This window comes from Pantoea phytobeneficialis, from assembly GCF_009728735.1.
GTDB classification, from domain to species: Bacteria; Pseudomonadota; Gammaproteobacteria; order Enterobacterales; family Enterobacteriaceae; genus Pantoea; species Pantoea phytobeneficialis.
The window spans coordinates 445,336-560,678 of the sequence record NZ_CP024636.1 but is presented as its reverse complement, the minus strand read 5'-3'; the positions used below and the strand labels follow the sequence as shown (position 1 = coordinate 560,678).

Annotated in this window: 110 protein-coding genes and 1 tRNA gene (2 of these 111 only partly in view); 52 read left to right on the top strand and 59 right to left on the bottom strand. The window is 55.1% G+C overall.

What is annotated here, in order from left to right:
• The 5 genes in view from CTZ24_RS02500 to CTZ24_RS02480 are tightly spaced (at most 17 nt apart) and all read left to right on the top strand, a layout consistent with a single transcriptional unit that may run on beyond the window.
• Positions 1-43, top strand: the 3' end of a protein-coding gene (locus tag CTZ24_RS02500; RefSeq protein WP_208724695.1) for an isochorismate synthase. It extends 1,136 nt beyond the left edge of the window; the window shows 43 of its 1,179 coding nt (coding positions 1,137-1,179); its start codon lies beyond the left edge, outside the window; its stop codon occupies positions 41-43.
• 10 nt (positions 44-53) lie between these two features.
• Positions 54-1,670, top strand: a complete 1,617-nt coding sequence (locus CTZ24_RS02495) for a (2,3-dihydroxybenzoyl)adenylate synthase (RefSeq protein WP_208724694.1) — start codon at positions 54-56, stop codon at positions 1,668-1,670.
• 17 nt (positions 1,671-1,687) lie between these two features.
• Positions 1,688-2,542, top strand: a complete 855-nt coding sequence (locus tag CTZ24_RS02490; RefSeq protein WP_021185720.1) for an isochorismatase family protein — start codon at positions 1,688-1,690, stop codon at positions 2,540-2,542.
• Positions 2,539-3,297, top strand: a complete 759-nt coding sequence (dhbA, locus tag CTZ24_RS02485; RefSeq protein ID WP_021185719.1) for a 2,3-dihydro-2,3-dihydroxybenzoate dehydrogenase — start codon at positions 2,539-2,541, stop codon at positions 3,295-3,297. Before CTZ24_RS02490 ends, dhbA begins: the two co-directional genes overlap by 4 nt.
• A 3-nt stretch (positions 3,298-3,300) precedes the next feature.
• Positions 3,301-3,717, top strand: a complete 417-nt coding sequence (locus CTZ24_RS02480; RefSeq protein WP_021185718.1) for a hotdog fold thioesterase — start codon at positions 3,301-3,303, stop codon at positions 3,715-3,717.
• A gap of 148 nt (positions 3,718-3,865) precedes the next feature.
• Here CTZ24_RS02480 and cgtA read toward each other — a convergent pair whose 3' ends face one another.
• From cgtA to rplU, 3 genes are all read right to left on the bottom strand, one after another.
• Positions 3,866-5,041 (bottom strand): Obg family GTPase CgtA, encoded by a 1,176-nt coding sequence (cgtA, locus tag CTZ24_RS02475; RefSeq protein WP_021184255.1) that lies wholly within the window; start codon positions 5,039-5,041, stop codon positions 3,866-3,868.
• A 246-nt stretch (positions 5,042-5,287) separates the two neighbouring features.
• Entirely contained in the window at positions 5,288-5,545 is a 258-nt protein-coding gene (gene rpmA, locus CTZ24_RS02470; protein WP_006121751.1) for a 50S ribosomal protein L27, read from the bottom strand.
• A 15-nt stretch (positions 5,546-5,560) separates the two neighbouring features.
• Positions 5,561-5,872: a 50S ribosomal protein L21 gene (gene rplU / locus CTZ24_RS02465; RefSeq protein ID WP_013507673.1), complete on the bottom strand. Its 312-nt coding sequence runs from the start codon at positions 5,870-5,872 to the stop codon at positions 5,561-5,563.
• Between the two features lie 255 nt (positions 5,873-6,127).
• Between rplU and ispB the strand changes: the two genes are divergently transcribed.
• Both ispB and CTZ24_RS02455 read left to right on the top strand, forming a co-directional pair.
• Positions 6,128-7,099 (top strand): octaprenyl diphosphate synthase, encoded by a 972-nt coding sequence (gene ispB / locus CTZ24_RS02460; protein ID WP_013507672.1) that lies wholly within the window; start codon positions 6,128-6,130, stop codon positions 7,097-7,099.
• 233 nt (positions 7,100-7,332) lie between these two features.
• Positions 7,333-7,644: a helix-turn-helix domain-containing protein gene (locus tag CTZ24_RS02455; protein ID WP_208724693.1), complete on the top strand. Its 312-nt coding sequence runs from the start codon at positions 7,333-7,335 to the stop codon at positions 7,642-7,644.
• A gap of 57 nt (positions 7,645-7,701) precedes the next feature.
• Here the strand turns inward: CTZ24_RS02455 and murA are convergent, their stop codons facing one another.
• The 7 genes from murA to mlaF form a co-directional block, all read right to left on the bottom strand.
• The gene (murA, locus tag CTZ24_RS02450; protein ID WP_036626380.1) at positions 7,702-8,961 is read right to left on the bottom strand and encodes a UDP-N-acetylglucosamine 1-carboxyvinyltransferase; all 1,260 of its coding nucleotides are present in this window, start codon (positions 8,959-8,961) and stop codon (positions 7,702-7,704) included.
• Between the two features lie 54 nt (positions 8,962-9,015).
• Entirely contained in the window at positions 9,016-9,273 is a 258-nt protein-coding gene (ibaG, locus tag CTZ24_RS02445; protein ID WP_021184251.1) for a BolA family iron metabolism protein IbaG, read from the bottom strand.
• A gap of 115 nt (positions 9,274-9,388) precedes the next feature.
• Positions 9,389-9,694, bottom strand: a complete 306-nt coding sequence (gene mlaB / locus CTZ24_RS02440; RefSeq protein WP_021184250.1) for a lipid asymmetry maintenance protein MlaB — start codon at positions 9,692-9,694, stop codon at positions 9,389-9,391.
• On the bottom strand, positions 9,694-10,326 hold the full coding sequence (mlaC, locus tag CTZ24_RS02435; protein ID WP_208724692.1) for a phospholipid-binding protein MlaC: 633 nt from the start codon (positions 10,324-10,326) through the stop codon (positions 9,694-9,696). Before mlaC ends, mlaB begins: the two co-directional genes overlap by 1 nt.
• 19 nt (positions 10,327-10,345) lie before the next feature.
• Positions 10,346-10,873: an outer membrane lipid asymmetry maintenance protein MlaD gene (gene mlaD / locus CTZ24_RS02430; protein ID WP_208724691.1), complete on the bottom strand. Its 528-nt coding sequence runs from the start codon at positions 10,871-10,873 to the stop codon at positions 10,346-10,348.
• Between the two features lie 4 nt (positions 10,874-10,877).
• Positions 10,878-11,660 (bottom strand): lipid asymmetry maintenance ABC transporter permease subunit MlaE, encoded by a 783-nt coding sequence (gene mlaE, locus CTZ24_RS02425; protein ID WP_021184247.1) that lies wholly within the window; start codon positions 11,658-11,660, stop codon positions 10,878-10,880.
• Between the two features lie 4 nt (positions 11,661-11,664).
• Positions 11,665-12,480 (bottom strand): phospholipid ABC transporter ATP-binding protein MlaF, encoded by an 816-nt coding sequence (gene mlaF / locus CTZ24_RS02420; protein WP_021184246.1) that lies wholly within the window; start codon positions 12,478-12,480, stop codon positions 11,665-11,667.
• A gap of 226 nt (positions 12,481-12,706) precedes the next feature.
• Here mlaF and CTZ24_RS02415 point away from each other — a divergent pair, with 226 nt between their 5' ends.
• The 11 genes from CTZ24_RS02415 (at position 12,707) to npr (ending at position 20,717) form a co-directional block, all read left to right on the top strand.
• Entirely contained in the window at positions 12,707-13,687 is a 981-nt protein-coding gene (locus CTZ24_RS02415; RefSeq protein WP_021184245.1) for a calcium/sodium antiporter, read from the top strand.
• 16 nt (positions 13,688-13,703) lie between these two features.
• Complete coding sequence (gene kdsD, locus CTZ24_RS02410; protein WP_021184244.1) at positions 13,704-14,684, top strand: arabinose-5-phosphate isomerase KdsD; 981 nt, start codon at positions 13,704-13,706, stop codon at positions 14,682-14,684.
• Between the two features lie 13 nt (positions 14,685-14,697).
• A complete protein-coding gene (gene kdsC / locus CTZ24_RS02405) occupies positions 14,698-15,264 on the top strand; it encodes a 3-deoxy-manno-octulosonate-8-phosphatase KdsC (protein ID WP_021184243.1) in 567 nt (188 codons plus the stop codon).
• On the top strand, positions 15,261-15,839 hold the full coding sequence (gene lptC / locus CTZ24_RS02400; protein WP_021184242.1) for an LPS export ABC transporter periplasmic protein LptC: 579 nt from the start codon (positions 15,261-15,263) through the stop codon (positions 15,837-15,839). Before kdsC ends, lptC begins: the two co-directional genes overlap by 4 nt.
• The gene (gene lptA / locus CTZ24_RS02395; protein WP_036626375.1) at positions 15,808-16,362 is read left to right on the top strand and encodes a lipopolysaccharide ABC transporter substrate-binding protein LptA; all 555 of its coding nucleotides are present in this window, start codon (positions 15,808-15,810) and stop codon (positions 16,360-16,362) included. The genes lptC and lptA overlap by 32 nt, the downstream gene beginning before the upstream one ends.
• Before the next feature lie 5 nt (positions 16,363-16,367).
• Entirely contained in the window at positions 16,368-17,093 is a 726-nt protein-coding gene (lptB, locus tag CTZ24_RS02390) for an LPS export ABC transporter ATP-binding protein (RefSeq protein WP_021184240.1), read from the top strand.
• A 48-nt stretch (positions 17,094-17,141) separates the two neighbouring features.
• Complete coding sequence (gene rpoN, locus CTZ24_RS02385; protein ID WP_021184239.1) at positions 17,142-18,575, top strand: RNA polymerase factor sigma-54; 1,434 nt, start codon at positions 17,142-17,144, stop codon at positions 18,573-18,575.
• 21 nt (positions 18,576-18,596) lie between these two features.
• Positions 18,597-18,884 (top strand): ribosome hibernation promoting factor, encoded by a 288-nt coding sequence (gene hpf / locus CTZ24_RS02380; RefSeq protein ID WP_013507656.1) that lies wholly within the window; start codon positions 18,597-18,599, stop codon positions 18,882-18,884.
• A 174-nt stretch (positions 18,885-19,058) separates the two neighbouring features.
• Entirely contained in the window at positions 19,059-19,541 is a 483-nt protein-coding gene (gene ptsN, locus CTZ24_RS02375) for a PTS IIA-like nitrogen regulatory protein PtsN (RefSeq protein WP_200864665.1), read from the top strand.
• A 52-nt stretch (positions 19,542-19,593) separates the two neighbouring features.
• Positions 19,594-20,448 carry an RNase adapter RapZ gene (gene rapZ, locus CTZ24_RS02370; RefSeq protein ID WP_013507654.1) on the top strand — a complete coding sequence of 285 codons (855 nt, stop codon included), beginning with the start codon at positions 19,594-19,596 and terminating at the stop codon, positions 20,446-20,448.
• Positions 20,445-20,717: a PTS phosphocarrier protein NPr gene (npr, locus tag CTZ24_RS02365; protein WP_013507653.1), complete on the top strand. Its 273-nt coding sequence runs from the start codon at positions 20,445-20,447 to the stop codon at positions 20,715-20,717. Before rapZ ends, npr begins: the two co-directional genes overlap by 4 nt.
• Before the next feature lie 5 nt (positions 20,718-20,722).
• On the opposite strand, the gene mtgA is transcribed toward npr, so the two are convergent.
• Both mtgA and arcB read right to left on the bottom strand, forming a co-directional pair.
• Positions 20,723-21,445, bottom strand: coding sequence for a monofunctional biosynthetic peptidoglycan transglycosylase (gene mtgA / locus CTZ24_RS02360; protein WP_208724690.1), 723 nt, complete (start codon positions 21,443-21,445; stop codon positions 20,723-20,725).
• An 896-nt stretch (positions 21,446-22,341) separates the two neighbouring features.
• Positions 22,342-24,675, bottom strand: coding sequence for an aerobic respiration two-component sensor histidine kinase ArcB (arcB, locus tag CTZ24_RS02355; RefSeq protein WP_208724689.1), 2,334 nt, complete (start codon positions 24,673-24,675; stop codon positions 22,342-22,344).
• Positions 24,676-25,577: 902 nt separating this feature from the next.
• On the opposite strand from arcB, the gene CTZ24_RS02350 reads away from it, so the two are divergent.
• Entirely contained in the window at positions 25,578-31,109 is a 5,532-nt protein-coding gene (locus CTZ24_RS02350) for a glutamate synthase-related protein (RefSeq protein ID WP_208724688.1), read from the top strand.
• A gap of 63 nt (positions 31,110-31,172) precedes the next feature.
• Positions 31,173-32,930 (top strand): sulfite reductase subunit alpha, encoded by a 1,758-nt coding sequence (locus CTZ24_RS02345; protein ID WP_208724687.1) that lies wholly within the window; start codon positions 31,173-31,175, stop codon positions 32,928-32,930.
• Between the two features lie 38 nt (positions 32,931-32,968).
• Here the strand turns inward: CTZ24_RS02345 and sspB are convergent, their stop codons facing one another.
• From sspB to zapE, 6 genes are all read right to left on the bottom strand, one after another.
• The gene (gene sspB, locus CTZ24_RS02340; protein ID WP_013507647.1) at positions 32,969-33,454 is read right to left on the bottom strand and encodes a ClpXP protease specificity-enhancing factor; all 486 of its coding nucleotides are present in this window, start codon (positions 33,452-33,454) and stop codon (positions 32,969-32,971) included.
• Between the two features lie 3 nt (positions 33,455-33,457).
• Positions 33,458-34,099 (bottom strand): stringent starvation protein SspA, encoded by a 642-nt coding sequence (gene sspA / locus CTZ24_RS02335; protein WP_021184232.1) that lies wholly within the window; start codon positions 34,097-34,099, stop codon positions 33,458-33,460.
• 168 nt (positions 34,100-34,267) lie between these two features.
• Positions 34,268-34,402, bottom strand: coding sequence for a hypothetical protein (locus CTZ24_RS26825; RefSeq protein ID WP_021184231.1), 135 nt, complete (start codon positions 34,400-34,402; stop codon positions 34,268-34,270).
• A gap of 24 nt (positions 34,403-34,426) precedes the next feature.
• Complete coding sequence (rpsI, locus tag CTZ24_RS02330) at positions 34,427-34,819, bottom strand: 30S ribosomal protein S9 (protein ID WP_013507645.1); 393 nt, start codon at positions 34,817-34,819, stop codon at positions 34,427-34,429.
• A gap of 15 nt (positions 34,820-34,834) precedes the next feature.
• Positions 34,835-35,263 carry a 50S ribosomal protein L13 gene (gene rplM / locus CTZ24_RS02325; RefSeq protein WP_013507644.1) on the bottom strand — a complete coding sequence of 143 codons (429 nt, stop codon included), beginning with the start codon at positions 35,261-35,263 and terminating at the stop codon, positions 34,835-34,837.
• A gap of 235 nt (positions 35,264-35,498) precedes the next feature.
• Positions 35,499-36,626: a cell division protein ZapE gene (zapE, locus tag CTZ24_RS02320; RefSeq protein WP_208724686.1), complete on the bottom strand. Its 1,128-nt coding sequence runs from the start codon at positions 36,624-36,626 to the stop codon at positions 35,499-35,501.
• Positions 36,627-36,810: 184 nt separating this feature from the next.
• Between zapE and zapG the strand changes: the two genes are divergently transcribed.
• The 3 genes from zapG to degS all read left to right on the top strand — a co-directional run bounded on the left by zapG (position 36,811) and on the right by degS (position 39,840).
• Complete coding sequence (gene zapG, locus CTZ24_RS02315) at positions 36,811-37,215, top strand: Z-ring associated protein ZapG (protein WP_021184229.1); 405 nt, start codon at positions 36,811-36,813, stop codon at positions 37,213-37,215.
• A gap of 106 nt (positions 37,216-37,321) precedes the next feature.
• A complete protein-coding gene (gene degQ / locus CTZ24_RS02310) occupies positions 37,322-38,692 on the top strand; it encodes a serine endoprotease DegQ (RefSeq protein WP_036626367.1) in 1,371 nt (456 codons plus the stop codon).
• 86 nt (positions 38,693-38,778) lie between these two features.
• On the top strand, positions 38,779-39,840 hold the full coding sequence (gene degS, locus CTZ24_RS02305; RefSeq protein ID WP_208724685.1) for an outer membrane-stress sensor serine endopeptidase DegS: 1,062 nt from the start codon (positions 38,779-38,781) through the stop codon (positions 39,838-39,840).
• An 86-nt stretch (positions 39,841-39,926) separates the two neighbouring features.
• Here degS and epmA read toward each other — a convergent pair whose 3' ends face one another.
• From epmA to efp, 4 genes are all read right to left on the bottom strand, one after another.
• Positions 39,927-40,904 carry an elongation factor P--(R)-beta-lysine ligase gene (epmA, locus tag CTZ24_RS02300; protein ID WP_021184226.1) on the bottom strand — a complete coding sequence of 326 codons (978 nt, stop codon included), beginning with the start codon at positions 40,902-40,904 and terminating at the stop codon, positions 39,927-39,929.
• 199 nt (positions 40,905-41,103) lie between these two features.
• Complete coding sequence (locus CTZ24_RS02295; RefSeq protein WP_208724684.1) at positions 41,104-41,238, bottom strand: entericidin A/B family lipoprotein; 135 nt, start codon at positions 41,236-41,238, stop codon at positions 41,104-41,106.
• Positions 41,239-41,340: 102 nt separating this feature from the next.
• Positions 41,341-41,472 carry an entericidin A/B family lipoprotein gene (locus CTZ24_RS02290; RefSeq protein ID WP_013507637.1) on the bottom strand — a complete coding sequence of 44 codons (132 nt, stop codon included), beginning with the start codon at positions 41,470-41,472 and terminating at the stop codon, positions 41,341-41,343.
• A gap of 55 nt (positions 41,473-41,527) precedes the next feature.
• Positions 41,528-42,094 carry an elongation factor P gene (efp, locus tag CTZ24_RS02285; protein ID WP_021184224.1) on the bottom strand — a complete coding sequence of 189 codons (567 nt, stop codon included), beginning with the start codon at positions 42,092-42,094 and terminating at the stop codon, positions 41,528-41,530.
• Positions 42,095-42,135: 41 nt separating this feature from the next.
• On the opposite strand from efp, the gene epmB reads away from it, so the two are divergent.
• Positions 42,136-43,164, top strand: coding sequence for an EF-P beta-lysylation protein EpmB (gene epmB / locus CTZ24_RS02280; RefSeq protein ID WP_021184223.1), 1,029 nt, complete (start codon positions 42,136-42,138; stop codon positions 43,162-43,164).
• 100 nt (positions 43,165-43,264) lie between these two features.
• Here the strand turns inward: epmB and CTZ24_RS02275 are convergent, their stop codons facing one another.
• From CTZ24_RS02275 to CTZ24_RS02260, 4 genes are all read right to left on the bottom strand, one after another.
• Entirely contained in the window at positions 43,265-43,612 is a 348-nt protein-coding gene (locus CTZ24_RS02275) for a DUF4156 domain-containing protein (RefSeq protein WP_021184222.1), read from the bottom strand.
• A gap of 194 nt (positions 43,613-43,806) precedes the next feature.
• Entirely contained in the window at positions 43,807-45,456 is a 1,650-nt protein-coding gene (groL, locus tag CTZ24_RS02270; protein WP_021184221.1) for a chaperonin GroEL, read from the bottom strand.
• 48 nt (positions 45,457-45,504) lie between these two features.
• The gene (locus tag CTZ24_RS02265) at positions 45,505-45,798 is read right to left on the bottom strand and encodes a co-chaperone GroES (RefSeq protein ID WP_021184220.1); all 294 of its coding nucleotides are present in this window, start codon (positions 45,796-45,798) and stop codon (positions 45,505-45,507) included.
• Positions 45,799-45,994: 196 nt separating this feature from the next.
• A complete protein-coding gene (locus CTZ24_RS02260; RefSeq protein ID WP_021184219.1) occupies positions 45,995-46,447 on the bottom strand; it encodes an FxsA family protein in 453 nt (150 codons plus the stop codon).
• A 385-nt stretch (positions 46,448-46,832) separates the two neighbouring features.
• Between CTZ24_RS02260 and aspA the strand changes: the two genes are divergently transcribed.
• The 7 genes from aspA to CTZ24_RS02225 all read left to right on the top strand — a co-directional run bounded on the left by aspA (position 46,833) and on the right by CTZ24_RS02225 (position 53,127).
• Complete coding sequence (gene aspA / locus CTZ24_RS02255; protein WP_021184217.1) at positions 46,833-48,269, top strand: aspartate ammonia-lyase; 1,437 nt, start codon at positions 46,833-46,835, stop codon at positions 48,267-48,269.
• Positions 48,270-48,372: 103 nt separating this feature from the next.
• Complete coding sequence (locus CTZ24_RS02250) at positions 48,373-49,674, top strand: anaerobic C4-dicarboxylate transporter (protein WP_208724683.1); 1,302 nt, start codon at positions 48,373-48,375, stop codon at positions 49,672-49,674.
• Between the two features lie 74 nt (positions 49,675-49,748).
• Positions 49,749-50,072, top strand: coding sequence for a divalent cation tolerance protein CutA (gene cutA, locus CTZ24_RS02245; RefSeq protein WP_021184215.1), 324 nt, complete (start codon positions 49,749-49,751; stop codon positions 50,070-50,072).
• Positions 50,048-51,748 (top strand): protein-disulfide reductase DsbD, encoded by a 1,701-nt coding sequence (locus tag CTZ24_RS02240; protein WP_208724682.1) that lies wholly within the window; start codon positions 50,048-50,050, stop codon positions 51,746-51,748. The genes cutA and CTZ24_RS02240 overlap by 25 nt, the downstream gene beginning before the upstream one ends.
• A gap of 65 nt (positions 51,749-51,813) precedes the next feature.
• Positions 51,814-52,392 (top strand): division control transcriptional repressor DicD, encoded by a 579-nt coding sequence (gene dicD, locus CTZ24_RS02235; RefSeq protein ID WP_021184213.1) that lies wholly within the window; start codon positions 51,814-51,816, stop codon positions 52,390-52,392.
• 108 nt (positions 52,393-52,500) lie between these two features.
• A tRNA-Phe gene (locus CTZ24_RS02230) sits at positions 52,501-52,576 on the top strand.
• Positions 52,577-52,953: 377 nt separating this feature from the next.
• The gene (locus tag CTZ24_RS02225) at positions 52,954-53,127 is read left to right on the top strand and encodes a YlcI/YnfO family protein (RefSeq protein WP_021184212.1); all 174 of its coding nucleotides are present in this window, start codon (positions 52,954-52,956) and stop codon (positions 53,125-53,127) included.
• A gap of 168 nt (positions 53,128-53,295) precedes the next feature.
• Here the strand turns inward: CTZ24_RS02225 and cydC are convergent, their stop codons facing one another.
• From cydC to kup, 6 genes are all read right to left on the bottom strand, one after another.
• Positions 53,296-54,939: a thiol reductant ABC exporter subunit CydC gene (gene cydC / locus CTZ24_RS02220; protein ID WP_208724681.1), complete on the bottom strand. Its 1,644-nt coding sequence runs from the start codon at positions 54,937-54,939 to the stop codon at positions 53,296-53,298.
• Positions 54,936-56,696, bottom strand: a complete 1,761-nt coding sequence (gene cydD, locus CTZ24_RS02215; protein ID WP_208724680.1) for a thiol reductant ABC exporter subunit CydD — start codon at positions 56,694-56,696, stop codon at positions 54,936-54,938. Before cydD ends, cydC begins: the two co-directional genes overlap by 4 nt.
• A gap of 7 nt (positions 56,697-56,703) precedes the next feature.
• Positions 56,704-57,750, bottom strand: coding sequence for a cytochrome d ubiquinol oxidase subunit II (locus tag CTZ24_RS02210; protein WP_021184209.1), 1,047 nt, complete (start codon positions 57,748-57,750; stop codon positions 56,704-56,706).
• 16 nt (positions 57,751-57,766) lie between these two features.
• A complete protein-coding gene (locus CTZ24_RS02205) occupies positions 57,767-59,209 on the bottom strand; it encodes a cytochrome ubiquinol oxidase subunit I (protein ID WP_021184208.1) in 1,443 nt (480 codons plus the stop codon).
• Positions 59,210-60,607: 1,398 nt separating this feature from the next.
• The gene (locus CTZ24_RS02200) at positions 60,608-61,204 is read right to left on the bottom strand and encodes a DUF2913 family protein (protein WP_244634013.1); all 597 of its coding nucleotides are present in this window, start codon (positions 61,202-61,204) and stop codon (positions 60,608-60,610) included.
• A 199-nt stretch (positions 61,205-61,403) separates the two neighbouring features.
• Entirely contained in the window at positions 61,404-63,269 is a 1,866-nt protein-coding gene (gene kup / locus CTZ24_RS02195; protein WP_021184206.1) for a low affinity potassium transporter Kup, read from the bottom strand.
• Positions 63,270-63,481: 212 nt separating this feature from the next.
• On the opposite strand from kup, the gene CTZ24_RS02190 reads away from it, so the two are divergent.
• On the top strand, positions 63,482-64,909 hold the full coding sequence (locus CTZ24_RS02190; protein ID WP_208724678.1) for an alpha,alpha-trehalose-phosphate synthase (UDP-forming): 1,428 nt from the start codon (positions 63,482-63,484) through the stop codon (positions 64,907-64,909).
• Positions 64,910-64,994: 85 nt separating this feature from the next.
• On the opposite strand, the gene CTZ24_RS02185 is transcribed toward CTZ24_RS02190, so the two are convergent.
• The 9 genes from CTZ24_RS02185 to CTZ24_RS02145 form a co-directional block, all read right to left on the bottom strand.
• On the bottom strand, positions 64,995-66,272 hold the full coding sequence (locus tag CTZ24_RS02185) for a TonB-dependent receptor (RefSeq protein ID WP_021184204.1): 1,278 nt from the start codon (positions 66,270-66,272) through the stop codon (positions 64,995-64,997).
• A gap of 101 nt (positions 66,273-66,373) precedes the next feature.
• Positions 66,374-67,765 carry an FAD-binding oxidoreductase gene (locus tag CTZ24_RS02180; protein WP_208724677.1) on the bottom strand — a complete coding sequence of 464 codons (1,392 nt, stop codon included), beginning with the start codon at positions 67,763-67,765 and terminating at the stop codon, positions 66,374-66,376.
• A 23-nt stretch (positions 67,766-67,788) separates the two neighbouring features.
• Positions 67,789-68,589 carry an ABC transporter permease gene (locus CTZ24_RS02175; protein ID WP_208724676.1) on the bottom strand — a complete coding sequence of 267 codons (801 nt, stop codon included), beginning with the start codon at positions 68,587-68,589 and terminating at the stop codon, positions 67,789-67,791.
• Positions 68,589-69,422: an ABC transporter ATP-binding protein gene (locus CTZ24_RS02170; RefSeq protein WP_208724675.1), complete on the bottom strand. Its 834-nt coding sequence runs from the start codon at positions 69,420-69,422 to the stop codon at positions 68,589-68,591. Before CTZ24_RS02170 ends, CTZ24_RS02175 begins: the two co-directional genes overlap by 1 nt.
• Complete coding sequence (locus tag CTZ24_RS02165; RefSeq protein WP_021184200.1) at positions 69,419-70,390, bottom strand: ABC transporter substrate-binding protein; 972 nt, start codon at positions 70,388-70,390, stop codon at positions 69,419-69,421. The genes CTZ24_RS02170 and CTZ24_RS02165 overlap by 4 nt, the downstream gene beginning before the upstream one ends.
• A 14-nt stretch (positions 70,391-70,404) precedes the next feature.
• Positions 70,405-71,283, bottom strand: a complete 879-nt coding sequence (locus tag CTZ24_RS02160) for a creatininase family protein (protein WP_208724674.1) — start codon at positions 71,281-71,283, stop codon at positions 70,405-70,407.
• 14 nt (positions 71,284-71,297) lie between these two features.
• On the bottom strand, positions 71,298-71,753 hold the full coding sequence (locus CTZ24_RS02155; RefSeq protein WP_021184198.1) for a RidA family protein: 456 nt from the start codon (positions 71,751-71,753) through the stop codon (positions 71,298-71,300).
• Complete coding sequence (locus CTZ24_RS02150; RefSeq protein ID WP_208724673.1) at positions 71,743-72,948, bottom strand: amidohydrolase family protein; 1,206 nt, start codon at positions 72,946-72,948, stop codon at positions 71,743-71,745. The genes CTZ24_RS02155 and CTZ24_RS02150 overlap by 11 nt, the downstream gene beginning before the upstream one ends.
• The gene (locus CTZ24_RS02145; protein WP_208724672.1) at positions 72,945-73,901 is read right to left on the bottom strand and encodes a PDR/VanB family oxidoreductase; all 957 of its coding nucleotides are present in this window, start codon (positions 73,899-73,901) and stop codon (positions 72,945-72,947) included. The genes CTZ24_RS02150 and CTZ24_RS02145 overlap by 4 nt, the downstream gene beginning before the upstream one ends.
• A gap of 147 nt (positions 73,902-74,048) precedes the next feature.
• Here CTZ24_RS02145 and CTZ24_RS02140 point away from each other — a divergent pair, with 147 nt between their 5' ends.
• From CTZ24_RS02140 to CTZ24_RS02130, 3 genes are all read left to right on the top strand, one after another.
• Positions 74,049-74,999 carry a LysR family transcriptional regulator gene (locus CTZ24_RS02140; protein WP_021184195.1) on the top strand — a complete coding sequence of 317 codons (951 nt, stop codon included), beginning with the start codon at positions 74,049-74,051 and terminating at the stop codon, positions 74,997-74,999.
• Positions 75,000-75,217: 218 nt separating this feature from the next.
• Positions 75,218-77,083, top strand: a complete 1,866-nt coding sequence (gene bglF / locus CTZ24_RS02135) for a PTS beta-glucoside transporter subunit IIABC (RefSeq protein ID WP_208724671.1) — start codon at positions 75,218-75,220, stop codon at positions 77,081-77,083.
• Positions 77,084-77,098: 15 nt separating this feature from the next.
• Entirely contained in the window at positions 77,099-78,493 is a 1,395-nt protein-coding gene (locus CTZ24_RS02130; RefSeq protein WP_021184193.1) for a glycoside hydrolase family 1 protein, read from the top strand.
• Positions 78,494-78,563: 70 nt separating this feature from the next.
• Here the strand turns inward: CTZ24_RS02130 and licT are convergent, their stop codons facing one another.
• Positions 78,564-79,427 carry a BglG family transcription antiterminator LicT gene (licT, locus tag CTZ24_RS02125; RefSeq protein WP_021184192.1) on the bottom strand — a complete coding sequence of 288 codons (864 nt, stop codon included), beginning with the start codon at positions 79,425-79,427 and terminating at the stop codon, positions 78,564-78,566.
• Positions 79,428-79,836: 409 nt separating this feature from the next.
• On the opposite strand from licT, the gene CTZ24_RS02120 reads away from it, so the two are divergent.
• Positions 79,837-81,348, top strand: a complete 1,512-nt coding sequence (locus CTZ24_RS02120) for a sialate:H+ symport family MFS transporter (protein WP_021184191.1) — start codon at positions 79,837-79,839, stop codon at positions 81,346-81,348.
• Positions 81,349-81,359: 11 nt separating this feature from the next.
• Entirely contained in the window at positions 81,360-82,055 is a 696-nt protein-coding gene (locus CTZ24_RS02115; protein WP_021184190.1) for an RraA family protein, read from the top strand.
• Positions 82,056-82,087: 32 nt separating this feature from the next.
• Here the strand turns inward: CTZ24_RS02115 and CTZ24_RS02110 are convergent, their stop codons facing one another.
• Positions 82,088-82,984 (bottom strand): DMT family transporter, encoded by an 897-nt coding sequence (locus CTZ24_RS02110; protein WP_021184189.1) that lies wholly within the window; start codon positions 82,982-82,984, stop codon positions 82,088-82,090.
• Between the two features lie 247 nt (positions 82,985-83,231).
• Between CTZ24_RS02110 and CTZ24_RS02105 the strand changes: the two genes are divergently transcribed.
• The 4 genes from CTZ24_RS02105 to CTZ24_RS02090 are packed head-to-tail and all read left to right on the top strand — an operon-like array spanning position 83,232 to position 86,556.
• The gene (locus tag CTZ24_RS02105; protein ID WP_021184188.1) at positions 83,232-84,071 is read left to right on the top strand and encodes a transporter substrate-binding domain-containing protein; all 840 of its coding nucleotides are present in this window, start codon (positions 83,232-83,234) and stop codon (positions 84,069-84,071) included.
• Positions 84,072-84,082: 11 nt separating this feature from the next.
• Entirely contained in the window at positions 84,083-84,784 is a 702-nt protein-coding gene (gene pxpB / locus CTZ24_RS02100) for a 5-oxoprolinase subunit PxpB (protein WP_437180276.1), read from the top strand.
• Entirely contained in the window at positions 84,781-85,767 is a 987-nt protein-coding gene (locus tag CTZ24_RS02095) for a 5-oxoprolinase subunit C family protein (RefSeq protein ID WP_208724669.1), read from the top strand. The genes pxpB and CTZ24_RS02095 overlap by 4 nt, the downstream gene beginning before the upstream one ends.
• 21 nt (positions 85,768-85,788) lie before the next feature.
• Positions 85,789-86,556 (top strand): 5-oxoprolinase subunit PxpA, encoded by a 768-nt coding sequence (locus CTZ24_RS02090; protein WP_208724668.1) that lies wholly within the window; start codon positions 85,789-85,791, stop codon positions 86,554-86,556.
• 169 nt (positions 86,557-86,725) lie between these two features.
• Here the strand turns inward: CTZ24_RS02090 and CTZ24_RS02085 are convergent, their stop codons facing one another.
• Complete coding sequence (locus CTZ24_RS02085) at positions 86,726-87,928, bottom strand: pyridoxal phosphate-dependent aminotransferase (protein ID WP_208724667.1); 1,203 nt, start codon at positions 87,926-87,928, stop codon at positions 86,726-86,728.
• Between the two features lie 493 nt (positions 87,929-88,421).
• On the opposite strand from CTZ24_RS02085, the gene nac reads away from it, so the two are divergent.
• The 6 genes from nac (at position 88,422) to CTZ24_RS02055 (ending at position 92,970) form a co-directional block, all read left to right on the top strand.
• Positions 88,422-89,345: a nitrogen assimilation transcriptional regulator NAC gene (gene nac, locus CTZ24_RS02080; RefSeq protein WP_013507594.1), complete on the top strand. Its 924-nt coding sequence runs from the start codon at positions 88,422-88,424 to the stop codon at positions 89,343-89,345.
• Between the two features lie 109 nt (positions 89,346-89,454).
• A complete protein-coding gene (locus CTZ24_RS02075) occupies positions 89,455-89,871 on the top strand; it encodes an acetyl-CoA carboxylase biotin carboxyl carrier protein (protein ID WP_208724666.1) in 417 nt (138 codons plus the stop codon).
• 130 nt (positions 89,872-90,001) lie between these two features.
• Complete coding sequence (locus tag CTZ24_RS02070; protein ID WP_013507592.1) at positions 90,002-90,754, top strand: SDR family oxidoreductase; 753 nt, start codon at positions 90,002-90,004, stop codon at positions 90,752-90,754.
• 12 nt (positions 90,755-90,766) lie between these two features.
• Positions 90,767-91,462 (top strand): amino acid ABC transporter permease, encoded by a 696-nt coding sequence (locus tag CTZ24_RS02065; RefSeq protein ID WP_021184181.1) that lies wholly within the window; start codon positions 90,767-90,769, stop codon positions 91,460-91,462.
• Positions 91,463-91,467: 5 nt separating this feature from the next.
• The gene (locus CTZ24_RS02060; RefSeq protein WP_021184180.1) at positions 91,468-92,223 is read left to right on the top strand and encodes an amino acid ABC transporter permease; all 756 of its coding nucleotides are present in this window, start codon (positions 91,468-91,470) and stop codon (positions 92,221-92,223) included.
• A gap of 9 nt (positions 92,224-92,232) precedes the next feature.
• A complete protein-coding gene (locus CTZ24_RS02055) occupies positions 92,233-92,970 on the top strand; it encodes an amino acid ABC transporter ATP-binding protein (RefSeq protein ID WP_021184179.1) in 738 nt (245 codons plus the stop codon).
• Positions 92,971-93,056: 86 nt separating this feature from the next.
• Here the strand turns inward: CTZ24_RS02055 and CTZ24_RS02050 are convergent, their stop codons facing one another.
• From CTZ24_RS02050 to CTZ24_RS02040, 3 genes are all read right to left on the bottom strand, one after another.
• Positions 93,057-94,226 (bottom strand): Gfo/Idh/MocA family protein, encoded by a 1,170-nt coding sequence (locus CTZ24_RS02050; protein ID WP_208724665.1) that lies wholly within the window; start codon positions 94,224-94,226, stop codon positions 93,057-93,059.
• A 10-nt stretch (positions 94,227-94,236) separates the two neighbouring features.
• On the bottom strand, positions 94,237-95,160 hold the full coding sequence (locus CTZ24_RS02045; RefSeq protein ID WP_208724664.1) for a TIM barrel protein: 924 nt from the start codon (positions 95,158-95,160) through the stop codon (positions 94,237-94,239).
• A gap of 180 nt (positions 95,161-95,340) precedes the next feature.
• Positions 95,341-96,369, bottom strand: coding sequence for a LacI family DNA-binding transcriptional regulator (locus CTZ24_RS02040; protein ID WP_208724663.1), 1,029 nt, complete (start codon positions 96,367-96,369; stop codon positions 95,341-95,343).
• Positions 96,370-96,646: 277 nt separating this feature from the next.
• Here CTZ24_RS02040 and CTZ24_RS02035 point away from each other — a divergent pair, with 277 nt between their 5' ends.
• The 3 genes from CTZ24_RS02035 (at position 96,647) to CTZ24_RS02025 (ending at position 99,076) form a co-directional block, all read left to right on the top strand.
• On the top strand, positions 96,647-97,525 hold the full coding sequence (locus CTZ24_RS02035) for a sugar phosphate isomerase/epimerase family protein (protein ID WP_208724662.1): 879 nt from the start codon (positions 96,647-96,649) through the stop codon (positions 97,523-97,525).
• Positions 97,526-97,901: 376 nt separating this feature from the next.
• Positions 97,902-98,780: a glutathione-dependent disulfide-bond oxidoreductase gene (gene yghU, locus CTZ24_RS02030; protein WP_021184174.1), complete on the top strand. Its 879-nt coding sequence runs from the start codon at positions 97,902-97,904 to the stop codon at positions 98,778-98,780.
• Positions 98,781-98,782: 2 nt separating this feature from the next.
• A complete protein-coding gene (locus CTZ24_RS02025) occupies positions 98,783-99,076 on the top strand; it encodes a DUF1330 domain-containing protein (RefSeq protein WP_208724661.1) in 294 nt (97 codons plus the stop codon).
• Positions 99,077-99,133: 57 nt separating this feature from the next.
• Here the strand turns inward: CTZ24_RS02025 and CTZ24_RS02020 are convergent, their stop codons facing one another.
• The 4 genes from CTZ24_RS02020 to CTZ24_RS02005 form a co-directional block, all read right to left on the bottom strand.
• Positions 99,134-100,222, bottom strand: a complete 1,089-nt coding sequence (locus CTZ24_RS02020) for a YncE family protein (RefSeq protein WP_208724660.1) — start codon at positions 100,220-100,222, stop codon at positions 99,134-99,136.
• A 150-nt stretch (positions 100,223-100,372) separates the two neighbouring features.
• On the bottom strand, positions 100,373-101,290 hold the full coding sequence (locus tag CTZ24_RS02015) for a substrate-binding domain-containing protein (RefSeq protein WP_021184171.1): 918 nt from the start codon (positions 101,288-101,290) through the stop codon (positions 100,373-100,375).
• 78 nt (positions 101,291-101,368) lie between these two features.
• Positions 101,369-102,148: a TIM barrel protein gene (locus CTZ24_RS02010; protein WP_208724659.1), complete on the bottom strand. Its 780-nt coding sequence runs from the start codon at positions 102,146-102,148 to the stop codon at positions 101,369-101,371.
• Positions 102,148-103,167, bottom strand: coding sequence for a Gfo/Idh/MocA family oxidoreductase (locus tag CTZ24_RS02005; protein WP_208724658.1), 1,020 nt, complete (start codon positions 103,165-103,167; stop codon positions 102,148-102,150). The genes CTZ24_RS02010 and CTZ24_RS02005 overlap by 1 nt, the downstream gene beginning before the upstream one ends.
• A gap of 197 nt (positions 103,168-103,364) precedes the next feature.
• Here CTZ24_RS02005 and CTZ24_RS02000 point away from each other — a divergent pair, with 197 nt between their 5' ends.
• Positions 103,365-105,323, top strand: coding sequence for a sigma-54-dependent Fis family transcriptional regulator (locus CTZ24_RS02000; RefSeq protein WP_208724657.1), 1,959 nt, complete (start codon positions 103,365-103,367; stop codon positions 105,321-105,323).
• A 75-nt stretch (positions 105,324-105,398) separates the two neighbouring features.
• Here the strand turns inward: CTZ24_RS02000 and CTZ24_RS01995 are convergent, their stop codons facing one another.
• From CTZ24_RS01995 to CTZ24_RS01980, 4 genes are all read right to left on the bottom strand, one after another.
• The gene (locus CTZ24_RS01995; protein WP_208724656.1) at positions 105,399-106,079 is read right to left on the bottom strand and encodes an SDR family NAD(P)-dependent oxidoreductase; all 681 of its coding nucleotides are present in this window, start codon (positions 106,077-106,079) and stop codon (positions 105,399-105,401) included.
• Positions 106,076-107,260 (bottom strand): sialidase family protein, encoded by a 1,185-nt coding sequence (locus CTZ24_RS01990; RefSeq protein ID WP_208724655.1) that lies wholly within the window; start codon positions 107,258-107,260, stop codon positions 106,076-106,078. The genes CTZ24_RS01995 and CTZ24_RS01990 overlap by 4 nt, the downstream gene beginning before the upstream one ends.
• A gap of 1 nt (position 107,261) precedes the next feature.
• Positions 107,262-108,683: a sodium:solute symporter family protein gene (locus tag CTZ24_RS01985; RefSeq protein ID WP_208725483.1), complete on the bottom strand. Its 1,422-nt coding sequence runs from the start codon at positions 108,681-108,683 to the stop codon at positions 107,262-107,264.
• Between the two features lie 344 nt (positions 108,684-109,027).
• The gene (locus CTZ24_RS01980; RefSeq protein ID WP_021184164.1) at positions 109,028-109,933 is read right to left on the bottom strand and encodes a LysR family transcriptional regulator; all 906 of its coding nucleotides are present in this window, start codon (positions 109,931-109,933) and stop codon (positions 109,028-109,030) included.
• A gap of 85 nt (positions 109,934-110,018) precedes the next feature.
• On the opposite strand from CTZ24_RS01980, the gene CTZ24_RS01975 reads away from it, so the two are divergent.
• Positions 110,019-111,089: a tartrate dehydrogenase gene (locus tag CTZ24_RS01975; RefSeq protein WP_021184163.1), complete on the top strand. Its 1,071-nt coding sequence runs from the start codon at positions 110,019-110,021 to the stop codon at positions 111,087-111,089.
• A gap of 174 nt (positions 111,090-111,263) precedes the next feature.
• On the opposite strand, the gene CTZ24_RS01970 is transcribed toward CTZ24_RS01975, so the two are convergent.
• The 4 genes from CTZ24_RS01970 to CTZ24_RS01955 form a co-directional block, all read right to left on the bottom strand.
• Positions 111,264-112,589 (bottom strand): glycoside hydrolase family 28 protein, encoded by a 1,326-nt coding sequence (locus tag CTZ24_RS01970; RefSeq protein WP_208724654.1) that lies wholly within the window; start codon positions 112,587-112,589, stop codon positions 111,264-111,266.
• A gap of 78 nt (positions 112,590-112,667) precedes the next feature.
• Entirely contained in the window at positions 112,668-113,483 is an 816-nt protein-coding gene (locus CTZ24_RS01965) for a carbohydrate ABC transporter permease (protein ID WP_021184161.1), read from the bottom strand.
• A complete protein-coding gene (locus CTZ24_RS01960; RefSeq protein WP_013507566.1) occupies positions 113,483-114,355 on the bottom strand; it encodes a carbohydrate ABC transporter permease in 873 nt (290 codons plus the stop codon). Before CTZ24_RS01960 ends, CTZ24_RS01965 begins: the two co-directional genes overlap by 1 nt.
• 57 nt (positions 114,356-114,412) lie before the next feature.
• Positions 114,413-115,343: the 3' portion of an ABC transporter substrate-binding protein gene (locus CTZ24_RS01955; protein WP_021184160.1), read on the bottom strand. Its footprint extends 410 nt past the window's final position; the window shows 931 of its 1,341 coding nt (coding positions 411-1,341); its start codon lies beyond the right edge, outside the window; it ends in the stop codon at positions 114,413-114,415.

The window sequence follows — 115,343 nt, the reverse complement described above, 5'->3', positions numbered from 1 at the left end:
CGTGAAGCTGGACACCATGTTGCGCGCCTTTGGACTGCAATAAAGGAAAGACCATGAGTATTCCCTACAACCGCTGGCCTGACGAACTCGCCGCCCGTTACCGCGAAAAAGGCTACTGGCTCGACGTACCAATGACCGACATCCTGGCGCGTCAGCAACAGAATGACGCCATCGCGGTGATCGACGGCGAACGCCAAATCAGTTATCGCGAAATGGATCAGCTGACCGACAACCTGGCGGCTGCCCTGCAACGTCGCGGCCTGAAAACCGGCGATACCGCATTGGTGCAGCTCGGCAACGTGGCGGATTTCTATCTGACCCTGTTTGCCTTATTTAAAATCGGCGTGGCACCCGTCAATGCGTTGTTCAGCCATCAGCGCACAGAAATGACCGCCTACGCGGCGCAGATTGAACCGGTGCTGCTGATTGCCGATCGTACCCATCCGCTGTTCGCTGATGATAGCTTTATCGATGTGCTGTGCCGCAGCCATCCCTCGTTGCAGCAGGTGATTCTGCGCAATGACACCCAGCCGGAAAACACCCTGGAAACGCTGCTGGCGGAAAGCGCCGGTGATTTCACCCCAACGCCGAGTGCGGGTGATGAAGTGGCCTTCTTCCAGCTCTCCGGCGGCAGTACCGGTACGCCGAAGCTGATCCCGCGTACCCACAACGATTACTACTACAGCATTCGTGGCAGCGTGGATATTTGCGCCGTGACCGACCGCACCCGCTATCTGGTGGCACTGCCTGCGGCACATAACTTTCCGATGAGTTCACCCGGCGCACTCGGCGTGTTTTATGCCGGTGGTCAGGTGGTACTGGCCGCCGATCCCAGCGCAACACTGTGCTTTCCGTTGATCGAAAAACATCAGATCACCGATACCGGCCTGGTGCCGCCTGCGGTGAGCCTGTGGTTGCAGGCGATTCAGGAATGGGGCAGCAACAAACAGCTGGCCTCACTGGAACGGATGCAGGTGGGTGGTGCGAAGTTGGGTGAGACATTGGCTTCCCGCATCCAACAAGAAATTGGCTGCCGGTTACAACAGGTTTTCGGTATGGCGGAAGGGCTGGTGAACTACACACGCTTCGACGACGACGAGAAAACCATCCTCACCACCCAGGGACGTCCAATTTCTGATGATGATGAAGTCTGGGTCGCCGATGCCGATGGCAATGCATTGCCGGTGGGTGAAGTGGGCCGTCTGATGACACGCGGTCCTTATACCTTCCGTGGTTACTATCGCAGCCCGGAGCATAACGCCGCCAGCTTTGATGCCGACGGGTTTTACTGTTCCGGCGATCTGATTGAGATTAACCCGCAGGGTTACATCACCGTACAGGGACGCGAAAAAGATCAGATCAACCGTGGCGGAGAGAAGATCGCCGCAGAGGAGATCGAAAACCTGCTGCAACGTCACCCGGATGTGATTCACGCTGCGCTGGTATCGATGAATGATGAGCTGATGGGTGAAAAGAGCTGCGCCTTTATTGTCGCCAGCCAGCCGATTAAGCCGGTGGTGCTGCGTCGCCATCTGCGCGAACTGGGCGTAGCCGAGTTCAAATTACCCGATCGTATTACCTGCGTAGACGCCCTGCCGCTGACCCCGGTTGGTAAGGTAGATAAAAAACGTCTGCGCCAACAACTTGCCGACCAACAAGCGCAAGCCTGACCTGTTCCGGAGATTGTATGGCTATTCCAAAGTTGACCTCTTATCCGCTGCCGACCGCCACCGAGTTGCCTGCCAACAAGGTGAAATGGGCGCTGGAGCCGCAACGCGCGGCGCTGCTGATTCACGATATGCAGGCCTATTTCCTTAATTTTTGGGGCGAAAACAGCCCGCTGGTGAATCAGGTTGTCGAAAACATCGCGCGGCTGCGGGCTTACTGCAAAGCGCAAGGCATCCCGGTGTTCTACACCGCGCAGCCTAACCAGCAGAGCGATGAAGATCGTGCGCTACTGAATGATATGTGGGGACCCGGCCTCAACAAGCATCCCGATCAACAGAAGATCGTTGATGCTCTGGCACCGGATCAGCACGATCATGTACTGACCAAATGGCGTTACAGCGCCTTTCATCGTTCTCCGCTGGAGTCGATCCTGCAAGAGATGGGCCGCGATCAGCTGATCATTACCGGCGTTTACGCCCATATCGGTTGCCTGACCACCGCCACTGACGCCTTTATGCGCAACATCCAGCCATTTATGGTGGCCGATGCGCTGGCTGATTTTACCCGTGAAGAACATCTGATGGCGCTGACCTACACCGCTGGCCGTAGCGGCAAAGTGGTGATGACCGCTGATCTGATGCCGCTGCCGCTGAGCAAAGATGATCTGCGCGCGCTGATCCTGCCGCTGTTGGAAGATGACGATGTGCCGGAAGATGATGAGAATCTGATCGACTACGGTCTTGATTCCGTACGCGTGATGGCGCTGGCAGCGCGCTGGCGTCAGGTGCACAGCGATATCGATTTCGTTAGCCTGGCGAAGAATCCCAGCATTGACGGCTGGTGGGCACTGCTGTCGCGGGAGTCGACGAAATGAGCCTGCCGTTTGATTTCCGTGGAAAAATTGTCTGGGTAACCGGGGCCGGTAAAGGCATCGGCTACCATACGGCGCTGGCTTTTCATCAGGCGGGCGCGCAGGTGGTGGGCTTCGATCTGCGTTTTGATCAGGCAGACTATCCGTTTGCCTGTCAGGTGATGAACGTTGCTGATGCTGCTGAAGTGAAAACCGTCTGCCAGCGTCTGCTGGCGGATCAACCGCGTCTCGATGTGCTGGTAAACGGTGCTGGCATTCTGCGTATTGGCAGCACCGAAGAGCTGGCGTTTGAGGACTGGCAGGCTTGCCTCGCCGTCAACGCCGGTGGTGCGTTCAATATGTTCCAGCAGACGCTGCCGGTGTTCCGCCAGCAACGGGCCGGCGCTATCGTCACCATCGCTTCGAATGCCGCCCATGCACCACGCCTTGGCATGTCTGCCTATGGCGCATCCAAAGCGGCGCTACGTAGCCTGTGCCTCACCGTAGGTCTGGAGATGGCTCCGCTCGGCGTGCGTTGCAATATCGTCTCACCAGGATCGACCGATACCGATATGCAGCGCAGCCTGTGGCATACCCCGGAGGCGGAGCAGGAGATGATCAACGGTTTCCAGGATCAATATAAACTCGGGATCCCACTGCGTAAGATCGCCAAACCGCAGGAGATCGCTGCCAACATTCTGTTCCTTGCTTCCGATCTCGCCAGCCATGTGGTACTCCAGGATATCGTGGTGGACGGTGGCGCGACGCTGGGAGCCTGATGCATGGCAATCTGGAAACGATCGATAGAACTGGATGAACTGAACCGGATGGGTGAGAACTCACTGGTGGCACATCTGGGCATTGTGTTTACCGTGATCGGCGACGATTACCTGGAGGCCATCATGCCGGTAGATGCACGCACGCAGCAGCCATTTGGTTTGTTGCACGGTGGCGCATCGGTGGTGTTGGCGGAATCGATGGGATCGATTGCCGGCTATCTCAGCGTGGAAGAGGGAAAAAGCGTGGTGGGGATTGAGGTGAGTGCCAGTCATCACCGCGCGGTCAGCAGCGGCGAAGTGCGCGGTATCTGCCGCCCACTGCATCTCGGTGCACGTAATCAAAGCTGGCAGATCGAGATCCGCAATGGACGCGATCAGTTGTGCTGTAGTAGCCGTTTGACGGTGGCAGTGCTCGGGTAATTTGACCTGGTATGCCATCCTTTCTGCCGTAGCGGCGCGATTTATCGCGCGGGTGTTTCCGGCATTGTGTAGGGTATTGCGCGATAAATCGCGCCGCTACGCATCGGCAACAAAAAAGCGGCCATCTGGCCGCTTTTTGCTGGAGCAATTAACGCTGGTAAATGATTTCGACGCCCTCGTCGTCATCTTCATCCCAGTCGTCATCCCAGTCTTCGTCTTCTTCCACTTCCTGCGCGTTTTCCATCGCTTCACGGTGGTAATCATCCCACATGAAGGCAACTTTCTCCGGCTCTTTCGCTTCTTCTTCGACTTCTTTCGGGTTCGCGATGATGAAGCTCATCACGTCCCAACACAGGTCGTTGACGCCATCACGGCTGGCAGCGGAAATCAGATAGTATTTATTTTCCCAGCCCAGTGCTTCTGCAATCGCTTTAGCACGGCTTTCCGCTTCTTCACGGCTCAGCAGGTCAGTTTTGTTGAACACCAGCCAGCGCGGCTTCTGATACAGTTTATCGCTGTACTTTTCCAGCTCGCCGAGGATGATGCGCGCGTTTTCTACCGGATCAGACTCGTCAATCGGCGCGATGTCGATCAGGTGCAACAACACGCGGCAGCGTTCAAGGTGTTTCAGGAAACGAATACCCAGGCCCGCACCTTCCGCAGCACCTTCAATCAGGCCCGGAATGTCGGCGACCACAAAGCTTTTTTCGCTGTCCATACGCACCACGCCCAGGCTTGGCACCAGGGTGGTAAACGGATAATCAGCAACTTTTGGCTTAGCGGCAGAAACAGCACGAATAAAGGTCGATTTACCTGCATTCGGCAAACCAAGCATACCGACGTCAGCCAGCAGCATCAGCTCCAGTTGCAGGTCACGTTTTTCACCCGGCGTACCCATCGTTTTCTGGCGCGGAGTACGGTTCACAGAGGATTTAAAACGGGTATTGCCCAGACCATGCCAGCCGCCTTTGGCGACCATCAACTTCTGCTCGTGGCGTGTCATATCGCCCAGCGTTTCACCGGTGCCCTGGTCAATGACACGCGTCCCCACAGGGACTTTGACGATGATGTCTTTACCACGTTTGCCGGTACAGTCACGGCTCTGGCCATTCTGGCCACGCTCAGCACGGAAAGATTTTTCGAAACGATAATCGATCAGGGTATTCAGGTTTTCATCCGCCAGCAGGTAAACGTCGCCGCCATCACCGCCGTCACCACCGTCCGGACCACCTTTCGGAATGTATTTTTCGCGGCGGAAGCTGACGCAACCATTACCGCCATCACCCGCGACCACTAGGATCGTCGCTTCATCAACAAACTTCATTTTCTTTCTCCGTCACACTAACGTTCTCAGCGGGTTCCCAACTGCGAACGGGTCCGCCAGGGTCTTCTGCGCTGACCGGCGGCGGATAATACAGGATGGGCAATGCCTTGTGTACATAAATTGTACAGCAATCTGCGTCAGGATGCAGGCTTACGCGCGCTCCGCAGCAGAATGTAAAAAGCCCCGCAAAGCTGCGGGGCCTTTCATTCGTTCGTTCAGACGTTAACCGTCTGCGTCACGACAACCTTACTCAGCAACGATGCTGATGTATTTACGGTTGTTCGGACCTTTAACTTCGAATTTAACTTTGCCGTCTGCGGTAGCAAACAAGGTGTGGTCACGACCACAACCTACGTTGTTACCAGCGTGGAATTTGGTACCACGCTGACGAACGATGATGCTACCTGCCAGAACAGATTCACCACCGAAACGTTTAACACCCAGACGTTTTGCATTGGAGTCACGACCGTTACGAGTCGAGCCACCAGCCTTTTTATGTGCCATTTGTCAGATCTCCTCTTAGGCGCTGATGCCAGTGATTTTCACATCAGTGAACCACTGACGGTGGCCCTGCTGCTTACGGTAGTGCTTACGACGACGAAACTTAACGATTTTAATTTTCTCGCCACGACCATGAGCAACAACTTCTGCTTTGATCACGCCGCCTGAAACCAGTGGCGCGCCGATTTTCACGTCTTCGCCATTTGCAATCATCAGAACCTGGTCGAACTCGATGGTTTCACCGGTTGCGATGTCCAGCTTTTCCAGGCGAACGGTCTGACCTTCGCTTACTCGGTGTTGTTTACCACCACTTTGGAAAACCGCGTACATATAAAACTCCGCTTCTGCGCATGCCTTTTTGTTTATCAGGCGGCGCTATAAATATTCACAATAGGGCGCGAATTCTACGCAAATCTCCAGCAGAAGACAAGTGCACTTTGCACTCTCTTGCAGAAAAAAAGCGCAGGATGAATGCAAACGTTTATCGAGGCGATTTTTCAAGTACAATCAGTAACAGATTACCTGAACTCACGCTGGGTAAAAGCGCTTACCATGCCGAGAAACGAGTCATAGCTGAACAGACGAATGAACTTAGAACAGATTAATGAATTAACCGCGCAGGACATGGCGGCCGTCAACCAGACCATCCTCGACCAGCTGAATTCAGATGTCTCGCTGATTAACCAGTTGGGTTATTACATCATCAGCGGCGGCGGAAAACGTATTCGCCCGATGATTGCGGTGCTGTCAGCACGCGCACTGAATTACCAGGGTTCGCAACATATCACCAATGCGGCGCTGATCGAATTTATCCACACCGCCACGCTGCTGCATGACGATGTGGTGGATGAATCCGATATGCGTCGTGGCAAAGCGACGGCCAATGCCGCCTTTGGCAACGCTGCCAGCGTGCTGGTCGGTGATTTTATCTACACCCGTGCTTTCCAGATGATGACCAGCATGGGATCCCTGAAGATCCTTGCACTGATGTCTGAAGCGGTAAACGTGATCGCCGAGGGCGAAGTGTTACAGCTGATGAACGTCAACGATCCGGATATCACTGAAGAGAATTACATGCGGGTGATTTACAGCAAAACCGCCCGTCTGTTTGAAGCTGCTTCGCAAGCGTCCGCCATTCTCGCTGAAGCCACCCCGGCACAAGAAAAAGCGCTCCAGGATTATGGTCGCTATATTGGCACCGCTTTCCAGTTAATTGACGATTTGCTGGACTACAGCGCCGACGGTGAGACGCTGGGCAAAAATACCGGTGATGATCTGAGTGAAGGGAAACCGACGCTGCCCTTGCTGCATGCCATGCACCACGGCACGCCTGAGCAGGCGCAGATGATTCGTCGCGCCATTGAAGAGGGTAATGGCCGCCATCTGCTGGAACCCGTGCTGGAAGCGATGCAACAATGCGGCTCGCTGGCGTGGACGCGCCAACGCGCGGAAGAAGAGGCTGATAAAGCGATCGCTGCGCTGAAAATCCTGCCGGAAACGCCGTGGCGTAGCGCACTTGAGGCCCTGGCCCATATGTCCGTCCAACGCGATTTTTAATCTCTATGGGGCCGTTTCTGGCCCCTTCTCGCTCTCACTTCTGCTCCATCCTTTTACATCGTTTGCAAAACTTTTGCGAAATATCACGCAGTTATTGATCATTACTTGAAACTTACTGGAAATTTCTGGAATCTTTTTGCTATAAATATCTGTAACTTTCCAGCTACCTTTGCGAAGGAAAGGCATATTCTCCCGTTGGATTAGATGGCAACATGGACAAGGAGTAGAAGTTTATGCGCATAAGGAGAAAAGACTGGCATTCGGCTGACATTATCGCCCGCCTGAGAAAAAAGGGGATGACAATGGCGGAATTGTCACGACAGTCAGGTCTGAGCTCATCAACGCTGGCCAATGCAATCGTTCGCCCCTGGCCGAAAGGTGAATGGTTGATTGCCGGAGCACTCAATATTCATCCCTCAGAGATCTGGCCGAGCCGGTATTATGATCCTAAGACACGTTGCTTACGCGATCGCAAAGTACGCCTGCCCGCTGAAAAAGATCCTGAATTGCCTGTAGATCCTGAAGCCTCTTGCCCGGATCTCTGACAAAAAAAACCAGCCGCATCATGCGACTGGTTTCTTTATTTCAAGCCGATAAGATCGTTATTCGCCGCTAACGCGTTCGATATTCGCACCCATCGCTTTCAGCTTATCTTCGATATGCTCATAACCACGATCGATATGGTAAATGCGATCAACCAACGTGGTGCCTTCCGCAATGCAACCTGCCAATACCAGGCTGGCCGACGCACGTAAGTCAGTCGCCATCACCTGAGCACCAGAAAGAGTTTCAACGCCATGACAGATCGCCGTGTTGCTTTCGATTTCCGCGTGCGCACCCATGCGGATCAGCTCAGGGATGTGCATAAAGCGGTTTTCGAAGATCGTCTCGGTGATCACGCCAGTACCTTCTGCCACCAGGTTAAGCAGCGTGAACTGCGCCTGCATGTCAGTCGGGAAGCCCGGATGCGGAGCAGTGCGAACATTGACCGCTTTCGGACGCTTACCATGCATATCAAGGCTGATCCAGTCTTCACCGGTTTCGATATCCGCACCGGCATCCCGCAGTTTAGCCAGTACGGCATCCAGCGTATCAGGCTGGGTATTGTGGCACAGCACTTTGCCACGCGAGATCGCCGCCGCCACCAGGAAAGTACCGGTTTCGATACGGTCTGGCAGTACGCGATACACGCCGCCACCCAGGCGTTCTACACCTTCGATGGTGATTTTATCAGTACCTGCGCCACTGATTTTCGCACCCAGGGTGTTGAGGAAGTTTGCCGTATCGACAATTTCCGGTTCACGCGCGGCGTTTTCAATGATAGTGGTACCGGTCGCCAGGGTCGCTGCGCTCATAATGGTCACGGTGGCACCCACGCTCACTTTGTCCATCACGATATGCGCGCCTTTCAGACGACCATCAACCGAGGCTTTGACATAGCCCTCTTCCAGTTTGATCTCCGCACCCAGCTGCTCAAGGCCGGTAATGTGCAGATCAACCGGACGTGCACCAATCGCGCAGCCGCCCGGCAGTGACACTTGTCCCTGACCAAAGCGCGCAACCAGCGGCCCCAGCGCCCAAATGGAGGCTCGCATGGTTTTAACCAGATCGTAAGGCGCACAGAAGACATTAACTTCGCGCGCATCAACGTGTACCGAACCATTGCGTTCAACTTTCGCACCCAGCTGACTCAGCAGCTTCATGGTGGTGTCGATGTCACGCAGTTTCGGCACATTCTGAATCTCTACTGGCTCTTCAGCCAACAGCGCTGCAAACAGAATAGGTAGCGCAGCGTTTTTCGCCCCGGAGATGGTGACTTCACCACTCAAACGGGTCGGGCCTTGCACACGAAATTTGTCCATTAACATGGTTCTCAATATCCATCCCAACAAGCCCGCCTGAGCAGGCTTGTGCACTTAGAAACCGTTAAGTTTCCGATCGCGCGCCCACTCGGCAGGGGTATAAGTTTTAATAGAAACCGCATGAATGCGATTATCCGCAATATATTCCATCAGAGGCGCGTAAACCGCCTGCTGTTTTTTAACCCGGCTCAGCTCGCCAAACATCTCACCGACGGCAATCACCTGAAAGTGGCTGCCATCGTTGCTGAGGACATGTACTTCGTCTAACGGCAGCGCCTGCATCAGCACAGCCTGAACTTCACTATTTTCCATCGCTCTTTGCTTCAAGTTAATAAGAATAAGCCAGACATCTTAGAGGAAAGTTCCTGACTCTTAAATACGCAAAAGCCCCTGAAAGCATCAGGGGCTTTATAGATGTGGATAATGATTAGGCGGTTTGTTCCGCAGAAACAATTATCTGCTGGAGGTTATAAAGCGTAATCAGTGACTGGAGTTTCTCGGTAATACCGCTAAAGCATGGCGTGCTGCCTTGCGCACGAACGATTTCACGTAAATGCACCAACAACGCCAGACCTGCCGAATCAACACGATCCAGCGCAGCCACATCAATGGTATCGATGCCTGCCATAGCCGTTTCACGCTGATGCCACAAGGCAAGAAGCGTATCACGGTCCAGTTTGCCGCTCAGGGCCAGTGTGCTGCCAGTGCGCTGCCAGCGTAATGGTTCGCTCATTATTGCTGCTTATCCAGAGAGATAGGCTGCGCTGCTGAGGCTTTCAACTGCGCGGTCAGACCATCAATACCTTTGGTGCGCAGCAGATCGCCCCACTCATTCTGTTTGGTGGTGATCATACTGATGCCTTCAGCCACCATGTCATAGGCTTGCCAGTCACCGGTGCGGGTGTTCTTACGCCACTGGAAATCAAGGCGAACCGGCGGGCGACCATTAGGATCAATAATCGTGACACGAATTGCCAGGATATTGGCATCGCCAATCGGCTGTTCCGGTTGGATTTGGTAGGTCTGACCGTGATACAGGGCCAGAGCCTGACCGTAAGCCTGCGCCAGATAATCACCAAAAGCGGCAAAGTAAGCATCACGCTGCGCAGGAGTCGCATCACGATAGTAACGGCCCAGCACCAATGCACCGGCGTATTTGATCTGGACATACGGCAGCAATTCCTGGCGCACGATATCGCGCAGGTAGTTCGGGTCCTGCTTGATCTTCGGCTGTTCGTTTTTCAGGCGAGTAAAGGTTTTCGCCGCCGCTTCATCCATCAGTTTATAGGGATTGCTCTGGTCCGCGGCCGTAGCGGCCAGGGGAACGATGGCCAGCATGGCAATCATCAGTAAACGTTTTAACATCGTGTTGTACCTCTTGGGATTATTCCGTTACTGCGGGTGCGCTCTCCGCACCCTGTTGTTTATTATCGTTTTTATTGTCGCCGCTCTTATACAAGAACTGGCCAATTAAATCTTCCAGCACCAGCGCCGATTTGGTATCGCGCAGCGTACCGCCATCTTTCAGCATCGCTGATCCGAGATCCGGGTCATCAAAGCCCAGATTCAACGCCAGAAACTGTTCACCCAGTAATCCCTGGGTGCGGATCGCCAGTGAACTGGTGTCCGGTATTTTGTCAGCGTATTGATCGCTGATCGCCATCGTCACGCGCGGCGACAGGGTTTTATCATCCAGAGAGATATCGGTCACTCGACCAATCACCACGCCGCCAATCTTGACCGGCGAGCTGACTTTCAGGCCGCCGATATTATCGAACGTGGCATACAGCTTCCATGTAGGTTCAGTCCCCAGCGACTTCAGGTCAGCAACACGCAGGCTGAGAAACAGCATTGCCAGCAGAGCCAGCAGCATGAAGACGCCTACCCAAATTTCGTTTTTCTTGCTTTGCATTGCATCATTTCCCAAACATCAGTGCTGTCAGCACAAAATCCAATCCGAGTACCGCCAGTGAAGCGTGCACCACGGTACGCGTCGTCGCCCGACTGATCCCTTCCGAGGTCGGGATGGCATCATAGCCATTGAACAGCGCAATCCAGGTTACCGTAATGGCGAAGACTGCGCTTTTGATAATGCAGTTGATGACATCAGTACGGAAATCCACGGCATTTTGCATCGCGGACCAGAAGAACCCTGGATCGATCCCCTTCCAGCTGACACCCACCAACGCGCCGCCCGCAATCCCCACAGCCGTAAAAATCAACGCCAGCAGCGGCATGCTGATAAAACCAGCCCAGAAACGCGGTGACACCACGCGGCGCAGCGGGTCGACTGCCATCATCTCCATGCTGGAGAGCTGCTCAGTCGCCTTCATCAGGCCAATTTCCGCCGTCAACGCCGATCCTGCGCGCCCGGCAAACAGCAAGGCGGTGACCACCGGGCCAAGTTCACGCAGCAGCGACAGCGCCACCAACATGCCAAGGCTGGTTTCCGCGCTGTAGGTGGTGAGAACCAGATAGCCCTGCAATCCCAGCACCATACCGATAAACAACCCGGAAACCATGATGATCAGCAGTGACATGACGCCCACGCTGTAGAGTTGCTTAATCAGCAATGGCGCGTGTTTGCGAAACGCCGGTTTACCCACCAGCGCATGAAACAACATCATTCCTGCGCGACCAAACGCCGCACAGGTGTTTATCCCCTGACGTCCAAGTGACGCCAGCGCCTGTAACAACATCAGTTTAGGTTCTCCCTGCTTGGGTCAAATCAGCCAGATAATCCCCGGCCGGAAAGCGGAATGGCACCGGGCCATCCGCATGCCCCTCAATAAACTGGCGCACGCGTGGATCTGCGTTTTGTCGCAATTCAGGCGCACTTCCCTGAGCAATAACTTTTTGCCCGGCAACAATATAGGCATGATCCGCAATGCTCAAGACCTCTGGCACATCGTGCGAAACCACAATGCAGGTTACGCCCAGCGAATGGTTCAACTCATCAATCAATTTCACCAGCACACCCATAGTGATCGGATCCTGACCGACAAAGGGTTCATCAAACATGATCAGATCCGGCTCCAGCGCAATCGCGCGCGCCAGGGCAGCACGCCGTGCCATACCGCCCGACAGTTCCGCCGGTTTGAGTTGTGCCGCGCCGCGCAGCCCCACCGCCTCCAGCTTCATCATCACCGTGCTGTGCAGCAGCTCCGGCGGTAATTGCGTATGCTCACGCAACGGCCAGGCGACATTGTCAAAGACGCTAAGATCGGTAAAAAGTGCCCCCGACTGGAACAACATGCTCATTTTTTTACGCACTTCATACAATCTGCTGCGCGACAATGAGGGAATGTTCTCATCGTGAAACCAGATTTCACCTTTATCCGGTTGCAGCTGGCCACCAATCAGACGAAGTAATGTGGTTTTACCAATACCTGACGGCCCCATGATGGCGGTAACTTTGCCCGCCGGTACCGTTAAGGATATGTCGTCGAAGATGGTGCGATCTCCGCGCGAAAAGCTCACGCCACGAACCTCAACCAGATTCGCTTGTTGCTGGATCATCTTTACCTCTTAATGGGGATCGGGCGTTATCGTGTCCGGGGATGGTAGCCTGTAAGGCCGCAATGCACGAGAGTTTTACAGAAACTTACCCACCCGGTGTGGCGAAAACCGCCTTAAAATTTACTTTTGCCTCTCAGACAGTCAAAATCAGCGCCTGTTTCAATGCGCTAATGTTTTTACCCGTCGGTCAAGGTGTGCCGACACCCCCGGCCATCAAGGATTTTTCATGTTCGTAGCCACTGCCCTGCTGTTCATTGGATTGATTTTACTGGCTTACGGTGCTGACCGATTAGTTTTCAGTGCCGCGATCCTCAGTCGATCCTTTGGCATCCCGCCATTAATCATCGGTATGACGGTGGTCAGCATCGGCACTTCGCTTCCAGAATTGATCGTCTCTTTCTCCGCCGCGCAACATGGGCAGATGGATTTAGCAGTAGGCACAGCTCTGGGTTCGAACATCACCAATATTTTGCTAATCCTGGGCGGCGCGGCGCTGCTGCACCCCTTAACCGTCCACTCCAATCTGATTCGTCGCGAACTCCCGTTAATGCTGCTGGTCTCACTGCTGAGCGGCATCATGTTGTTTGATAATCATCTTAGCCGCCTCGATGGTGTGGCTTTGTTGCTGATTGCGCTGGTTTATCTGTTGGTGGTGATCCGCATCGCGCGCCGTGCCGAACGCGAGAACAATGACACCCTGACGCGCGAACAATTAGCCGAGCTACCACGCGATGAAACCGGTAATACCGTGGCCTTCCTGTGGCTTGCTGTGGCGTTGCTAATCCTGCCTATGTCGACCCGGATGGTGATCGATAACGCGACGGTCTTTGCCGACTATTTCGGGGTGAGTGAACTGGTGATGGGCCTGACGCTGATCTCGGTAGGTACCAGCCTGCCAGAGCTGGCGACTGTGATTGCCGGGGCCATGAAAGGCGAGGACGATATCGCCATCGGCAACCTGATCGGTGCCAACATTTATAATCTGGCTATCGTACTGGGCCTGCCTGCGCTGATTCATCCGGGCAGTATTGATCCCCACGCGTTTGCCCGGGATTACTGGGTCATGTTGGGGGTTAGCGTGTTGTTCGCCCTGCTGTGCCTGCAACCGCGACGCCGAATTGGCCGGGCAGCAGGCACCTTGTTGTTAGCTGGATTTATCGTGTGGGTGTGCTGGCTGTGGCTTAGCCCCATGTTTACCCCAAGTTAATAAGGACAGACTGAGCATGTCACATCAGCGACTGGATTTTGACTTTCAACAGGCGGGCAAAGCGGTGCTGCGCATTGAGCGCGAAGGACTTGAGCAACTCGATCAATATATCAATGACGATTTCTCCCGCGCCTGCGAAATGATCTTTGCCTGTCGGGGCAAAGTGGTGGTGATGGGTATGGGCAAGTCCGGACATATCGGCAAAAAAATCGCCGCCACGTTCGCCAGCACCGGAACGCCAGCGTTCTTTGTTCATCCGGCGGAAGCCAGCCACGGTGACCTTGGCATGGTCAGCACCGATGATGTGGTGGTGGCCATTTCTAATAGCGGCGAATCCAACGAAATCCTCGCGCTAATCCCGGTTCTTAAGCGACAGAAAGTCCAGCTGATTTGTATCACCAGCCGTGCCGACAGCGCGATGGGACGTGCCGCCGATGTGCATCTGTGCGTCAAAGTGCCACAGGAAGCCTGTCCTCTTGGGCTGGCCCCAACCACCAGCACCACCGCAACGCTGGTGATGGGCGATGCGCTGGCCGTCGCGCTGCTGGAAGCGCGTGGCTTTACCCAGGAAGATTTTGCACTGTCCCATCCCGGTGGAGCTCTCGGACGTAAACTGCTGCTGCATGTCAGCGACATCATGCACAGCGGCGACGAGATCCCGCATGTCTCTCGGGATGCCTCACTGCGTGATGCGTTGCTGGAGATCACGCGTAAAAATCTCGGCCTGACGGTGATCGTTGATGACCTGATGAAAATCGAAGGCATCTTTACCGATGGTGACTTGCGTCGGGTGTTTGATATGGGTATCGATTTCCAGTCAGCCAGCATCAAAGATGTGATGACACGCGGCGGTATTCGCGTACGTCCCAACCTGCTGGCCGTTGACGCCCTTAATCTGATGCAAAACAAAAACATCACTGCGCTGCTGGTGGCCGATGACGATCGCCTGCTCGGTGTGGTACATATGCATGACATGCTGCGCGCTGGCGTTGTCTGAACAGGAAAAGAACATGAGTGTTGAAACAGCTGCAATCGAGACCTGCTATGGTCCGGTAAGCGCAGAAGTGATGGCGCGCGCAGCGCAGATCCGCCTGCTGATTTGTGATGTGGACGGCGTAATGTCAGACGGCCTGATTTATATGGGCAACAGCGGCGAAGAACTGAAAGCTTTCAACGTGCGCGATGGCTATGGCATTCGTTGCCTGCTGACCTCCGGCATTGAAGTGGCTATTATTACCGGCCGCAATGCCAAACTGATGGAAGATCGCTGCAAAACCCTCGGCATTACGCATCTTTACCAGGGACAATCGGATAAGCTTTTGGCCTGGCGCGAACTCCTGGATAAACTGTCATTATCTGCGGAACAGGTGGCGTATATCGGTGATGACCTGATCGACTGGCCGGTAATGGCCCGCGTGGGTCTGAGCGTAGCGGTCGCCGATGCGCACCCGATTCTGTTGCCGCGCGCGCATTACGTCACCCGCATTGCCGGTGGCCGCGGTGCGGTACGTGAACTTTGCGATCTGATCTTAATGGCGCAGAACAAATTTGAGGATGCCAAAGGGCAATCAGTATGAGTAAAAGCAGGCGTTGGATAACGCTGATTCTGGCCCTAATCGCTCTGGTGCTGATTGGCTGGAATCTTACCAACCAGGATGAGAGCAAAGCGCCGGTTACCACCAACGACCAGGAGCCGACTTACACCAGTTCGACTTCTCACACCGTGGTGTACAATCCAGACGGTGCGCTGGCCTACAAACTGATTTCGGATAAAGTGACCTACTTTGCTGCCGATGAACTGAGCTGGTTCGATAATCCGGTGATGACCACTTACGACGTGAATAAAATTCCGACCTGGTCTGTGCGCGCCGATAAGGCAAAGCTCACCAAAGATCGTATGCTTTATCTTTACGGCCACGTTGAAGTGAACACCCTGACGCAGGATTCGGAGCTGGAACGCATTAAAACCGATAATGCGGTGGTCAATCTCGTCACCCAGGATGTTACCTCAGACGATCAGGTCACCCTTTATGGCCGCAGTTTTAACTCTACTGGCATGAAGATGCGCGGCAACTTACGGACGAAAAATGCCCAGTTGATTGAAAAGGTCAAATCCTCCTATGAAATCCAAAATGAAAAACAACAGCCTTAAATTACTGCTGGTCAGCGCCCTGTTAGCCACCAGCTTGCCCGCTCTGGCATTAACCGGGGATTCTGACAAACCCGTGAATATCGATTCAGAGAATCAGTCGCTGGATCTGCAAGGCAATGTCGCTACCTTTACCGGCAACGTCATCGTGACTCAGGGATCGATCAAGATCACCGCCGACAAAGTCGTCGTCACTCGCCCGGGTGGTGACAGCAAAAAAACCATCGTTGATGCCTGGGGCAACCCGGCAACCTTTTATCAGATGCAGGACAACGGTAAGCCGGTACAGGGTCATGCGGCCAAATTGCACTATGAACTGGCGAATGACTTTGTTGAGCTGACGGGTAACGCCTACATTGAACAGTTGGATAGCAATATCAAAGGCGATCGCATCACCTATCTGGTGAAAGAACAGAAAATGCAGGCCTACAGTCAGGGCCAGAGCAAACGCGTGACCACCGTGCTGGTGCCGTCGCAGTTGCAGGACAAAAACGGTTCATCCCAGAGCCAAAAGAAGAGTAACTAATTTCTATGGCCACACTGATCGCTGAAAACCTGGCGAAAGCCTACAAAGGCCGCCGCGTGGTAGAAGACGTTAGCCTGCAAGTTAAATCCGGCGAAATTGTCGGATTGCTTGGCCCCAACGGGGCCGGTAAAACCACCACCTTCTACATGGTGGTCGGAATTGTGCCGCGCGATGCCGGTCGTATTGTGATTGATGATGAAGACATCAGCATTCTGCCGCTGCATGCGCGTGCCCGTCGCGGCATTGGTTATCTGCCGCAGGAAGCCTCGATTTTCCGTCGCCTCAGCGTTTACGACAACCTGATGGCCGTATTGCAGATCCGTGACGATCTCAGCGAAGAGCAGCGTCAGGATCGAGCCAACGAACTGATGGAAGAGTTCCACATCGAACACCTGCGTGACAGCATGGGCCAGGCACTCTCCGGCGGTGAACGCCGTCGTGTCGAGATTGCCCGCGCGCTGGCTGCCAATCCTAAGTTTATCCTGCTGGATGAACCATTTGCCGGTGTTGACCCGATTTCCGTCATTGATATCAAGAAGATCATTGAACATCTGCGCGACAGTGGGTTGGGTGTGCTGATTACCGACCACAACGTACGCGAAACCCTTGCCGTTTGTGAACGCGCTTACATCGTCAGCCAGGGGCATCTGATTGCTCACGGCACACCCGATGAAATACTTGCAGATGAGCAGGTTAAGCGTGTTTATTTGGGCGAAGAGTTCAGACTCTGATAAGGTGTCGGAACCTCCGACGTTTGCTTAGGAAATTCAATCCGGATTATGAAGCAAGGTTTGCAACTCAGGCTCAGCCAACAGCTGGCGATGACACCCCAGTTGCAGCAGGCAATTCGCTTGCTGCAACTCTCTACGCTTGAACTCCAGCAGGAATTACAACTGGCGCTGGAAAGCAACCCATTGCTCGAACAATCAGAACTCCATGAAGAAGTAGACGCACGCGAATATCAGGAAAGCGAAGCCCTCGACACCCGCGAGGCGCTGGAACAGAAGGACATGCCGGAAGAGCTGCCGCTCGATGCAACCTGGGATGAAATCTACACCGCCGGAACGCCTTCCGGTACGGGTACCGATTACCAGGATGATGAGCTGCCGGTCTATCAGGGCGAAACCACGCAGTCGTTGCAGGATTATCTGATGTGGCAGGTTGAGCTGACACCGTTCACCGATACCGACCGCGCCATTGCGACTTCGATTGTCGATGCCATTGACGACACCGGTTATCTCACCGTGACGCTCCAGGATATTTGCGACAGCATCGGTGATGAAGAACTGACGCTGGAAGAAGTGGAAGCGGTATTGAAACGCGTACAGCGTTTTGATCCGGTCGGCGTTGGCGCACGCGATTTGCGTGATTGCCTGCTGGTGCAGCTGTCCCAATATGCCGCCGATACGCCGATGCTGGCGGAAGCACGGTTGATTGTGAGCGATCATCTTGATCTGCTGGCCAATCACGATTTCCGTAGCCTGATGCGCATGACGCGTCTGAAAGAAGATGTGCTGAAAGAGGCAATGTTGCTGATTCAGTCGCTTGATCCGCGCCCAGGTCAGTCGGTCAACACCAGCGAGCCTGAGTATGTCATCCCGGATGTACTGGTACGCAAGGTCGGCACCCGCTGGACAGTTGAGCTAAATGCCGACAGCGTACCGCGTCTCAAAATTAATCAGCACTACGCTGCGATGGGCGGTGCGGCGCGTAATGACAGCGACAGCCAGTTTATCCGCAGCAATTTACAGGAAGCCAAATGGCTGATTAAGAGCCTGGAGAGCCGTAACGACACGCTGCTGAAAGTGACTCGCTGTATTGTCGAGCAGCAGCAGGCGTTTTTTGAACAGGGCGAGGAGTACATGCGTCCGATGGTGCTGGCGGATATCGCCCAGGCCGTGGATATGCATGAATCCACCATTTCCCGTGTTACCACGCAGAAGTACTTGCATAGCCCGCGTGGCATCTTTGAACTGAAATATTTTTTCTCCAGTCATGTGAATACCGAAGGTGGCGGCGAAGCCTCCTCGACGGCAATTCGTGCGTTGGTGAAAAAATTGATCTCTGCGGAAAATCCCGCAAAACCCTTGAGCGACAGCAAACTGACCTCCATGTTATCTGAACAGGGCATCATGGTGGCCCGCCGTACGGTTGCTAAGTATCGCGAGTCTTTGTCCATCCCGCCCTCGAATCAGCGCAAGCAGCTGGTTTGAATGTATTGAGAAGGAAGACCTATGCAAATAAACCTTACCGGACTGAATGTAGAGATTACCGAGCCGCTGCGCGAATTTGTAAATAGCAAATTTGCCAAACTGGAACACTATTTTGATCGGATTAATCAGGTCTATATTGTTCTGAAAGTGGAAAAGGTAACGCAGATTGCTGATGCAACACTGCATGTGAACGGCGGTGAATTGCACGCGACATCGGAAGCGGAAGACATGTACGCGGCGATTGACGGATTGATCGACAAGCTTTCCCGTCAGTTGACCAAACATAAAGATAAACTGAAAAAACACTAACCTTCACGCTTGCAGAGTACTGATAGGTTCGGTACTCAGAGCACAGAATGGGGCGGGCTGACCGCCCCGTTTTGTCATCTGCGCAAGCGCCAACAGGAGACACTGCATTTTTCCCGTGATAAGGGGTAAAGTGGGTGATCCTCGCGGCTATGTGAACTCGCAAGTGAAACGATGATGAACAACGATCTGACACTGGAATTGAGCTCGGTCCTTACGCTGGACTGCACCCGCAGCGGCGTACACTGCCAGAGTAAAAAACGTGCGCTGGAAATAATCAGCGAACTGGCAGCCAAACAGCTCAATCTGCCTCACCAGACGCTTTTCGAAGCGATCCTCACCCGTGAACGCATGGGCAGTACCGGTATTGGCAATGGTATTGCCATTCCACATGGCAAACTGGAGGAGGACACGCTGCGCGCCGTAGGCGTGTTCATTAGCCTCGATCAACCTATCGCTTTTGATGCGGTGGATAACCAGCCTGTGGACCTGCTGTTTGCGCTACTGGTGCCCGCAGACCAGTGTAAAACCCATCTGCATACATTATCGCTGGTGGCAAAACGTCTGGCAGATAAAACCGTCTGTCGCCGTCTGCGCGCTGCGCAGAGCGATGAAGAACTCTATGCCATTATCACAGAAGCGCAGGAAGACCACCCTTAAGCGACAGATACTTTTACCGGCCAATGCGCCGGTTTAAAACGGGAGAAATGTGATGGTGCTGATGATCGTTAGCGGTCGGTCAGGCTCAGGAAAATCAGTCGCGTTGCGTGCGCTTGAGGACATGGGGTTTTACTGTGTCGATAACCTGCCAGTGGTATTGCTGCCAGAACTGGCCAATACCTTAAGCGAACGCAACATCTCTGCTGCCGTCAGTATCGACGTGCGCAATATGCCGGAATCACCGGAGATTTTCGAAACCGCGCTTAACAACCTGCCGGACTCGTTTTCGCCACAGTTGCTGTTCCTCGACGCCGATCGCAACACGCTGATCCGTCGCTACAGCGACACACGCCGCCTGCATCCACTCTCCAGTAAGAATTTGTCACTGGAAAGCGCGATTGATGAGGAGAGCGACCTGCTTGAACCACTGCGTTCACGGGCTGACCTGATCATTGATACCTCCGAGATGTCGGTGCATGAGTTGGCTGAAATGCTTCGCACCCGTCTGCTGGGTAAACGCGAACGCGAGCTAACGATGGTGTTTGAATCCTTTGGCTTCAAGCATGGCATTCCGATTGATGCCGATTATGTGTTTGATGTGCGTTTTCTGCCTAACCCACACTGGGACCCAAAACTGCGTCCGATGACCGGCCTTGATCGCCCGGTGGCCGCGTTCCTCGACCGGCATACTGAAGTGCACAACTTTATCTATCAGACACGCAGCTACCTTGAATTGTGGCTCCCCATGCTGGAAACCAATAATCGTAGCTATCTCACTGTCGCAATCGGTTGTACCGGTGGTAAGCATCGTTCGGTCTATATCGCCGAACAACTGGCCGACTATTTCCGTTCGCGCGGTAAAAATGTGCAATCCCGTCATCGCACCCTGGAAAAACGCAAATCATGACCGTGAAGCAAACCGTTGAGATTCGTAATAAATTGGGCATGCATGCGCGCCCGGCGATGAAGTTGTTTGAACTGGTGCAAAGTTTCGACGCAGAAGTGCTGCTGCGTAATGAAGCAGGAACGGAAGCGGAAGCCAGCAGCGTAATTGCGCTGCTGATGCTGGATTCCGCCAAAGGCGGCCATATTGAGATTGAAGCCAGCGGCCCGGAAGAAACCCAGGCGCTGGCAGCGGTAATTGAATTGTTTGAAGCCGGTTTTGATGAGGATTAACCGCTTCAGTGCAATTTGTAGCGGTTAAGGAAACCTTCCCCACCCAGTTGCCGCATCTGGCGCATAATCCATTGCTGTCTCTGACGGATGTAACCTGAAGGGGCGTCGGCGCGAAAACGGATCGGATTAGGCAATACCGCCGCCAGCAGCGCCGCTTCTGCCATAGTCAGGCGACTGGCGGGTTTATGAAAATAGCGCTGGGATGCCTCTTCTACCCCAAACACACCGTTGCCAAATTCGGCGATATTCAGATAGACCGTAAGAATGCGTCGCTTGGTCCAGACCGTTTCGATTCCTACCGTCAATCCCGCTTCCAGCCCTTTACGAACCCAACTGCGTCCATCCCACAAAAACAGGTTTTTCGCGGTTTGTTGCGATAGCGTCGAAGCACCACGCATCCGTTCATCACCCTCGTTATCCAGCACCGACTGAATCGCGGCAACGTCAAATCCCCAGTGTTCTGGAAATTTTTGATCTTCAGAGGCAATGACCGCCAGCGCCATCCACGGTGAGATCTCATCCATGCTGACCCAATCCGAATGCGCCACATAGCCAAAATTGCCGTGCAGCCAGGCACCCAGCTGTCGTTCAACCATCACTGCGGAAAAAGGCACCGGCAAGAAGGAAAATAGCAAAATCCCTGCCAGCCAAATACCCAGCCAGGCGAGAAGAAATTTTGCGATCCACACTTTTACACGTTGCCAAAGTTTCCCTTTATTCTTAGCCATCAAATTATCTCTTACCTGTTCCCTGTATTAATCAATCACCAAGGTCACCATAGCATTCGATGATAGTCGAATACGAAGAATCGCTGCCTGACCAGTTGATTTATCGAACAAATTCATTGCCTGCGCAACCATCGTTCCTTTAATAGAGCCAAATACATCAAGCACTTCCGCTATGAAGGAATCGGTTCCATGCTTAAATACTCATCGGAAAAGTTGCTGACAGACACTTCATTAAATGTTATCAAGATCACGCAAATTGGTTCACGATACTTAACATTGAAATTTCACAGTGGTTGATCCCTCTCATTGATTATTGAGAGCATTCCGAAAAAAATGTGTAAATTATCCGCAAGGGCTTTGCGCTATCTTCGAATTATGGTTAAGCAATTTGCCTACTTTTTGGTTTACATCCATCGTTAAAACCTGAATCTGGAACTTTCTATCGATGGTTTCCAAAACGTTTTGGATAACCCGCGCCACCAACCGTGTTTCATGCCATATTTCATGCATTTACTACGAAAAAAAGCGAATTTTTCCTGACCAGGCGACTTTCGTCGCACTTGCCGGGTTTTTACGTCACTTCAGCGAGTTAAAACCCGACCAAAAACAGAACGACTGGTCAAAATTAATGCAATGAGTCAAAGAAATTGATTCCTTGCTTGACTGTGTCAGCAAATTAATGTTTTCTGTATTTAAACGCTGCTCAACATCACACAATTTAATGAATCTTGTCACAAGTGGTGACGAATTTGCTAAGGTGGTTTTGAAGCGTTAACCAATACCACGCTGTTGCTCAGGATAGACCTCAAATAATAGCAGCAGCGCCATTTTCCCTGGTGTTGGCGCAGTATTCGCGCACCCCGGTTTCGACTGGGGTCATTTTTTTCTGGTCCTTGTTACTTTTCCCGCGCTGCAACCCATTCACGTAAGACATTCACGTCATGCTGCCATTCTTGTTTTAATTCGTCGATCCACTCCTGAACGTTGTCCCACCACGCAGGCAATTCGGGTGACTGGATCTGTTTGGCCAGCTTTTGCAGATGCAGCAAACCGACCGAACCCGCTGCACCTTTGATTTTGTGACCCTCTTCGGCAATGCCTTTCTGGTCGCGCGCCATCATGTTCGAGTCAAGCACGTCGAGATAGCCTGGCATCATCTTTTCAAACATCGTCAGGCTTTGCGTAATCAACCCAGGCCCCACCAGCTCGATATACTGTTCCAGCATGGGCACATCCAGCAGCGTCCGGTTTTTCTCTTCTGACGGTTCAGCCATCGGGGTGTCGGTTTCCGTCTGATAATCCCAGAACTTTTTAATCATCGCGGTCAGTGCAGGGACGGCCAGTGGTTTGCTCAGCACATCATCCATACCGGCATCCAGATACTCTTTTTTATCTTTCAGCACGTTGGCGGTCAGAGCCACTAACGGTGGCAGCATCTCTCCGGCGTGTCGCTGATGAATGGCACGCGACACATCAAGGCCGGTCATATCCGGTAACTGGATATCCAGCAGCACCAAATCAAACTCCTGCGGGTCGAACATCTCCAGCGCGGCGGTGCCGGTCATCGCCACCTCCACGCTACAACCGAGCTTCTCCAGCACCGAACGCGCCACAATCACGTTCAGTTCAATATCCTCAACCAACAGGACATGCAACGCCGGCAGTGGCATCGCATCGTCCAGATTGTCGTCCTCAACCTCTTCCGCGACCCGTGGTGCCTTTATCTCGACGGTGAAGCAGGAACCCTGCCCCTGAACGCTACGTACCGTGATATCGCCGCCCATCGCCTGTGCCAGACGACGTGATACTGCCAGTCCAATCCCCGTGCCCGTGGCGGGTTTACCACCATGCTGATCTTTCACCTGATAATACATGGCGAAGATTTTGTCCTGTTCCTCTTGTGGGATCCCCATGCCGGAGTCTTCCACCTCAAAATGCAGCGTCTCATCCTGGTGATAGGCAACGCGCACCACGATCTCGCCCTGCTGGGTAAATTTCACCGCGTTACCAATCAAATTCCACAGGATCTGCCGCAGTCGGGTGCCATCCGCCGAAATTTTATGGGGCAGCGGCAGTTCAGGCGACATGACAAACTTTAGCCCTTTCGGCTGTGCCAGCAGACCAGAGAGGTTTTCCAGGTCCGCCAGGAAGCCGGTAAAGTCGAGCGGTTGGTTATCGAGTTGCACTTTACGTCGCTCGATTTTGTCCACCTCAATCACATCATTAAAGATGTTGCCCAGGGTGATGGCGGAGACGTGAATGGTTTTCAGGTACTTCAACTGCTCCTGATTGAGGTCGGTATCCAACAGAATGCGGCTCAGGCCAACAATGCCGTTAAGCGGCGTACGCAGCTCGTGGCTGATAGTTGAGATAAAGGTGGTTTTCTCACGGCTGGCGTTCTCCAGCGCGTCCTGATAGCGCTTACGCTCGGTAATATCACGTCCAAAGCCCATCAGACCACTGCGTTTCCCAACGCGGTCGTAATAAGGCACTTTACGGATTTCGAAACAGGCTTTACGCCCATCGGGATATTGCAGCCACTGTTCGTAAGTCAGGGAGACATTGTGCCGGAATACTTTTTCATCCGTTTCCAGCACCTTGGTTGCGGCATCTTCGTCGTAAATATCGCGCGGCGTCAGGCCAATGAGCTGTTTCTCACTCAATCCGGTCAGCAGTTCCATCGCCCGGTTACACCCGGAGAATTGCTTGTCGATATTGCGGTAGAACACCAGGTCCGGTGACGCATCAAGGAATGATCGCAGAAAGGAGGATTGCTGCTCCAGCTCAATCTGCGCCTGCTCACGCCGAGCCATCTCTTCGCGCAGCTTATCCATCACCTGCTCACGCGCCTGTTCGGCTTTAATACGGTCGGCAATCTCCTGATTGAGCTGGGTAATGGTTTCTTTCATCTGCTGATTCAGCTCAAGATCGCGCGTGCGCATCTCTTCCAGCTTATCCACCAGGCGGGAGAGACGCTGACGCGACTCTTCCAGTTGATCAACCACTACCGAGAGGAAATAGACCGCCCAGGGGGTAATCAGCAGACCAAAGAACACCGAACGCACCACATCAATGCTCTCAACATGACCGCGCAGGACCATAGTGACGGCCATCTGGACCACCATCGCCAGCACCACCAGTGCCGAAGCCAACAGTAGCGAAAAGCGTACCAGTCCCAGTTTGACCATTAAATCAACGTAGTACTGCGCTAAAAGACGAATCTGTTTCATTACCCGCTCCCTGAACGAAATCTGGCTCATGATAGCGCAATTATCCGCGCTCCGCGCTGGTTGCCCTTACCCAATCGCTGAGGTTATGCCCCGTTATGGTGCATTGCCGGACTATTTCGCCGACGTTCCCGCCATTATGCTGAAAGCGCTTGACTAATTCCGCCAACTGAATAATCTGGAGGGCCGCGCTTTTGCGGCCCATTTCTCAGCACCTCGTGCGAATCAATACCCTGGCAGCCATATCGTCCGATGGTTGCTGTTACTTTTTGCATATCCATTCAACTTAAGCGCTGTTTTAAGCACGCCTCTGATGATTAATTTTACTAATGACGACCCCTGGTCTGATTCAAATATGACGCCATAAGAAAAACAGATACATCCTGTGCACGAAGTGGTCCAAACAGCATTTTATGCTGAAAACATTTCCTTCCCCAGCATGGTGCAGAGATTTGATGGCTGCACCACAGTGAGACGGCTCACACTTCCTGCGGGATTACGCGGGGGTACATCGTCAACTTTTTCACCAAATTAATAATAAAAATCATCAAGTTAAGCGACAAAAAAGCATATTACCCTCAATAAAGCTGGCTATTTGACCTGAGTACGCTTTCCCGATAAGTTGGAATTCCGCTGGATGCTTTCCTGTCGGGCCAGTGTCTCGGCATATCTATGCAGCAAGAAGACTCCCTCTAGATGCAAGTTATCTCCAGTTAAGAGACCCGGATTAAAGAGCAGCTCATCAAGGACGTCCATACTATGTCTTGAGAGGAATTGCTCGGTGTTGCGACGCCCGCTCATTGCCGAGCGGAGCAGAAATTGATACAGCGCCTGTGAGCTGACTCAGCAGTGCTCTGTACTTGAAATAATGCAGGTAATGTCAAAAGCAGTTTAAGGAGACCTCAATGTCCACTCAAAAACCTAATCCCTATGGCTTGTATGATCCAACAGCGGGCAGTGATAGCTGTGGTGTAGGTTTCATTACCCGTAAGGACGGCGAGCAGACTCATGAGATCCTGCAAATGGCACACAGTGCGCTGTGCACCGTGCCGCACCGTGGCGGGATGTCAGCTGAAGGCGTGGGCGATGGCGCAGGCGTCAACGTCGACCTTTCTCTGCACTTCTTCCGGAAAATCACCGGTCAGCCGCTGGAAGCGGGCCGTTTTGGCGTGGGTAACTTCTTCGTTCCGAAAGATGCCGAACTGCGTGCCAACGCCGAGCGTCTGGTGGAAGAAACGCTGGCCGCCTATAACTTCCCGGTGCTGGTAAAACGCGACATGCCTCTGGACGGTAGCGTAACGCGCCCTGCCGCCCTGCAATTCCAGCTGCCGATTGTGCAGTGGGTGTTTGCTGCGCCACAGGACATCACCAGCCAGAACGAATTTGAGCAACGCATCTATCGTGCGCTGCTGGACATTGAAGCGCAGGCCTTTACTGAAAGCGAATTTGGCGGTCTGTATCCGCTGTCGCTCTCCTCGCGCACTCAGGTATTTAAAGCACGCCTGAACTCCAACGAAGTGATCCCATACTTCAAAGATTTGACCGACCCGGACCATCAGGTGCGTGGGTTGTTCTTCCATACCCGTTTCTCCACCAACACCGACCCGCACACCACGATGGCGCAACCGTTCCGTCTGATGGCGCATAACGGTGAATTGAACACAGACCGTAAAAACCGCATTGCCGAATCAGCGCTGGCGCTGGCACGCGGCAAAAAAATTGTGCGTCCGAAAGGCCAGTCAGACAGCTCACGCCTCGACCAGAGCATCCACAGCCGCCTGATGGAAGATAATCTCGACCTGATCAATGCCGTCGTCTCCATGATGCCGCCAGCATGGGAGAACGATACATCGCTCTCCACTGAAGTGCGCGCCATGCTGGAATACTTCTCATTGTATGAAGAGAAGAACGATGGCCCGGCAGCACTGATCTTCGGTAACGGCGAAGTGATCGGCGCACGTCTGGACCGCCTCGGCCTGCGTCCTCTGCGTTCTGTGGAAACGGCTGAATATATCGGTGCTATGTCCGAAGCGGGCCAGATTGCCTTCCCGCCAGAAAGCGTACTGCGTCGTGGCCGTATCGAAGCGGGCGGCATGCTGTATTACGATCACCGTGAAAAACGCTCTTACACCACCGTAGAAGCACTGGAAAAACTGGCGACTGAGAAAGATTACCCTGCCCTGCTGAGCGCGGCGCGTGTCGACCTGAAAGAACTGCCCGAGATCCCGGCAGAAAAACTGGGGTCACCGCTGCGTTATGGTGGCGACCTCAAAACCTATCAGCGTTTTGTGGCCTACTACTACAACCAGGAAAGCTTCAAATTCATGATGGACCCGATGCTGCAAACCGGCGCTGAGAAAATCTCTGCGATGGGTTACGGCAATGCCATCAACGGCTTGTCCGATCATGAAGGCGGCATGGCGCACTACTTCTCGCAGCGCTTTGCGCAGGTGACGAACCCACCGCTCGATTCTATCCGTGAAGCGGATGGCATGACGCTGCGCGTGGCTCTGGGTGCCAAACCGCATCTGGGTCGCAGCAAAGGCCAACAGATCATCGTTCCGACGCCTATCCTGACGCACCTCGACATGCTGCGTCTGCGTGAGCAGAAAGTTGCGCCTTATCAGCGTTTTGAGATGCTGTACGAGCCGGTAATCGGTAAAGATATCGTCAGCCGTGCAGCCAACGCTGCCGCACTGGAAAAAGCCATCGACGATCTGGCTCAGAAGGTCGTGGACTTTGCTCGTCAGCAGGGCGGAATCGCGGTGCTGACTGACCGCCATATCTCCTCTACCCATGCGGCGATCCCGATGTTGTTGATGGTATCCGCCATCAACCAGCGTCTGGTGCAGGAAGGCCTGCGTCTGGATGTCTCGCTGGTGGTCGAAAGTGGTCAGAGCATCTCCTCTCACCACATTGCCGCAGCACTCGGCTTCGGTGCCTCCGCTATTTATCCGCTCGGCGTGCAAATGCGTGCTGAAGAGAAATTCGGCGAAGGTGAAGAAGGCAACAAAGCCTTTAAACGCTATGCCAAAGCCGCAGAAAAAGCGCTGATGAAAACCATGGGCAAAGTGGGCCTGTGTACCGTGGAAAGCTACAGCTGTGGTGAATTCTTCGAACCGAACTTCCTCGATACCGAAGATCCGGTGCTGAAGAAATATTTCCCGAATATCAAAACCCCGGTTGGCGGTGCAGGCTTCCCGGCTATCGCCCAAATGGCGGTGGACTGGCATCAAAGCGCGCTGAAAATCCAGGGTGAAGCGGAAGTCCCGTTACTCGGCCTGTTTAAAGAGCGCGCCGAGGGTGCCGGTCACTCCTATGGCACCATCGCTGTCCGTACCTTTATTGATATGACGGAACAGCCGATTCGCTTTGCGGACAAAGCCCGCGAAGAGGACAACTTTATCCGTCTGATGACGCTGGCGAAACTGGACAACGCATTCAACATCAAAGCAGAAGCGTTCAAAGACAGCAGCTTCGAACGTATCCCGAATGATGTCATCGACAGCTTTACCATCACGCCGGATTACCGCCAGTTCTCCAGCCTGATGTATGCCGAGCGTAAACGTCGTCCGGCGGCGCTGCGTGATATCCTCGCGCTGCCATGTGATTTGACCCACGTCGACAGCGAAGCAGAGTTTGGTCGCAAACTGGGCCGCTACTCGCTGGTGAACAATGGCTTCGCCACCCGTGGTCTGCAATGCGAAGCGGTTAATGGCAGCCTGAACCAGTTTACGCTGCGTCTGGTTGATGCCATTGCCGGTCTGAAACCAGAAAGCGAGCGTCTGGCTGCGCTGGCGCGTGCGCTGAAAACCCGTTTTGCCGATGAAATCGAAAAAAGCGAAGTCGTGAATGGCGCGCTGAGTGTCACCGCTTACGGTAAAGCGGCTGACTACCTGTCACGCATCTTCACCGCGCTGCCTTCGCTGCCGCTGGAAGAGATTCAGCCTGCACACGAAATCACCCGTACCTTTGCCTCTGGCGCGATGAGCCACGGCGCACTGGTCGCCCCGGCGCATGAAGCCGTCGCACACGGCACCAACATGGTGGGCGGGATGAGTAACTGCGGTGAAGGTGGTGAACACTATTCACGTCACGGCACCATCCGCGCCTCACGCATCAAGCAGTTGGCATCTGGTCGCTTCGGCGTCTGGGCGGCTTACCTCGCCGATCCGATGCTGGAAGAGCTGGAGATCAAAATTGGCCAGGGGGCAAAACCAGGCGAAGGCGGTCAGTTACCGGCACCGAAAGTTACGGTAGAAATTGCCGCAGCACGCGGCGGTACACCGGGTGTGGAGCTGGTTTCTCCACCGCCGCATCACGACACTTATTCTATCGAAGATTTGGCACAGCTGATTCACGACTGTAAAGCCGCACGCGTGCGCGTCATCGTTAAACTGGTGTCTTCCGAAGGTATCGGCACCATCGCGGTTGGCGTAGCGAAAGCCGGTGCTGACGTCATTAACGTCGCCGGTAATACCGGTGGTACTGGTGCGGCATCGGTTACCAGCCTGAAATACACCGGCCGCGTGGCGGAAATCGGCATCGCCGAGGTGCATCAGGCGCTGTGTGCCAACGGCCTGCGTGACAAAGTACAACTGCGTTGCTCTGGCGCGCAGCAAACCGGCAGCGACGTGATCAAATCCGCCCTGCTCGGTGGCGACAGCTTCGAGTTCGGTACGACCGCGCTGATGATGCTGAAATGCGTAATGGCGAAAAACTGTAACGTCAAATGCCCGGCCGGTCTGACGACCAACGCCGAAGCCTTTGATGGCGATCCGCGTCAGTTGGCCCAGTACTTCATCAACGTGGCACAGGAAGTACGTGAGTTCCTCGCTCGCCTCGGCCTGCGTTCACTGCGTGAAGCACGCGGCCGTTCAGATCTGCTGCACCTGATGGATCACCCGCTGGAAGTCGGCAAACTGGACCTGCGTGCCATGCTGACCGTCGTACCAGAGCAGAAAATCGCTAAACCCGTCTATCTGGAAAAAGATTTCGAACTGGACAACGGCTGGGTTGAAGAGCTGAAAGATCAGCTGGTCGCGAAAGGCAGTCGTGAGATCGCGCTTGGCGCAGGCATCACGCTGAACAACCGTAACAAGAGCATCGGTGGTCAGTTGGCCATTGATATCGAACGTATGCTGAACCATGAACTGTCAGCCGAACAAAAAGCCGCTATCCCGGCGGTGCTGAAAGATGACCGTGGCCGCCACTACCTGGCACCGGCCACCGTGCAGATCCAAACCTCCGGCTCTGCCGGTCAGTCGTTCGGTGCATTCTGCAACGACGGTATGCAAATGAAGCACTACGGCACCTGTAACGATGGCGTCGGTAAAGGTCAGTGTGGCGGCGAGTTGGTGGTGATGTCACCGGGCGGCGGCGCACAGGATAGCGATGGCAACGTACTGATCGGTAACTTTGCCCTGTTTGGTGCCACCGGTGGACGTCTGTTCGTACAAGGCCAGGCGGGTGACCGTTTCGCCGTACGTAACTCTGGCGCAACCGCCGTGGTTGAAGGCGTGGGTGACTTCTGCTGTGAATACATGACCAACGGTGCCATTCTCAACCTCGGTACTTTCGGTAAAGGCTTTGGTAATGGCATGAGCGGCGGCTTCGCCTACCAGTACGACCCGTACGGCTCACTGGCGGCACACGCCGCCGGAGACTCGGTGCTGTTTGGCTCCATCGCTGATGAAGACGAAATGGCGAAAGTGCACAAACAAGCGGTGCTGACCATGCTGAACTGGCATCTGGAAGCCACTAACTCACCGCGTGCCGCATGGTTGCTGTCAAACTGGGAAACCGAGTGCCACCACTTTGTGTATGTCATGCCACGTTCGCTGTTGCTCTATCAGGACGGTGGTGAGATTCTGAAGGCGAAATCGCGTAAGGATCTGCTGGAAGAACTGTCAACCTCGCTGGCTGCGCATCAGGTCGCGAAGTTCAAATCAGCCTGGCGTGCGGGCAAAACCATCGCTGATGGCGCAGTACCGGCTTACGGTGCTACCGATACGCTTGAAATGTTCGTGCTGCTCAACAACTATACCGTGCTGAGCTTCGCGCAGCAGTTGGCACTGAGCAAGCTGCCGAAAGGCACTTCAGTGGAAGACCCGGCGGTTGAGAAAGCGGTACGTAACCTGCTGATGACAGAAGATTTCTCGCTGGTAAGCAAGCTGCAACGTCATGCACGCTCTGCTATCGAGAACTACAACGATGATGAACTGGCGAGCCTGATCGCGTCCAAACGTATGTCGGATTACAAAGCCGCGCTGACGCAACGCAACATCCGTTCGATGGACAGCCTGGCTACCTATGGCTGGATCATCTATCAGGATGCCTGTAACCGTGAGGTGCTGGGTCATCTGCCTGATTTTGAAGAGTTGTTTGCCCGTGCGGCATTGCCAGAAATCGCGGCGGCTGTCGGAAAATTATCCTGATAGCTGAATCAACAGATTTGTGTATTACTGACTGAATATGAACGGGATTGAGTAAAAGTACCCATGAAGATTCCTTACATTCCTGAAGATGCACCGTTTAACGGTGATCAGAAATACTGGCTGGCGGGTTTTCTCGCTGGTCTCCACTCACGCCTGTTGGTGTTAGAAGATAAGCAGCAGGCCGCCCCTGCGGCCGGTGCTGCAACGACAACCCAACTGCATATCCTGTTCGGTTCACAGACGGGCAACGCGGAAGCATTGGCCCAGACCGCAGCGAAAGCCGCGCGAGCCAAAGGCCTGGTGCCTGTGGTGCAGGCGTTGGGTGAGGTGGATATCGATCTCTTCGCCACCATGCGTCATGTGCTGATCGTCACCTCTACCTACGGTGAAGGTGAAATGCCGGACAACGCTCAGCTGTTCTGGCAGGCCATTTCTGCCAGCACCGCGCCACGTCTGGAGCAGATGCACTTCGCCGTACTGGCGATCGGTGACACCGGCTATGACGGTTTCTGCCAGGCCGGTAAATTCATCGATATGCGCCTCGAACAGTTGGGTGCGAAGCGTGTGGTTGATCGTATTGACTGCGATATCGATTACGAAGAGCCATCCAGTACATGGATCGGTGGAGCCATGCCGCAGTTTGCCGCCAGCGCGGGCAGCAGCGGTACGGTGCTGGAAAGCGCACCGGAAGCACCGGTCATTCCGGGCAGCAACAAACAGAATCCTTATGCTGCGGCATTGGTAACCAACAAACGTCTTTCTGGCGAGCAGTCCGGCAAAGATATCCGTCACTTCGAGTTTGACCTGACGGACAGCGGGCTAAAGTACGAAGCAGGCGACGCACTGGGCGTAATCCCAGTGAATGACCCTGCGCTGGTGACGCTGCTGCTGACCCAGTTGAATGCAGACTATGAAACCCCAGTGCCGGGCTTCGAGCGTAACCTTGGCGATTTGCTGACTTACCAGTTTGAAATCTCTGAGCCGTCGCGCAAACTGATTGAGTGGGTCGGCCAGAACACCACTAACCAGGAATTGCGCCACGTCCTGCAACACGACGACAAAGATACCCTCGGCGTGTGGCTGTGGGGCAAAGATACGCTGGACCTGCTGCAACTGGAGTTGACGCGCAGCCTGTCGGTGCCGGAATTTGTCGCGATGCTGCGCCCGCTGCAACACCGTGCTTACTCCATCTCCTCCAGCTCGAAAGCCCATCCGAATCAGGTGCATCTGACCATCGCTTCAGTGCGTTACCACAGTGATGGCCGCGCTCGTAACGGTGTCTGCTCTACCTATCTGGCTGAGCGTGTACGTCGCGGCGAAAAACCGGCAATCTTTATTTCGCCCAACAAAGCGTTCCGCGTCCCTGCCAACAATAAGGCACCGCTGATTATGGTGGGTCCGGGTACCGGTATTGCACCGTTCCGTGCCTTCTTGCAGGAGCGCCAGGCCACCGGTGCCGAAGGCAAAAACTGGTTGTTCTTTGGTGACCAGCATCAGGAACACGATTACATCTACCAGGATGAGCTGAACGAGTGGCAACAAAGCGGTCTGCTAACTCACCTTGATCTGGCGTTCTCACGCGATCAGGAAGAGAAGATTTACGTGCAGAACCGTATGCTGGAGAAAGGTGCTGAGCTTTATGCCTGGTTGCAGGACGGTGCTTACTTCTACGTGTGTGGTGATGCATCACGCATGGCGAAAGATGTCGATGCGGCGCTGTATGAAGTGGTACGCCAGTTTGGCGGCCTGTCCAGCGAACGTGCGGCAGCTTATGTCGATCAGTTGAAGAAAGATAAACGCTATCTGCGTGACGTCTACTAAGACGCAGGCATAAAAAAACGGGCCATCTGGCCCGTTTTTTATTTCACCACGCGCAGTGAAGGTCGACCACCACGCGGCGGCGGCTCATCATCTGGCGGAGTTTCATCGTCAGTCGAATCATCAGGACGATCGCCATCAATCACCGACATCATGGTTTCTTCCTGACCTTCCAGTTCATCCTGCGCAGCCAGTTCATAGGCCGGTTCCGGTTCGAACATGGTGCCAGCGCCGTTTTCACGGGCGTAGATAGCCAGAATCGCCGCCATCGGTACTGAGACCTGACGCGGCACGCCACCGAAGCGGGCGTTGAACTGGACATGATCGTTGCCCAGCTCCAGGTTACCTACCGCACGCGGAGCGATGTTCAGCACAATCTGACCATCACGCGCGTACTCCAGCGGCACCTGCACGCCAGGCAAATTAATATCGACCACCAAATGCGGCGTTAACTGGTTATCAAGCAACCAGTCATAGAACGCACGCAGCAGGTAGGGACGACGGGCCGTTAGTTGCGACATTTCCATAGATTAGCCCCGGGCTTGAAGGCGCATTTCACGTTCTGCTTCGGTCAGTGAAGCGAGGAAAGAGTCACGTTCAAATACGCGGGTCATGTAGCCTTTCAGCTCTTTAGAACCTGCGCCAGCCAGCTCAACACCCATAGACGGCAAACGCCACAGCAGCGGCGCCAGATAGCAATCAACCAGGCTGAACTCTTCGCTCATAAAGAACGGCGTACGTGAGAACAGCGGTGCAATCGCCAGCAGCTCTTCACGCAGTTGTTTACGCGCGGCATCGGCTTCTGCACCGGTGCGGGTTTCAATGATGCGCATCAGGCTGTACCAATCCTGCTCAATGCGGTGCATCATCAGGCGGCTTTCACCACGGGCAACCGGATAGACAGGCATCAGCGGCGGATGCGGGAAACGCTCATCAAGGTATTCCATGATGATGCGAGATTCATACAGCGTCAGTTCACGATCTACCAGCGTTGGTACTGTGCGGTACGGGTTGAGGTCAATCAGATCCTGCGGCAGGTTATCCGTTTCAACCTGCTCGATCTCCACGCTGACGCCCTTCTCAGCCAGTACAATGCGTACCTGATGGCTGAAAATGTCAGTCGGACCAGAAAACAGCGTCATTACCGAACGTTTGTTGGCAGCGACAGCCATGAAAACCTCCAAGTTTGTTCACAAAAAAATACTGCGAATAGCCAACCACACGGCGACTCACCTGCTTATCAGATTCGCACACAGCCAGCGTTTGCGGCATTTTTCGCCCATCCTGGCGGAAAAAACATCCACAACGCTCCGGCTCGCGGGCGCAAAGTGACAGTCAGTTTACCAGATTTTAAGCAGCTTGTGGGGCGTGGAAAGTGATTTGCAGGCAAAATGCGGGCAAAGCTCGCGTTTTTGTGGCGGCAATTCCTGTCCGGAAAAAGCAAAAAACCCGCCGAAGCGGGTTTTTTGTGCCAACTGACACTGCCGAAGCAGCAACAATTAACGTTTGGAGAACTGCGGACGACGGCGTGCTTTACGCAGACCGACTTTCTTACGTTCAACCTGACGCGCATCACGGGTAACGAAGCCCGCTTTACGCAGTTCAGAACGCAGAGACTCGTCGTACTCCATCAGAGCGCGGGTGATACCGTGACGGATCGCACCTGCCTGACCAGAGATACCACCACCTTTAACGGTGATGTACAGGTCCAGTTTACCAACCAGATCAACCAGCTCCAGCGGCTGACGCACGACCATGCGTGCAGTCTCGCGACCGAAGTACTGCTCCAGAGAGCGCTGGTTAATTACGATGTTACCGCTACCCGGCTTGATAAAGACGCGAGCGGATGAGCTTTTGCGGCGACCAGTGCCGTAGTTTTGAGTTTCAGCCATTGCCTGTAATCCCGATTAAATGTCAAGAACTTGCGGTTGCTGCGCCGCATGGTTGTGCTCGTTGCCTGCGTAAACTTTCAGTTTACGGTACATAGCACGACCCAGCGGGCCTTTCGGCAGCATGCCTTTAACCGCGATTTCAATCACACGCTCAGGACGGCGGGCAATCATCTCTTCGAAGGTCGCCTGCTTGATACCACCGATGTGACCAGTGTGGTGATAGTAAATCTTGTCGTTACGCTTGTTGCCAGTTACAGCAACTTTTTCTGCGTTCAGAACGATGATGTAATCACCGGTATCAACGTGCGGAGTGTATTCCGCTTTGTGCTTACCACGCAGACGGCGCGCCAGTTCAGTCGCCAGGCGACCCAAGGTTTTGCCAGTTGCGTCAACAACATACCAGTCACGTTGGACGGTTTCTGGTTTAGCTGTAAAAGTTTTCATTGAAAAGCTTACCCAAATAAAGTTACACGTTGGTGAAATCCCAAACGCCAAGTTAACGATTGAGGCTCACACGACCATTTCGCCCAGCAAGCCCACCCCCTCAGGTAGAGTTACCGGATCACAAAGGTTCCTGGGAAGAAAAACCTTTGCCGTAACGTGGGGTCGCAAGATTATAGAGAAGTCGACCACAAAGATCGAACCTTTTTACGCCCCACGTCAGGTTTTTTGCGTTGCATCAGGGTAAATGCGACAGGCGCAGGTATTCTTCGCTCTGCATCTCCTGCAAACGCGACAGGCAGCGTTGATATTCAAACTTCAAACGCGTGCCCTGATAAATCTCAAACAACGAGGTTTCAGCCGCCACTACCAGTTTCACATGACGTTCGTAGAACTCATCCACCAGCGCGAGGAAGCGGCGTGCCTGGTCTTCCGTCTTGTAAATCATCACCGGCACATCATACAGCAAAACGCTGTGGAAGCGGCGCGACAGCTCAATATAGTCATGCTGGCTGCGTCCTTCGCCACAGAGCGTCAGGAAATCAATCGCCAGCACGCCATCCTGTACCCCCAGCGTCGGCATCTGACGATGGTTAATCTCCAGCACTGGCGCGTCACTGCGCGGTTTACCCGACAGGGCACGGAACATGCGCTCCATTTCCGCATGAGTCTCGTCGTTGAGCGGGAAGCTCCACAAATGCGCCGACGTCAGGGTACGCAGACGATAATCGATTCCCGCATCAACGTTCATCACGTCACAATGACGCTTAATTTGCTCAATCGCCGGCAGAAAGCGCGCACGTTGCAAACCGTTGCGGTAGAGATCATCGGGTGGGATGTTCGAGGTAGCGACCAGCGCAATACCCCGTTCAAACAGCGCTTCCATCAAGGTGCCGAGCAGCATGGCGTCGGTGATATCGGAAACAAAAAATTCGTCAAAGCACAGAATGTCGGTTTCAGCCTTGAAGCGATCGGCAACAATCAACAGCGGGTCACTGTGCCCCTGCAATTGCGTCAATTCTTCATGGACACGCAGCATGAAACGGTGAAAGTGCAGGCGTAATTTGCGATCGCCAGGAATAGACTGAAAAAACAGGTCCATCACCCAGGTTTTGCCGCGTCCTACCCCGCCCCACATATACAGGCCGCGCACCGGCGCTTCTTTACTGCTTTTTTCTTTATTCATCAGCTTAGAAAGACGACCAAACAAGCCTTTACTGGCTGGTGGCGTGGTTTGCTGGCGCGCGACCAATCCTTGCTGAATGGCATCTAAGCGGGTAATAGCTTCCCGTTGTACGTCATCCGGGCGAAATTCACCCTGTGACAGCGCTTGCTCATAGCGTGCAAGCGGAGATGAGGTTTGCATGGTTCTCTCAGAGTCCCTGAAAAAGTCCGATTCACAAGTCGGTTGTCGAAAATTAGGCCGCTCTACACTAAGCGATGCCGCTCCAGAGTTCCACTTCCAATCGATTAACGGGTATAGTGGCTGTTATTGAAGTTGAAGCAGAAGCAATGCCCTACGAAGCAACGGAAATTACACGGGAGTCATTATGACCTGGGAATACGGGCTGATTGGTTTAGTGATTGGCATTATTGTCGGCGCAGTCGCAATGCGTTTTGGCAACAAGAAACTGCGCGAACAGCGCACCATGCAGTACGAACTGGAAAAATCCAAAGCAGAGCTGGCGGATTATCGTGAAGAGCTGACCAACCATTTTGCACGCAGTGCAGAATTGCTGGATAACATGGCGCGTGATTACCGCCAGCTGTATCAGCATATGGCGAAAGGTTCTAACGACCTGTTGCCAAATCTGCCGGGCGAGAAAAACCCGTTTGCTTACCAGCTAACGGAAGCCGAAGCGGATAACGATCAGGCACCGGTGCAGATCCCGCGTGATTACTCCGAAGGCGCATCCGGCCTGTTACGTGGCGGCGATCGCGCACCGCGTAATTAATCTTTTGGGGCACAGCAACGCTGTGCCCTTTTTGTTTGTCGAACCCTTACCCCAAACAACTGTCACACTTTTTTAATCCCCTTTTCGCAGCGAGAGCGTTGTAGCAATGAAAAAACAAGCACGACTGTTAAGCGCATTAGCCTTGAGCATTGGGATGAGTCTGGCCGCCACCCCGGCTGCACTGGCGACTCTCCCGGCGCAAATCCAGGGACAGCCACTGCCGAGCCTGGCACCGATGCTGGAAAAAGTGTTGCCTGCCGTGGTCAGCGTCCACGTAGAGGGCACCGAAACCGCGGCTCAGGGTCAGGATTTACCTGAACCGCTGAAACGCTTCTTTGGCCAGATGCCGGGACAAAATCAACCACAGCCTTTTGAAGGCCTGGGTTCGGGTGTCATTATCGACGCCGCGAAAGGCTATATCCTGACCAATAACCATGTCGTCAACGGCGCAGACAAAATCAGCGTTCAACTCAGCGACGGCAGCGAATATGACGCCAAACTGATCGGCCATGACGAACAGACGGATATTGCGTTGATTCAGGTACAGGGCGCGAAAAACCTGACGCAGGTAAAAATCGCCGATTCCGACACCCTGAAAGTCGGTGATTTCGCGGTCGCCATTGGTAACCCGTTTGGCCTTGGTCAAACCGCCACCTCGGGCATTATCTCAGCGTTGGGCCGTAGCGGCCTGAATCTGGAAGGGTTGGAAAACTTTATTCAGACCGATGCCGCGATTAACCGGGGCAACTCCGGTGGTGCGTTGGTTAACCTGAATGGCGAGCTGATCGGTATCAACACCGCGATTCTGGCCTCCAGCGGCGGCAATATCGGTATCGGCTTTGCCATTCCCAGCAATATGGCGATGAACCTGGCTCAGCAGCTGATTCAGTTTGGCGAAGTCAAACGTGGACAGTTGGGCATTAAAGGTACGGAAATGACCGCCGATATGGCGAAAGCCTTCAATGTCGATGCACAACGCGGCGCATTCGTTTCCGAAGTGCTGCCAAAGTCAGCGGCGGAGAAAGCCGGGATCAAGGCGGGCGATATTATCACCTCCGTGAACGACAAACCGATTACCAGCTTTGCCGAATTGCGGGTAAAAATCGGCACCACACCACCGGGTCAGCAAGTCAAACTGGGGCTGCTGCGTGACGGTAAGCCAATCAGTGTCAACGTCACGCTGGATCAGAGCGCGCAAACCACCGCCAGCGCTCAGCTACTCTCCCCGGCCCTCCAGGGCGCCACCCTCAGTGATGGCACCACCAAGACCGGTGATAAAGGCGTGAAAGTCGACACCATCGAAAAAGGCACACCAGCGGAACAGGTTGGTCTGCAAAAAGATGATGTGATCGTTGGCGTGAACCGTAACCGGGTGGAGAGCCTGGCGGAAATGCGCAAAGTGCTGGAGACAAAACCACCTGTGCTGGCGTTGAATGTAGTGCGCGGCGACGAAAGTATCTACCTGCTATTGCGATAATCATCTCAACAGACGGACAAGCAGGTGTTTGTCCGTCTTTCTCATGTTATTCTGCCCTGCGATCTTATCTGGCTTAAACTAACACCATGTTTCTTAAACTTTTGCGTTCTGTGGTGATGGGCCTGATCGTTGCGGGCATTTTGCTGGCAGCGATCCCTACACTCCGCATGGGCACCAGTGCCCTGATTGAACATGACAGCAGCAATGATGAAGCACCCTTCAGCTTTAACCAGGGTGTGCGTCGTGCTGTGCCTGCGGTGGTCAACGTCTATAACCGTAGCGCGCATGGCAACAACAATCGCGGTATCACCACGCTGGGTTCCGGCGTGATCATGAACGGAAAAGGCTACATTCTTACCAACAAACACGTCATCAATAACGCTGACCAGATTATCGTCGCGTTACAGGATGGCCGTTTCTTTGAAGCGACGCTGGTCGGTTCCGATGCCATGACCGACCTGGCAGTGCTGAAAATCAGTGCCACCAATCTGCCGGTGATCCCGATTAACGCTAAACGCGTGCCCCACATTGGCGACGTGGTGATGGCTATCGGCAACCCTTACAACCTCGGACAGACCGTGACGCAGGGTATCATTAGCGCCACCGGTCGCGTCGGCCTCAGTTCTTCCGGCCGTCAGAACTTCCTGCAAACCGATGCCTCGATCAACCAGGGCAACTCAGGTGGCGCACTGATCAACTCGCTGGGCGAACTGATGGGGATCAACACCCTGACGTTTGATAAAAGCAACGATGGCGAGACGCCGGAAGGGATTGGTTTTGCCATTCCGACGGCACTGGCGACTAAAATCATGGATAAACTGATTCGTGATGGCCGGGTGATCCGTGGATATATCGGCATTACCGGACGTGAACTGCCGCCGTTACATGGTCAGGGCAGCAGCCTGGATCGCGTGCAGGGCATTATTGTCAGCGATGTGACGCCGGGTGGTCCTGCTGATCGGGCCGGGATTCAGGCTAACGATGTCCTGCTTAGCGTCAATGGTAAACCGGCGGTTTCCGCGCAGGAAACCATGGACCAGGTAGCGGAGATTCGCCCCGGATCCGTGATTGATGTGCAGGTGCTGCGCAACGAGCAGAAGATGAGTCTGCCGGTGACTATCGAGGAATTCCCGCAAAGCGGTAATTGATGGTTGTAGCGGTACGATTTATCGCGCGTTTATTTCGGCGTTGCGCACGACATTGCGCGATAAATCCCGCCGCTACGGATCGTCTACTAGCAGCGGTCGACCGGGAAAGCGATCACTTCGCTCAACGAGTTGGCTTTCAGCGCCAGCATAATCAAACGGTCCACGCCCAACGCCACGCCTGAACAGGCCGGCATCCCGTGCTTCAACGCATCCAGCAGGTTGGTATCGATCGGATGCTGTGGCAGTCCACGCGCCGCGCGACGGCGGTTATCCTGCTCAAAACGCTGACGTTGTTCACGGCTGTCGGTTAACTCACGGAAACCGTTCGCCAACTCGACCCCTTTGTAATACACCTCAAAACGCTCCGCGACGCGGTGATCTTCGGTACTGATCTCTGCCAGTGCCGCCTGGCTGGCCGGGAAGTGATAAACGAAGGTTGGCTTATCGATGCCAATCTTAGGTTCAACACCCAGCATAAACAGCAGTTGCAATAAGGTGTCACGATCGTCTTCATCACGCGCCAGCTCGCCATCGCCCAGCTTCTCCGCCGCTTCGCGCAGTTGCGCTTTATCAGCAGATAACGGGTCCAGCTCCAGATGACGAATAAATGCCTGCTGGTACGAGAGGGACTCCGCGCTATCGCACTCCAGCACTTGTTGCAGCAGATCATCAACCTCATTCATCAGCCGGTACATATCATAATGGGGACGATACCACTCCAGCATGGTGAATTCAGGGTTGTGATGGCGTCCGGCTTCCTCATTGCGGAAGCTCCGGCCCAGCTGATAAATCGGACCACTGCCCGCAGCCAGCAGGCGTTTCATATGGTATTCCGGGCTGGTCATCAGCCAGAGATCGCGACCTTCGCTGGCACCTGGGCCAACAAAACGCGTCTGGAAAGGTACCAGATGGATGTCAGTGATGGTCGCCTGGCTCATCGCCGGGGTATCGACCTCCAGCACGCCGCGATCGGCAAAGAAACGTCTGATTTCCGCCATGATAGCGGCACGTTTCAACAAATTGGCAATGGGTGCGCTCGGCTGCCAGCTTGCCGTTTCGCTCATGTTGATGACTCCTTATACAGATAAGGGGTGGAAGTCTACCCGTATTGGCGATGACAGACAACGCCGCCACGCTTACACCCTCAATATCACCATAGGGTCAGGCGGTTTAACAGCAGCAACGACAGGAGGAGGGAATGTTTGGGATAAAGTCGGGATATAAGAAAAGCCGGTACGAAACACGTTCCGCACCGGTCACACATTACTGCGCGCTGCGTTGAATCGCCTTGCCACCTGCTTCTACATCTTCCCCTACACCACGGGTGGTGTTGCAGGCAGAAAGCAGAGAGGAAAGCACCAGTACGGAGAAAATCGCGACAATACTTTTCTTTAACATAACAATATCCTTTTTGGTTGCAGTAAAAGTACAGCTTTTAAAGCATAGTCCCTAAACGCAACGCTGCGGTGTCAGGCACAGAAAAAGGAGATGTGTAGGCGCTTACTTTGCCGCTCGTGAAATTGCGCCACCCAAATGGGAGACATCTTCGCCGAAGCCGTGGAAGGTGTTGCAGGCACTCAATGCCGAGGAGACCAGCAACGCAAAGGCGACGAATTTTGCCAGCTTTTTCATTATTCTGAACTCACTTAGAAAAAAGGCGCATCGAAGGATGCGCCTGATTTGACGATTATTTTACGCGAGAAACGTATTCGCCAGAGCGGGTATCCACTTTTACCACTTCGCCAATCTGCACGAACAACGGCACTTTAACTACGGCGCCAGTTGCCAGCGTAGCCGGCTTACCACCCGTACCTGCGGTATCACCCTTCAGGCCTGGATCGGTTTCGATAACTTCAGCTTCGATGAAGTTCGGCGGCTGAACAGCAATGGCTTTGTTGTTCCACAGGGTAACGATACAATCGGCGTTATCCTGCAACCACTTCTGTACGTCGTCCAGCACCTTAGCTTCAACCTGATACTGCTCGAAGCTTTCCGGGTGCATGAAGTAGAAGAAGTCACCGTCGTTGTATGAGTATTGCAGGGTCATATCAACCACGTCTGCGCCTTCGGCAGAGTCAGTTGATTTGAAGGTTTTCTCAACGCGAGAACCGGTCAGCAGACGACGCATTTTTACGCGTGCAAACGCCTGGCCTTTACCCGGCTTAACGAATTCACTTGATTCGATGGCATACGGTTCGCCTTCGAACATGATTTTAAGACCGGAACGAAAATCGTTGCTAAGATAAGTCGCCATAAAGGCCCTCTGTAAATATTGAACTGGTAATAGCCAAAAAAATGGCACACATTGTAACCCTAAATCCCCCTTCCAGAGAAGATTGGTTGCAGCAACTTGCTGATGTTGTCACCGATCCCGCTGAATTACTGCAACTTTTAGCTCTCGAGCACCATGCCGAATTGGCTGAAGGCACTGAAGCAAGGCGACTTTTTGCCCTGCGCGTGCCGCGAGCGTTCATTCAGCGCATGAAAATCGGCGATGCGCAGGACCCGCTACTGTTGCAAGTGTTAACCAGCCGTCAGGAATTCAATGATGCGCCCGGTTACAGCACCGACCCGCTGGATGAACAAAGCAGCGTGGTGCCGGGTTTACTGCATAAGTATAGAAACCGCGCGCTGTTGTTGGTAAAAGGCGGCTGTGCCGTCAATTGCCGCTACTGCTTCCGTCGTCACTTCCCTTATCAGGACAATCAGGGCAATAAGCGTAACTGGCAGGCCGCCATTGACTACATTGCCGATCACCCCGAACTGGACGAGATCATTTTCTCCGGTGGTGATCCGCTGATGGCGAAAGATCATGAGCTGGCATGGTTGATTGCAGCGCTGGAGAGAATCCCGCATCTGAAACGTCTACGCATTCACAGTCGTCTGCCAGTCGTGATTCCGGCCCGCATCACCGAGGGATTGTGCCAGCTACTGGCGAATACCCGTTTGCAGGTGCTGCTGGTGAGCCATATTAACCATGCGCAGGAGATCGATGAGGAATTGCGCTACGGTATGCAAATGCTGAAGCGAGCGGGTGTCACACTGCTGAACCAGAGCGTTCTGCTGCGCGGCGTTAACGATAATGCGGAACAGTTGGCCGATCTCAGCAACGCGCTCTTTGATGCTGGCATTCTGCCTTATTACCTGCACGTACTGGATAAGGTGCAAGGCGCAGCGCACTTCTTTGTCCCGGACGATGAAGCGCGTGCGCTGGTGCGCGAATTGCTGACGATGGTGTCGGGATATATGGTGCCGAAGCTGGCACGAGAAATCGGTGGAGAACCGAGTAAAACACCACTCGATTTGCAGTTACGACAGGAATAGCAAATAACCAACCGTAGCGGCGCGATTTATCGCACAATCTCGTGCGCTTTGCCGGAAAAAACCTGCGCGATAAATCGCGCCGCTACGGGATACTATGCCATTATGGGCACTTGTAAACCTGGCCGGTCATTTTGCTGTCGAGCGGGGCAAACGCAGACAGCAGGTTCTGCGTCGGGCTGGTCGCGCCATAAATGGTGTTGCCGCCCATTTCTGCCGCACGGTTGCGCAGATCGTTGGCCGCGCCGCGCAGTGAACTGCCTTCACCACCGGAACCACTCAACCAGTTACTCTGTGAACCGGTGACATTTCCCAGAAGCTGACATTCGCTGCCCGGTTGCTGATCGACGAAAGTTACGCGCTCGCCGCCAGCACTCAGTTGATTTGAGCTGCTGCAACCCGCCAGCAGCAAGCTACCGACTGCCAGTCCGAGCAAGAGGTTAATCCGCATTGTATTCCCCATTTATTATCATCAGTGTCGGGCGGCAGCGTAGCAGAAAAGCGCATATTTTTTCTGAACATTCATTGCCCTAACCCGCGAAGCCGAAGTATTGCGCCCTTACTTATACCCTTTCGCCAGCAAAAGAAAAACCCCTGACCGTTGCCGATCAGGGGTTCTCAGATGACTTAAGCAGTCAACGGCGATTACATCATGCCGCCCATACCGCCCATGCCACCCATGCCGCCAGCGCCAGCACCTAAGTCAGGTGCATCGCCTTTCGGCAGGTCAGTGACCATACATTCGGTGGTGATCATCAGGCCAGCCACAGAAGCCGCGTACTGCAGAGCAGAACGGGTTACTTTGGTCGGATCCAGGATACCGAAGTCGATCATGTTGCCGTATTCTTCAGTCTGCGCGTTGTAACCGTAGTTACCGTCGCCCGCTTTCACGTTGTTGGCAACCACAGACGGTTCTTCACCGGCGTTAGATACGATCTGACGCAGCGGTGCTTCCATTGCGCGCAGCGCAACTTTGATACCGACGTTCTGATCTTCGTTCTGGCCTTTCAGCTCAGTCAGTTTCGCAGCAACGCGCACCAGCGCCACGCCACCACCAGCAACCACGCCTTCTTCTACCGCAGCACGGGTTGCGTGCAGGGCATCTTCAACGCGGGCTTTCTTCTCTTTCATTTCAACTTCAGTTGCTGCGCCAACTTTCAGTACGGCCACGCCGCCTGCCAGTTTCGCTACGCGCTCCTGCAGTTTTTCTTTGTCGTAGTCAGAGGTCGCTTCTTCGATCTGCTGACGAATCTGGGTCACGCGACCAGAAATAGCACCTTCGTCGCCCACACCGTCGATGATGGTGGTGGTGTCTTTGTTGATTACGACGCGTTTTGCCTGGCCCAGGTCTTCCAGGGCTGCTTTTTCCAGCTCCATACCGATCTCTTCAGAGATAACGGTACCGCCAGTCAGGATAGCGATATCCTGAAGCATCGCTTTACGACGGTCGCCGAAGCCCGGTGCTTTAACCGCAGCCACTTTCACGATACCGCGCATGGTGTTAACCACCAGCGTCGCCAGCGCTTCGCCTTCCACGTCTTCTGCGATGATCAGCAGCGGTTTGCCAGCTTTAGCAACGGCTTCCAGCACCGGCAGCATTTCGCGGATGTTAGAGATTTTCTTGTCAGCCAGCAGGATGAACGGGCTTTCCAGCTCAACAGCACCGGTTTCCGGCTTGTTGATGAAGTACGGAGAGAGGTAACCGCGGTCAAACTGCATACCTTCAACTACGTCCAGCTCGTCTTGCAGACCGGTACCTTCTTCAACGGTGATAACGCCTTCTTTACCCACTTTTTCCATCGCCTGAGCGATCAGGGTACCGACGCTTTCATCGGAGTTGGCAGAAATGGTACCAACCTGAGCAATAGCTTTAGAGTCAGAGCACGGAACTGACAGCGCTTTCAGCTGTTCAACAGCGGCGACAACGGCTTTGTCGATACCGCGCTTCAGGTCCATCGGGTTCATGCCAGCCGCAACAGCTTTCAGACCTTCGTTAACGATAGCCTGTGCCAGTACGGTTGCGGTGGTGGTGCCGTCGCCTGCTGCGTCGTTCGCTTTAGAGGCCACTTCTTTCACCATCTGCGCGCCCATGTTTTCGAACTTGTCTTCCAGCTCGATTTCACGCGCTACAGAAACACCATCTTTAGTGATGGTCGGTGCACCAAAAGATTTATCCAGAACCACGTTACGGCCTTTCGGGCCCAGGGTAACTTTTACTGCATCTGCCAGTACGTTCACGCCACGCAACATTTTTACGCGTGCGTCATTACCGAATTTTACGTCTTTAGCTGCCATTTCAAATATCCCTTAAATTCGTTTCGTTCAGTGAATTACGCGTAAAAATTACGCTTCGACAATCGCCAGAATGTCGTTTTCAGAGATGATCAGAACTTCTTCGTTGTCGATCTTCTCAGTTTTTGCGCCGTAACCTTCGTTGAAAATCACCACGTCGCCCACTTTAACGTCCAGTGGCAGGATGTTGCCGTTTTCCAGGATACGGCCTTTACCTACTGCAACCACTTCGCCGCGAGTAGATTTGCCTGCCGCAGAACCGGTCAGAACGATGCCGCCAGCTGATTTTGCTTCAACTTCTTTACGCTTGACGATCACGCGATCATGTAACGGACGAATTGACATGTGATAGCTCTCCTTTAGAAAGTCCAATCATTCAGTTTTAGGGGTTGAACGCCGGGCTTCATGGCTTCCGGCCTCGTGGAGGAAGAGATTAGGGCTAATAAGAAGGCTTTCAAGGGGGAAAACAGAAAAAATTTTCGTTTTTGTAACAGACGACGAAAAACCCAGCAAAAAGGCGGCTCACGCCGCCTTGAGAAAATCACTGGTCTTTGTCGTGACCGATACGATCGTTATTTTTGCGCTCGTATTCGCCATCAACGGTAAAGCCACTGTCTGGTCCTGCTCCCGGCCCACGCCAGACGCGCAGATGCGGCATCAGCTTCAGCGTCAGGTGCTTTTGCACCGGTGGCAGCAGCAACAACAGTCCGAGAAAATCGGTAAAAAAGCCGGGAAGCAGCAGCAAAAAACCGGAGATGATCAGCGAAACGCTTTTGATCATCTCTGCCGCCGGGCTTTCATTACGCGCCATTTTCTCCTGCATCAGCATGAAGTTTCTTACGCCCTGATTTTTCACCAGCGAGACACCAATACATGAGGTGAAAATCACCAGCAGCATGGTGAGCAGAACGCCCAGCACATGCGCGACCTTGATGAAAAGCGTGATTTCAATCCAGGCCAGAACAAAAAAAATCACAAACGGTAACCAGCGCACCGATATCTCCTGTGAGTTGTGGCTGCCTCGCTTCAGGCCAGACAGCAGAATGGGATGGTCAAAGGGACCGTAATGAAAGAGATGGTCATTCCGGGGAGTGATTTCAACCGATCCTGCCAAATTTTTCCGGCTGACTTAAAATTGTGAGAAACATCACATATCGTTATTAGCGTAGCGCCAGCAAAAGCCCGTAAAGTGATCTGTGCACAGGCTTTTCTGTAATGACAGAATATGATCGTGCTCGCCAGACCGAAGATGGATAAAATGTCGGCGCTGGTATTCCACGACAATATAATTGCATCACCTGCATGTGACTCGCCGTCCTCCTCTGATCGCCTCAGAGTGCGTCCGGCAGCCACTCAGCAGCCATAATAAGAAGGTAATCATGGCGAACAACATTCGTATCGAAGAAGACCTGTTAGGCATGCGTGAAGTTCCGGCCGACGCCTACTATGGTGTTCACACTCTGCGTGCGATTGAGAACTTCTATATTAGTAATAGCAAAATCAGCGACATACCTGAATTCGTTCGCGGTATGGTGATGGTGAAGAAAGCAGCCGCCCTGGCAAACAAAGAGCTGCAAACAATTCCCCGCAATATTGCTAACACCATTATTCAGGCCTGTGATGAGGTACTGAACAACGGTAAGTGCATGGATCAATTCCCGGTTGACGTCTATCAGGGCGGCGCGGGTACCTCGGTCAACATGAACACCAACGAAGTGCTGGCTAACATCGGTCTGGAGCTGATGGGTCACCACAAAGGTGAATATCAATACCTCAACCCGAACGACCATGTGAACAAGTGTCAGTCCACCAATGACGCGTATCCCACCGGCTTCCGTATCGCCGTTTATACCTCGATTCTCAAACTGATCGACGCCATCAACCAACTGGGTGAAGGCTTCCAGCGCAAAGCGGTGGAATTCGAGAACATCCTGAAGATGGGCCGCACCCAGTTGCAGGATGCGGTACCAATGACACTTGGTCAGGAATTCCACGCCTTCAACGTGTTGTTGAACGAGGAGACGCGTAGCATTCTGCGCACCGCAGAACTGCTGCTGGAAGTGAACCTCGGTGCGACCGCGATTGGTACGCGTCTCAACACGCCGGACGGCTACCAACATCTGGCGGTACAACGTCTGGCTGAAGTCAGCAACCTGCCGGTGGTCCCGGCGGAAGACCTGATTGAAGCCACTTCCGACTGCGGTGCCTACGTGATGGTGCATTCATCGCTGAAACGCCTGGCGGTGAAACTGTCGAAAATCTGTAACGACCTGCGCCTGCTCTCCTCAGGTCCACGCGCAGGTCTGAACGAGATCAACCTGCCGGAATTGCAGGCAGGTTCTTCCATCATGCCCGCCAAAGTTAACCCGGTGGTGCCGGAAGTGGTGAACCAGGTGTGCTTCAAGGTCATCGGCAACGACACTACGGTGACGATGGCCGCCGAAGCCGGGCAGTTGCAGCTCAACGTCATGGAGCCGGTAATCGGCCAGGCGCTGTTTGAATCCATCAGCATCCTGACTAACGCCTGCTACAACCTGCTGGAGAAATGCGTCAACGGCATCACCGCCAACAAAGCGGTGTGTGAAGCCTACGTGTTCAACTCGATCGGTATCGTCACCTATCTCAACCCGTACATTGGTCACCACAACGGTGACATCGTCGGTAAGATTTGTGCCGAAACCGGCAAGAGCGTACGTGAAGTGGTGTTGGAACGTGGCCTGCTGACCGAAGCCGAGCTGGACGACATCTTCTCCATTCAGAACCTGATGTTCCCGGCCTACAAAGCCAAACGCTACACCGACGAAAACGAACAATAATCCGTTCTGGATCACGTTGTCGCAAGCACGCCCGTAGAGAATGCGGGCGTGTTTTTTTTTGGCGACTACAACTAAGGAATGTCGCGTTTCAGGGAGTGAAAAGATGGTCGTGGTTGAATTAATGATCGTGTTGCTGGCGATCTGGTTGGGTGCCCGTCTGGGCGGCATCGGCATTGGTTTTGCCGGTGGGCTGGGTGTGCTGGTCCTGACGCTATTTTGCGGCATGAAACCCGGCGCGATTCCTTTTGATGTGATTGAAATCATCATGGCGGTGATCGCCGCCATTGCGGCCATGCAAGTGGCGGGCGGTATGGATTATCTCGTCAGTCTCGCTGAACGCCTGCTGCGCCGCCATCCACGTTACGTCACCTTCCTCGCCCCCCTGGTCACTTATGTGATGACATTGCTGGCCGGTACTGGCCATACCGCTTTTTCCACTCTGCCGGTGATCGCCGAGGTCGCCAAAGAACAAGGTGTGCGGCCTTCACGCCCGCTCTCCATCGCCGTGGTGGCGTCACAAATTGCCATCACCGCCTCACCGATCTCCGCTGCGGTGGTGTTTTTCGCCTCGCTGCTGGAACCACGCGGAGTCAGTTATCTGGCCCTGCTCGGCGTAGCGCTGCCCTCAACCATGCTGGCGATCTTCTGTGCCGCCATCGTCACCAATTTCCTCGGTAAGGAATTGAAAGACGACGACGTTTATCAGGCCCGGTTGGCAAAGGGTGAAGTGACGTTACGTGGCGCCCAGGTGTTTAATCTCAAGCCGGGAGCCAAACGCTCGGTGGCGCTGTTCCTGGTGGGTATTGCGGCGGTGGTGCTGTATGCCACCGCGATCAGCGATAGCGTGGGTTTGATAGCCAACCCGGTACTGCCGCGCAACGAGGCCATCGTGGTGTTTATGCTCACCATCGCGACGCTTATCTGCCTGACCTGCAAAATCGATACCGGTGAAATTCTCAGCGCCAGTACCTTCAAGTCCGGCATGAGCGCCTGTATCTGCGTCATGGGTGTGGCCTGGCTGGGAGATACCTTTGTTAAAGCGCACCTTGACACGATTCAGACGCTGGCCGGGGATATGCTGCAAAGCTACCCGTGGTTGCTGGCGCTGGTGCTGTTCTTTGCTGCCACCCTGCTCTATTCACAAGCCGCGACCACCAAAGCGCTAATGCCAGCGGCGCTGTTGCTGGGCGTATCACCCCATGCGGCAATTGCCTCATTCGCTGCGGTTTCCGCCCTGTTTGTACTGCCTACCTACCCGACGTTGTTGGCGGCGGTAGAGATGGACGACACTGGCTCAACACGCATCGGTAAGTATGTGTTTAATCATTCGTTTATTGTACCCGGCGTGCTGGCGATTGTACTGTCGGTGCTTTTTGGTTTCCTGCTGGGTGGCCTGATCCTGTAGCCTGGTTACAACCTGTAAACCCTGCGTTTATCTGGTCGTGTTATCATCACCCCTTTCGTCAGTGGAGCCTTCTGATGCACACCCATTCAGCAGTTATTGTGTTGTGCACTGCCCCGGACCAGACTTGTGCCGAGCAACTGGCCGCCAGTGCGCTGGCCGCGAAACTGGCCGCCTGCGTTACGCTACTGCCCGGTGCCACATCGTTTTATGTCTGGGAAGGAAAACTGGAGCAGTCCAGTGAAGTCCAGATGTTACTGAAAAGCGATACACAACATCAGCAGGCGCTAATGGATCTGCTTAAAGCGGCGCATCCTTATGATGTGCCGGAACTACTGGCGTTGCCGGTACAACATGGAGACAGTGAATACTTGTCATGGCTGCACGCATCTCTCGCCTGATCGGCCTCTGCCTGGCGCTGTTTATCAGCCTGTCGGCTCAGGCATCAATCTTTTCGCCCAATAACAACAGCCGCTTCGTACCGGTTGACCAGGCTTTCGGCTTCGATTTTAGCCAGCAAGGCAATCAATTAACGTTGAGCTGGAAAGTGAAATCCGGCTATTACCTTTATCGCCAGAAAATCCAGGTTATGCCGCAAAAAGCGCAAATAGCGCCGCTGGCATTGCCGCCAGGACAAGCGCACGAGGATGAGTTCTACGGGAAAAGTGAAATCTATCCGCAGGATTTACAACTGCCGGTCATCATCCATCAGGCCGATCAAGGGGCCACTCTGACGGTAACCTATCAGGGCTGTGCCGCTGCGGGCTTTTGTTATCCACCCGAAACCCGCTCCGTCCCACTTAACGCCGTCGCCGCTAATAACGCCGCGCCCGCGGTAAGCGCTCAACCGGACAACCGCAGCACCCCGCTGCCGTTCTCGCCGTTGTGGGCGTTGCTGATTGGCATTGGTGTTGCCTTTACCCCCTGTGTACTGCCGATGTATCCGCTGATCTCCAGCATTATCCTTGGCGGCCCGCGACGCTTTTCCCTCGGTCGTCTGTTCGCGCTGGCGATGGTCTACGTACAGGGTATGGCGCTGACCTACACCTTGCTTGGCGTGGTGGTTGCGGCTGCGGGGTTACGCTTTCAGGCGGCGTTGCAGCATCCCTATGTATTGATTGGCCTCTCGGTGCTGTTCATCGCACTGGCGCTGTCGATGTTTGGCCTGTTCACCCTGCAACTGCCCGCCAGTCTGCAAACACGTCTGACGCTGTGGAGTAACCGCCATCAGGGAGGATCGTTGCCAGGCGTATTTGCGATGGGTGCGCTGGCGGGTTTGATCTGCTCCCCCTGCACCACCGCGCCGCTCAGCGCGATCCTGTTGTATATCGCCCAGAGCGGCAATCTGCTGGCCGGTGCGGGTACCCTGTGGCTGTACGCTTTTGGTATGGGTTTGCCACTGATTGCCGTGACGCTGTTCGGCAACAAACTGCTGCCGAAAAGCGGCCCGTGGATGCATAGCGTCAAAGAAGGTTTTGGTTTTGTGATCCTCGCACTGCCGGTTTTCCTGTTGGAACGCGTAATAGGCGATCTTTGGGGCATGCGCCTGTGGAGCCTGCTCGGCGTGGCGTTCTTTGCCTGGGCGTTTCGCCTTAGCCTGGGGCTACAGGGCAAAGGACGTGTGGTACAGGTGGTGATGTTGGTGGCTGCGGTGGTGGCGGCGCGTCCATTGCAGGACTGGGCGTTTGGTGTCGATAACCCGGTGCAAACCGTCGCCCATCTGCCCTTCCAGCCGATTGCCAGCAGCCAGCAGCTCGATACGGCGCTGCAACAGGCACAGGGGCGCATGACTATGGTCGACCTGTATGCCGACTGGTGCGTCGCCTGCAAAGAGTTTGAGAAGTACACCTTCAGCGACGCACAGGTGCGCAGCGCCCTGAGCCAGGTGCAGCTGTTGCAGGCGAACGTCACCGCCAACAACGCTCAGGATAACGCCCTGTTGCAGCATTTACAGGTACTGGGCCTGCCGACCATTCTGTTCTTCGACGCGCAAGGTAAAGAGATTCCTGACTCGCGCGTGACCGGTTTCCTTAACGCCGACGAATTCCGCGCGCATTTGCACAATCTGCCGCGTTAAACGACACTGGAGCAAGACACACCCCGTCCGATTGCCGGACGGGCCGCATACCAGAGGAGAGTCACTTGCAACGTGAACAGATACTCGAGCATGCGTTGAATGTGCTTGAACAACGCGGCCTCGCCGCCACCACGTCCCTGCAACAACTGGCCGGAGACAGCGAACTGGCACCCCAACAGCTGGAACGCTTCTGGCCGGACCGCGATGCCCTGCTGTATGACGCCCTGCGCTATCACGGTCAGCAGATTGATAGCTGGCGGCGCCAGATTCAACTCAACGAACGTCTGAGCGGCGCAGAGAAGCTGCTGGCGCGCTATGAGGTACTGGCGGAACATGTCAGCAAAGGTCGCTTCCCCGGTTGTCTGTTTATCGCCGCCTGTAGCTTCTATCCGCAGCCGGATCAACCCGTCCATCAACTGGCAGAACAGCAAAAACGCGCCTCCTGGCAATTTACCCACGATATTCTGGTTAATCTTGAGCTGGATAACCCGACAATGGTGGCAGATCAGATGGAATTGATTCTGGAGGGTTGCCTGAGCAAGCTGCTGGTGAAGCGCAACGTGCAGGATGTTGCGATGGCGCGCCGTCTGGCCGAAGATGTGCTTAGCATCGCGCTGTGCCGTAAAAATGGAGCGCTCGCGTAGCCATTTTGGCGGTTCTGCATGAAAAGCAGGCAATCAATCACGTTTCCTGCGGTTTTTTCGCGAAAGCCGTTGACGACCGTGAGCCATTAGGGTTTAATGCGCCCCGTTGCCCGAATAGCTCAGTCGGTAGAGCAGGGGATTGAAAATCCCCGTGTCCCTGGTTCGATTCCGGGTTCGGGCACCAAAATTCAGAGAACCCAGCCAATGGCTGGGTTTTTGCTTTTTGGCTTCCGGTCGTTTTTACATTAACTAACGCTTTGTAAATGAAATGCCCTTCCTTTCAGTACCCATATTCTGAAAATTTTTATAGCATTATTATCGCTTCCGTAATATTCATGACTCAACATCTCGCTGGGAATAATCCCAATATCCGCGCATTGAAATAACTACGGAGTCACCCATTTTCTGGTAATCTGGTATTTCACATCAGGAAAATTATACGGTTCGGAAAAGTATCAAAGTTCACCTGCTGATCGCTTTTCTACAGAAACCGCCTGAGAGAAATATTATTCTACCTTTCAGCCACCTTCATAGATTTTGATAATTTTACAGGGGACAAATATGGACAAAATGACAAATTCCAAAACCCGTCGCAAACACATCCGTTTCTCTCATACGCTGCTCGACCAGATTGAAGAAAGCATGAACAGTGAAAACAGCCAGAACTTCTCGGCCTGGGTCGTGGATGCCTGTCGTCTTAAGGTGCGGGAGATTCAAAAGAATTTTAAAAGATAAAATTATTATTTAAATATCTCGGGTATTTCACCCACCATGCAACTGACAAAAGAAACAATAAGACATAACGTATTGGCGAGAGATAAAAGAACTTTTCTGCGATATTCGCATGGATAAAAAAAGGTCTGTTATGGAAAATAACTTTCTCATAACAGACCTTCTATTTTATTAACTTTCCAGCACCAGCCGACTGTCTGCCAGAATTAATGGCTGAATTTGGTGTGTCACCAATAACGTCGTTTTTCCTTTCACCAATTCTTTTAGCGCATTCAGCACCATGTCGGTATTGGTGGCATCTAATCCTTCTGTCGGTTCATCTAATAAGATGACGGGAGCATGCGACAGAAAAGCTCTGGCGATGGCGATCCTGCGTGCCTGACCACCGGAAAGCCGGGTACCGAGTTCCCCGACCAACGTATCCAACCCCGCAGGAAAAGCACGGACTTCCTCTGCCAGTGACGCCTGAGTGAGAGCCTGCCATAAGGCTGCATCATCCGCATCAGGGGATACCAGCCGCAGGTTGTCCCGGATGGAGGCATTAAACAGATACGTTTTTTGTCCAACCACCGAGATAATCTGTCGCAGTACCTCATCCGATAAGCTTTTTACTGCATGACCACCAATCAACACCTCGCCTTTTTCACAATCCCAAAAACCCTGTATCAGGTTAAGAATCGTGGTTTTACCTGCCCCACTGGGCCCCAGCAACGCCAGGCACTGACCTTGCGCAACCCGAAAGCTGAGTGAGTCCAGCACAACGGGTTGTTCTGGTGCATAACGCATGGTGACCGCGGAAAAGGTCAGATCGAAGGTTGCAGGCATTTCACTGCGCGTGGGCAAAACCACGGCCGGGGTAAGTTCCGCCATGGAAAAAATCCGCCGCGCCGCTTCGCGAGTGACGCCCAGCGCGGCAAATGCCGTGGGCAATGCCGCCACCGCTTCCGTGCTGGCAAGTACCGCAAATAACAACATGACGATGTCATTGCCGGCGATACCGCCGGCATGTCCCGCACCGACCAGCAGGATAAAGGCACAAAACATACCCAACTGGCCTGCCAGGGCCGACAATGCGCTACCTGACGCCCCGGTCCACGCCTGCTGACGCTGCGCGGCAATCAACTTTTGTGAAAGCAGGGACAAATGTCCGGCCTGTCGGGCAACAGCCCCCGCCACTTGTAACTCGCCAAGGCCGCGAATCAGATCGGTCGACGCAGCCTGAATCGCCGCACGTAATCCCGCGACCGCATGACCACTTGCCCGAGTGCGGGACGCTACCGCCAGCGGCACAATCACCCCCGCGAGCAACAACATCACGCCATCAATAACGGCGACACCCGGAGAGAACCAGAAAAGCACGCCCAGGATGGCGACCGATGAGATCAGCCCGGCAATCGCCGGAGCCAGAATTCTCAGGTAAAAATTGTCGAGGCTATCAATATCGGCTCTCAGACGCGCCAGCACATCACCGTCGCGGAAACCCTGTAAACGGGCGGGAGCCAACGGCTCAAGACGTTGATAAAACCAGACACGCAGCACTGACAGCAGCCGTAACGTTGCATCGTGCGTCACCAGGCGCTCAAGGTAGCGAGCGAAGGTACGCAACACCGCCAGGCCACGAATAGCGGCAGCCGGTGTGAAGAACTCCAGCGTCAGTGCCCCGACACCGGCCAGCGCCATCGACGCGATAAACCAACCCGACAGCGCCAGCAGCGTGACGTTAGACAGGATGACGACGACAGACAGACCGATACCGAGCGCCATCCGCCACCGCCAGGGGCGCGCCAGACTTAAGAGATGACGTAAGTCGTTCATGCGCTTGCTCCTTTCTGAAGCCGTTCAAGCTCGGCAAACACACCGCCATTTTGCAGCAGATCCTGGGGCTTGCCTGACTCGATCACCCTGCCCTGCGCCAGCACCAAAACCTTGTCGGCCATCGCCGCCACGTCGGTATCGTGAGTAATCACTAACCGAGCTGAATCGGGCAACGCCTCGGCCAACGCGCCCATCATCTGCCGCGCTGTGTGGCTGTCCAGCGCCGCCGTCGGCTCATCAAGGATGAGCACCGGTGGTGCGGTCAGCACAGCTCGCGCCATCGCCACGCGCTGGATTTGACCACCAGAAAGGCCCTGGCCGCCATCGCCAACCTGGGTGGCGTAGCTGGTGGGTAACGCGTCGATAAAGGGCGCAGCCTGAGCCAGTCGCGCAGCGGCATACAGTTCGTGGTTCCCGGCTTCGGGATGTGCGAGGCAAATGTTATCGGCTATTGAACCGGCAAACAGCGTGGGCCGCTGTGGCAGCCAGCCGATTTGCTTTTGCCACGCGGGTAAATCCAATCCGGAGAGATCCTGTCCATCAATCAGAATCCGCCCGTTTGCCGGGGTAATAAAGCGCAACAGCAGCCTGGCAAGGGTGGTTTTGCCTGCACCACTCGAGCCAACAATAGCCAGCGTTTCACCCCGGCGCAGCGTAAAGGAGATGTCCTCAATGCCGCCGCCTTCCTGATGCTGATAACTCACCCCTTCAACACGAATCTCCTGCGGCGCACCAACCGGTGTCACCGTGTTGGGTGCCGTTGCAGGCGGCTCGGTATTCAGGATAGCTAACAGCCCTTCGGTCGCGCCCAGGGCATCCATACGGGCGTGATAATGTGCCCCCAGATCGCGCAGAGGACGAAAGAACTCAGGGGCAAGCAGCAGCGCGAACAAACCTGGCAGGAAGGCCAGTTCACCGTAATACAGACGGAAGCCGACATAGACCGCCACCATCGCGGTACTAATGGTGGCGAAAAATTCCAGCACCAGCGAGGACAGAAACGCCACGCGCAGCACCTTCATCGTCGTCTGACGGTAGTTTTCGGAAATCACCGCAATGATCTGCGCCTGTCTGCGGGCCGCATTGGATTGGCGCAGGGTTGTCAGGCCAGAAATCACATCGAAGAAATGCGCACTCATCAGGCTGAGCTTATGCCACTGCCGGAGGTTCATTTTTTCGGCACCCTTGCCGACCAGGATCATAAATAACGGAACCAGGGGGGCCGTTATCAACATAATCAGCCCGGAAACCCAATCGGCGGGGAACAGCGCCACCAGGATCGCCAGAGGCACGATACCGATGATGATTTTTTGCGGAAGAAAGGCGGAGAAATAGGTTTCGATCGCTTCGACACCTTCACCCAGCGAACTGGCGATGCTGCCGGTGCGCTGTTGCTGGCTCCATGTTGGACCCAGTGCCGCGATACGTTCCAGTAACGTTCCCCGCAACGTCTGTCGAATGCGCGCGGCGCTCTCGAAAGCGAAGCCCTGGCGCAGCATGTCCAGACCTGCACGCAGGATCATCACGACAGGCAATAGCCAAAGTTCGGGGAACAGTTCGGTCAATCCTTTGCCGCCGATGACAACCCGGTCGATCAACCATGCCAGCAGCCAGCACTGGACAATCATCATGATGGCATTCAGCGTTGCCATGGTGACGGACAGGGAGAAAAGCGCGCCTGCCTGGCGACGCTGGCTGGAGAGCCAACGTTCCGCCAGGCGAGCGGCTGCGCCACTAAGGGGAGGACGAGCCGACATGATGCGTTTAGTGTCCGTAACCAACCAGTTTGGAGATGCGCCCCCGGAAGACCCAAATCTGGTACCAGTTATACATAATCATGACTGGTACAAACCCACCCATTGTCAGGGTGAAGGTGATCAGGGAAACCTGCGGGCTGGCACCGGCCCAGATGGTCCAGGTATTCGGTACGATCCACGGGAACATGGTAATCAACATACCAAAGCCCAGAATCAGCGCCGCACCGTTGAACCACATAATCGCCGCAAAATCTTTGTCTTTCAGGGTGTCACGACGCACCTGCTCAATGCAGAACAGCGCGATAAGACCAAACAGGCCCCAAATCCAGAAGTGCGGGCCAAACCACTTCGCACGCGCCCAGTCAAAAATCGCCGCGCTCCACACCCAGGTGATCACTACCGCAGCAATCGCTAACCAGAAAATGGTCGCAGTCCAGCGGGCAGCATCCTGACGGATAGGCTCTGACTTTTCAAAACGTGCACGCACAAACAGCACACCGGAGAAGGTCATGGCAACGCAGGAGGAAATGCCGGTCCAGATGGAGAAAGGCGAAATAAAGTTAAACGCCCCGCCCGCATAATGCGGCACGCCCTGCGCCGGGGTATCCAGCGCAAATCCCTGCAATACGGCACCGACACACATGCCGCCAAAGAAGGTCACGGTCAGACTGGCAACACCAAACACCCCGTCTGAGAAGCGCTGCCAGAACGGCGACGCCAGGTGACGGAACTCCAGCGCCACAGCACGAGACATAATGCCCCATAACACCAGCGCCATCGGCACCATCAGGTAGCTAAAAGCCGAACCGTAAACGAACGGGAAAGTACCAAACATGATCCCCCCGGCCACAATCAGCCAGGTTTCGTTGGCATCCCAGGTGCCGGCCATCGCCGCCATAATTGCGCCGCGTTCGTCATGATCTCTTACGAAGAGCGAGAAAATCCCCGCCCCAAGGTCTGCGCCATCCAGCGCAATGTATAACAACACGCTGACGCCAAAAGCCAGCCACCAGGCAATCGTCAGAAATTGCTGGGTATGAGTAAGCATATCCATGGGTTTCTTCTCCGCGTCAGACCGGTCTTACGTATTCAGGATGGTCAGCATGACCGCCTGGCGGCAGGTCGAGCTGGCCGATATGCTCATGGCCTTCACCCGGCAGCTTGCTGGTCAAATCAGGACCCTGACGAACAACTTTTGCCAGGAACCAGATCGTACCGGCAACCACCGCTGACTCGAAGATGGCAAAGCCAACCAGCCAGAAGATTGCCAGGCCAAGCGTCATCGCGCTCATACCGTCCTCAGTACGCATCAGTCCGTTAACAATCCACGGCTGACGACCAATTTCACGCGTCCACCAACCTGCGATTACCGCGATATAAGGCAGCACCACCATCACAACCGCGATAAACAGGAACAACGTATTACGTGGGGCCAGTTCCACCGTCATACGACGGCGCGCCATCAGCCAGATACCCCACAGGCTGACCAGCAGGATTGCACCACCCGCTCCGGCCATCGCGCGGAACGCATAGAAAGGCAGCACCACAGGCGGCTGTTCGTCTTTCGGGAAGCTGTTCAGGCCTTTCACCGGGCCATTCCAGGTTTTGGTTTCAATCAGGCTGAGTGCATGCGGGATAGAAATCGACCAGGCCAGCCCATTTCCTTCGGCATTCGGCCAACCGATGATATGCCAGGCGCTGTTGACGTTACCTGCTGCATCATAGGTGTCGTAGTGCCCTTCCATCGCTGCCAGTGCCGCAGGTTTGTTTTCGAGAGTATTCTCGCCCAGCACATCACCCATATAGATTTGTGCAGCAGAAACCACGGCCAGCAACACCAGCGCATATTTCAGCGGTCGCAGGAAAAGCTCCACATTGCGGCGTTTCAGTACGAACCAGGCACAGGTCGCGACCACGAAGCAGAGCGACAGCTCGAAGCTGGCCAGCAACATGTGAGGAAACGCGCTTTTGACATTCGGATTGAGGAGCGCGGCTACCCAATCGGTCACATGAAAGATGCCATTCTTGTATTCGACACCGGTTGGCGTCTGCATCCAGGAGTTAGCGACCAGAATCCACATCGCTGAAAGCGTTGAGGAGAGGGCGACGTTGAAAGTCGCGAAAAGATGCATCCCACGGCTGATCTTGCCCCAGCCAAAAATCATCAGTCCGATAAAACCGGCTTCATACATAAAGGCGGTGATGGTCTCATATCCCAACACCTGGCCAAAGAATGGCCCGGCAGCTTGAGAAAAGCGGCCATACAGGATACCAAAAGCCATTTCCATCGTAACACCCGTTGCCACACCGGCTCCGAAGTTGACGATGAACAGCTTTTCGAAAAAGCGACACAAGCGGTACCACTTTTCATCATTTTTTCTGACCCACATCAGTTCAGAAATGAACAGCAGCGCGGCCAGACCAATGGTCAGTGGTGGGTAAATGATATGTACTGATGAGATTAACGCGAAGTCGATTCGCGTAATCAGCGATGTGAGATCGTTACTTAACATGACTATCTTCTTTTCTATTAAGTGACCAGATTAGCCAGCGACAACCGAACGCTCTTCCCCTTACATGGCAGGTGAAGTGGTAAGAGTCAGAACGGGGAGTGTAGAAAAAGGTGTCGCACCATCGGATTAGTCTACACGCCAAAACATCCTGGTTAGCACATGTCCCTGCTAAACACATTAGAAACAGGATAATATCCGACAACATGTACATGGCATGTCGAGCCTGGCCAGTTGGCCATGCTTACAACCAGGCAATTGCCGACGAAGCTTAAAAATAAGCGCAACAATACTCGACGGTAAGAAAATTACCGTTAAGACCTGAAATTTGCTTATTTGAGATGATCCAGGTTTCGAGACGCTTATATTGTCAATAAAGCACAATATAGGAGCTGTGTAGTCCGAATGAGGGTCAGTATATTCCCCCCCACCCGCATATTGTCAAGAAAAATGTGGGTAAATCGTTTTTCTGTTGCAAGAGATCTTATATTCATTCACAAGAAACAAAAAATGAATCAATCAACCAACCAACTGTAACCAAAAGAAAATCAAACATTGAAACAGTTGACTATTCTAAGTCAAATTGCGGCTGATTCGGCAATAAAAAATACGCAAGCACTCACAAAATAATAATCCAAATCAACAAGTTAACGAAATTGTGATTTTTCAGTGTTTACCAAAAAATGACTAATAAGGATGTTTATAAAAATTCAAACCGCTTCGGGATAATAATAATTTCCAATGTGTACGATAACGTTTAATCAATATAAAGGTACATAAAATTCACAAAAAAAACGATATCCGCATTATCATAATGGTCATATCAATAACCTTTCAGTCGATAATTAACAACAAAAATAACCAATGAGTAACATTTATAATTTACCAACAGATCCTTTATTTTCTGACGATAAAATATCCGGCCTGTCGTGGGTGAGTTGTCATGAAAAAGGGTTCATGCTTCACATGAACCCTTTTTTTACCCCAGCGCACGATTAGCTCATCCATTACGGTTGAGGTTGGTGACAGTCAACCTGGTGAACTAAGGCCACCATAGCAGCGCCTGGGCCACATAGATGAGACAAGCCAGCACGATTTTCGAACATAAACTGCGATGGGTAAAATGCTTCAAAATCACGCATAAAATAACGAACAGCATTCGTAGCATTTCGCGCAGATGTAACAGGTGAAAGATTGCCATAACATTTCCACGAATGACCAAAGCAGTTATGACTATACCTTGGTTTAGTTTGCGTGAAATGAATATCCGGCCAGGATTGATGAACTGTCTAGGTTAGTCTTTTAGAGGGTTACGGAAAGCAATCGTATTTACACCCATTCGCAGCGGCGCGATTTATCGCGCTAATGCGGTATCAATCATATGAAAATATAATTAGCGAATTATTGATTCAATGGCCTATGCACCACTAACCGATAAAGAGAAGGTATCTGGTGATCAGCACAGTTTTCTGTGCACCATCCGTAACGATTAAGGATATTTTCCAGTCGTGCCGTGTTTCCTGTCAGCCGCACCATTAAAGGCGCAATTTGCTTGCCGTCTTCATTAAATGAGACATCCAGCGAGCTACGTGACAAATAAATCGCATCCATCACCGGATTAGCACTGACCCTATTACGCCCGGACCATTCCCGATCATTGAGATGATGAAAGGTAAAATCCATCTGCTTCGCCGTTTCAATGGCATAGGTCAGTCTGAACAGATCATTTTGCTCCAGTAATACGCCATTGCAGGTACGCCAGAGATATTCAAGCTTATCGCGCAATTCAGACCTTGCGCCAAGAGTTCGCCCCTGTTTCAGTAACCAGTGAATATCCGGCGCGACCTCACGGGGGAAACGATGTTGTTTCAGTGCCGTGGAGAGCCAGCGAATCAGAAAAATATTTTCCTGCGATACCGAACCTACTAATCCATCCAGTCTGGCAACATGCAGAGCCACCAATGCACACCATGCTAAATGTCCGGTTTTCTCTGTCAACGGTTCAGTTCTCACAGCAACATCTCCATGTCATTAACTGCCACTCCAGCGGATTCAAGTGAAATACAATTTTGGCAGAATGTAAACCTCACACATTCACCTTTCTGATGTGTCCTGCCTTTATTAAAGGCATTATTAAAGAATAATCTGAGATTTCATTTAAAAAGCCTTTCTGCCAGAACGGCTTTGTCTCTTCATATCAAAACTCCCTCTGCCCGCCTAACTCAATCACCCTGTTGGCAGGGATCATAAATTGTTCATGAGCACGCAACGCATTGCGCTGGAAGAAATGGAAAATCGCCCCTTTCGCCCGTGCCAACCCGCGACGCTTTTTCATCACCAGCGTGTCGTGGGAAGTAAAGAACGAGGCTTCCTGTAGCGAGCAACCAAAACCTTCCAGGCCGCACAAATGCAAAATCTCCTGCATTGAGGGCACCTCATGCCAGCCATAGGAAGCCGTCACCTGCCAAAATGAGGGGGAAAGTTGCTGCATGCTGATGCGCTTCTGGTTATGCACCCTGGGCGTGTCGATGGTGCGGATATGTAAAAGTACGGTGCGTTGATGCAACACGCGGTTATGTTTGAGGTTATGCAGCAGCGCCTGCGGGATTTCATACTCCTTACGCGCGAGAAAGATCGCGGTGCCGCCAACTCTCATCGGCGGTGCGGCTTCCAGCGAACTGATCATCGCCTTCAGCCCCACCGGGTCATCCGCCAGTCGGCGGATCAGCAGTGAGCGCTCACTACTCCAGATCAGCATCAACACCAGCATCGTCATCGCCAGCAGAACCGGCACCCAACCGCCGGAGAGCAGTTTCATCAAATTGGCGCTAAACAGCGGGACATCAATGGTCAACATACACACAAGGAACACCACCGCCAGGGGCAACGGCCAGCGCCAATTTTTGAACGCCACCACGCTTGCCAGACAGGCTGTCAGCACCATAGTGCCGGTCACCACGATGCCATACGCCGACGACAGCGCAGAAGATTGGCGGAAAGAGATAATAATGACGGTCACGGCGGCAAACAGCAGCCAGTTAACCACCGGAATATAGATTTGTCCGGACTCGGTCGATGAGGTGTAGACAATACGTACCGGCGGCAGAAATCCCTGGCGAATCGCCTGATGCGTCAGCGTATAGACGCCAGAGATCACCGACTGCGCCGCAATCACGGTCGATAGCGTGGCAAGAACAATCAGCGGAATCTGCGCCCAGCCTGGTGCCAGCAGGTAAAAAGGATTGCGCACAGCATCCGCATCCGTCAGCACCAGCGCTCCCTGACCAAAGTAGTTCAGCACCAACGCTGGCATCGCAATAATCAGCCATGCCAGCCGAATCGGCGCTTTCCCCAGATGTCCCATATCCGCATACAACGCTTCGGCCCCGGTCACGGCCAACACCACCATACCTAACGCCGCGAACGACAGCGCTTTGTGGCTGTTAAGAAACTCCAGCGCGTACCAGGGGTTCAGCGCTTGCAGCACACCCGGATGCATCACAATCCCACGGATACCCAGCGCAGCGAGGGTGAGAAACCACACCAGCATCACCGGGCCAAAGACCAGACTGACCCGCTCGGTGCCATGTTTTTGAATAATAAACAGTAAGGTCAGGATGACCACCGACAGCGGCACAATCACATGGTCCAGTGCGGGTGCCACCACTTCGATCCCTTCAATCGCCGACAACACCGAAATGGCCGGTGTGATCACGCCATCACCATAAAAGAATGCGCCACCAATCAACCCGGCCAACACGATAAAATGCCCGGCACGACCGGTAACATGCTGACGAGCCAGAGACATCAACGTCAGAATCCCACCCTCTCCGTCGTGATCGGCACGCATCACAAAGCAGACGTATTTCACGGTGACGATCAGCGTCAGCGCCCAAAAAATCAGCGAGAGAAACCCCATCACGGCAGTAGAGGTCATGCCGCCGTTGGGTAATATCGAAAGGCATTCGCGCAGCGTATACAACGGGCTGGTGCCGATATCACCAAACACGATACCGGCCGCTGCCAGCATACCTGCCGGGAGAGACTGCTTAGTTGAAGCCATAAGAGAGGCATCCTTTCACAGGGGGTTACGGACAGCAAAGCGAATGAGCATATTATAGCTGCTGCCCCTGCCGCTGATGCGGAGAGTAACGCGCACAACCTCCCGTTTTTGCCTGATTTTTATATCCGCCCGCCATCTTTTTACGCCTTTTTTATATGCCGATGGCTTAAATCAAATGGAACGATTTTCATCGTGATCAAAGGGAAAATGCTATGTCAGGCTTAATTCTGGTTTCGCACAATCTGTCCCGGGCTTCGACGTTATCCGCCCTGTATGAAAGCATTCTGTCGCGCAACGGTGGGCTTTGGGTAAGCTGGGATGGCAAAACTCAGGCCCTCGCAGCAGATATGCCACGTCCCCTGACCTTCCGCCAGGGGCATAAATTTGACACCCTCACCTTTCCGCTCACCCGAGGTGAACGGGAACAGGGTTACCAAAACTATGTTCACCAGGGTCTGTGGCCGATGTTCCATCAACGCCCGGATCTGGCGCGCTTCAGTCAGGATGACCTGAGTCAATATCGGAAATTCAATGAGGCGTACGCCCGAGCGATTGCCGAATACGCGATGCCCGACGATGTCATCTGGATCCAGGACTATCACCTGATACCCAGCGTCAGGCTGATGCGTGACGCCGGTTTGACCAACCGTATCGGCCTGTTCTTCCATCAACCGTTTCCCGCCGGTCAGGGATTTACCGCCATCCCGGACTGGCAATGGCTGGCTGAGTCGTTGCTGTGTTGCGATCTGATTGGTTTTCAGACCAGCCAGGACATGAACAACTTTCTGCTGTGGGTGGAGAGCGCATTTCGTTGCGAACGTCTCGGTGGCACGCTGTTTCGCATTCACGGTCACCTGCTCAGAACCGGTGTCTATCCGGTCGGGATCGATCTGGAAGATGCGCACTGCCTGTTAGCCAGCAACAGTTGCAGTTATATGGAAGAACAGTGTCGCGCCACGCTGCCGCAAAACACGATCCTCAGCGGAGGGCACCTCGACGATAGCGCCGGTCTGCCTTACCGCATCAGCGCCGTTGAGGTCCTGCTACGCAGCCATCCGGATTACGTCGGCAACATGATGTTGTTACAACTGGCCTCGCCATTGGCCGGTTATGCGCCACGCACCGCCGGGTTAAGTCATGACCTCGAGAGCATCTGTGGCGAGATGAACGGCGTACATGGCACGCTGGAGTGGTGCCCCGTCAGTTATCTGACCAAATCTTACAGCCGTGAGGAGCAGGCAGGGATTTATCGCGCATCCCGCGTCGCGCTGGTGACGCCACTGATGGCAGGTATGAGCCTGATGGCAAAGATGTATGTTGCGGTGCAGGATCCGGCCAACCCTGGCGTGCTGATCCTGTCGCAGTTTGCCGGGGCGTCGGAACATATGGATGGCGCGTTGATCGTCAATCCTTATGACCCGGATGCCATCGCCGACGCCATCCATACCGCGTTGCGAATTCCGCTCAGTGAACGTCAGAATCGCCATGCACGGTTGATGAAAGGCATCCACCGTCAGGATTGCCACGGGTGGGCAGCCGGTTTTTTGGCTGATCTACATGAGTCAGAAAGTGATGAAGCAGCTGTAATGGCGGGCAGTTTGGTGGTGACAGCCAAAATGGTGGGGAGGTTGAGATATTAGTTTCAGGTAACAACCCTGACGTAGCGGCGCGATTTATCGCGCCGCTACGAAGATAAAACGGGAGGCCGCAAAGCCCCCCGAGGATTTAAAAATCGTATTGCAGGCTCAAACGGTTCTGCCAGAAGTGAGAATCATACAGCGGGGATGTCTGCACCCCGGCGAAATCGGTCAGACTCAGGCCCTTCAACACGCCACTGAAGCTCCAGGTGAAATACACCAGATATTCTGACTGGTTGATGCTGGCCGACGCCGGTGACGGTTTCAGATCCATGAATGAATACTGCGTCCCGAGCGACAGGTTTTCATTCATTACATAGTTCAGGTTGGTCATATAGGCGTTGCCGCTGCCGAGATCCTGGGTACTGGTAAAGAACGGCTGCGCAAAGTAAGGACCGGACGAGGTGTTGTGCGCGTATGGGGTAACCAGCGAGCCGTTGTTCCAGCTATTGCCGCTGGCGGCAATGTGGTCATAACCCAGTTTCCAGCTCAGGGCTGGGGTAAAGGTCAGCGCCAGTTGAGCACCGTAAGAGGTACTGTTGACTTCACCGGCGAGCGCTTTGCCAAGGCTGGTGCCACGAATAAACTGCACGCCCAGGTCCGGCTGGAACAGCGTATCCTGCCATTGCAAATGACTCTCGCCATACACCAGACGGGTGTAATCGGCGTACTCCTGATACCACAACTGGCCGGTGAGTTTTTTACCGTCCCACTGCGTGCCGCGACCACCGCCCAACGCCCACATGCCGTTGGTGCGTTCATCAACATCGGTATACGCCGTGGTATTAAGGAACTGATCGTCACCCCACGGTTTATAACGCCAGACTTTAGTGGCATGCAGATAATTGGTGCTGTCGCCGTAATTCGCATCAACGCCACGGAACAGAATTGGCGTAATACGCCAGTCGTAATCACCGACAAAAGGAATATTGATTCGTTGATCACCGGCCGTTATTTTAAAATCATCCTGCTGCCAGCTTAAATAAGCTTCACCGACGTTGGTTTGATTATCGCCAATATCGCTGATGGTATTTGCTTCATCCGGATGATCGATACCACGCAGGAAAATACCGCTGACGCCAGCACGAAAACCATAAAACGGCGCGGTTTCATACTTGATGCTGCCGCCGTAGCTCACGGTATCCTGATTAAACCCTTTGGAGAAATAGGCGTTATGCGTCGAATAATACAGCGTACGCAAACTACCGCTCACGGTGCCGCAGGTGAAGATATCGGTAAAACTATTTACGCCACTCGCACCGTACTGACAATCGCTGATATTGCTCTGTGTTGCCGCCAGTGCAGCCGGAGCAAGCGGGAAAAACAGCGCAGCAAGACACGCACCACTCAGTGTTTTTAATTGCATAGTCCCAAGCCTCGTCACTTTTTAAAAGAGCAAAGCATGGCCACCCGCACAATAAATGTGCGGTGGTGGCTCGCTTTGCTGTAAAAAAGTTTTATTATTGATTAATTATTTACACCGGTTATTTTCACATCCGGCAATGTATCGCGCACTTCCCAGCCGCGTAATTTGCCGGGATTAAGTAAATTATACGGATCGCAGGCGCGTTTCATAGCAACAACATCCGCCCGCACCATGCCCTGTTTACCATCTTCAATATGAATAACGTGCGGGTTATTTATTTTCACACCGTTATCACGGTAAATTTGCATAATATCATTCAGGCGATCTTCATCGCTAAAACGCACCAGCGGCAAGCCGCTACAGGTTAAGGTGCCGTTCATATCGCGCAGAAATTCAATATGCGACATCACTTCATCTGATAATTGCGCTTCCATCGCCAACGCCTGCTGATGGTAATTTTCCGCTGCATAGGCGGTTTGCAGATAGGTCAGGGTTTTATCCACTTTCAGCGCCTGAAGCGTGGTGTGGTTCCAGCAATATTCAATCAGCGAATGGCCGTGGTTCTCACCCTCGGCAAAATGCAACGCGCTGCGGCCACCATGCTGCGTCAGCAATGATGGCAGCAGACGGTCGCTCTCCACACCGACCACCGAAATCACGCCGTGTTGTCCCGCCACCTCCGCGTCAGCGAGATCGGTGAAGTAATCCAGTACCGGCGCAGCCATCACCGCCACCTGACGCTTCACCAGCCCCGGCGATTTTGCCAGGGCATCAGCAAAGGCCATCGCCGCCGGAAAACTGGTAAAGGTGTCGAGACGTTCGATCCAGTCATGACGCGGAGCCAGCGCCAGCTCGATTTCCAGCACGATGCCGTTACTGCCGTAAGCGTGGTGCAGCAGCAAGGCGTCCGGTGCCTGAAGCGTCAGGATGCGCGGCGTCTCTTCCATGGTCATCAGCTTCACCGACAACACATTGCCAGGTGCTGCCAGCGGGCCATAGTTGATGGAACCCACGCCACCAAAACCGCCGCCAAACAGACCGCCAAGAGTCGCCAGCTTCCAGGTGGACGGCATACAACGCAGCTCCCAACCGAGCGGCCGGGTATGGGCTTCCAGATCACCGAGGCGAATCCCGGCCTGCGCACAGACCGTGCCTTGCCCCATGCTCACCACGGCGTTGAGTTTGGTCATATCGACCATCAACCCACCGTTAAGCGGAATCAGCTGACCGTAGTTGCCGGTGCCACCACCCCGCAGATTCAGCGGGATGCGGCGGGCAGTACAGGCCGCCACCACCGCCGCCAGCTCCTGCTCATCTCGCGGGCGCACCGCCAGCTCGGCGAACTTCTCTTCCAGTTGCGGTTTCAGCACCGGGCTGAACCAGTGAAAATCGCGCGACAGGCGTTTGACCTTCGGCGCTTCTTTAATCCAGTCAAGTTCAGGCAACGCCGCAACCAGCGCCGCCAGTGCAGACTGACGATCGGAATCAGACATCTTTCTTTCCTGTAGTTGAGGTATCAGGTCGGGCTAAGTTCGCTCTCATGCCAGGCCGCCAATACGCGGCGCGTCAGCCACGACATCAGGGCAAACAGCAGGAAACCCGCCAGAGAAATCAGCAGCAGCGCGGCAAACATCAGTGGAATATTGAGCTGATAGCCGGCCTGCAAAATCTGGTACGCCAGCCCGGTATCGGTGCCACCGGTGCCAGCAACAAACTCCGCCACCACCGCGCCAATCAGCGACAAGCCGCTGGAGATACGCAGCGCGCCAAAGAAGTACGGCAACGCCGAAGGAATACGCAGGCGCAGCAGAATCTGCAAACGCGACGCATGGTTCAGTTTGAAATAGCTCAACAACCCCGGCGAGACACTACGCAGTCCCTGGGTGGTGTTGGAGATAATGGGAAATACCGCCATCAGCGTGGCGCACACCACCAGCGACATGGTGGTGTCTTTCACCCAGATGATGATCAGCGGCGCAATCGCCACAATCGGCGTTACCTGTAAAAACACGATGTAAGGAAACAACGCGCTTTCGATAAAGCGGTTCTGCACCAGCAAAAACGCCACGATGGAGCCAATCACAATCGCCACCACAAAGGAGATCACGGTGATCTTCAGGGTGTAAAGCAAGGACATAAACAGCGTCGGGAAGTTCTGCACCAGGCTCTGCGCCACTACCACCGGCGACGGCACCAGAAAGGCGGGCACCTTCAGCGTGGTGACCAGAAACTGCCACAACAATAACAGTACGATGGCGAACAGCGCCGGGAACAACCACTGCTGAAACTTACGCTGCGCGGCTAAGGGCTTCTTCATTATTTGCTCTCCTGACTGGCGGCAAACAGACCGCGCTGCAACTGCTGCGCATACTGCGTAAACTGCTGGCTGACACGGAACTCATCATCGCGCGGGAACGGCGCATCAATGCTGATATCATCCACCACGCGCCCGGGTCTGGCGGCCATCATGATCACCCGCTGCGACAGGAACACCGCTTCCTGAATCGAGTGAGTGACAAACACCACCGTCAGCTTCTGTTCCTGCCACAGTTGCAGCAGGTCGCTGTCCAGCTTGTTACGGGTGATCTCATCCAGTGCTCCGAAGGGTTCATCCATCAGCAACACCTTTGGCCGCGTCACCAGACCACGCGCAATCGACACACGCATCTGCATACCGCCGGACAACTCGCGCGGCAGCACATGACCAAACTGCCCCAGACCGACCAGTTCAAGGATCTCCCGCACGCGGGTGTCGGCTTCGGCACGCGGCACGCCAGCTAAGTCGAGCGGCAGGCGCACATTCTTGTGCACGTTGCTCCACGGCATCAGCGTCGCCTCCTGAAACACGAACGATAACGGCAGATCGTGCTGTTTTTCCCGGCGATCGCGCCGAAACAGCATCAACTTGCCATCACTCGGCTCAATCAGCCCGGCGATCATTTTCAGCAAGGTACTTTTGCCACAGCCAGACGGACCAAGCAGCGAGACAAATTCGCCCTGGCGAATCGTCAGGTCTACCGGCAGCAAGGCACGCGTACCGTTCGGGTAAATTTTCTCAGCGGAGAGCACTTCAATCGCCGGAGCGGCCGCATGTAGCGGCACCGCTTGCGCATCATTGCTCATCAGGGTCAGTCGGCTGGCGGCATTCATGGCATAACCTTCACGTCTTGAATGAATTTCAGGGTGTAGCTGCCGTCAAACGGTACTTTCGCCGGGTCGATCAGCTTGTTGTCCACCAGCAGTTGCCAGGTCTGCTTCAGGCGCGGTACGGTCATGATGCCGATACCCCCGGTCTGCGCATCGCCGCCGGTCAGCATCTGATACTTCTTCATCTGCGCGATGCTGAAGGCAATCTGATCGTCGGTCATCTGCGGGTTTTCTTTCTTAATCAGCACGTTGCCCGCAGCCGGATTCTCCAGATAGTTTTTCCAGCCCTGCATTGAGGCTTTGACGAAGGCTGCAACCGCCTGCGGACGTTTTTCGATGGTCGATTTCATACAAACGATGCTGTTGCCATACGGCGGGTAGCCCCAGTCGCTGATGGGGTAAACATTGGCCTGTGCACCGGCCTTCTGCACCGCGAACGGTTCGGAGGTCACGTAGCCCTGCTGCACCAGCGTTTTATCCGCGAGGAATGGCTGCACGCTAAAGGTATAAGGACGTACGCGCGCGTTTTTCAGGTTGAGTGCGCTCTGCGCCCACGGCCAGTACGAGGTATAGGCTTCTGCGGCTAACAGGAAAGTTTTACCCTGCAAATCAGCCTGACTTTTCACATCCGGGTGGGTAATAAACACAATCGCCGAGTGCTGGAAAGTGGTGGCAACCGGCACCGCTTCCACGCCCTGCTGCCAGGACTCCAGCGCCTGCATGTTATCGCTGATGATGCAGTCAGCCTGACCAGCAGCCATCAGCTGCATGGTGTGCACCTGCGGGCCGCCCATTTTAATGGTGACATCCAGCCCGGCATCGCGATACAGATTCTGCGCCTGAGCCTGATAAAAACCGCCATGCTCGGCCTGAGCATACCAGTTGGTCATAAAGGTAAATTTCTCGGCGGCCATACCTGGTGCCGACAGTGCCACAGCAAGCGCGGCGACAATGCTCAATGTTTTTTTCATAGCCGATCCCCGAATTAGCGCGGTTGTAATAATGATGCTGCGTCGTTTTGGTCTAAAACTTTGCCCTGCCACTGCCCTTTGCCCCACGCCGGTTCGGCACGGGTTACCCAGGTCATTTGGTGCACTTCGGTGATCACCTGCGCCCAACTGATGGCCAGCGACTCAAGGATCGCCTCGCCCTGCTCTGGGGTGGAAGGCAACGGATCGCCAATCACGCCGCTGGGGCCGAAATCATACGAAGCCCAGGCTGCCATCGGGCGGGTGCTGGAGAGTGTCGGGCATGGGAACGCCGGTGGATAGTTGGCGACGGCTTTCTCCATCTGCACCGTATCGGGTGCCAGCGCCAGCATCAGGGCGGTTTCGGCATGACCGGCGTGCATCGCCATCTGACGCTCTTTCTCGTCCATAAAACTTTCGGCGCAGTTCGGTACTTTGAAAGTGTCCTGCATGATGATGATCATGTCGCCGTGGCGCAGACGCAGTTCACGCATCGCCATCTGCAATGGCTGCGGTTGACCGCCATGACCGTTTACCATCAGGAACTTACGGAAACCGGCGCGGTACAGCGATTCGCCAATCTCCAGAATGGTATGCAGCAGCGTCTCACCGGTCAGCGTCAGGGTGCCGGGGAAATGCAGATGCTCATCCGATTTGCCATAGGTGATGGGCGGAATGGCGTAGGCCGGAATTTCTGCCGGTAAACGCGCCAGTGCATGGCCGACGACCCCGGAGGAGATCACGCTGTCTACCGCACACGGCAGATGCGGGCCATGCTGCTCAATCGCCCCGGTCGGCAGTACGATCACCGTGTTGGCTTTGTCTTCCAGCGTGGCGATATCGGTCCAGCTCAGATACGGCAAAAAGCGGTTTGCCGGAATATAACCATGTAACATCTCGCTTCCTCGTGTTATTGCGGCAACCACGCCGTCGCTTCAACTTCAATTAAGACATCCGGGCTGGGCAGCATTTCGCTGACCTGTACCACGGTAGAAACCGGTGGCGTATCGGGGTAAAACAGCTTGCGCACCCGACTGTAGTGAGGAAAGTGGTCCAGATTGCGGAAGTACTGCACCAGCTTGATCACATCGCTCATCTGGCCGCCTGCGCTTTCGATGGTGGTGCGGATGCTCTCCAGCACGTACCAGCTCTGCGCCAGAATTGGCCCTTCTTTGATATCGGTGGAAAACTCGCCGGTACGCCCCAACAGTTGCTGCGCCTCGGCGGGGATATCGTCGTAACCGCGCACAATCAGCGCGGTTTGCGGATTCACCGGGATGATGCCGGAGAGAAAGATAAAATCGCCCGCGCGTCGCCACGCGGCATACTTCGCCAGCGGTTTACCCGCCCCAGCTTCAAGCGTCATTGGTGGACTCTCCATAACAGATCCCCTGTTTCAACCGATAGCGGTGGCGGCTGCGCAATGGCCAGCTTGCCGCTTCGGCAGCAGGGAAAATGACAAAATCGTTAGCCAGCAGAGTTGCACCGTCATGTAACGCCGCACGCTGGCAAATCAGGGCCGATGCTTCATCAAAAGCCGCGCCAAGTTGCGCACTCAGTAACCCGCTAAACAGCGTATCGAGTGGGTCGTAGCTGCCGACCGGACAGAACGCGTCCTGCACGTTATCCGCCCCCAGCAACACCGGCATACCACGCGTTTGCGCCTCTTTAATCAGGGTTAAACCGCGCTGGCGCGGGGTGCGTCCCGGCACCGCGTCCTGTAACAACAGGTTGGTCAGCGGCAGCGCAATCAGGGTGACGCGGTGTTGCGCCAGCACATCGAGGATCGCCTCGCCGTCCTCCTGCTGCGCCAGTGCACAACCGTGGCTACAGGTAATACGTCCGCTAAACGGATGGTGTTGCAAATAACGCGCCAGCCAGCGCAACCCTTGCGCGTCGTGGCTCAGTTCTTCGTCGATATGCAGATCAATATCCAGCCGCCAGCGTTCTGCCGCCTGCAACAGATGGGTAAATGCCTGCGCATCCCAGTTGCTGCTGTGAATAAAACCGCCAAGCAGCGCACCGCTGGCAGCAACCTGGGCGGCTATATGTTCCGCCTGGTCGGCATCGGCAAAAAAGGTCAGCGGGGCCAACGCCACGCGTTCGAGGGTGCACAGCGGATGCTGCATTTCGCCCACGATCTGCCACGCCAGAGGCGCATCGGCTGAGAACCAGTCGATATGGGTACGCAGCAGGCCCACGCCAGCCTCCACCGCCCAGTTCAGCGCCTGGCGGGCGCGTTGGCGCAGATCGTCCGCGCTCCAGCGCGCCCGGTCCTGATGCATCGCAGCAATCGCCGCCAGCAGGCCCGGTTGCAACGCCGGGCTGCGCTGCACGGTGAAGGTTTTATCGAGATGGGCGTGAGGTTCAATCAACGGCGGCAGCACCAGCGCGCCGTTCAGCGCCAGATAGCCGCTAACGTCACGATCTGGCTCGATATGGGTGCCATCTTCGCGAAAATGTAGTGTCGCCAGCACTGGATGATCGCCATGCATCGGCCAGTCCTGCGGGAGCAGCCAGCGGGGTAAACGCGCGCCTGTCGCGCCTGGATACGCGTTCACAGGTCAAGTACCAGTAACGGGGTACGGGCGCGTGAGCAGCACAGCACGATGCAGTCATTCGCCGCGCGCTCTTTCTTACTCAACACTTCATCGCGATGATCCGGCTCACCGCTCAGCACGCCGGTAATACAGGCTCCGCACATGCCCTGCTCGCAGGAGAGTTCGATGTCGATCCCTGCACGCTCCAGCACTTCAGCAATGCTTTCATCGGCATTGATGGTGTGACGCGCACCGCTGGAGGCGATTTCTACCGTGAACACGTCGCCAGCAATCGATTGCGTGGTGACATCAGGTTTGAATTTTTCGCTATGCAGTTGATCGTCACGCCAGCCATGTTGCTGCGCCAGTTGATGCAGATGCTCCATAAAACCCGCCGGTCCACAGCTCACCAGCACGCTGTTGTGCGCTACTTTGAGGTCTTCTGGTACTCGCTGGCGCAGGCTATCGCCCTCGCTGCTGTAATGCAGCACCACCCGCGAGCCAAGCTGGTCCAGACGCGCACTAAACGGTAGCTCATCGTGACGTTTAAGAAACAGATGCAGCGTGAACTCGGCATTCTGCGCCGCCAGGTGCTCAGCCATCACCAGCAACGGTGTCAGGCCGATACCCGCCGCAAACAGCAATGTACGCGGCGCTTCCGGCAGCGGAAAATGGTTGCGTGGTGCGGAGATGGTTAAACGCGTCCCCGTCTGCACCTGATGGTGCAGCCAGCGAGAGCCGCCGCCCGATGCCTGATCGAGACGGACGCAAACTTGATAGTGTGCCTCCCCGGCGGCCGAGCACAGCGAATACTGCCGCTTGCCACAGTCGGGAATGGTCACATCAATATGGGCACCGGGGGTAAACACCGGTAGTGGGTGGCCGCTGGCAGACGCCAGGGTCAGTAATACATTGCCAGCACCGTTGAACTGCTTTGCGATGACGGTGACAGCCAGATTCTCTGCCTGCTTCATAATAATCCTGCATACGACGGACACGTCATCAGCCGGGAGGCCGCGCGTAGTCTTGTTTTTATCGTGATTGCGATTATTATTTTGCCTGTGTGTAAGCGTCCATCTGTTTAATTCGCACGATGCGTTGCAAAAAAGAGAGCACCCGCTATGTTCGCCTTCTCCCGGTTTCTGATCTACTTCACCGAGGTGGCCCGCCAGGGTTCACTGCGCAAGGCTTCCGAGACGCTGCATGTCTCGGCATCCTCCATCGATCGACAGATTTTGCGGGTGGAACAGCAGCTGGATATGCCGCTGTTTGAACGTCATCCATCAGGATTACGTATGACCGCAGCCGGGGAAATTTTGCTGAACGCTGCCAGGAACTGGCAGCGAGAGTTTGGTCGCGTCTGTACCCAGCTCGATGATCTGCGCGGCCTGCGTCACGGTCATGTGCATATCGCCACCATTGATGCCATCAACCGCGGCTTTTTCTCGGCCATTCTGCAACGCATTCGCACCGAGTATCCCGGTATCTCCTTTACGCTCACCACCATGAGCAACATCCATATCGCTAACGCGCTGACCAATGGCGACGCCGATTTTGGCATCATGCTCAATCCACAAAGCTCGCGCGAGCTGCTGGTGAAGTCGTTTGCGGATTTACGCCTGGGTATTGTGGTCAGCAGCCAACACCCGCTGGCCAAGCTGGAAACTATCCGCTTCAGCCATTGTGAATCCTGGCCGTTTATCGTTCCCGCCGCCCCCCTGATGCTGGCAGAGCCGCTTGAGGCCCTGATCAACAGCTCCGGCATCACCCTGAATGAGGTAGGCCGCACCAACAATATCCATATGCTGCGTTCGCTGGTTCGCGATGACGTGGGCATCAGCCTGATGTGTTGGCTGGATATTGTGGATGAATACCGCCGTGGTGAACTGAAATTTATCCCGCTGATAGATGGCATGCTGAAGCCGTTTACCCTGTCGCTGTGCGTCGCCCCGCAGCGTCAGCTATCGATTGCCGCCTCAATGATGCTGCGTGAACTGGAGTCGTTTTTCGCCCTGATGCAGAACGAAGAAGCCCTGGCGGGGCAAACCACTGCCCCTCCGCCCGCCCCGTAACAGCGGGATTTTTGACTCGGCTCACACTTTCTCCCTTTCCCCTCTTGCCAGCCTGCCGTTGATTGCTGAAGATGGGCGCGATTCAGGATTGTTACTGCAAATCAGGCAAAACCTAAATCGCACCGCATTCAGTTTTCGAGCGCGGTGCGATTTAGGTTTTTTTTTGCCTCCAATCCGGGACAACCCGAGAACAACAGCGATTATCAGCGGGAGTAGGTATGCCATATCAGGAACTGGCCGACGAAATTGTCGAAGGTGTCGGCGGTAAAGCCAACATCATCAGCGTGATCCACTGCGCCACACGCTTACGCTTTAAACTCAAGCAGCCGGGTAAAGCCCAGACCGCGGCGTTGAAGAATAATCCCGGCATCATCATGGTGGTGGAGAGCGGCGGCCAGTATCAGGTGGTGATTGGCAACCACGTTGGCGAGGTATATCAGCAGGTAGCCAGTCGTCACGGGTTGGAAAACGACAACAGCGACCGTGCCGATGCCCCCAAACAAACGCTGTTCGCCCGCTTTATCGATCTGGTTTCCGGCATCTTCACCCCGTTTATCGGGGTAATGATCGCCTCCGGTATTATCAAAGGACTGCTGGCCCTGGCGCTGGTGCTGGGTGTCATGCATCAGGAGAGCGGCAGCTACAAGCTGCTGTTTGTCGCCAGCGATGGCCTGTTTTATTTCCTGCCGATCCTGCTTGGCTACAGCGCCAGCAAAAAATTTGGCGGCAACCCGTTTGTCGGCATGGCTATCGCCGCTGCGCTGGTCCATCCGCTGATCCTCACCGCGCTGGAACAGCAGCAGCAGGGCGAGAATCTACGCTTTTTCGGCATCCCGCTGGAGATCATCAACTACAGCTCATCCGTGATCCCGATTATCTTTGCCTCCTGGGTTGCCAGCCTGGTTGAACGGGTGGTACATCCGCGTTCCCCTGGCGCGGTGCGTAACTTCACCACCCCGCTGCTGTGCCTGATTATCACCGTGCCCCTGACCTTCCTCGCCATCGGTCCGGCTGCCACCTGGCTGAGCCGCATGCTGGCGGAGGGGTATCTGTGGATTTACAGCCTCAGCCCGACCATCGCCGGTGCGGTGATGGGGGCCATCTGGCAGGTGTGCGTGATCTTCGGTCTGCACTGGGGGCTGGTACCGATCATGCTGAATAACCTCACTAACTTCGGCCACGACACCCTGCTGCCGCTGCTGATGCCAGCAGTGCTCGGCCAGGCTGGCGCCACCCTCGGCGTGATGCTGCGTACCCATGAAGCCAAAGTGAAGGCGATGGCCGGTTCTGCCTTTAGCGCCAGCATCTTCGGCATCACCGAACCGGCGGTGTACGGCATCACCCTGCCCAACCGTCGTCCCTTTATCTTTGGCTGCATCGGTGGCGCACTGGGTGCCGCAATCCTTGGTTTCTGGCATACCACCATTTATTCGTTTGGTTTCCCCAGCATCTTCACCTTTATTCAGGTGGTGCCGCCCAGCGGCATCGACGCCAGCGTCTACGCCTCTTTTGCCGGTGCCATCGTGGCATTGCTGTTCGCCACCGTCGCCACCTGGCTGTTTGGCCTGCCCACTCCCGCCCCGGTAGTGGAAACCGCCCCGACTCCGGCAGGCGACGCCTCGCCGGTACGCAAGCAAACCGTGTTTAGCCCGATCTCGGGCAAGGTAATGGCGCTGGATTCGATCAAAGATGAAACCTTCGCCAGCGGCCTGCTGGGCAAAGGTGTGGCAATTGTGCCGGATAATGGCCGCGTGGTGTCGCCGATTGATGGTGTGGTGTCATCATTTTTCCGCACCCACCACGCCATTGGATTGACCGCAGACGACGGTGCGGAAGTCTTGATTCATGTCGGTCTCGACACCGTCAAACTGGACGGCAAATTTTTCACTCCACACGTCGCCGTCGATGATGTGGTGAAAGTGGGCGATCTGCTGCTGGAGTTCGACCTGAGCGCCATTCAGGCGGCCGGATACGATCTCACCACCCCGGTGGTGGTCAGTAACAGCGATGAATTTATTGATGTTTTATCCCTGCAACCGTCAACGGTAACGGCCTGTGCGCCGTTGCTCAGTGCGGTGAAATAATTGAGGAGTTACAAGATGACCTTACGTTTCCCGGATGGATTTTTATGGGGCGGTGCCGTAGCCGCCAACCAGGTAGAAGGCGCGTATCAGACCGGTGGCAAAGGCTTATCCACCTCCGATCTGCAACCGAAAGGCATTTTTGGCGATCGCGTTGAACGCCACGCCGGTGATTTCGGTATCAAAGACACCGCGATTGATTTCTACCACCGCTTCCCGGAAGACATCAAACTGTTCGCCGAAATGGGCTTCACCGTGCTGCGTACTTCAATTGCCTGGACGCGCATCTTCCCACAGGGCGACGAAGCCGAGCCAAACGAAGAAGGGCTGGCCTTTTACGATCGCCTGTTCGACGAGATGGCGAAATACAACATTCAGCCGCTGGTCACGCTGTCGCATTATGAAATGCCGTATGGGCTGATCAAAAAATACGGCGGCTGGGGCAGCCGCACCACTATCGACTGCTTCGAGCGTTACGCGCGCGCGGTATTCACCCGTTTCCAGCACAAGGTGAAACTGTGGCTGACGTTCAATGAAATCAATATGTCGCTGCACGCGCCCTTTACCGGCGTCGGTCTGCCGGAAGAGAGTGACCAGCAGGCGATTTATCAGGCCATCCATCATCAACTGGTCGCCAGTGGCCGTGCGGTCAAAGCCTGCCATGAAATCGTTAAAGACGGCAAAATCGGTAACATGCTGCTCGGCGCACTGCTCTACCCGCTCAGCTGCCGCCCGGCGGATGTGATGGAAACCATGCAGCAGAACCGTGAATGGCTGTTCTTCGGTGATGTGCAGGTACGTGGCTACTATCCGGCCTATATGAAACGCTTCTTTGCCGACCGTCAGATCCAGATCAACATTACCGATCAGGACAAACGCGACCTGCAAAACACCATCGATTACATCTCCTTCAGCTACTACATGACCGGTTGCGTCACCACCAATGAAGAAGAGAATCAGAAAGCGCGCGGCAACATTCTGTCGATGGTGCCAAACCCGCATCTCGCCAGTTCCGACTGGGGATGGCAGATTGACCCGGAAGGGCTGCGTATCCTGATGAACCTGCTGTACGACCGCTACCAGAAACCCCTGTTTATCGTGGAGAACGGTCTTGGCGCGAAAGACAAGGTCGAAGCCGATGGCAGCATCAACGACGACTACCGCATTCAGTATCTCAATGACCATCTGGTGCAGGTGCGTGAAGCGATTGAGGACGGCGTGGAAGTGATGGGCTACACCTGTTGGGGACCGATCGATCTGGTCAGCGCTTCAAAAGCAGAGTTCTCCAAACGCTACGGCTTTATCTACGTCGATCGCGATGATAACGGCAACGGTACGCTGGTGCGCTCACGTAAGAAAAGTTTCTTCTGGTATCAGGAAGTGATTGGCAGCCACGGTGCCTCACTGAAGTAACACAAACACGTAGCGGTGCGATTTATCGCGCCTGTTTTAAAAGACGCGCGATAAATCGCGCCGCTACGAATCAGGCTTCATCGTCCCCGATTTGCAACGCCCGCGTCTCTTTACGCACCCGCTCGATATGGATGGTGAGAAACATCCGCTCCTCATTCGACAAGGCATAGTGGTATTTCTGCTGAATATGCTGATCAACCTTGATGGTGCACTGGTACGCTTCCGGGTACTTGTCGCGCACCACATCATGGAGCGATTCATCCTCGCTGCACACGCCGCGTTTACCCAGCATACGTTGCGCGAAAAATTTCAGATGGTTAACAAAGCGGTTATAGCTCAGGCTTTCAACGCGATAATCGAGTTGCAGGCGATACTTCACAATCTGCAAAATATCCTGCATAAACCGCGTGATATGCGCGACATCTGACATATCGTTATCAAGCTGGGCATTCACCAGATGCATGGCGATAAAACCGGCCTCATCCTCTGGCAGACGTTCACCGAGGCGTTTCTCAATGATCGCCAGTGCCTCCAGCCCCAGCGCGTACTCGTTGGGATAGAGCGTTTTGATCTCCCAGATCAACACATTGCGGATCGGCAAATTTTGCCGATGTCGTTCAATCGCAAAGTTGCAGTGATCGCATAGCGCGATCGACAGACTTTCATGCAATTTCGATCCCAGTTGCTCCCTGGCACGCGCGATGATCAATTCGGTGGTGGTGATCACCTCGATCGGGATCTCCGACAGCAGCTCGCTCAGGCGATTGGTCAGCGTATGGTTTTGCAACGCAAACACTTTTTCGATCAACTGCGCATCCAACGGATCGCCAATGCGCTTGTTGAACGCTAACCCGCGTCCCATCACCACCTGTTCCTGGCCCTGCTCGCCCAGCACGATGGCCACATTATTATTAAGTATTTTCGCAATCTTCATTTGGCACCCTGAAAACGAAAAAACCTGACCTCCCGCGAAGCGAGCTGTCAGGTTTTGCCTGTGTGGAGGAACACAGTAACAATCCGCTCCATCATAAATGCCTGGCATCACACGGCAAGCTGAAATCGGGATAAATGTGACCCGGCTCCGTTTCTTTTCACTGATGATAGCAGAGGGCCATACAATAAATTTATTCCCCCATAATAAAATTCAATAAATTTATTTATCATTGAGTTAAATCAACCCTGATTTTTATTTCGTGATCACTCCACCGTTAGCCGTAACACAACATCCGTAACACGCTATTTATCCGGTAGGCTTCATCAAACAGAAAAATAAACACCCTGAACCGGACGTGCCCGCACGCCCCTTATTTCCCTTACCCTATAAATAACATCAGGAGTCAGCCATGCCTGAAGAAACGACGCTATTACCCTGGTATAAACGGCTGAATCGCCAGCAATGGAAGGCATTCTGGGCCGCATGGATGGGTTATATGCTGGACGGTTTTGACTTCGTCATTATTACCTTAGTCCTGACCGAAATAATGGCGGAATTTAATGTCACCACGGCGGAAGCGGCGGCGTTAATTTCTGCCGCATTTATTTTGCGTTGGTTTGGTGGATTGGCACTCGGTGCTATGGGCGATAAATATGGCCGTAAAAGTGCGATGATCACCAGCATTATATTATTTGCCGGTGGCACGTTCGCCTGCGGTATCGCACCCAATTATACCTGGATGTTTATTGCACGCGTGTTGGTCGGAATCGGCATGGCCGGTGAATATGGCACCAGTTCTGCCTATGCCATCGAAACCTGGCCGAAAGATATGCGCAATAAAGCCAGCGCCTTCCTCAATTCCGGCTTTTCTGCGGGGGCTATTTTGTCGGTGCTGGCGTATAGCTGGGTGGTTCCGCTGTGGGGTTGGCGCTCGCTGTTTTACCTCGGCATTATCCCGGTGTTTTATGCCCTGTGGCTGCGCCGCGCCATTCCGGAAGCCGAAGAGTGGGCGGCGGCCAAAGCCAAAGCTGCCAAACCCGCGGAAACCATGATCGACACGCTGTTTCGTGGGCCAAACCGCTTACGTAACACCCTCAACCTGCTGCTGGGATTGGCCGCCGCCGTGTCGCTCTACTTCTGCTTCGACCACCAGACCTCCGGGGTGGTGACCGGCGTGCTGGCGGTGATCATCGCGGCAATCTTTATCCGTTTTCTGGTGCAGAGCGGCGGCGAGCGCTGGCCCACCAGCCTGATGCTCACCGTCACTATCGTCTGCGTGTTTCTTTACGGCTGGCCGATCCACGCGCTGCTGCCTACTTACCTGAAAACCGAGTTGCACTACTCGCCAGAAGTGGTCGCGCTGGTGTTCTCCTTTAGCCGCTTCGGCATGGGCCTTGGCTGCTGCGTGGCGGGGATCGCCGCCGATCGCATCGGTACGCGCAAAACCTATGTACTGAGTCTGCTGATCGCCCAGATGATCATCATCCCGGTATTTATGCTCAACGGCTCCAGCGTCTGGTTACTGTGTCTGCTGATCTTCCTGCAACAACTGTTCAGCCAGGGCGTCGGCGGCCTGCTGGCGAAGATGATCAGCGGCTACTTCGATACCGAGCAGCGCGCAGCCAACCTCAGCTTTATCTACAACATCGGCTCACTCGGCGGTGCACTCGCGCCGGTGCTGGGTGCGCTCATCGCGCAGCACGCCTCACTGGGTAGCGCGCTTGGCGGCCTGTCGTTTGGCCTGACCTTCGTCGTGATGTTGTTGATTGGCTTTGATATGCCGTCGCGCGTGCAGCGCTGGTTAAAACCGCAGGCGCTGCGTCACTACGACACCGTCGATGGCACCCCACTTGCTGGCGCGTTCACCCGTGAAGAACGTGCCGCCCAGCATCTTACCCCGCTTAACTCAGGCAAACCCTGAAAGGAGAGAACATGACCGCAGGAAACCGCATTTATTTACGTCGCCCGGCTGATGCTGAACCGCTACTGGAAACCTTCCGCACCCTGCCAGCTGCCGTGGTCGCAGATTGTATGAGCCGCCTGCCCGCCCTGTCAGCGGAGATCAGCCTGAAAACGGCCCCACAACAACCGATTATGTGTGGTCTGGCAGTGACGGTAAAAGCCCGTTCAGGCGACAACCTGATGCTACACAAAGCGCTGGATATCGCCGGGCGCAACGATGTGATTATTCTGTCGAACGAAGGTGATCGCAGCCAGTCGCTGATGGGTGAAGTCATGGCGACCTATGCAAAGCAGCGCGGCATGGAAGGGATTGTGCTGGATGGCCCGGTGCGCGACATCGACGGATTATCACGCATGGATTTCCCGATCTACGCAGCCGGAGTCACGCCGGGTGGCCCCTTTAAAGACGGACCGGGTGAGATCAACGTGCCTATCGCCTGCGGCAAAATCCATGTCTCTCCTGGCGATATCATCCTCGGTGATGCTGATGGCGTGATTGTGATCCCACGCCAGGATGCAGCACGTATCCTGGAAGATGCGCTGGCGTATTTACAGGTGGATGAGCGCAACTTTGAGCTGGCGAAAACCGGCTCACTGGAGCGCGGTTGGCTGGATGAGACGCTGCGCAGTAAGAAGGTGGAGATTATTGACGATATTTATCGTTAACAGGAATCGCGCCGCGAGGATGCGGCGCGATTTTACACCAGCGCCAACTTCCGCTGCCGTTGCTCACGCCACACGGCAAAAATCCCGGCCAGCGCCACAATCGATGCGCCAAACAGCGTGGTGGGACCTGGCAGGCTATTAAGGAACAGGTAACCTACCACCATCGACCATACCAGGGTGGTGTAATCAAACGGGGCCAGCAGCGAAGCATCCGCGTAACGCAGGCTGAGCGTGACCAGAATCTGTGCCAGACCGCCAAACAGCCCGCAACCAACCAGCAGCAGCAGTTGCGTGCCACTGGGTATGGTCCAGCCAAACACGATAGTGGCAAGGCCGATCACCGTGGTCATCAGTGAAAAATAGAACACAATCGCGCCGGGTTTTTCGATGCCATTCAGAAAACGAATTTGCACGTTGGAGGTGGCGGTGCAGACCGCAGCCACCAGCGCGCACAACACGCCGATACCCGCGCTGGCATGAGCGGCACTGGCGGAGAACAGCGTCAGTTTGGACGACAGCATGATCAAAATGCCGGACAGGCCGACCATCACCGCCAGCCAGCGCGATGCCCTGACCCGCTCTTTCAGCAGCACCGCCGCCATGATCACGGTAAACAGCGGCGCGGCGTAGCTCAGTGCAGTGGCATCCGCCAGCGAGATATACACCAGCGCCAGATAGTTAAAGTACATGCCACCAGTGCCGGAAAAACCCCGAATCAGATGACCGAACAGATTGCGGGTTTTCAGGTTTTCCAGCACGTTCCCCTGAATTTTCAACCATATCAGCAGTGGAAACAGCGCGACAAAACTGCGGAAAAAAATCACTTCCCCGGTGGGTATGGTGCCGTTCAACCCTTTCACACACGCCAACATCAGCGTTGAACACAGCGCCGCCATTATCTTCAGTACTACGCCTAATCTGGCATTCATTGCTTTGACCCTATTCTCTCTCTACCACTCGCAACCGACTTGATTGCCGAGAGGACAACGCGCATACCATATGGAGAGACTGCGGGCCGCGATAACACTATTTTGCTCTGCCTGAATAGCAATAACTTATCGTCCACCGTCATAGCATTTCGCTATCGCGCGACAGGGTTTCCCTCTTATTCGCCGCAAAACAAAGCCGATATAGTCCAGGAAACGCGAATATTGACGGATTACCGAGGGGAATCACATGACCATGAAAAGACGTACCACCATCGGGCTGGCGCTGCTGCCGCTGCTGGCTATCTCTTCCGCCCATGCTGACCTGATGGCAAACATTAAGTCGAGCGGCGAACTTAAGTGCGCAGTCTATTCCGACGTGCCACCCTTCTCCTCGCCGGATCCGCAAACTCGCCAGTTGGCTGGCATGGACGTTGACCTGTGCAACGCGCTGGCAAAACAGATGGGGGTCAAAGTCACCCTGGTGCCGACTTCCGTGGAAGCGCGTATCGCAGTGATCGCCACTGGCCGCGCCGATGTCCTGATCGCTAACCTTGCCTACACCAAAACCCGTGGCAACCAGATCCAGTTCAGCGACCCGTACTATGTCGCCAAAGAGATGCTGCTGGTGAAAGCGCCGCTGGCCGACAAGCCGCTGAGTTACTTTAAAGGTAAGCGCATCAGCGCCACCAAAGGCACCACCTCAGAACAATCTATCCACCTGAAAGGCGCACGAGCAGTGACCTTCCAGGACACCGCCTCGGCTTTCCTCGCGGTGGAACAGAACAAAGCATTGGGCTTTGTCACCAACACCATGACCGGTATCAAGATGATCACCCAGGCGAAAAAAGACGGTATCGATCTGGCGATGATCAAAGAACCGATGGCGCTGGAACCGATTGGTGTCGGCATGAAACGTGACGAGCCAGCGTTGTTAGCCAGCGTCAACAGCGGCCTGAAAGCGATGGACGATGACGGCACCATCGACAAAATCTGGGACACCTGGATTGGGCCAAAGACCGAATACAAAATGGTGCGTGAGGAGCGCGTTCAGCCGCTCTCCAGTCTGAAATTTGAACCGCTGGAATAACCATGCCCGTGATGTCGCCATCTGATATCAAGCCCGCCAGCGCTCCCGCGCTGGCTTGCTCCTCTACCATTACCCTCTCCACCATTGGCGCACGCGCCTGGCTGGTGGAAGCACCGGGCGGTTTTGATTTGCCCTCACAACGTCGCGTCTGGTCGCTGGCACGATTGCTCGCCAGTGGCGAAGACGTTGAATCACTGATCCCTGGGGTCACCAATCTGCTGGTGCTGTTTCGCCAGATTCCCCCCGATGAGACTGCGGTGCGCGCCCGACTGCATGCCGCCTGGGAACAGGCGCAGGCCATCCATCCGCAGGGCAAACTGATTGAGATTCCGGTGGATTACGGTGGCGAACACGCGATCGATCTCGATGCCGTTTGCCGACATACCGGTTTCAGCGCGCGCGAAGTGGTACGTCGTCATCATCAAAGCCAATACACGGTATTCGCCCTCGGCAGCGCGCCGGGCTTTGGGTATCTGCATGGACTGGACCCGCAGCTGGCAACGCCACGCAAAAAAGTACCGTCGCTCAGCATGCTGAAAGGCACCGTCACCATTGGCGGCGCGCAGGCAGGCGTCTCGGCGCTGACCGGCCCGAATGGCTGGAACGCGATTGGCTATGCCGAACTGGAGGTGTTTGATCCCCTGGCGGACTCACCGGCGTTGATGGCCCCCGGCGATCGCATTCGCTTTCTGCCGCAGAGGATTGAACTGTGATTGAGATTGAACAAAGCGGTGCGCTCAATACGGTGCAGGACTTAGGCCGTTTCAACTATCGCCATATGGGCGTGTCGGTGAGCGGCGTGATGGACCCACTGGCGTTGCGGGCAGGCAACCTGCTGCTCGGTAACGAGGAAAATGCCGCCGCGATTGAAGTGCAACTGTTTCCATTTCGCGTGCGCTTTTTGCAGGATACCAGCATCGCCGTGACCGGCGCTGACTGTCGCGCCACGCTGGATGGCAACCCTCTGCCGCCCTGGTGGGGTTGCGGCGTTCGCGCCGGTCAGGTGCTGGAGCTACGCTACCCGCGCAGCGGCGCCCGTGGATATCTGTGCATTGCCGGTGGTATCGATGTGCCCGTGGTGCTGGATTCGCGCAGTACCGCGCTGCGCGGTGCCTTCGGTGGACATCATGGCCGGGCATTGCAGCGTGGCGACCAGTTACCCCTTGGCGCGACAACCGGCCCGGCATTACCGCAGGCGGGTATCGGTATCGAACCTCCGGAAAGCGCGCTGGGTACCTGGTTCCCGCGTAATAACGCCGGTGAGATCCAGCTACGCGCCATTCCCTCCGGCGAGTACGCATTGTTTGCTGAAGACGCCGCGCGTTTCTGGCAGCAATCCTGGCAAGTTTCCAATCAAAGTAACCGTACCGGTTACCGGCTGTCAGGAGATCCGATCTTCCCGTCACACACGGTGGAGATGCGATCCTATGGCCTGATCCCCGGAATCGTACAGGTGCCTCCGGCCGGTGAGCCGATCATCCAGTTAAGCGATGCCAATACCGCCGGTGGTTATCCCAAGATCGCCGGGGTGATCGAGCAGGATCTGTGGCGACTCGGTCAGATACTGCCCGGCCAGTCCATTCAGTTGGTAAAAAGTGATGCGCGTGAAGCCATCGCCATCGAACAAGAAGTGACGCGCTGGCTCACCCGGCTGCGTCTGAGCTGCCTGCCGCTGCGCAAGGCCGTGGGCGTTTAACCCTGGCAAGGAACCAAAACGATGAAGATTGATGTCAATTCCGATATGGGAGAAGGCTTCGGCGTTTATCAACTGTGTGATGACGCCGCACTGATGCAGGTGGTGTCATCCGCCAATATTGCCTGCGGTTTTCATGCCGGTGATCCCACGATCATGACCAACATGGTCCGTCTGGCGAAGCAGCATGGCGTGGGGATTGGTGCACATCCGGGCCTGCCGGATCGCCAGGGGTTTGGCCGCCGTGAACTGCCTTTTTCCGCTGACGAAATTTGCCAGCAGGTGGCGTATCAGCTGGGTGCATTGATGGCGATTGCCCGTGCCGAAGGCACTCAGGTTGCCCATTTCAGCTTCCACGCAGCGATGGGCAATATCGTTAACCGTGACGCCGCGCTGGCGCAGCAAGTGATGGAGCTGGTGGCGCGTATTGATAGCTCGCTGATTATCTTCGCCCAGCCGGATACCATTATTGAACACGCTGCGCAGGCCGCCGGTCTGAAAACCCTGACGCTGTTCCTCGCCGACCGCGCTTACGATGCCCAGGGGCGTCTGGTGCCGCGTGGTATCGCCGGCTCGGTGATTAAAGAAGAAAGCGCGCTGCGCGCCCGTGTGCGCCAGTTTCTGCAACGCGGCACCGTCACCACCCTTGAAGGTGAAGAGATCGCGGTACGCGCCCGCTCAATTCTGGTCCACAGCGATACACCCGGTTCACTGGCGCTCGCCACCATCGTGCGCAGCGAGATCGAAGCCAGTGGTCATCAGGTGGCTCCGGCGACTGAAGTGCTGGCCTGATACCCTCACCCCGGCCCTCTCCCGCAAGCGGGAGAGGGAGAAGGGAGAGAGATGCAAGATTTGCTCGGTCGGTCCCCCCTCCCGCAAGCGGGAGAGAGATGCAAGATTTGCTCGGTCTGTCCCCTCTCCCGCTTGCGGGAGAGGGTTAGGGTGAGGGTTAAGGCAATCCTTACCGGCAACCGGCACAAAACGCCGCAATACGATCACAGCCTGTCTGCAAACGTTCCATGCTGGTGGCGTAGGACAGACGGATAAACGGACTCATGCCGTAAGCCGCCCCCTGCACCGTCACCACATGTTGCTCCTCAATCAATGCCAGTACGAAATCGGCATCGTTGTTGATCTGACGGCCACCCGCGCTGACTTTACCGATATAACCCGCGATATTAACGAACAGATAAAACGCGCCTTGTGGCTTATGGCAACGCAGACCATCAATTGAGGTCAGACGTTCCAGCACGTAATCGCGACGTTCGCGGTAGATACGTGCACGTTCCTGCAACAGATCCTGTGGGCCTTCCAGCACCGCCACTGCGGCGGCCTGAGTCAGGGTGGTCACGCCACCACTGTTCTGGGTATTAACGTTGCTCATCGCCTTGATCAACGGAGCCGGGCCGCCGCAAAAGCCGAGACGCCAGCCAGTCATTGAGTACGCTTTTGACACACCATTCACCGTCAGCACCCGGTCATACAGACGCGGTTCAACCTGCGCCAGGGTATAAAAACGCACGTCGTCATAAATCAGATGTTCGTAGATATCATCCGTCATGATCCACACCTGCGGGTGACGCAACAGCACTTCTCCCAACGCCTGCAACTCTGCTTTGCTCGCCACTGAACCGGTCGGGTTACTGGGGTAGTTGAGCAGCAGCCATTTGGTTTTATCGGTGATCGCCGCTTCCAGCTGCGCCGGAAGCGGTTTAAAACCATTCTCCTGGGCGCACGGCAGCGGCACCGGGATACCACCGGCGAATTTCACGATATCGGCATAGCTGATCCATGACGGCGTCGGGATCACCACTTCGTCGCCCGGATTGATGGTCGCCAGAATGGCGTTGAAGATGATCTGCTTGGCACCGCCAGCCGTAAGGATCTGGCTGACGTCATAATCCAGCTGGTTATCACGTTTAAATTTCAGTTGGATCGCTTTACGCAGGGCTGGCGTGCCATCGGTGGGTGGATAACGGGTATCCCCCGCGCGCGCCGCCGCATAAGCCGCCTCAATGGCGTGGTCCGGCGTTGGAAAATCGGGTTCGCCGGTGGAGAGTGCCACCACATCAATGCCCTGCGCCGCGAGATCGCGTGCTTTTTGGGTCATGGCGACGGAGGCGGAAACAGTCACATTCTTTAGTCGATCGGCTATCTCGGGCATGGGGAACACTTCCCTCTCTCAGTGTCAGCAGAAACGGCGCGGCACGCCAAAACGCGCGCGGCCAGCAAAGTTCTCTGAGCATAGGTTTTCGCCCACAACCACCGCTAATAGTGCTTTGTTGTGGTGATATAACACAAAACGATGACAGGACCGGCTGCACACTTTTGCAGCAAAGTCAGCGCATTGCCCGGAAATGCGCGGCGGGTCACGCAGCGCGCGCGTCAGATATGTTAAAAAACTGTTACTTTCAAGCCGCTACGCGCGCCATCGTGGCGCATTGCTCCCATCAGCCATTGGTAACGCTAATGGGAAAATGCACCAAAATTGTGCAAAACATCCTGTCTGAACATTTGTTGAGCAGGCAGTAAGTCAACTCAGCAAAAGCCTTAGGAGGCATGTGCGCCGTACCCTCCTGCCTGAGTTCAATCACTAAACCTTATTCTGGCATCAACTTTGCTTGATGCTGATATGCGTTCCGTTGGAGGGAGTGACCATGAATCTTCGCCGTCTTAAATACTTCGTCAAGATTGTCGATGTCGGCAGTCTGACGCAGGCCGCCGATATTTTGCATATCGCCCAGCCCGCCCTGAGCCAGCAGCTGGCAACGCTGGAAGGGGAAGTGAACCAACAATTGCTGATCCGCACCAAGCGCGGCGTCACCCCTACCGAAGCGGGTAAAACGCTCTATTCTCACGCCCAGTCCATTTTGCGCCAGTGCGAACAGGCGCAAAGTGCGATTGATCGTGTCGGGGCGTCGCTCAGCGGCAGCGTCTCAGTCGGCCTTGCGCCCGGCACGGCAGCGCAAAATCTCGCCCTGCCGCTGATGATGGAAGTGCAGCAGCAGCATCCCGGTATCGTGCTTTATTTCAACGAGAACTTCGGCACCACGCTGAGCGAGCTGATCATGAACGGTCGCATGGACATGGCGGTGATCTATGACCATCGCAATATCCACGGCCTGCGTTTTATGCCGCTGATGAAGGAAGATCTGTGCTTCGTCTGTCCGTTCAGCCTGGCGAAACCGATGAAAGAGATCCGTCTGGCAGAAGTGGCGCAGTACGATCTGTTCCTGCCGCGCATCTATAACATCATGCGTAAGGTGCTGGACGATGCCTTTGTGCAGAATAACCTGCAATATCGTGTTAAGTGCGAGATCGAATCACAAACCACGCTTAACGCCGCACTGACTGCCGGTCTGGGTGCCACCATCATGCCCGAATCCGCTGCGCGGGCGATGTTGAAAACCTCAGACTCGTGGATGGCGAAGATTGTCGAGCCAGATGTACAAGCCTCGTTGTCGTTCTGCATGTCCGATCATCTGCCGCTGTCGCAACCGGCAGAAGCCGTTAAATCGATTCTGTTGTCGCTGATGTCACGGCGCAACGTGGAAAACCATCCCCTGACGCTGGTGGGATAAGCCTCGCTTATTACCGCAAAGCGAAACCCTCTTACTGCCCGTCTGACGAACGCGCTAGATTGACTGCGTTAGCTGCCCGCTCCGGCGGGCTTTCTTTGACGGGAACCCTATGGAAAAAACTGCAATACCGCTGCCGACGCTGCGTGCCGTCGCGCGCAAAATGCAAACCGCCGGGCTGAGCCACCTCACGTTGGGCGGCAAGGCGTGGTCGGTAAAAATGACCTTTGCCGCTGTGCCCCCCTCTACGCCTCAACCGGTTCCCGCACCGCCGAACGCGCTGCGCCCGGTCGGCGCCCCCATGCCCGGTACGCTGCGGTTACGCCATCCGCTAAGTCAGCAGGATTTTGTCCAGCCCGGACAGGTCGTCAAACCCGATGATGTGCTCGCACTGGTGCAGGTTGGCCCGCTCTATTTACCGGTCATCAGCCCGGTAAACGGCACGGTACAAAACGTGGTAATCAACGACGGCTCACCGGTAGAATACGAAGAAGAAATACTGATAATTCATGATCATAACCAGGAATAAGCGCGGTTATAAGGGTCGCTTATTGCCTCAAAATTTTTATGTCTTATCCCCATTGAACATAACTGCATAAAGTCAGAAAAAGATCAGAAACGCGCCGCTGCCCCAGGCCCGGCGATGACAGGAGAGGCAAATGCCATTTTCAGATTACAAAACCGCACTGGTCACTGGCGCATCCGCCGGGATGGGTGAAGCCATTGTTGAGCGTCTGTGCCAGGAAGGCATTACCGTTCATGCCGTGGCACGCCGCAAAGAACAACTGGCGGCGCTGGCCGAACGTACCGGCTGTATCCCACACGCGGTGGATGTCAGCGATCTCAGCGCACTGACCGCCCTGTGCCAGGACCTGCAAATCGACATTCTGGTGAACAACGCCGGGCTGTCGCATCCGGGTTCGATTCTGGATGCCGACGAAAACGTGATTGAAACCCAGGTGGATGTCAACCTGCGCGCCGTGCTGCACCTGTGCCGGCTGCTGGTGCCGGGCATGGTGGCACGCGACCGTGGTCATGTGTTCAACATCACCTCCATCGCCGCAATTTACAACTTTGGCGGCAACTCGGTGTACCACGCCACCAAAGCCGGGGTCCATGCCCTGTCGCGTCAGCTGCGCGTCGACTGCTATGGCAAACGTGTGCGTATCACCGAGATCTGTCCGGGCCGCGTCGCCACCGATATTTTCGGCAACGTCTCTGGCGATCACGAAGAAGCGCGCCGTCGCTTTATCGATGGCTTTGAACTGCCGCAGGCGAAAGATATCGCCGACTGCGTAGCCTTTGCCCTCTCTGCGCCAGTGGCGGTGAATATCGGCAATATCGAAATCACCCCGACGTTGCAGGTACCGGGCGGCCTTTCCACCATGCGACCGGGCGACCGCGCCGAGTAATGAGGTAACACTATGGCACTCGATTTCAGCAGTGTGATAACCGGCCACTTCGGCCAGATGATCGTTGACGGAACGGTGGTCACTCTTGAACTGGCGTTGGGTGCCTGGCTGCTGGCGATGATCCTCGCCATGCTGCTGGTGGTGATCCGCCTGACCGATCAACGCATCGCGGTCGGACTGGTGAAGGCCTATGTTTCTTATCACCGCAATGTCCCGACGCTGATTCAGTTAATGATGTGGTATTTCGCCATTCCGACGCTGCTGCCGGAAGCGCTGCAAATGTGGATTAACAACCTCAACGCCGAATTTCTGTTTTCACTGGTGGCGCTGGGGCTGTGTCAGGCGGCGTACTTCTCGGAAGATATTCGCAGCGGTCTGCGCGCTATCCCGGATGGACAGAACGAAGCGGCGCGTGCGCTGGGGATGGGTTATGTGCGCGCCATGTGGTCGGTGATCCTGCCACAGGGGATTCGTAACGCGCTACCGGCGCTGATTAACCATACGGTGCTGCTGTTCAAAAACACCAGCCTGGCGATGGTGATTGGTGTGGCGGAACTGACCTATGTCACCCGCGATATTGAGAACCAGACCTTCCGCACCTTCGAGTCCTATTTTGTGGCAACCGTTGGCTATCTGTTCTTCTCCCTGATGCTGATGGGCCTTGGCGCGCTACTGGCCCGCCGCTTTCAACGCGTCTATGCGAGGTAATGGCGATGTTTGAGATGTTCACCATTTTGCATGACAACGGCATGCTGCTGTTAATGGGCCAGTACCCGAACGGGCCACTGGGCGGGGTGCTCTGTACCCTGGTGATCTCGCTGCTGGCGGTATTGCTGGCCTTCCCTGTGGGCGTGTTGCTGGGGTTGGCGCGTCTGTCGCCGTGGCGCTGGCTGAGCTGGCCCGCCACCTGCTGGGTCTATCTGCTGCGCGGCATCCCGCTGATGATGGTGGTGTTCTGGACCTACTTCTGCGTACCGCTGTTGATTGGTCACAACATCAGCGGCTTCTCCACCATGCTGTGTACGCTGGTGATTTATGAGAGCGCCTATATCGCCGAGATCGTGCGTGGCGGTATTCAGGCGTTACCGCACGGGCAGTACGAAGCAGCGCGTGCATTAGGCATGGGCCACATCAAGACCCTGCGTCTGGTGATCCTGCCGCAGGCGTTGTTTAACACCCTGCCAAGTCTGGTAAGCCAACTGGTTTCGATCATCAAGGACAGCACCCTCGGCTACGTGATTAACGTGCCGGAGCTGACATTTGCGGCCAACCAGGTCAGCAACCAGTTACTGACCAAACCTTTCCAGGTGTTCGCCATCGTGGCGCTGAGCTACTACATCATCTGCTTCAGCCTGACGTGGCTCGCCAACAAACTCGAAGCGCGCCTTGCGCAGAAACGTCGTCAGTCACCGGTGGAGACGCCCACGGTAGCACCGGCGGTGATGATGACTAAAACCCAATCGCAATAAGGAACCGCTATGAGACCGATGATTCTGTTTAATCAGGTCAACAAATGGTACGGCGCGTATCAGGCGCTGACTGACCTGAGTGCCGAGATCAATCCCGGCGAAGTGGTGGTGGTCTGTGGCCCCTCCGGTTCCGGTAAATCGACACTGATCCGCACCGTTAATCGCCTGGAGCCAATTGAAGGTGGCCAGATTGTGTTTGACGGTATCGATATCCACGGCAGCAGCACGCGTTTGAATCAGCTGCGTACCCGTATCGGTTTTGTGTTCCAGAGCTTCAACCTGTTCCCCCACGTTTCCGTGGCCGAGAACATTATGATGTCACCGATGAAGGTACTGGGCGTGAAGCGTTCAGAGGCACGTCAGCAAGCGGGGGAACTGCTGGAACGAGTTGGCCTGTCGCACAAGGCGGATGCTTATCCGGCGCAGCTTTCCGGCGGTCAGCAACAACGCGTGGCGATTGCCCGTGCGCTGGCGATGAAGCCACCGGTGATGCTGTTTGATGAACCGACATCAGCACTCGATCCCGAAATGGTGGGTGAGGTGCTATCGGTGATGCGCGGCCTGGCCCAGGAGGGGATGACGATGATGTGCGTCACCCACGAGATGAACTTTGCCCGTGAAGTGGCGGATACCATCTGGTTTATGGATCAGGGGCAGATTCTGGAAAAGGCCACGCCGGACAAGTTCTTCACCCAGCCGCAGCACCCGCGCGCGCAACGCTTCTTAAGCGATTTGCGCTCGCATTGATGTAAAGGGCGCGATAAATCGCGCCACTACGGTTCTGCATGCACGGTTTGTAGCGGCGCAATTTATTGCGCGTACGAAGGTTCGATTCAGCAATCAACCCACACCGCACCGGCATCGGCGGATTGCACGCACTGCTCCACCCAGCGCACCCCCATCAGCCCGGCATGCACATCGGGATACCAGAAATCGCGCAGGAAGGTTTGGTCATCCCGGTCAGTCGCATCCATCGCCAGCGCAAAACGGCGATAGAGATTGGACCAGGCTTCAAACAGCCCTTCAGGATGCCCCCCGCCAATACGATCTTCCTCTAAAGCGCGGCTGTGCAGATACCCCATACCGCGCTCCAGGATCTGCACCGGCTGCCCCTGCACTTCATAACGAAGCTGGTTTGGCTGTTCATCCCACCACTCGAGGCTGGCTTTTTCACCAATCACGCGCACTTTCTGGCCGTGCATCGAACCACAGTTCACTGCCGACGCCCACATGGTGCCTACCGCGCCGTTGTCATACTCCATCATCACAAAGGCGTTATCTTCCAGCGGTGCCCGACTTTTGACGAAACTCTGGCGGCTACACAGCAGGCGTTTAACTTTCAGCTTCGGCACCATAGTTTCGGCGATAAACAACGGATGCGTCGCCAAATCGCCCAGCACATAGCTGGGGCCGACAAAACGAGGATCGACGCGCCATTTGGTGCTGGCATTTTGCAGCTCCACGGCCTCGTTATGAAAGCCGTGAGCAAACTGCATATTAATGATGCGAATCTCACCCAGCAGCCCTTCGGCGATCATCTCCCGCGCCTGATGAATCAACTGATGTCCGGCGTAACCGTAGGTCACACCGATGATTTTTTTCTTCTCAGCGCAAAGTCTTTCCAGCTCGTCGGCCTCGGCAGCGCTGAAGCACAGCGGCTTTTCACACACCACATGCAGCCCGGCATTGAGCGCCGCCCGGCAGATAGCAAAGTGGGTGTTATTAGGCGTGGCGATGGACACCGCTTCAATGCCGTCGGCGCGTGCCGCTTCAGCAGCAAACATCGTCTCGTAATCGGCATAGCAGCGATCTTCCGCCACCCCCAGCGTTGTGCCAAAGGCCCGGCCCCGCACGGCGTCGATATCAAACGCCCCAGCCTGTAAGACAAAATTGCCGTCGCGCAGCGCGGCAGAACGGTGAATGTAACCAATCTGGCTGGTGCCACCGCCGCCGACCATACCCCAGCGCAGTGAACGATCGAGAGCTTTTGTACCGTTAATCATGATGTTGTCCTCAGAATCCGACTGATTGCAGATAGTGCAGGCTGGCTGTGACGTCGCGCAGGCTGGTGTCAGCATGGCGCGGATCGCGTTCCTGTTCGATGGTGATCCAGCCCTGATAATCGCGTTCCGCAAGGAAGGCGCGCACCGCCGGATAGTTAATCGCCCCTTTGCCAATCGGACACATCACCCCTTCGGCACAGGCAGCAAAGAAGTCGATGCCGCGAGCGATAACATCGCGCCATACCGCCTCGTTCACGTCTTTGAAGTGCAGATAATCGATGCGATCCCAGTAGCGATTGAGGTAGGGAATCGGGTCCATGCCTGAGTAGTACAGATGGCCAGTATCGAGACACAAACCCGCCACCTCGTGCGGGATATCCTGCACCAACTGTTCCAGTTCATCGGCGAATTCAATGCAGCCTCCGGCATGAGGATGGATCACCGCGCGTACGCCATATTCACTCCAGGCGATCTCACTCAGGGTGGTGATGTGCTGCATCATGCGTTGCCAGTCTTCCGGGGACAGGCGTGGCGCTTTATCCGACTGACCGGCATATTTCGCGCGCTGCGGATTACCAAAATCGATTATCACCAGATAGGGAGCCGGCGCGTTCTGCGCATGGGTTTTCTCAGCCGTCGGCACCTGGGAGAGATTGCGGCAGATATTGTGGGTCAGTTCCACCATCGCCGGGAAATTGGCTGCACTGACCAGATCGTCGAAAATTGTGCCCGCTACCAGCGACAGCCCGTAATGTTCCAGTTGCTGGCGTAGCTCGCTGGCCTCCACCGGCAGATAGCTCCACGGCCCCAGCTCAATGCTGCGATACCCGGCTTGTGCCGCTTCGCTCAGGACTTTTTGCCACGGCGGCAGGTAAGGATTTTTCGGATCATCGACGCCCCAGCTACAGGGCGCATTGGCGATATGGATAGTCATGATCGTTCCTTGCTGTGATTGATGCAGCAAGTATCAAATAAAAATTTCATCCACAACAAGCATGAAACTTTCATTTTTTGATAGCGATCAAGTTATTAATTATCATTTAAATGATAGGTTATCTATCATTTGGCGCGATAAATCGCGCCGCTACGCCTAAGCAGCGGCTATCGCGCGTTTTTACAAATTCTCCCGTGTGACAATATCGAACGGCAGTGTGACCTGCATAAAATGCTCGCTGCCATCCGCCTGATGCTGTTGCAGGGTTTGCACCAGGGTAGTTGCCAGACCCTCAATACGATGACGCAGCATCACCGTGATGGTGCCATCAATCAATGCCAGATCGCCGTCACTGACCGGGCCATGACAAATCAGCGCCACGCGACGCTGCGGTTGCTCGCGCAGCGCGCGAATGACCCCTTCAATCCCGCCGCACGGCGCAAAAATCAGCGCCAGATCGGCATGTTCATCCAACAAACGACGCGTTGCCAGATAACCCCCGTCAATCGACTCATGGGTTTTGAGTGGTTCCAGCACCTGACGCGCGTTGTCCTGCTCGCGCAGGTAAGAACGGAAACTGATTTCACAACTCTCCTGGCAGGTAAAACGGTGGTCCCCCACCAGCACCCCTACCGGTCCCGGCTGATGCAACAGATGCGTCGCCATCCAGCCTGCGGTGCGTCCGGCCTTCTGGTTATCCAGCCCGAAATAACCGGCATGACCACAGGGGGAGAAGTTGGAAAACAGCGCATATACCCGCACGCCCTGACGCGATACCGTTTCGATCGCCCGGCGAATCAGCGGATGGTCAAGCGCCACCAGCCCGATGACATCCACCTGTTGCGCCAGCGTATGCAGCGAGGCCACCACCGCATCCACATCGTCAATATCGTGCCAGCAAAACTGTGCTTCGCTACCGGCGGGATGTAACGGCTGTGTCTGCTGACGTAACGCGTCAGTGAGCGACTGATAAAACGAATAATTTTTTGCCAGCAGAATAAACCCCATACGCAACGCGACAGCAGGCGTTAAAGCCCGGCTGCTGAGTAACGGCATCAGGTCAGCGCGATAACCCAGACGCCCCGCCGCTTCCAGCACCTTCTTCTCGGTGGCGGCGCGCACCGGCGCACGACGGTTAAGCACGCGATCAACCGTCGCAACACCGACACCCGCAGCGGCGGCAATCGCATTCATGGTGATTTTACTCATACAAGATATCCGTGATAGAAAATTATCAAAAAATAATACCCGGATGACATCAAAAGTGCGAATAATTCGCGCCAGGAATCGTCATATAATCGTAATTTCTGATAGAGAATCCCTCATAAATTTGACCACCATCGCAAAAACGAAACGAAGATTACAAGACAACCTACTTTTCGGAATAAATGTTTGATAATTATTCTGCCTGACAACGCTTGTGGTGAGGGGTGGATTTGCTTCAGCAAAGCGTTAAAGCAACCGGCTTAACGCGCAGGAGAAAACAATGAAAATCGCTTTTGACGTGGATGTAATCCGCGACCTGGGGATCACCCGCATGGTGCAGCAGGTGGCGGAATGGGGCTACAAATACATCGAACAGTCGCCCCATCCACAAATTAACCCGTTCTATAAACACCCGAAAGCCAGCCGCGAAATCATCACCGAATATAAGAACGCGCTGCGCTCCACCGGTGTGGAGATCTCCTCGTTTATCGTGGTGTATCGCTGGTCTGGCCCGGACGAAGCCCGCCGTCAGGCGGCGGTGAAGAACTGGAAGCGGATGATCGAGATCGCCGTGGAAATGGGCGTGCCGGTGATCAATACCGAGCTGTCCGGCAATCCCAATGAACCGGAGATTTGCGAAGAAATGTTCTACCGTTCGATGGAGGATCTGCTGCCCATTATCGAACGCGAAGGCATTCGCGTGGAAATCCAGGCCCACCCGTGGGATTTCTGCGAGGAGAGCAACGAAACCGCTGATATCGTGAAATCTTTCCACAGCGATAACGTGAAGTATATCTACAGCGCGCCGCACACCTTTTTCTACGACAAAGGCAAAGGCGATGTGAAAAGCATGCTGCATTATGCCGGTGACGATCTGTCGCATATGTTGATTGCCGACACCATGAACCACACCAAACATTGCCGCTATATCGTCAACCCGCCGGGGGTTGATGCCACCATCCACCAGCATGTCGGCGTGGGTGAAGGTGAAGTCAATTTCGATGCACTGTTCGAAGCGTTACGCGAGATGGATTTTGCCAAACGTACTTTTAAGGTCGGCGGCGAATCGATTATCTCGGCAGCGTTGTTTGGTTATCCGGAAAAAATGAAGTACCAGGCGGTGGAAACCCGCGAGCTGATTGAACGCGAGTTGCTTTGAGTTAGGTGCGCTTTGTTACCCTCACCCTAACCCTCTCCCGCAAGCGGGAGAGGGAACCGATCGAGCATTTGGCACTTCTCCCTCTCCCTTATGGGAACCGTTCGAGCATATGGCACATCTCCCTCTCCCTTATGGGAACCGTTCGAGCATATGGCACATCTCCCTCTCCCTTATGGGAACCGTTCGAGCATATGGCACATCTCCCTCTCCCTCATGGGAGAGGGCCGGGGTGAGGGTATCAGCACGCACCAACCCCACCAACCCCACCTCAACACCGGACTTTGCATCTCACCGCCAGCGCGGTTAAATCGCCTGTGACTGCGGCTGCTACACTCAGTGGCAGCAAAAAATGCAACCACAACAAGGCGAAATCACTATGTCGGAACATCAGTATCAGCCCGCAAAAGTCTGGACCTGGGACCCGGAAGCCAAAGGCAACGGCGCGAAAACCAACCGTCCGACTGCCGGGCCGACGCATGAGAAGACCCTGCCGGTCGGCAAACATCCGCTTCAGCTTTATTCGCTGGGCACGCCAAACGGCCAGAAAATTACCATCCTGCTGGAAGAACTGTTGGCGCTCGGCGTGAAAGAAGCCGAATACGATGCCTGGTTGATTCGCATCGGCGAGGGCGATCAATTCTCCAGCGGCTTCGTTGAGGTCAACCCTAACTCTAAAATCCCGGCACTGCGCGACCACTCGGTTAACCCGCCGCTGCGCGTGTTTGAGTCCGGCAACATCCTGCTGTATCTGGCGGATAAATTTGGTCACTTCCTGCCGAAAGATGTGGCGGGCCGCACCGAAGCGCTGAACTGGTTGTTCTGGTTGCAGGGTTCAGCCCCCTACCTTGGCGGCGGTTTTGGCCATTTCTATTTCTACGCGCCGGAAAAAATCGAATACGCCATCAACCGCTTTACCCTCGAAGCGAAACGTCAGCTCGACGTGCTGGATCGTCAACTGGCGGATCACCGCTATCTGGGCGGCGACGAATACAGCATCGCCGATATCGCCACCTGGCCGTGGTACGGCAACCTGATACTGAATAATCAATACGACGGCGCTGAGTTCCTGGATGTGCAGTCATATAAAAATGTGGTGCGCTGGGCGAAAGAGATTGCGCAGCGTCCGGCGGTCATCCGTGGCCGTAAGGTGAACCGCGCCTTTGGTGCCGCGCCGGAAGATCAGTTGCTGGAACGCCATGATGCCTCCGATTTTGATACCAACACCGAAGACAAACGCCAGGCGCGAGGAGAGTAACAGTGAGCGCATATGTGATTTTTATCCGCGATGAAACCCTGAACGACAGCGAAATGGCCACCTACGCGCAGAAAGCGGGGGAAGCACGCGGTGATCATCCGATTAATCCGCTCGCCTTTTACGGCGCGCTGGAAACGCTGGAAGGTCCACAAGCCGAGGGCGTGGTGGTGCTGGAGTTCCCGGATATTGATGCGGCAAAAGGCTGGTATTACAGCCCGGCCTACCAGGAAGCGAAAGAACATCGTCTGAAAGGGGCGAACTATCGCGTGTTGCTGGTGCAGGGCGTCACAGCGTAGCGGCGCGATTTATCGCGCTTATTCATTGAGGGCGGTGTCACCACCGCCCTTTACCTGTCAATTCAACGGGATACGCACCACGCTATCCGGTCCTTTCGCAGAATGATCTTTGTTGAATCCCTGCTTCACCGTCACGAATAACGTCTGACCATCCGGCGACACCAGCAAGCTGTTGGGATGGGTCGGCAGCGTCCAGCTATTTTTCACCGCATAGCTGGTGGCATCGAGTTGCAGCACTTTGCCCGATTCACGCTGGCTGATGTAGATCTCATTGCGTTTGGTATTGAACTTAATACCCAGCGCGTCCCCGTCGATACGCTTGATCACCTTGCCAGTATGCTCATCAAATACCAGCGTGGTTTTCGCTTTGGAGTTGTCAGTGACAAACAGGCGGCCGGTGGCCGGATCTTCCGCCAGATTCAGCAGCAGGTAGGTTTTGTCGTCGCCCGGCGTCCAGCGCTGTTCGATCTTGTGATTACGCGGGTTGATCACCAGGATCTCGCCACTGCCGTTGGCCGCATAGATACGATTGGTCACTGAGGAGTAAAGCAGACCGGTGACCCACTTCCCGGCATTTTTAATGGTGGTTTTCAGCTTAAAGGTTTTGGCATCCACCACCCAGATCAGGCCCGGATCGGCGACTCCGCCGATATACAGCAGGCCATCATGCAGCATGATTTCACGCGCGCCCGTCGGGAAGCCTTTGTCATTGATCAGGCCAAACTTCAGACGCTGCAACACCTTGCCGCTTTGCACATCAACTTTTGAAATCCCGCCATCCAGAGTATTGGTGACATACAGCAGGCTGCCGTCCGGCTCCATCGTCATGCCGAAGTTTTTCAGGTCGGTATGGGTTTCGCCGAGGGTTTTCAGCGTGGCCGGATCAAGACGGTAGATCACCCCACCGTTGACGCCTTTAAAACTCTGGGCACTGGCGACATACAGCGAAGCTGTGCTGCCAGGAACATACGCCATCTCATACAGGCCTTCCGCCAGTACGCGCTGCTGCACATTGCTGGCAACCGGTTGTGGGGCGACGACCGGGGCAGCGGCTTTTTTTGCCGGTGCCTGGCAGGCCGTCAGACTGAGCGCCGTCACCACGGCCAGCGCCACGCCCGCGATACGCAGATTGAACAAGGATTTCATTCTTAGCTCCATCAGGGAGTTATAAAAAGAATGAGAATCATACGTATTAACGATTGGCGAGTAAACGTAACGCTGATTATTCGTCACAGCGCAATAATTGCGCCGCTACAAGCCAGCAAGAACCGTAGCGGCGCGATTTATCGCGCAATATTAATTCGCCGCCACAAACTGCGTGTAATTTTCCGGCGTAATGGTTTTATAAGGCACCCAGTTGTAAACCTGCACTTTTTGCTTATCCAGCAACGCTTTGGTCACCTGCACCGCCCCCGTTGCCTGCCCTTTAGCATCCTGGAAAATCGTCAGCACCATTTTGCCGTTCTTCACGAACTGCTGCCCGTCCGGTGTGCCATCAATACCCGCAACGAGGATCTTTTCATTCTTCGCCTGATTCAGCGCCATAATCGCGCCAATGGCCATCTCATCGTTGTTCGCAGCGATGGCATCAATCGGACGCTGGTTAAGCAGCCAACTCGACACCACATCCACCGCTTCATTGCGTTGCCACTTCGCACTTTGCTTCTCGACCACCTTCATATCTTTGTACTTGGCGATCACCGCTTCTACCGCCCTGGTACGCTCACGCGCTTCCTCGTTGGACAGCGCGCCCATCAGAATCGCCACGTTGCCTTTGTAATTCATCTTTTTCGCCAGCGCCTCCATCTGCATTTCTCCACCCAACGCAGAATCTGAACCGACGTAGGCCATATCCGCAGGCAGCTTCACCTCCGGCTTACGGTTAACGAAGATCAGCGGAATACCGGCATTCTTCGCGGCGGTGATCATCGGCAGCACCCCCTGGGTATCCACCGGATTGAGGATAATCGCGTCCACCCCCTGGTTGATAAAATCGTCCACCTGCTGCACCTGGAGCGCCACATCGCCTTTGGCATCCACAAACTGACCCTTGAGCTGATTAGCTTTCAGTTCGGCTTCCATCTGGGTGCGTAAAATGGACACAAAATTGAGGTCGAAGTTAGCCAGGGCCACACCGACGGTGAAGGTCTTTGCGCTAACACTCAGGCTGAACAACAACGAACAGAGCAGGATAAATAAGCTTCTGATTTTCATGATAGTTTCCTGTAGGGTTGAGATTTTATTGTTGTGTTTTAACGCCGGGCAACAGGCAAATACCCGGCAGGGTAACGCTTATAAACTGAAGTGATCGCGGAACTGTGTCAGCGCGGCAGTGCTGTCGCCACTGGCCCATCCCTCCATCGCCACCGTGCCCTGATAGCCGATCTCGTGCAACGTGCGGGCAATGGCGCGATAGTTGATTTCCCCGGTGCCCGGCTGCTGACGCCCCGGCACATCAGCCACCTGGATCTCACCAATCGCCGGGCCAGCGCGACGGATCAGTTCGATCAGGTTGCCTTCGCCAATCTGCGCGTGATACAGGTCGAGATTCATCTTCAACGCCGGACTGTTCACCGCCTCCACCAGCGCCAGGGTATCGGCGGCCAGGGCAAACGGCGTACCGGGATGGTCAACCGGCAGATTAAGGTTCTCCAGCGTGAACACGCGTCCTGCCCGTTCGCCGAGTTGGGCGACTTTGCGTAGCGTGTCAGCGGCTTTCAGCCACATCGCGCCAGTCACCACCTCTACCGGTTTGACCGGCAGCCCCTGGTCATCCAGCCCGGTGCCGTGCAGGTTCAGTCCCGGACAGTTAAGCCGCGCCGCCACCGCCAGCGAGGCTTCGGCACTTTGTAACAACTCAGCGATGGCATCATCGTCGGTCAGGTTGCCGGTCAGATAGCCGGTCATGGAAGTAAAACGCGCCCCGGTAGCCGCCAGCGCTTCAATATCCTTATTGGCCCAGCCCCAGATTTCGACGCCAAAACCCAACGCATGAATACTTTTAACGCGTTCAATAAACGGCAGATCGAGAAACACCATCTCGGCGCAGACAGACAGTTGATAGCTCGCCATTAGCGACCTCCCAGCGTGATCGGTTGGTTGCGTTGCACGGACTCAATACAGGCCAGCGCGATTTCCAGTGCGTTGCGTGCATCTGCACCGGTGGCACGCGGGGTTGCGCCGGTACGAATGCAACGCGCGAATTCCGTCATCTCTGCCACATAGGCTTCACGCAGCAGGTCGGAGTCCAGCCGTGAGGTATCAATCGCGATGCCACCCGCGTGATAACGCACGCAGTGGTTGGCATTGATGTGCCCGGCCTGCAACATCCCTTTGCTGCCAAATACTTCGCCCCGCACGTCATAGCCGTATACCGCCTGGAAGTTGGCTTCGGCGGTAGCAATCGCCCCATTGTCGAAACGAATCGTCACCACTGAGGTATCCAGTAACCCTTTATCTTTAAAATCCGGCCGCACCAGCGCATCAGCCAACGCATAGACCTGTACCGGCTTTGCATGCGGATTGAAGTGCAGCAGGGTGTCGAAATCGTGAATCAACGTCTCGAGGAAGATGGTCCACGGTGGGATCGGGGAAGGATCGCGCAACGCTGGGTCACGCGTCACCGAACGGCTGAGTTGGGTGACGCCATTCTCTCCGGCTTCCACCGCGGCGATGGCCGCCGCAAACCCTGAGTCAAAACGACGGTTGAATCCCACCTGCAACACCACACCGGCACTTTTCGCTGCGGCAATGGCACGGTCGGCTTCATCCATCGTCACCGCCATCGGTTTCTCGCAAAACACATGCTTACCCGCCTGCGCCGCTGCAATCACCCATTCGGCATGGGTACGTGCTGGCGCGGCAATCGCCACCGCATCAATCTCCGGGTCCTGCAACAACGCGTGCAGGTCACTAAAGGCTTTCGCCACCCCCAGTTGCTGCGCCAACCGTTCCGCCGCGCCAGGCTGGGGATCGGCGATGGCGGCCAGCGTCGCTCCCGGTACCCGGTACGCCAGGTTTTCCGCGTGGAAGCTACCCATGCGACCGGCACCAATCAAGCCAACGCGTACAGGTTTGGAATCAAAACTCATTGCTAACTCCTTGTTATTTTGGAGGCATCCCGAATGGATGCGGCCTGTACCGGGGTTATTGCAAAGCCAATGCCAGGTGGAAATCGGCGAAATGTGTGAGACACCACACAGATACAGCTCACAAACTGGCAACAAAATTTACATGTCAACTTCACATGTAAATAAAATGTACATTCCATCCATCACCGGAGTGCGTTATGCGATCTCTGAACGACCGCTTGCCGTTTAAAGATGAAAGCGATCCGATCTTCAGTCTGCCAGGCGGCGCGGAAGTCGGCGAGTGGGATAATTTGTTGTGGCAGGGCTGGCACAGCTTTCAGCGCGGTGAGCAACCCGGCTGGATGCGGCGCAGCATTTTGCAGTCGTGGCAACGCTCGCAGCAGCGCGGTACCGATCCGGAGGATTTTACCTATATCGCCCCGCCCGCTGAGGAGCTGGCCGCGATTCTCGAACACAACGCCGAGTTGATCCTGGTTGCGCGCAGCATTATGGAGAACCTGCTGGCCTATAACCCGGATGGGCATATCAACCTGACCGATGCGCAGGGTGTGACGCTGCATTTCTGTGGCGCGGATATGACGCCTGTCGGCAGCATTCTGCGTGAAGAGGTACTGGGCACCAACTGCACGGCTCGCTGCCTGATTGAACAACGGCTGGTGTATGTACTGAGCGGTGAGAACTGGAAATTCGATCTGCGTAAACGCCATCGACAATGCGCTGCCGCTCCGGTGCGTGATGCCAGCGGTCAGTTGATTGGCGTGCTGACGCTGACCGCCACCCCCGATAACTTCAATGCACACACGCTGGGTACGGTGCAGGCGGCGGCAGAAGCGGTCGGACAACAGTTGATGCTGCGCCGTCTGCTGGCCGAGCAGCAGTCGATCCTTGAAACCCTGAATGAAGGGGTGATCGTCTGCGATCGCCACGGTCGGATCAAAACCCTGAACCGTTACGCCCGACAGATCTTTAGCGGGTTGGATCCTGATGCCGGGCCGATCGATGTGTTGTTGCAGCCGCAGGGAGCATCGCTGCTGACCATGCCATTCTGCAACGACCGCGAGCTGCAATTTATGCCCGATGGCGTGCAGTCGATCCCTTGCCTGATTTCGCTGATGCCCGCACCGGATGGGGGACGCGTGTTATCACTGCGCGAGAACCAGCGTATCCGCGCCATTACCCGCCGAGTGATGGGAGTCAGCGCCAGTTACACCTTTGAGATGATTCGCGGCCATGCGCCACGCGTGATGCAGGCGATTCAGAAAGCACGCGCCAGCAGCCGCACCGACAGTACCGTGTTGTTGACCGGTGAGAGCGGTACCGGCAAAGAGTTGTTTGCGCAGGCGATTCACAACGCCAGCCCGCGCCAGCAGGAGGCGTTCATCGCCCTTAACTGCGGTGCGCTACCGCGAGACCTGGTGCAAAGCGAACTGTTTGGTTATGTCGATGGTGCCTTTACCGGTTCACGGCGCGGCGGATCGCCAGGCAAATTTGAGCTGGCCGATGGCGGTACGCTGTTTCTGGACGAGATTGGAGAGATGCCGCTGGAGGCGCAGACCAGCCTGCTGCGCGTATTGCAGGAGAGCGAGTTGATGCGTATCGGGGCTGCCAATCCGCTGAAGGTCAATGTGCGGATTATCGCCGCCACCCACTGCAATTTGCTGGATGCCGTGGAAAAAGGCGCGTTTCGCCGCGATCTCTACTATCGCCTCAACGTGGTGTCACTGGAGATCCCCCCGTTGCGCGAGCGCCAGGAGGACATTCCCGGCCTGGTGAATACCTTTATTCTGGCACTGTGCGCGCGCCTGAAACGCATCGCGCCCCAGGTGTCGCCGGATGCAATGCGCTGCTTGCAGGCGTGGCATTGGCCGGGCAACGTGCGTGAACTGGAGAATCTGGTCGAACGCATGGTGAATCTGTGTGAGGGACTGGAGATTGGCAGACAAGACCTGCCGGATGAAATGGTACAGCGCCATCAGCCAGCCGTGCAATTGCCTTCATTGCAGGAAAATGAGCGCCAACATGTGTTGCAGGTAGTGGCGGAGCAGCAGGGCAATCTGCGCCAGTCGGCGCAACTGCTGGGGATTTCGCGCACCGCGTTGTACAACAAGCTGAATCAGTGGCAGGTGGACCTGGCATCGTTACGTCGGCGATTGTAGCGGCACGATTTATCGCGCTTTTCCGCCGCAGCATCAAATTACAGGCGCGCGATAAATCGCGCCGCTACGTTTCGGTTATGACAGGGACGCCCCGCCACATATCACCAGCTCCTGCCCGGTGATGGCATCTGCGGCGGGCGACAGCACAAATCCGGCCAACGCCGCCACTTCCTCCGGCTTGATATAGCGCCCTATCGGCGGCAGTTTTGGCGGTGAGCTGGCGCGGCCAGGTTGCAGCAGCATTGGCGTCTCGGTAGCACCCGGCGCAATCACATTCACCGTAATCCCCTGAGGCGCCAGCTCGGCGGCCCAGCTCCGTGCCATACCGACCATCGCCGCCTTGGTACTGACGTACTGGCTGCGCCCTGCTGCGCCGCGTGAGGTACGACTGCCAATCAGCAGGATACGATCGCCCCGTTGCATGCCGGGCTGCAACGCATTAGCCATGATTTGTGCCGCCTGCACATGCAGATACCACAGCCTGCTGCTGGCTTCTTCATCCAGCGCGCCCAAGGGCGCAGCCGCCATCATCCCTGCGGCATGCACCAGCGCATTAACGCCGGGCAACATCGCCAGCACCTGCTTCAGTCGCACAGCGTCAAACAAATCGACGCTGACCGAGGTAAAAGCCGGATGATCTTTTTTCACCTCGCTGCGGCTGAAGCCGGTCACCTGCCAGCCCTGCTGCAACAGATGGTCGGCAATCGCCGCACCTATCCCGGAACTGACACCGGTCACCAGCGCATGGCGGCTCATGAGACAACCCAGGATTCATCAACGCGCACGTACTTAATCGCCTGACGGAAATACGTGTAAGCAATATGCAGCGCACCGTCCTCGCTCTGCTTAATGCTGGGGTAGGAGAACTCACGGTTTAATTTCTGCTGGGAGTTGTTGGTCATGCAGTAGCCATCGCCCTCATCGAGGTTGCGCAGCCAGGGCCAGCTCCGCCCGCCATCCGCCGAGATCGCCAGCGTCATCGGCGCACGCGGCGCACCCCAGAATGCGGTGCGGCCACTGTGCACCACCGGCTCCGCCGCCACTGCGACGTCCCCTTCCTCCTCATCGTCGATTTCGTCATACAACGACAGGCGGCGCTCGCTGGCGTCTTTGGCGCTCATGGCGTTAAACACCAGCGCCAGATGGCCGTTGTGCAGCGTGGTGACCTGAATCGAGGAGTTATTATTTGGCAGTTCCGTCGCCTGCGGCGCACTCCAGCTTTCACCACCGTCATGAGAACGGCTTTGATAGATGTGATCTGCCCAGCGGCTGCGATACAACGCCAGCAGGCTACCATCCTGCAACAGGGTGATATTCATATGCACGCAGCCGAGGCTGTCCGGCACCGCCACATCGCGCCAGCTTTTGCCCTGATCGCTGGAGATTTTCACCGCGCTGACATCATCGTTACCGACCCATTTCACCCCCGGCTGGGTGCGGCAATAGAACACCGGCAGCAGCCAGTTGCCATTCGGCAGCACCACGATCGGCTGGCGGATAAAGGTACCGGGTTGATCAAGCAAGGTATCGATAGCGCTCCAGCTACGGCCAAAATCGCGTGACTGGCGATAGCGCACAATCGCGGTGTCCTGATTGCCGGACTTCTGTGCAGTCCACAACAGCCACAGCACCTGTTGCGGATCGAGAAACAGCACCGGATTTTGTTCCGATCGCGTCGGATCGTCCGACAACTTCTCTGCCTCGCTCCATTGATCGCTGCCTTTCGCCAGCCGTGAACACCAGACCGAGATATCCGCGATCCCTTCCTGCGTGCCGCCAAACCAGACGCACAGCAGGTCGCCATTCGGCAGCGGCAGCAGATTAGCAGCATGGTTCTGTGGACAGACCGAAGGCAGCATCGCGGTGAGCTGCTGCGCGTCCTGCGCGTGCGGATGAAGGTTACCGTTACGTTCGACGGTAAGGGTTAAGTCGGTCATATCAGGCTCCACTGTTTTGCATGGTTCGTTTCGGGGCATTTTTATCTTGCGTCTGGCGCGACGGGATCAGGCGGTCAATTACCATCACAATCGCCGGGGTCAGCAGTGCTACATACATGTTGTTGATACCAAATGGATCGCCCAACAAATACCACACCGACGTCACCACACAGGCGGCAATCAGCCCGGCATTTGCCCCGCGTGTACTTTTAAAGAATGGCAGGTAGAACGCGATGATAGCGACCACCGAGATCGACAGACGGATGGCACGGGTGAAGAACGACAGCTTCAGCACTTCAGGCACGAACAAAACGAAGATCAGCGGCAGGAAACCAATCACCAGCGACAACCAGCGCGTCATACGAAATTCACGCTCCGGGGTCGGATTGCGGTACGGAACATAAAAATCTTTCACCACCAGCGAGGCAATCGCCAGCGCGACGGTACTGACACTGACGAAAATCGATGCCACCAACGAGGTAGTGACAATGCCTGCCAGCCACGGGCTCATATCCTGTAAAAACACCGGCAGCGCATACAGGCTCTTGATATCAGGATGCAGGAATTTTGCCGCCACGCCGATCAGCGCGATGGCGATGGCAATCGGCATACAAAAGAAGAAGGCAACCCAGGTGGCGCGCTTCGCCGACGCGGCGTTTTTGGTGGAAGCAATCGCCTGAATCACAAACTGGGTACAGAAGATGGAACCGATGGTGCCGATCAGCCAGGCAAAAATGGTGCTGGCCCCGACGTTACCATCCCAGGTCCAGTAGAAATGTGGCATCTGTTTGATCATCGGGCTGACACCACCGGTCATATGCAGCGCCACGCCGAGAATCACCATAATACCGATGTATTTCAGGCCGCTATGCAGCAGCGTCACCCAGGCGATGCCTTTCATGCCGCCAAAGACAAAATAGAAGGTACTGACCACCGCCGTGATGAACGCAGCGGTAGTGAGATTGAGGTTCAGCACCGTGGAAATGGCCGCTGCGCCGCTGACGTAGTTACCCACGTTCACCAGCAGCAGAGCGTAAATCATGATCAGCGAGATGATGTTTTTGGTCGAGTTACCGTAACGTTCGGCAATCGCCCCGGAAATGGTGATTTTCCCGGTGTTATAAATACGTTTGACCAGCAGCATACCAAACAGCGGGAAGCCTATCGCCGCACCGATTACCGACCAGGAGGCAGCAAAACCATCCTCAAAGGCGGCCTGGGCGGTGCCGATGGTGGATTTAGCACCAATATATTCTGACATCAGCATCACCCCGACGATAAACGCCGGCATGGCGCGCGAGCCAGCCATAAAATCACCGGTGTTTTTACTGCGCAAACGCCAGGTCAGCCAGGTGGTAAACAGGATATATGCGATCACAATCCCGACAATAATCACCATCCCTTCTGTAGAGAATTGTTTCATTTCAGCCTCATCGATAACGTAGGGTCGTGGCAGGCGCTGGGCTTCACGCACGCCGTTATAGCGATGGCATTTTTCTCTTTGTGGTGTCTTTGCACCGAACGCCATCCATTGCGCATTGTGATTCATTTCAGTCAACAAAGAATGAGATCACGCAGAGAAGTGGCAATTTATAGGCGATAAGGGCAATGATTTGTTTGATCGTGCTCACAAACACTCAATATTGATTGAAAATAATCATATCGGTGATTTGCATTATCCAACGTAGCGGCGCGATTTATCGCGCGGTTTTTTATAACCAAAGGTCAAAAGAGCGCGATAAATCGCGCCGCTACGGAATGTAGCCTTTATAGCGTCTGCTGCAAAAACTCCACAAAGGCGCTAATACGTGCAGGCAGTTGGCGCTGCGGCTGCCAGACGGCAAAGATATCGCCGTCTGGCGCACTCCAGTCGGGCAATACATGCAGCAGCTCGCCGCTGTTAATGCTGTGCTGCGCATCCCACCACGAACGCAGCAGAATGCCATGCCCGTCCTGTGCCAGTTGCATCGCCACTTCACCGTCGTTGGTGACCAGGGTTCCGCGCACCTTTTGCGTCAGCTGCTGCCTGCCATCCGTCAGCCGCCACAGGGCAAAATCGCTTTCGTACTGACGCAGCAAAATACAGTTATGCTGCGCCAGCGCCGCCACGCTGTCGGGCAGGCCACAACGCGCCGCGTAAGCTGGGGCACAGCACAGCACGCGCGGATTGGTCCGTAGCTTGCGTGCCATCAAACGAGCATCCGGCGGCTCACCGACACGGATATCGATATCGATGTGCGCATCAAGGAAACTTAACGGCTGGCTGCTGAGTTGCAGGCTGAGTGACAATTCCGGGTGCAACGCCGCAAAGCGCGACACCAGCGGCGCAACATGGCGGCGACCGAACCCGAATGACGCATTGATATTCAATGAGCCGCGCAACACCGCCGTCTGGCTGCTGACCGACTCCTCCAGCTCCGCCAGTTGATCCAGCAGTGGGCGCGCGCCCTCCAGGTAGCGTTTTCCTTCCGGCGTCAGTTCCAGCCGTCGGGTGGTACGACGTAGCAACTGCACCCCCAGCCGCTGCTCCAACTGGCTCAGGCGTTTGCTCACCGCCGGTAACGAGAGTCCCAGCTCACGCGCTGCTGCCGTCAGGCTGCCAAGGGTGGCGATACGCACGAAAAACGCCAGGTCGTCGGTGGAGGTGCGCGATTCTCTACTTTTATTCAACATTGGCTTGCTGCTCAGGCTAATTATTTCCCCATGATGCAAAGTTATACTGCGGGCAGAACATCAACAGCAACCTGCGAGAGACCCTATGAGCGGCAAAACATTTAAAATCGCCGTCATCCCTGGCGATGGCATTGGTAAGGAAGTGATGCCAGAAGGCATCCGCGTGATGGACGCGGCAGCAAAAAAATTCAATATTCCGCTGGAGTGGCAATGGTTTGATTTCGCCAGCGCCGAGTACTGGCAGCAGCATGGCAAGATGTTGCCGGATGACTGGTTCGCTACCCTGCAAACCTTTGATGCGATCTACTTCGGTGCCGTAGGCTGGCCGGATGTGGTACCGGATCATGTCTCGCTGTGGGGATCGCTGTTGCAGTTCCGCCGCGAGTTCGATCAATACGTCAACCTGCGTCCGGTGCGTCTGATGCCGGGTGTCAAAGCGCCGCTGGCAAACCGTCAACCGGGCGATATCGATTTCTACGTGGTGCGTGAAAACACTGAAGGCGAATATTCCAGCGTCGGCGGCACCATGTTCCCTGGCACCGAGCGTGAAGTGGTGATTCAGGAGACGGTGATGACCCGTACCGGCGTCGATCGTATTCTAAAATTTGCCTACGAGCTGGCGCAGAAACGACCGAAAAAACACCTGACCTCGGCCACAAAATCCAACGGTATCGCCATCACCATGCCGTACTGGGACAGTCGTGTGGAAGCCATGTCAGCCAGCTACCCGGAGATTAAAGTCGATAAATATCATATCGATATCCTGACCGCTAACTTCGTGCTGCACCCGGACTGGTTCGATGTGGTGGTGGCGAGCAACCTGTTTGGCGATATCCTGTCGGATCTCGGCCCGGCCTGTACCGGCACCATCGGCATTGCGCCTTCAGCCAATATCAACCCGGAAGGGAAATTCCCGAGTCTGTTCGAACCGGTACACGGATCCGCGCCGGATATCGCGGGCAAAGGCGTCGCCAACCCGATTGGACAGATTTGGTGTGGCGCAATGATGCTGGAACATTTGGGCTATGCCGAAGCCGGTGCGGCGGTGCTGGATGCCATTGAACGCACGCTGGCGGCGGGCACCAGCCTGACGCGCGATTTGGGCGGCAAGGCATCAACCGAGGAGCTGGGCGCAGCGATTGCCGCCGCGCTGTAATCACGCGTTGTCAGCAAAAACCGCGCGATAAATCGCGCCGCTACAGCAGGGCGCGATGTTATCGTCGCGGCGTGATTTCATGATGTTAACGTAGCGGTGCGATTTATCGCGCCATTACAGCAGGGCGCGATGTTATCGTCGCGGCGTGATTTATCGCGCAAAGTGTCCATCGCCTTACGGCAAAATCTGTACCGTTTCGCTATGCCAGCCGGTCGGCAATGGCTGTGGGCGCACAATGGTGACGTTATGCAATTGCAGGTTCTCCACCCCGCGCGCATACAGGCCCGGCAGACCATGTGGATAAGCCGCTACCCCAAACGCCTGCCCGGTCTGGCTATCCAGCTTGTAGGCATTATCCAGTCCCATCCCCGTTGGTGATTCAGGATTACACGGCGGGCGCACATCGTAATATCCCTGTCCTTCAGCGGCCACCTGACGCAACTGCACGTTGCTCAGCATCACCTCGCGGATCTGCCCTGCCACCTCGCTATGCAGATTGATGGCCCCTTCCATCACGCCACTGACGTTGCTGAATTGCAGTTGTTCGATAACGCCCGGCACGATCGCCGGATCGCGGGCGCGTACCGAAACAAACAGCGCATCGGCTTTGCCCCAGTGGCAGGGTGGCGCAAGGTGGCAGGCCAGCGTCAGATTGCTGAATAACAGGCGGCGGAAACTGCCGCCATCGCGCGACAACAGGCCAATCGCCCGATTGGAGTCGAAAATGGTGCAGCCGCTGACGGTGACATCTTCCACATCATCAAAGGTTTCCGTGCCGATCTTGAACGCACAACTGTAAGAACGCAGTTGGCAATTGCTGATCATAATCTGCCGCGCTGCACGCCGCAGAGGGGCGGGTTTTTGCGTGGTTTTGATGCAAATGGCGTCATCTGCCGCACTCAGGTAGCAGTTGCTGACAAACACCGCTTCGCAGCTATCAATATCCAGCGCATCGGTATTGGGCATGGTCATGGCGTTATCAATCGTCAGGTGTTCGATATGCACATGGCGGCAGCTCACCAGATGAACCGTCCACATCGGTGCCTGCACAATGGTGAACTCCCGCAGCGTCACCTGCTCACAATCTTCAAACACGATAATCCGTGGGCGCTGAGGACGTGGCTGTCGATAACCCTGCTCATCCTTCTCGGCGGCAAACCAGGCTTCACCATCGCCATCAATCACCCCTTTACCGCTGATGCTGATATTGCGCTGGCCGACCGCATACAACAGCACATGCTGTGACAGCTCGGCCTGACTCTGCGCCAGACAGCGTTGATAATCCTCGACACTTTGGCTTGCCAGCAAGGTGGCCCCCGCCGCCAGATGCAGGTTGAGATGGGAACCCAGCGTGAGGGTGCCGAGGCGATAGCGGCCCGCTGGCACCGTCAGCGTCCCGCCGCCCTGCTGCGCCAGCTGATCCAGCGCACGTTGAAAACAATCAGTATCGAGGGTTTCGCCGTCAGCGACGGGGTGAAAATCAGCCAGTGAAAGGTGCATGCGGTTCTCCTGAGTTGCAGCGTAAGGCCATTGCAGCATGCACATGGCGCGAAAACCTTTCGCTGATGGACAAGGTGCTTATTTCACCGCGCCTTCGGTCACGCCACTGATAAATTTGCGCTGAAAGATGAGGAACACCGCCACCAGCGGCAGGATCACGATCATCGCGCCAGCCATCAATACCGGGATATCGATGGTGTTTTTATTCTGGAAGAACATCATGCCAATCGGCAGGGTACGCAGCTCGTCTTTGTTAACCAGAATCAGTGGGATCAGGAATTCGTTCCACGTCCAGATAAACAGCAGCAGCGCCAGGGTGGACAACGTCGGCCAGATGGCAGGCACCAGAATGCCCCACAAAATTTTGCGCCGTGACGCGCCATCCATGACTGAAGCCTCCACCAACTCGCGCGGCACCTGTTGCAGCGCCGTGGCGATCATCAGGGTGGTGAACGGCAGCGACAGCGCAATCTGCGGCAGGATCAGCGCCAGATAAGTATTGGTCAGCCCCATCCAGCGCAACTCGTGGTACAGCGGAATGATAAAGGCCTCACTTGGCAGCACCATCCCCAGACCCAGCATCGCCGCCACCACTTTTTTGCCCGGAATCTTCAACCAGGCGAAACCAAACCCGGCCAGAATGCCCAGCAGGATGCTGCTAATCACCACCGGGATCACCACCAAAACCGAGTTCATAAAGTAAACGTTGAAATGGCCCTGCTGCCAGGCGGTGACGTAGTTTTTAAAGTTGAGCGAAGATGGCAGGGTAAACACCCCCTGGAACAGCTCCATCTGGGTTTTGAATGAGGTCATCAGCGCCATCAGAAATGGCAGGATGGTCATCAGCGCGACGATCCAGATAAGCGCACGAGAAACAACTGGCGTGCCACGCATCAGTGACGCTCCCGAATAACAAAGTGAATTAACGCGTTGATCAACAACACAATCATCATACTGAATACCGCCACTGCCGAGGCATAGCCAAAGTAGTGCAGGTCGAAGCCCTGCTTATACATAAAGATGTTGGTCACCATAGTGGCGGTGCCCGGCCCACCCTGCGTCATCACATAGACCAGGTCGAAGGCTTTCAGGCTGGCGATCACCGTCAGCAGCAAGGCAATGCGCAGCTCCGGGCGCAGTGACGGCAGCGTGATGCGCATAAATTTCTGCCGCCGCGAGGAGCCATCCAGATCCGCTGCTTCCAGCAATGACGGATCCATCCGTTGCAGGCCAGCCATAAACAGCACCAGACAAAAACCAAAGAAGTACCAGGTGGCGACAAAGCCGACGGCGGGGAGCGCCCAGGTGAAGTCGCCTAGCCAGGAGATCGCCAACTGCGGCAATCCGATGGCGCGCAGGAACTGGTCAATCGGACCAAATGCCGGGTTGTACAGCCAACGCCACACCACGCCGAGTACCGCCATCGGCATGATATAAGGCAGAAAGAAGAAGATACGCAGCAGGCTGCGCTCCTTGTTGCTGCGCGTTTCATACAGGAAGCTGCACAGCAGCAGCCCAACACCAATCGGCAGCAGAGTGTAGAACAACATCAACAGCGCGTTGTTGCCCAGCGCCACCCAAAACACCGGGTCGCTGAACATACGCATATAGTTGCTGATGCCGGTAAAGATCGGCATCGAGGTACCGTCCCACTCGGTAAAACTGATGCCCAGCGACGCCAGCAGCGGCAGCAACAGAAAGACCGCGTACACCAGCACCGCGGGCAGGAGATAGAGCGCATTGCGCCAGGCAGATTTGTTCAGCATAACCGTACTCGCTTGCGGGCCTGTCTGCGGTCCGGCATCGCTGCCGGACCGGATTTATCAGTGCTTAAGGGTTTTCAGGTAACGTTGATAGTTGTTGTCGAAGTTGGTGACCATCTGGTCAGCGGTTTGACGTCCCGCCAGCAGCAGCTGCACGTTCTGGTTCAGCTCGGCGTTCATGGTCGGTGTCGCCCAGTCAACGTAGTGACCAAGGCCATCGTGTTCATTAAGCGTCACCCACACCTGATACGTTTCCGCCAGCAGCGGGTTATCCGACGGGATCTGTGCATTTTTGCTGGCACTGGCAGGCAGGAAGCCAACTTTCAGCCAGCGGTTAGCCATCTCATCCGACACGATGTAGTCGATAAACTTCGCCGCGGCATCCTGCTGTTCTTTGCTTTTCGCCGTGCTGGTGATGGAGAACGCCAGGTCAGTGCCCCCGACCATTAACGCATGCTGCACGCCCTCGCCCATCGGCATTGCCGCGAAGTGAATATCTTTGTTGTCTTTGAACTGACCGAGATACCAGGTGCCGCTCACCAGGAAGGCCGCCTGACCGTTCTGGAACAGCGTGGCAGCATCGTCATGACCAATCCCCTGGAAACCTGGGAAGAAATACCCTTTGTCATTCCAGCTTTTCATCATGTTGGCGGCTTTGACTAACTTGTCATCTTTGAAGGTGCCGCCGACATCGTAAATCAGGTCATCCAGTTTTTTGCGATCGCTGCTTTCGATCTGCGCTTCCCAAAGGGTACTGAGCAGTTGCTGCCCCATATTGCCGTCCAGCAAACCCAGCATCATCGGCGCGGTGCCCTGCGCTTTCAGTTTTTCCATTGCCTGTTCCAGCTCCGGCAGGGTTTTTGGCACCGCAATGCCGGCTTTATCCAGCAACGCTTTGTTGTAGTACAGACCGACCATTTCACCGAGGCTGGCAACGCCGTACAACTTGCCGCTACCGAAATCCTGGGTATCAGACCAACGGTTGCGTTTC

Excerpts from the sequence above, each read along its gene's own strand:
- CTZ24_RS02495 (WP_208724694.1), top strand. The coding sequence starts at position 54 with ATGAGTATTCCCTACAACCGCTGGCCTGACGAACTCGCCGCCCGTTAC.
- CTZ24_RS02490 (WP_021185720.1), top strand. The coding sequence starts at position 1,688 with ATGGCTATTCCAAAGTTGACCTCTTATCCGCTGCCGACCGCCACCGAG.
- dhbA (WP_021185719.1), top strand. The coding sequence starts at position 2,539 with ATGAGCCTGCCGTTTGATTTCCGTGGAAAAATTGTCTGGGTAACCGGG.
- CTZ24_RS02480 (WP_021185718.1), top strand. The coding sequence starts at position 3,301 with ATGGCAATCTGGAAACGATCGATAGAACTGGATGAACTGAACCGGATG.
- cgtA (WP_021184255.1), bottom strand. The coding sequence starts at position 5,041 with ATGAAGTTTGTTGATGAAGCGACGATCCTAGTGGTCGCGGGTGATGGC.
- rpmA (WP_006121751.1), bottom strand. The coding sequence starts at position 5,545 with ATGGCACATAAAAAGGCTGGTGGCTCGACTCGTAACGGTCGTGACTCC.
- rplU (WP_013507673.1), bottom strand. The coding sequence starts at position 5,872 with ATGTACGCGGTTTTCCAAAGTGGTGGTAAACAACACCGAGTAAGCGAA.
- ispB (WP_013507672.1), top strand. The coding sequence starts at position 6,128 with ATGAACTTAGAACAGATTAATGAATTAACCGCGCAGGACATGGCGGCC.
- CTZ24_RS02455 (WP_208724693.1), top strand. The coding sequence starts at position 7,333 with ATGCGCATAAGGAGAAAAGACTGGCATTCGGCTGACATTATCGCCCGC.
- murA (WP_036626380.1), bottom strand. The coding sequence starts at position 8,961 with ATGGACAAATTTCGTGTGCAAGGCCCGACCCGTTTGAGTGGTGAAGTC.
- ibaG (WP_021184251.1), bottom strand. The coding sequence starts at position 9,273 with ATGGAAAATAGTGAAGTTCAGGCTGTGCTGATGCAGGCGCTGCCGTTA.
- mlaB (WP_021184250.1), bottom strand. The coding sequence starts at position 9,694 with ATGAGCGAACCATTACGCTGGCAGCGCACTGGCAGCACACTGGCCCTG.
- mlaC (WP_208724692.1), bottom strand. The coding sequence starts at position 10,326 with ATGTTAAAACGTTTACTGATGATTGCCATGCTGGCCATCGTTCCCCTG.
- mlaD (WP_208724691.1), bottom strand. The coding sequence starts at position 10,873 with ATGCAAAGCAAGAAAAACGAAATTTGGGTAGGCGTCTTCATGCTGCTG.
- mlaE (WP_021184247.1), bottom strand. The coding sequence starts at position 11,660 with ATGTTGTTACAGGCGCTGGCGTCACTTGGACGTCAGGGGATAAACACC.
- mlaF (WP_021184246.1), bottom strand. The coding sequence starts at position 12,480 with ATGATCCAGCAACAAGCGAATCTGGTTGAGGTTCGTGGCGTGAGCTTT.
- CTZ24_RS02415 (WP_021184245.1), top strand. The coding sequence starts at position 12,707 with ATGTTCGTAGCCACTGCCCTGCTGTTCATTGGATTGATTTTACTGGCT.
- kdsD (WP_021184244.1), top strand. The coding sequence starts at position 13,704 with ATGTCACATCAGCGACTGGATTTTGACTTTCAACAGGCGGGCAAAGCG.
- kdsC (WP_021184243.1), top strand. The coding sequence starts at position 14,698 with ATGAGTGTTGAAACAGCTGCAATCGAGACCTGCTATGGTCCGGTAAGC.
- lptC (WP_021184242.1), top strand. The coding sequence starts at position 15,261 with ATGAGTAAAAGCAGGCGTTGGATAACGCTGATTCTGGCCCTAATCGCT.
- lptA (WP_036626375.1), top strand. The coding sequence starts at position 15,808 with ATGAAATCCAAAATGAAAAACAACAGCCTTAAATTACTGCTGGTCAGC.
- lptB (WP_021184240.1), top strand. The coding sequence starts at position 16,368 with ATGGCCACACTGATCGCTGAAAACCTGGCGAAAGCCTACAAAGGCCGC.
- rpoN (WP_021184239.1), top strand. The coding sequence starts at position 17,142 with ATGAAGCAAGGTTTGCAACTCAGGCTCAGCCAACAGCTGGCGATGACA.
- hpf (WP_013507656.1), top strand. The coding sequence starts at position 18,597 with ATGCAAATAAACCTTACCGGACTGAATGTAGAGATTACCGAGCCGCTG.
- ptsN (WP_200864665.1), top strand. The coding sequence starts at position 19,059 with ATGAACAACGATCTGACACTGGAATTGAGCTCGGTCCTTACGCTGGAC.
- rapZ (WP_013507654.1), top strand. The coding sequence starts at position 19,594 with ATGGTGCTGATGATCGTTAGCGGTCGGTCAGGCTCAGGAAAATCAGTC.
- npr (WP_013507653.1), top strand. The coding sequence starts at position 20,445 with ATGACCGTGAAGCAAACCGTTGAGATTCGTAATAAATTGGGCATGCAT.
- mtgA (WP_208724690.1), bottom strand. The coding sequence starts at position 21,445 with ATGGCTAAGAATAAAGGGAAACTTTGGCAACGTGTAAAAGTGTGGATC.
- arcB (WP_208724689.1), bottom strand. The coding sequence starts at position 24,675 with ATGAAACAGATTCGTCTTTTAGCGCAGTACTACGTTGATTTAATGGTC.
- CTZ24_RS02350 (WP_208724688.1), top strand. The coding sequence starts at position 25,578 with ATGTCCACTCAAAAACCTAATCCCTATGGCTTGTATGATCCAACAGCG.
- CTZ24_RS02345 (WP_208724687.1), top strand. The coding sequence starts at position 31,173 with ATGAAGATTCCTTACATTCCTGAAGATGCACCGTTTAACGGTGATCAG.
- sspB (WP_013507647.1), bottom strand. The coding sequence starts at position 33,454 with ATGGAAATGTCGCAACTAACGGCCCGTCGTCCCTACCTGCTGCGTGCG.
- sspA (WP_021184232.1), bottom strand. The coding sequence starts at position 34,099 with ATGGCTGTCGCTGCCAACAAACGTTCGGTAATGACGCTGTTTTCTGGT.
- rpsI (WP_013507645.1), bottom strand. The coding sequence starts at position 34,819 with ATGGCTGAAACTCAAAACTACGGCACTGGTCGCCGCAAAAGCTCATCC.
- rplM (WP_013507644.1), bottom strand. The coding sequence starts at position 35,263 with ATGAAAACTTTTACAGCTAAACCAGAAACCGTCCAACGTGACTGGTAT.
- zapE (WP_208724686.1), bottom strand. The coding sequence starts at position 36,626 with ATGCAAACCTCATCTCCGCTTGCACGCTATGAGCAAGCGCTGTCACAG.
- zapG (WP_021184229.1), top strand. The coding sequence starts at position 36,811 with ATGACCTGGGAATACGGGCTGATTGGTTTAGTGATTGGCATTATTGTC.
- degQ (WP_036626367.1), top strand. The coding sequence starts at position 37,322 with ATGAAAAAACAAGCACGACTGTTAAGCGCATTAGCCTTGAGCATTGGG.
- degS (WP_208724685.1), top strand. The coding sequence starts at position 38,779 with ATGTTTCTTAAACTTTTGCGTTCTGTGGTGATGGGCCTGATCGTTGCG.
- epmA (WP_021184226.1), bottom strand. The coding sequence starts at position 40,904 with ATGAGCGAAACGGCAAGCTGGCAGCCGAGCGCACCCATTGCCAATTTG.
- CTZ24_RS02295 (WP_208724684.1), bottom strand. The coding sequence starts at position 41,238 with ATGTTAAAGAAAAGTATTGTCGCGATTTTCTCCGTACTGGTGCTTTCC.
- CTZ24_RS02290 (WP_013507637.1), bottom strand. The coding sequence starts at position 41,472 with ATGAAAAAGCTGGCAAAATTCGTCGCCTTTGCGTTGCTGGTCTCCTCG.
- efp (WP_021184224.1), bottom strand. The coding sequence starts at position 42,094 with ATGGCGACTTATCTTAGCAACGATTTTCGTTCCGGTCTTAAAATCATG.
- epmB (WP_021184223.1), top strand. The coding sequence starts at position 42,136 with ATGGCACACATTGTAACCCTAAATCCCCCTTCCAGAGAAGATTGGTTG.
- CTZ24_RS02275 (WP_021184222.1), bottom strand. The coding sequence starts at position 43,612 with ATGCGGATTAACCTCTTGCTCGGACTGGCAGTCGGTAGCTTGCTGCTG.
- groL (WP_021184221.1), bottom strand. The coding sequence starts at position 45,456 with ATGGCAGCTAAAGACGTAAAATTCGGTAATGACGCACGCGTAAAAATG.
- CTZ24_RS02265 (WP_021184220.1), bottom strand. The coding sequence starts at position 45,798 with ATGTCAATTCGTCCGTTACATGATCGCGTGATCGTCAAGCGTAAAGAA.
- aspA (WP_021184217.1), top strand. The coding sequence starts at position 46,833 with ATGGCGAACAACATTCGTATCGAAGAAGACCTGTTAGGCATGCGTGAA.
- CTZ24_RS02250 (WP_208724683.1), top strand. The coding sequence starts at position 48,373 with ATGGTCGTGGTTGAATTAATGATCGTGTTGCTGGCGATCTGGTTGGGT.
- cutA (WP_021184215.1), top strand. The coding sequence starts at position 49,749 with ATGCACACCCATTCAGCAGTTATTGTGTTGTGCACTGCCCCGGACCAG.
- CTZ24_RS02240 (WP_208724682.1), top strand. The coding sequence starts at position 50,048 with ATGGCTGCACGCATCTCTCGCCTGATCGGCCTCTGCCTGGCGCTGTTT.
- CTZ24_RS02225 (WP_021184212.1), top strand. The coding sequence starts at position 52,954 with ATGGACAAAATGACAAATTCCAAAACCCGTCGCAAACACATCCGTTTC.
- cydC (WP_208724681.1), bottom strand. The coding sequence starts at position 54,939 with ATGAACGACTTACGTCATCTCTTAAGTCTGGCGCGCCCCTGGCGGTGG.
- cydD (WP_208724680.1), bottom strand. The coding sequence starts at position 56,696 with ATGTCGGCTCGTCCTCCCCTTAGTGGCGCAGCCGCTCGCCTGGCGGAA.
- CTZ24_RS02210 (WP_021184209.1), bottom strand. The coding sequence starts at position 57,750 with ATGGATATGCTTACTCATACCCAGCAATTTCTGACGATTGCCTGGTGG.
- CTZ24_RS02205 (WP_021184208.1), bottom strand. The coding sequence starts at position 59,209 with ATGTTAAGTAACGATCTCACATCGCTGATTACGCGAATCGACTTCGCG.
- kup (WP_021184206.1), bottom strand. The coding sequence starts at position 63,269 with ATGGCTTCAACTAAGCAGTCTCTCCCGGCAGGTATGCTGGCAGCGGCC.
- CTZ24_RS02190 (WP_208724678.1), top strand. The coding sequence starts at position 63,482 with ATGTCAGGCTTAATTCTGGTTTCGCACAATCTGTCCCGGGCTTCGACG.
- CTZ24_RS02185 (WP_021184204.1), bottom strand. The coding sequence starts at position 66,272 with ATGCAATTAAAAACACTGAGTGGTGCGTGTCTTGCTGCGCTGTTTTTC.
- CTZ24_RS02180 (WP_208724677.1), bottom strand. The coding sequence starts at position 67,765 with ATGTCTGATTCCGATCGTCAGTCTGCACTGGCGGCGCTGGTTGCGGCG.
- CTZ24_RS02175 (WP_208724676.1), bottom strand. The coding sequence starts at position 68,589 with ATGAAGAAGCCCTTAGCCGCGCAGCGTAAGTTTCAGCAGTGGTTGTTC.
- CTZ24_RS02170 (WP_208724675.1), bottom strand. The coding sequence starts at position 69,422 with ATGAATGCCGCCAGCCGACTGACCCTGATGAGCAATGATGCGCAAGCG.
- CTZ24_RS02165 (WP_021184200.1), bottom strand. The coding sequence starts at position 70,390 with ATGAAAAAAACATTGAGCATTGTCGCCGCGCTTGCTGTGGCACTGTCG.
- CTZ24_RS02160 (WP_208724674.1), bottom strand. The coding sequence starts at position 71,283 with ATGTTACATGGTTATATTCCGGCAAACCGCTTTTTGCCGTATCTGAGC.
- CTZ24_RS02155 (WP_021184198.1), bottom strand. The coding sequence starts at position 71,753 with ATGACGCTTGAAGCTGGGGCGGGTAAACCGCTGGCGAAGTATGCCGCG.
- CTZ24_RS02145 (WP_208724672.1), bottom strand. The coding sequence starts at position 73,901 with ATGAAGCAGGCAGAGAATCTGGCTGTCACCGTCATCGCAAAGCAGTTC.
- CTZ24_RS02140 (WP_021184195.1), top strand. The coding sequence starts at position 74,049 with ATGTTCGCCTTCTCCCGGTTTCTGATCTACTTCACCGAGGTGGCCCGC.
- bglF (WP_208724671.1), top strand. The coding sequence starts at position 75,218 with ATGCCATATCAGGAACTGGCCGACGAAATTGTCGAAGGTGTCGGCGGT.
- CTZ24_RS02130 (WP_021184193.1), top strand. The coding sequence starts at position 77,099 with ATGACCTTACGTTTCCCGGATGGATTTTTATGGGGCGGTGCCGTAGCC.
- licT (WP_021184192.1), bottom strand. The coding sequence starts at position 79,427 with ATGAAGATTGCGAAAATACTTAATAATAATGTGGCCATCGTGCTGGGC.
- CTZ24_RS02120 (WP_021184191.1), top strand. The coding sequence starts at position 79,837 with ATGCCTGAAGAAACGACGCTATTACCCTGGTATAAACGGCTGAATCGC.
- CTZ24_RS02115 (WP_021184190.1), top strand. The coding sequence starts at position 81,360 with ATGACCGCAGGAAACCGCATTTATTTACGTCGCCCGGCTGATGCTGAA.
- CTZ24_RS02110 (WP_021184189.1), bottom strand. The coding sequence starts at position 82,984 with ATGAATGCCAGATTAGGCGTAGTACTGAAGATAATGGCGGCGCTGTGT.
- CTZ24_RS02105 (WP_021184188.1), top strand. The coding sequence starts at position 83,232 with ATGACCATGAAAAGACGTACCACCATCGGGCTGGCGCTGCTGCCGCTG.
- pxpB (WP_437180276.1), top strand. The coding sequence starts at position 84,083 with ATGTCGCCATCTGATATCAAGCCCGCCAGCGCTCCCGCGCTGGCTTGC.
- CTZ24_RS02090 (WP_208724668.1), top strand. The coding sequence starts at position 85,789 with ATGAAGATTGATGTCAATTCCGATATGGGAGAAGGCTTCGGCGTTTAT.
- CTZ24_RS02085 (WP_208724667.1), bottom strand. The coding sequence starts at position 87,928 with ATGCCCGAGATAGCCGATCGACTAAAGAATGTGACTGTTTCCGCCTCC.
- nac (WP_013507594.1), top strand. The coding sequence starts at position 88,422 with ATGAATCTTCGCCGTCTTAAATACTTCGTCAAGATTGTCGATGTCGGC.
- CTZ24_RS02075 (WP_208724666.1), top strand. The coding sequence starts at position 89,455 with ATGGAAAAAACTGCAATACCGCTGCCGACGCTGCGTGCCGTCGCGCGC.
- CTZ24_RS02070 (WP_013507592.1), top strand. The coding sequence starts at position 90,002 with ATGCCATTTTCAGATTACAAAACCGCACTGGTCACTGGCGCATCCGCC.
- CTZ24_RS02065 (WP_021184181.1), top strand. The coding sequence starts at position 90,767 with ATGGCACTCGATTTCAGCAGTGTGATAACCGGCCACTTCGGCCAGATG.
- CTZ24_RS02060 (WP_021184180.1), top strand. The coding sequence starts at position 91,468 with ATGTTTGAGATGTTCACCATTTTGCATGACAACGGCATGCTGCTGTTA.
- CTZ24_RS02055 (WP_021184179.1), top strand. The coding sequence starts at position 92,233 with ATGAGACCGATGATTCTGTTTAATCAGGTCAACAAATGGTACGGCGCG.
- CTZ24_RS02050 (WP_208724665.1), bottom strand. The coding sequence starts at position 94,226 with ATGATTAACGGTACAAAAGCTCTCGATCGTTCACTGCGCTGGGGTATG.
- CTZ24_RS02045 (WP_208724664.1), bottom strand. The coding sequence starts at position 95,160 with ATGACTATCCATATCGCCAATGCGCCCTGTAGCTGGGGCGTCGATGAT.
- CTZ24_RS02040 (WP_208724663.1), bottom strand. The coding sequence starts at position 96,369 with ATGAGTAAAATCACCATGAATGCGATTGCCGCCGCTGCGGGTGTCGGT.
- CTZ24_RS02035 (WP_208724662.1), top strand. The coding sequence starts at position 96,647 with ATGAAAATCGCTTTTGACGTGGATGTAATCCGCGACCTGGGGATCACC.
- yghU (WP_021184174.1), top strand. The coding sequence starts at position 97,902 with ATGTCGGAACATCAGTATCAGCCCGCAAAAGTCTGGACCTGGGACCCG.
- CTZ24_RS02020 (WP_208724660.1), bottom strand. The coding sequence starts at position 100,222 with ATGAAATCCTTGTTCAATCTGCGTATCGCGGGCGTGGCGCTGGCCGTG.
- CTZ24_RS02015 (WP_021184171.1), bottom strand. The coding sequence starts at position 101,290 with ATGAAAATCAGAAGCTTATTTATCCTGCTCTGTTCGTTGTTGTTCAGC.
- CTZ24_RS02010 (WP_208724659.1), bottom strand. The coding sequence starts at position 102,148 with ATGGCGAGCTATCAACTGTCTGTCTGCGCCGAGATGGTGTTTCTCGAT.
- CTZ24_RS02005 (WP_208724658.1), bottom strand. The coding sequence starts at position 103,167 with ATGAGTTTTGATTCCAAACCTGTACGCGTTGGCTTGATTGGTGCCGGT.
- CTZ24_RS02000 (WP_208724657.1), top strand. The coding sequence starts at position 103,365 with ATGCGATCTCTGAACGACCGCTTGCCGTTTAAAGATGAAAGCGATCCG.
- CTZ24_RS01995 (WP_208724656.1), bottom strand. The coding sequence starts at position 106,079 with ATGAGCCGCCATGCGCTGGTGACCGGTGTCAGTTCCGGGATAGGTGCG.
- CTZ24_RS01990 (WP_208724655.1), bottom strand. The coding sequence starts at position 107,260 with ATGACCGACTTAACCCTTACCGTCGAACGTAACGGTAACCTTCATCCG.
- CTZ24_RS01985 (WP_208725483.1), bottom strand. The coding sequence starts at position 108,683 with ATGAAACAATTCTCTACAGAAGGGATGGTGATTATTGTCGGGATTGTG.
- CTZ24_RS01980 (WP_021184164.1), bottom strand. The coding sequence starts at position 109,933 with ATGTTGAATAAAAGTAGAGAATCGCGCACCTCCACCGACGACCTGGCG.
- CTZ24_RS01975 (WP_021184163.1), top strand. The coding sequence starts at position 110,019 with ATGAGCGGCAAAACATTTAAAATCGCCGTCATCCCTGGCGATGGCATT.
- CTZ24_RS01970 (WP_208724654.1), bottom strand. The coding sequence starts at position 112,589 with ATGCACCTTTCACTGGCTGATTTTCACCCCGTCGCTGACGGCGAAACC.
- CTZ24_RS01965 (WP_021184161.1), bottom strand. The coding sequence starts at position 113,483 with ATGCGTGGCACGCCAGTTGTTTCTCGTGCGCTTATCTGGATCGTCGCG.
- CTZ24_RS01960 (WP_013507566.1), bottom strand. The coding sequence starts at position 114,355 with ATGCTGAACAAATCTGCCTGGCGCAATGCGCTCTATCTCCTGCCCGCG.